The following is a 101,205-nucleotide window of genomic DNA, read 5'->3' as shown; positions in this document are numbered from 1 at the left end:
AACAGCAACAGCAACAGCAACAGCAACAGCAACAGCAACAGCAACAGCAACAGCAACAGCAACAGCAACAGCAACAGCAAATAAATTATCCACCCGATTTTCAAACACCACAACCATCAATCGACCTTGAAAATACAACGTTTCCTGTTGTCTTCACTCAATGCAACTTTGCGGGTAAACACGCTATTTTATTTCCAGGAAAATATACCCAATCACAACTAAACCGATTAGGTATAGATAACAACAGTATTTCTGGTATTTTTATCCCCGAAGGTTTTAAAGTCAGCTTATTTACCAATAATAATTTCTCCGGAAAAAAACTCATAAAAAAAGCCAGCCACAACTGTTTAACTAACCAGAATTTCAGCAATAAAACATCATCTATTATCGTTGAAGATATTTTTGTTCAAACACGCATGGGCTTGTAAAAACATAAAGAACGCGAAGTAATATTCTACCGGATAAACGGTTCGCGTTTTCTCATAATGCCACGAAGATGTAAGGGCATGTAAACACTATAGATCCCCTAATCAAGGAGATAAAATATAAGAAAAATCAGAGTAGTGTTGCAAACCTAAAGTGATATGGTTCCCCAGCGTCTTTGAGTACGCTAAACTTAGATCACTTTTCAAGCAATTATAGGTGTCCTATATGATAGGTAGAAAGGTCAGTTACTCACTCAGCTTTCTGACGTTAACCACATGCATACTTTTCTCAACCAACACCTTCAGTGACACTATGCGTTGCGGCAGTAAATTAGTTAAAACCGGAGATTCAACGACAAAAGTGATACTCACTTGTGGGGAACCCTTACAAAAAGAGTATTTAGGAACACGGATAACAGAAGAGCGAACACATATTCGTTATACCAATCCTGACTATAACGAAACAACAGGCAGAACTTATACATCTAAAAAAGAAGTCATTGTAGAAAAGTGGACTTATGGCCAAAAAGGCCAGTTTTTAAAGTTTCTCATTTTCCGTGATGGTGTCTTAGATGAGATTGAAACGGGTGGCCGTTATTAAGCCCACCCATCTCTGAACGATCACTTTTATGCTGGAATAACACCCGCAGGGCTTTGAGCACGGCCCATTAAATGCTTAACATCCGCTAAAATGACGTACATACAAGGCAGAAGTAATAAACAAATGGCTGTTGCAAATAAAACGCCATAACCAAGTGAAATCGCCATTGGTACTAAAAATTTCGCTTGTGCTGCCGTTTCAAACATCATGGGTGCCAGCCCCACAAAGGTCGTCAATGTTGTCATCATTATTGGTCGAAAACGACGTTTAGCCGCCGCAATAATAATTTCGTATTTATTCGTAGCCTCTTGATTTAACTTATTCGCATAGTCAATCAACACCAAACTATCATTAACCACTACCCCACTTAATGCCACCATCCCTTGGATACTTATCATACTTAGGCTTTCACCCATAATAATATGACCAATAACCGCCCCCATCAGACCAAAAGGAATAGCCACTAATACTAATAAAGGCTGACTGTAACTGTTAAACGGAATAGCTAACATTGCATACAACACAATAAGCACGATGATACTACTGGTAATTAAACTCGAAATACTGTCTTGTGCTGTCTCCTGCTTACCGCGCAGACTAATAGTTAAACTTGGAAATTGCTGTTTTAAAATGGGAAAAACTTCTTGTTGCAGGGTATTCAATAACTGTTGCGTATGAGCAATAGGCTCAATATTAGCACTCACCTGTAATACTTGTTGCCCATTATTACGCGTGATTTGCTGATAACTTCGTTCTCTGCTCACACTAACCACTTGATTTAAAGGCACAAAGTACCCTGCAGGTGTAAGCAACTTAAGCTGATTTAACGTTGATATTGATTCCCTCGTTGCTCTAGGTAAACGAACCATCACCTTGACTTCATCTTCACCCCGAAGCTGGCGTAATGCTTCAGCACCATAAAAAGCCGCCCTCACCTGCTGAGCAACCATCTCAGGTGTTAAACCCAAACTTTCACCCGCTGGCAATAATTTAAACCGTAATTGTTCCTTGCCTCGCAATACTCCGTCATTGACATCTTTCACTTGAGCATAACCTGCTAATTCAGCTGCGAGTTGCTGTGCTGCTTGCTCTAAAACCAGTTGATCCTGATGAGACAACTCAACGGTAAGTGCTGCACCTCGCCCTGGTCCCCCCGCATCTGCTTCAAACTTTAACTGTTCGAGACCAGGAATAATGCCTACAGACGTACGCCATTGTTGTGATAGCTGCTGCAAATCAACCCCTGCTTGCAGGTCTGCCATCAACATCAAGCGGACTTCAATCGTATTCTCTTCCACTTTGGTACTAATGCCATCAATGACATCCCAGGTGTGTTTAACGTGCTTGGCTCCTGCCACCAACTGCTGTTCTACGCCCTCGATAAAATCTGCTGAAGTTCCAATAGGGACGATTGCTGTCGCTAACAAATAATCACTTTGTACGCGAGGCATTAAGCTAAAGCCCATACGTCCACTGGCACAATAACTCATCACTAAGCCAGACACGCACAAAAACAGCAGCAGTGATAAATAACGGTAGTGAAGACAACGACGTAAAAGCCGCTCGTAAATCCTATGAATAAAATAATTAAGTGCACTATCAACACGTAATTGAATTTTTTGTAAGAAGTTGGGGTTTGAATTTTCCGATGGCTTTATTGCTGCTAAATGCGCAGGCAAAATAAATAAAGCCTCAATCCAAGACACAATAAAAACAGCCGCAATCACCAGTGGTGTGACTTGAAAAATTTTCCCTAAAAACCCAGGTAAAAAATATAATGGCGAAAAAGCAACAATATTGGTCAAAATACTACACGAGAGGGGAATCGCTACCGATTTTGCCCCTAATAAAGCTGCTTCAAAAAACGAATATCCCTGTTGCTGGTAGGCATAAATATTTTCACCCGCAATAATCGCGTCATCAACCACAATGCCTAGCGCCAGAATAAACGCAAACATGGAAACCATATTAATTGAGACATCCATGGTGGGTAGCAATAACATCCCACCAAGAAAAGCAGTGGGTATTCCCATTGTCACCCAAATAGCCAAACGCCACTGCAAAAATAACCCTAATACAATCATTACCAATACAAGACCAATAAAAGCATTACCCAGTAATAAGTCCAAACGTTCTTGGAAAACCTCAGTCAAATCTCGGGTTACTTTTAAGGTTAATCCATTTGGCAGATCAGCCTGAATATCAGGTAATAAAGATTGTACAACACTGGTAATAGCCATAGGGGACTCATCCCCCTGACGATACACTTGAATAATAATGGCTGGAAAACCATTATAGCCTTGCGCATCAGTTGACTCTTCAAAGCCTTCACGAACTTCTGCAATATCCTTTAGCTTAATCACTGAGCCATCTGCTAAGGTTTTAACAGAAATATCTGCATAATCTGTAGCCCACTGTTTTTCTTCATCCACTTTGAGCATTAATTCGCCAGACTTGGCATAAAGACTGCCACCTGCACCATCCACAGATGCTTTCCTTATAATAGCGGCAATTTGAGTGGGTCCCAGCCCATAGCGCTCAATGCTACTGAGTGGTAGTGCAATCTCTACCTCATAGTCCTTCATGCCAGATAGATCGACCTTGGTAATAACCGGGTTAACTAATAATTTTCGACGCACTTGGCTGGCATACTGCTGAAGAACCTGTTGGCTAACCTCTCCATACAGTGTCAAATCCACGACTTGGTGATCTCTCGAGGCTAATGTGATCTGAGGTTGCTCTGCACCTTCTGGAAACGTTGTGATACGATCAACCGCTTGTTTTACATCCTGATAGACAGACATCGCATTTGCTGACTTTTGTAGCTCTGCAGAAACCGATGCCATCCCCTCTTTTGCTGTAGCGGATATATCACTTAACCCACTAACGCCACTCAGTGCTTCTTCTATCGCTAACAAAATGCCTTGAGATACCGCCTCGGGTGCGGCACCAGGGTAGCTGACCGTAATCGTAATCTCATCAAGCGAAAATGCCGGGAAAACTTCTTTTTTGATTTGCCAGGTAACAGCCAAGCCACCCACTAAAAAAAACCACATTAATAAATTAGCAGCAACTGTATTACGTAAAAACCAGGCAATAGGGCCTTTAGCCTTATCCAGTATCATGACTTATCTCCAGATAATACTTTTACCTGTTCTGAAATAGACGGCTGCTGCTGGGTGGTTGCAACTGTATTATTCTTTTGGGCAGTCATTTGTTTTTCGGCTTCTTTTCGCAACGGCATACCATCAATAGCAATGCTTAGGTGACTGGAGACAAGTTCATCGGTTGGTTTTAAATTGCCACTGACTAACACCTGTTGGTCTTGTTTATATACAACATTAACAGACTGTTTTTTTAGTCGGCCATCCTCATCAAAGAGCCAGACAACATCCCCATCCCGTAACATACCTTCAGGTAAAGTAAATACATTTTCCAGAGTGGGTCCCTGAATACGTAATGACACAAAATCATTAATAAAAAGAGGGGGTAATGGCTCTTTTTCTGGTACTGAACCACTTACGGTTTCAATACCCAGCGGATTATTAACCTTGATTAATACATTGACTTGTCTTGAGTCAGGGCTTAACTCTGGCAAACGCTGCCAAACAAACCCTTTTCGAATATCAATTTGACTTTGAGAGGCTTTAACAGCCCCTGAGGTCAAAGCCACCTCAACCATTGAGCCAGTACTATGCTGCTCTGCACCAAATGATAACCAACTCAATACATCAGCAGGAATAGCGGCTTTAATCCAAAAAGCCTGGGTATCCACTAGTGTAAAAAGGGGTTGCTGTGTCGTCACTAACTGCCCGACCTCAACCTCCTTACTGCTAATCACACCACTAAAAGGTGCTATAAGCCTGGTTCGCTCAACATTTAGCGTTGCCAGCTCAACATTAGCCTTAGCCTCTTCTAATTTTGCTTCAGCGGCTTTCAATTGGGGTTCATAACGCTCTAAAGCCCGCTGGGCAGGGGTTAGATCTCCTCCTAAAAATTTAAACTCTTTGGTTGCTTTATCTTTTAAGCCTTGAGCCTGCTGAAATTCAGCCTCAGCAATCGCTAAAGCCGCTTCAGCCTTACGCAGTGCTGTACGATATTCTCTGGCATCCAGTTGTACTAATACATCCCCTTTTTGCACTCTGTTTCCAGGGGACAACTTAGCTGAAACCTGACTAACCATCGCCGTAACCTCAGGTTTTACTGTCACCTGATGCATCGGCTCAACATGACCAAAACCAGCAATGATAGGCATTGCCTTAGGCTCTCCTACCTTCATCGTGGTCACAATCGGCGGACGAACCTCAATGGGTCTTTTAGGAATTCGCGAGGGATGAACCAGCCAATACGCTGCAAGACCCGCTGTTCCCCCAAGAATGAGCAAACCAATAAGTACAATCCATAATGAACTTCTTCGCGCTGAATAGCTGGCACTTTGACTGTAATCACTGTGTTCAGGAAGTGATGGGAGTCCAAATTGAGCAGATGATTTACTTTGTTGATCATTCTCTTGATCATTACGCACTGCACTCATAAAAAACATTCCTCAACACAGTGAGACCTTGACCGAACAGTCTATAATTCTAATTGGGAGCTAGAAGGGAAACGCTTAATAAATTTAAATAATTAAATCATATATCTGTCGTTATGCTATGTCATAAGCTTATTAAATTGTATGAGACAAGTTACGACATATTGCGACAAATATCTGCTTCCACAGCGATTGAGGCTTTTCTTATAATCCTGGACTCTTGGACATTTTATAGACATAGCGAAAAAAGCAGTTATGAAACAACATATTCTGGTTGTTGATGATCACAGTGATATTAGGGAGCTAATTGGCCGCTATTTAAACCAACAAGACTATGAAGTTAGCTTGGCGGAAAATGGCGAGCAAATGAAAGAAGTGCTTGCTAAAGAATCTATTGATTTAATTATTATGGATTTAATGATGCCTGGCGATGATGGGCTTACCCTTTGCCGTCAAGTGCGTCATGAAAGCAACACACCTATTATTATCCTGTCAGCATTAGGTGAAGACACTGATAAAATTGTGGGCCTCGAAGTTGGCGCTGATGATTACCTTGCTAAACCTTTTAACCCCCGCGAATTACTCGCGCGTGTAAGAGCTGTTCTAAGACGACACCAGCAACCTTCATCCCCTCCCCCTAAAACTCAAAATAGTAAATTTATTTATTTTGATCGTTGGGAATTTGACCTGCACAAACAACAATTAGTAAGAGATGATGGCGTCGTTGTTGCCTTAAGTACTGGAGAATTCCGCTTACTTAAAGTATTCGTACAACAACCACACGTTATTTTTAGCCGTGATCAACTATTGGATATGACCCAGGGACGTCAGGCGGCACCTTTTGACCGATCAATTGATAATCAAATTAGTCGCCTCCGAAGAAAAATTGAAATTGACCCCAAAACACCAAGCCTGATAAAGACAGTTTGGGGAGGGGGCTATAGTTTCAATACTGATGTTCAACATCCGTAATGAATTTATTTCCTCGGAAAATTGCATCACAGCTTATTTTACTTATTTTAATTGCCCTTATTGCTGCACAAGTTATTAGTACTATTATTATCGGGCAACGACAAGTCAAAAAAATAAGCCAGAATTTTATCAATGAGTTTGAGTATCGACTTAATCAAATCAACCAGTTGCTCCCTACGTTAGATGAGCAACAACAACGATTAGTATTAAATGCGTCTTCGACAGGTATTATTCATTTTTCACTCGCCGAAGAACCTGTTATCAGCAAAACTGTTGGTCATTGGCGACCTACTTTCAAACACCCTCCAAAAAAATTGTTCATCTGGCACCAAGAACCCTGTTATTTCCATGGCGGAGTATTTTGTGACCCAAAAGCAGTAGCTTTGAGTGAACGAATAAAAGAAAGTATGAATTGGTCCGTCATGAATCAAGAAATTTTTTCCAGTTCTAAAGTGACGCATATTGTTTCCTTTCAAGTAGCAGATAACCAATGGCTTAATGCGGCATTACTGCCCCCACCACCCATATCAGCACTTTGGACCAACCGTACTATTACTTTTTTAGTTATTTGTGGATTGATAATGATTGCGGTGGTCACTGCAATCACTCATCATATCACCTCACCCTTAAGGTTATTAAGTGAGTATGCCCATCGCTTTGGCCGTGGAGAATCACTTCCGCCCCTCCCTCCCCAAGGAACGATTGAACTCCAAGAAACTATCAAAGCATTTAATGAGATGTATACGCGAATTCAGCGCTTTACCAATGACCGAACCCAATTACTGGCCGCATTATCCCATGACCTAAGAACGCCCATTACCAGCTTGGCACTGCGCCTGGAATTTCTACCCGATTGTGAAGACAAAGACCGCATGCTGCTTACATTAAAAGAAATGCAGCATATGGTGGAAACCACATTAACGCATGTTCGGGTACTCGCCGATACAGAACAGTTTCAAAGCGTTGATCTTGCCTCATTGATTTCAAGTGTTGCGACTGATTTAATTGACTTAGGTATGTCAATTCAAGTCAACTTGGACAAACATATTACCGCAAAATGTAAACCCATTGCCTTACGTCGAGCACTTCGCAATCTGTTAGAAAATGCTGTACGCTATGGTGAACAAGCTCAAGTTGATCTGTCTGAAACTGAACACTATATAAAGATTCGGGTAACAGATCATGGACCAGGTATTCCTCAAGAAAAAATAAATGAAGTACTAAAACCTTTTTTCCGTTTAGAAGGTTCTCGAAATAGTAATTCAGGGGGAATTGGTTTAGGCTTAACCATCACCAAGGACATTATTCAAAACCACGGAGGACAATTAATACTCAATAATTTATCACCAAAAGGATTGGAAGCCATCATAAAACTACCTAAATAAAACAAGGAATGAAATAATGAAAAGAAGAAATCTTTTAAAAGGGATCAGTATAGGTACATTTTCCCTCATCAGCAGCCAAGCAATTAGCCAAAGTCTAACATCTCTCCCTCAAAATAATAAAACCCCTCACTATATTCCAAATTGTACATTCACTCCTGAACAAGTAGAAGGCCCTTATTATATTGACACTGGCTTAGTACGTCATGATATTACCGAGGGAAAACCGGGTGCGCCTCTATTTATAACGTTTATTGTTGTTGATACTGCAACCTGCACGCCAATAAGGGATGCTATTGTTGATATTTGGCATGCCAGTGCAGCAGGCTATTACTCAAGGTTTGCGGAGCAAGGTAAAGATAAAGACGTTGATACCACAGGAGAGAGGTTTCTTCGTGGCACTCAAATAACCAATACACATGGTCAATGCTGTTTTAAAACAATCTACCCAGGTCACTACACAGGGAGAGCCAACCACATACATTTAAAAGTGTTGCTCAATCAGTCAACCTTAATCACTACTCAACTTTATTTCCCTGATGATCTGACAGACCAAGTACATCAAGCACCGCCTTATAACAAAAATACGGAACGACGTGTACGTAATGATGAAGACATATTATTTACAGATGAAATTCTTTTAAACTTTAAGCCACAAAAACAAACATATGGCTATGAAGCCGAGTTTGTGCTTGGGGTGAATACACAACAAGGTTAATATTTAGCAAAAAATCCCTTTAATAACTAAAAAATCCTTCCTTACCAGATGCCAGTAAGGCATCTGTTTTAAGTATTCACATTATTTTTTATAGTGAGGGTGATACTTCCCAAGCAAAACATCATCCATAATTTGGTCAACTAATCCAGACTTCTCAATAATAGATAAACCTCTATTAAATCTTTCTAACCAGTAAAGCGCTTGTGGAGATGCCTTTGAAATAAGTACATACATATTTTTTTCTTTCGTTGGCCTAGGATTATTTGTAACTAAACTTTTAACTGAATCAGAAAAATGCTGATTTAATAATTCATAGCCAATTTCAGGTTCAATAATAAAAAGCTGAATTCGCCCCGCAATAAGTTTTTTAAAATTCAACAAATCAGTATTTGCCACCTCTGTATTTAAAACACCATTTTTTATACCATTATCAATCATCTCTCCATAGTAGTAGCCTCGGGTTACACCTATTTTATACTGCTTTAAGTCACTAATATTATGCCAATCAAATTCCATATCAACTCGATGAAAAAAGACATACCTGAGTTTTACCACAGGGTTGCTAAAATAGAAGTATTCCTCCCGCTCTTTACTTTTAGACCAGAGCAGTGTTGCATCCACCCTCCCCTTTTTCGCCATTTCCATTGACCGAATCCATGGGTGAAAAACATATTCTGTTTTTATCCCTTGAGTTTTAAATGCTTCTGTCACTATATGAGAGCCAGCACCATACTGTTTATATTGTTTAGAAAGAAAGGGGGGCCATTCTCCATTAGACAGGGTAATAACCTCATCGCCTTGCACCTGCATCACGATAAAAACACAAGCAACAACAACCCATAAGCGTTTCATAGTCACCAGCACTTAGCATTACTCTGTTTTAGCTTAGAGTAGATAGCAGGCATTTCAAAAATTACGTACTCAAATCCTATTCTAAATATTCATTAAAGATAACATGCTTAAATAATTATTATTGGTATTGCCGAACATTTGCTCAATAAAATCATAAGCAAAGGGTGTATCTGTATATAAACATAAAACATTACACATCATATGGTCTACACTCAGATTGATTAATTCCTTACTGCAAACCAATACATGAATAGTGGAGTCATAAAATGCGCGCCCTCATCATAAAAAAATTACTATTTATAACCACATTTACTATTTTTTCCTTGAATGGCTATTCAGCTTCTGTGGTTAAGCTTACAAATGGCGAATGGCCCCCTTACATGTCTGAAAAATATAAACACTACGGCGTAATGAGCCATATTGTTTCTGAAGCATTCAAAACTCAAGGCATTAAAGTTGAATATGGTTTTTTTCCTTGGAAACGAGCATTCAAAGAAGCGGAGGCCGGAAAAGAGTGGGCAGGATCCATCGGTTGGGGAAAAAACGCCGAGCGTGAAAAAACATTATTATTCACAGACCCTATTATTGAACTCAAAGATGTGTTCTTTCACCGGAAGGATTTTCAGTTTGACTGGAACACAGTAGATGACTTAAAAAAATATAAGATTGGTGCCTCAACAGGTTATTCATATGGTAAGGCTTTCGATGAAGCCGAAAAGAATAAAGTCATTAAAGTACACCGCACCGCAAAAGACGAAAATAACTTAAAAAAGGTATTGGACAATAAAATTGACATATTCCCAGCCACCATGGAAGTGGGTTATGAAATTATCGCTAATAAACTACCACCTGCAGCCCAAAACATGTTAACCAACCATCCTAAACCACTCGATGTCCGTGCTTATCATGTCATCATCAGTAAAAATGCTGCGGATGGATCTAAGTTAGTAGAAGCTTTTAATAAAGGCTTACAAATGCTAAAGGATGCCTGTAAAAATGAAAGCAAAGATGTTCCTTGCTACGACAAACTACTAAGCGACAACTTAGAGGGTAAATATCGTCCATAACGACTTTTCACTTTCACTTTAGAGAATGTCGCAAGTAGTGATCTCGTAGTGAGTTTGCGACATTCATCTTTATAAAACTGGTTATTTATACCCAGAGGGAAGTATATATAATCAGTCCAACCGTTTCCTAAATTTAAGCGTCGCGACCAACAACCCCAGACACGTAAAACCAATCAACCACAACGCATCAAACCGCAACTGCACAACCTCAGCATCACGCAATACCACCGCTCTAACCATACGCATATAGTGTGTAGCAGGAAGTCCTTCCGCAATCCACTGAGCAGCATTGGGCATCGCTTCATAAGGAAACATAAACCCAGACAGTAAAATAGAAGGTAATAAGATAAACACCGTCATCTGCATCGCTTGTAGTTGTGTCTTCGCAATCGTTGAAATAACTAAGCCCAACGTCAAACTGGCAAAAATAAACAGCAATGATGCCAACGCTAATGAATCCAAGCCACCGCGTACTGGAACACCGAACAACCAATGACCTGTACCAAGAATAATCGCAACCTGAATAAAGCCCACTAAAATATAAGGTGCAATTTTACCTAGCATTAATTCCAAAGGCCTGACTGGCGTGGTGATCAAAAACTCCATATTGCCCTGTTCTCGCTCACGCACAATAGCCGCAGAAGTAAACAGTACCATGGTCATGGTGAGTATCACCCCCAGCAGCCCTGGCACAATATTCACGACCGTACGCTGTTCAGGGTTAAAGTACAGCACTACTTCCAGATTTGACATAGCTTGCCTGGCACTGCGCCCCATCACTTCATCTAAAGGCATCCGCCGCAAGCCTTTGATCGCCGAAGCCACCATGGTATCTGAGCCATCCACTAACCATTGCCCTACCGGTTGAACAAAATACTGTCCACGACCACTGTTGTCTGGATGGGTTACTAACCTATGGCTAAAATCAGCAGGTAAATAAAGCACTGCTTTAACCTCACCACGGGTGATTGCAGCTTCTGCCTCATGAGGACTGGCATAGTGTTTGGTAAAATCAACTACTTGTGAAGCCGCAACTGCTTGTACCAGTGCCCGGCTATAACTGGAATTACTTAAATCCACTAAACCTGCCGGCAGGTGTCGTACATCGGTATTAATTGCATAGCCAAATAACATTAATTGCACTAGTGGGATCATCACAATCATGCCAAAGGTCATCCGATCCCGCGACAACTGTTTTATTTCTTTAAAAAGGATGGCAAAAATCCTAAGCCACATGTCGGCCTCCCGTACAGGTGACAAACACATCCTCCAAGCTAGGGCGTACTTCAGTCAGTGTTCTTTGCCCTACCCTTGGTTCAAGCCAGGTTAAAGGTTCCTTAATCTGTTTTTTTACCAGTACTCGCAACCGACTGCCTATTTGCGCCGCGGAAAGTACATTAGGTTCAGTCGTCAGTTGTTGTTTTAGCGCACGCAATCCTTCTCCGGCCACTTCTACTACACGAGCATCCATTTGTTGCATTAACTGTTGAGGGGAGCCATCCGCCCGTTTTTCCCCTTGCTCAAGGATAGCCAGACCGTGACAGCGCTCAGCTTCATCCATATAGTGAGTGGACACTAATATCGTGGTCCCCGCAGCACATAGGTCGAATAACCTTTCCCAAAACTCCCGACGATTTTCTGGGTCAACTGCGGACGTCGGCTCATCCAAAAATAACAACTCTGGTTTATGTAACGTTGCCGCCGCCAATGCTAAGCGCTGCTTCTGACCACCACTCATGGACCCAGCCATTTGTGTCTCTTGCCCTTCCAGGTCATACAGTTTCAGTAATTCCTGAATACGCGCTTTCGCCATTTTACCTGCTAAGCCATAAATGTTGGCCACAAAAATCAGGTTTTCCACCACACTCAGGTTGTCATAAAGAGAAAACTTTTGCGTCATGTAACCAATACGCAAACGCAAGGCTTCCTCTGCACCAGGCAAGGTCTTACCCAATACCTTAATATCTCCGTGCGAGGGTCTTAAGAGCCCCGTTAACATTCGGATAGAAGTCGATTTGCCACAGCCATTGGGTCCTAAAAATCCGTAGATCGTCCCCCGAGGGATGGAAAGATTGACCTCATTAACGGCTTTCAAGCGCCCAAAGAGACGTGTCATACCTTGGGTTTCTATCGCAAGATCTTGTTGGCTCATGGCACTGCCACCTCAAGGTTAAGACCCGTGGGCAAATCAGCGCCTTCTTTGCCAAGATCAATATCCGTCAGATACATGAGTCTGGCTCTGTCCCGCTCGTTAAGGGCATAGTAAGGAGTAAAAGCCGGTTGACTCCGAATAGTGCGAACCACCCCATCAATAGGCTGCGTTTGCCCATCGATATAGAGTGGTAGGTGATCACCTGCTTTTATTTTAGTTAGATAGGTTTCTGGTAAGTAAGCCCTTACATAAGGTCTATCCGTTGCTAATAACACGATGAGCTGAGTACCTGCGGCTACCCTATCTCCCTCACGCCATGGCATCACATCCACCCGCGCCTTTTTAGCTGCCACCAGGGTTAAATCCGCCAGCGCTTTTTGTGCTTCAGCCAAATGTGCTTTTGCGGCATCAACTGCGGCACAGCCCTGGGCTAATTGCTCTGACCGGGTACCATTTTCCAGTTCGCGTAACCGTTCATTGGCACTATCCAACACTGCTTTGGCATTGTCCCGTGAGGCTTTAGCCACATCCAAATCTCGATCGGCTACCAGTTTTTTTTGAAATAAACGTTGAGTACGTATCAGCTGTGACTCTGCTTCTGTTAAGGTCGCTTCTGCGCCAGCCACTTCAGCCTGGGCCTGCGCTAAATCTTCAACCCGAGCACCATTTTTCAGTTCTTCCAAAGCGGCTTGTGTGCGTGCTAGCTCAGCCTCTGCCTGCTGAACCCGTGCTTTTGCTGCCGTTGCATCCAGCCGTATCAGCACTTGACCTGCCTTTACCTGCTGGCCTTCATGCACAAGCACTTCTGCAATCAACTCATTGACTGGTGCGGTAAGTGTTAAACGGTCACGCTCAATAACGCCAAACACCCGATGATGGTCATCAGTACACGCACTCAGCACCAATAGCACAAGCAGTATCCATACGGCTCTCATGGTTCTCATTAAAGTGTCCTCATATCAGCGTCCTCGGGCAGAAACAGGCCTTTTTCCATCACCTGCACGTTGTGCTGAATCAAGGTAGGTAAAAAGTCAGCATCCAAGCTAATACCAAACTGGCGAATCAATACCTGAGGTGCAATCAATGGAAACACCATTAAACTGGCAAAGCTTAAGCGCGCTAACTCTGGTTCCACACCAGGTCGTAACCGGCCAGAATTCAACAACACTTGGCCCAACCACTGCCGGGACAGCGCCATGACCTCACCAAATAGCTGCATCAAAATACGAAAAGGTTCAGTACCTTCATCTTCCTGCAGTACCCGCACCACAAGCCTCGGCAAATTAGGGTTAGGAGCCATGATACGGTAGTAAGTTTGCATTAAGCTTGTCAGATCAGAAGGAAACGCTGCCTGAGGCTGAGCGCGAAGACGTTCTAAAACAGGCTCTAACGTTTCTCGCAACATCTGCTCGAATAGCCCAAGCTTGCTACCAAAGTAATAGCGAATCAGTGCCGCATCGACTCCAGCCTCACGTGCCAACTGTCGGGTAGAAACATTATTAAAAGGTTGGTTACCAAACAGAGCGAGTGCTGCCGTAATAAGTCGTTGACGAGCATCAGAGTCACCTTTAGGGCGACCAGATTTAGCTGACACAATGCACTCCTCATTAATTCATCATTTGATGAGTATGGTATAAAGCAATGGTCAGTAAGATCCAGTGTAATAATTCTTCAAAGAAGGGGGTTTTGAGGAAATAGGGAGGAACATACCAAAACTGTTCCGCAGTCATCAGACAAGCATAAAATACACAACCAAAAAAGTATTACATTAATAACATTTATTTGGAGTCAGTTAATTTGCCAAAAATTATCTTCCCAATTATTTAATGAGCAATTTATTTCTCAAGCATACCATATAAAAAAATCAAACATCAAAAAAAACCGCGCTAGTCAGTTTAATATAACAATAGTAAAAAAAAGATTAGCACGGATATTTTTTTTATTTACGCCATAAGTATACGTTTATTTAGATTGTAATACTTACATACTAATGGATGATTACAAAGTATCGGGTCATTGCAACGTATATTGGAAAGTATACGACGCAGATACCGCTTGCGTAGTAGGACCAGGATTTAATACTAATGTATAAGTTTGTCCATCAATTAATTTACCTGGATCAAACTCAATTGACACAAGACCCTATGACTGTGATGGAGGTCTTTTTTGTTGAACCATGAGATTACCACCAACCAGTTTGTTCCCTTCAAATAGCCTAAACCAAGTAATGTTTTCGGAAGCATTTACATTGGCAGGACTATTATACACAGCCGTAATGCGATCGATTGTTTTAGCACTGACAAACAGAGTGCTTCATAGTCTATAAATGTAGGATTGACGTGTAGACTTAAATACTGTAGCGGCTGATTAGGTGGAGAAGAAGATTGAGAAATGTATTTTTTAAAGGTTAACTTTCAATAAAAACCATACATTCTTATACCGACTTTTATGTCAAAAAACAATCAAAACGTCATTATCGAACGATGGAATCGTTATTTTCAAAAAAATATAGGCGATAAGTAATGTATATATTGAAAGGAAAATTAAATAGAGGTAAAGAGCTTTTACTCAGTGTTTTTCGTAGAATATACGTACTGTATATTCCCTCCCCTTCGCAAGGGGAGGGCTAGGGTGGGGTTTATTTCTGGCAACTTCAATACCCAATCAATAACCTTACTACCCCCTCCTAACCTCCCCCTTCAACAAGGGGGAGGAACTTAAATGATGTGAGCATAGTATTTACTTTCAGTTGTTTTCTATAACGATTCGTCTTCACTCTCTGCTTGTTTGATTACATTTCCAACAGTTACATTATTGGTACTCAATTCGTCCATTTTTATACTGATTGTATTCTGAGAAAATACATTCCCCGTCAAAGTATTATGATTTGATCGGTACTCACCATAGGTTGACAGCCACACACCTGGTCCATCATTGTTTAAAATCACATTACTGTTAACAACATTATACCGTGAGTGCCCTTCCCTATTATTCATTTTAATCCCACCACATTTATTTTGGCTAGCGGTGATGATATTGCCTTGAATGGTATTGAATTCGGCTTGGTCAATACCAATACCACCTGCGCCCCCACGCTGACAGTTAGCATGCAGCCGGTTGTCACTGACAATATTACGGTGCGAACCTACATCGATGGAGATGCCTTCTAGCCCATTATCATTAACATGATTTCCTGTAATGATATTATTGGAGCAATTATATTCTGAGATCCCAATCCTATGGTTGTTAAAGATACGTGAGTTTACTACCTTATTGCTACCGCATGGTAAGTCATCAATATGTCCACCCAGACCAATACCATGTCCGGTATTATTGTGCACACGTACATTACTTATCGCATTGTGACTTCCGTAAACAAAAATTCCGCCTCCCTGTATTGTTTTACCTTCCGATTTTCCACCATTAATAGTAAACCCACTGATGACGTTGAAATTACTCTGCACTACAATAGCAGCATAATTGTCCCCCGATACTTTTCTGAGAATCGCTCCTTCACCTAACAGTTGCAGATTGTCTTTCTTTATAACAAAGCCTGAGGAGAGGTTATAAATACCCGGATTAAATTGTATGGTGCTACCCGACTCAGCATTATTAATAGCTGTTTGTATGTTGACAATTTCCATTGAGGGGTCAACAACAATATCTGCAGCGTAGGAGTTTACTGTTAGAGCTAAGCTAAGAGCTGATAATAATGATGTTGTTTTATTTTGGGTTATTTTCACTTAGTACGTCCTGTATTTATTTATATTACTATCTAGTTCATTTAATATTTATGAAAATGGATTATACTGGTAGTAATTCTATTTATTGAGGTGTGTTATTTCTTTAAAAAATTAGCTCAATTTTTGACTCTTATGGTTTATTGTTATTTTGTGTATTCTTTCTTAAGGTTTCCATATACAAAAAGTTAACTCGTTGGAGTGATGTCCCTTCGCGGGGTGAGTATCTTGTCGTGTTGAATTTTCAGTGAGAGCCCCAGTCCAATTTGCTTCTTCCGCGCATATTCGTTCTATTCGCACTGAAAAGTTGAGTCATACCCTCCCGGAGTGTTGCCATCATTTGTTTTGTGTCGTAGGAGGGTGCACGGTCTTGCGTATTTCGGTGTGTCTGCAATCGGTGTGTTGGACCGGGCTTTATTAGTGCCTATCTCATTCATCCCTGGTTAGTTTGCTACACCTCACGTTGTTAGTTTGGCATTGACGACATTTCGCGTGTCTTGATAAAGTTCTATCCAATGTTCTTCGAACGCATTGTATATAGCGACTTTTATTGCTTTAGTGTCGTTTGTACTATGTCTACCTGCACCCTGTAGTGCCGTACATATAAATTCTATGTACTCATCAGTTAGCTTCCCTCTAAGCCCAAGACAATGAAATTCTAGCCAATAGTGAGTAGGTAGACTTAATTTTATCTTTGTCACTGATTCTATCGTAGGGCACCGCCTTCGATGATGGCCAACTGACTTGCCAAGGTGTCCGTCGAATTTCAAAGAGGATAAACTAGATATATACATTTGTAGATTTATCGTTCCAAGTAACCCTTGAGTGATGGAGCCTGCCAGATAGTCACGTTCAGCCGATTCTTCGCCCAGGTGTCGGTTCGTTTTAATTTTTTTGATTAATCCAGGCAATCGGCTGACTGCTATGATTATCCCAGTCAGCACAGCGCCCGCTGCAATGAAAGGTGAGTGTGGGCCGGGGATCGCTGCGACGGTTATTAATAGACCTCCGACAGCTCTACCACCTTGCCTGTATCGTTTTGTGCATATTCTGTCATATAGGTTATTTAGCATATTTATTTCAGCGTTCGAGTTAACTGTCGTGGCGATGCGTTCGATTACTGCTATTCTTTCACTGCTGCTGCGTACCCCTTGTAAGTTCGATATAGCATACCCCACCCCTAGTCCTGCTCCGGCCGCTCCAGCTGTTAGTCCTGCAGTAGCAGCAGTCGCCCCGTACCCATTAAGCGCAGCGAGGTGACCTGTTACGGTCGAGACTTGTTTGGCGGTATCAGTTAAAAGTACTGCGCATTGAGTTGCTTTTTGATTTTCTGACATGATGTTCCATTTGTTATAAGTTTCTATGGCACATAGAGCATTTGCCGAAAGCCCAACTATAGCGCCCGATGTTGCTCCTATGGCAGCAACCCGCCCAGAGGTATCACCTGGTGTGCTTATTCCTAATGATGTGTCACCGTGTGCAGCACTAGCAAGTGTTTTTACCGTGGCCTCACACCCTAGTGCGTCGCTAGTTATAAAATCGCAGGGTGTCCGTTCAGGATTGGCCGCTTGTTGTTGTTTTAATAAATTTGCAGCGTGTTGCATATTTGTGATATTGGTGGAGCGTCCCGGTGGATACTGTGGTTCTACGTCTAAAGGTGTCAGTATATTCCTGTTATAGAGGCTGCCATGTGTCCTGCCTCGTTGGTGGTTTGGTTCATGAGATCCAGTTTGGCTTATGTACCGACGGCCATCAACCTGTCTGTGTTGCGGCCTGTTGTGCGGCTGGGCTGTCTCGGTCTGATACTCCCAAACGGGAGCATCAACTGGCGTGCGGTTTTTAAAATCATATGGAGTCATCTAGATATCTCCCAATTTATAAAAAAGTTGTAGACCGGTAACTTCTGAAATAAACCATAGTGAGGTCCCACGAAGTATTCTCATGTTTAACTTATGGCGTTACGACAGCGATTTTGGGATCGTTAAGTTCAGTAGAAGATAACAAGGTAGATTAAGGAGAGTAGAGCAGCATGATATGAGCGTACGATCTTCTGTTAAAGAACAGGACACCCACTTTTCACTTTATCAGCAAAAAGCCATCCCCACTAGCTTCAAGAAATAGCCTATCAACCAGCTCTACATCAAATCTCAAACCACCTTTCACCCACGTCAACCATCGCTTAACATAGAGCTCGATGCTCAATAAATCAGCACCTTGCTCATAAAGCTGAGCCACTTTGTTTTTATGATTAACCCAGGTCATCCAGGCGATGTGTAAAACATTGACTGATGTATTTAGTCGATAGCCTAAAAAATCAAACCCTTTAATCATTCTACCTATAAACGTTTTAAAAGGGTGTTTGGTTACCTTTAATTTATTTAATACGACATTCATTGTTTTCACTGCATTACGTAATTGGTGCCGTGTTTTACAAAGCAAAACCCAGTCATCCATAAAACGTACATAAATGCCTTGATCTTTTTTTTTGCAAAATTCTCTAACGCTTCATCAAGAGGTGAAAGATAAATGGCACCTAATAAAGGTGATAATGGGCAGACTTTAGTAATACCTTGTGTGGCACTCATTAAATATCCATTCACAGCATCTATCCGATCAAGCATACAACTTATTAATGCAATAACACGTGTATCGTCAATTAATACCTCAAGCTGCTCCAGTAAAACAGTGTTGACTGAGTTTTGGTTTTAATTCCTCCGTCAGCACCAACGTTATGGCTTTTAATACCAGTGCATCCTGAGCTGACCAACGGGAGATAGTCACCGTTTTTGTTGATACCGCTCAGCATGGACTAAATTGATAGTTTTCACTGATTAACGCTTGTTGAATAACAGGTTTTAACTGTTGCCAATGGAAGCGTAAGTGCCAGATATCATCATTATAATGATCATTTTCGCGTCTTTTACACAACCATGTAAATGCCTCATTAATGATTGTATCAGATGCAATAATTTCCAGCAGATTCAACATTAGATAGAATGTATTTAATTTTCAACAACAAAGAAATTATATATTATATTTTTCATAGGCACCTTTCAATTACCAATTAAATTTTATTTTTTAATTTAACACATTCACATAATTTTCTAACTGATGATCTCCCCAATTAGGCTTTATATTAAAACCACACCCCACTTTAGTTAGTTTAACCGGTTGTTGAAAAGGCCATTTAAAAGGGAGCTGTAAGGGAACAATATCATTCCCGTATTGATAACTGGTTAAGGGGAAACCTTGCCAATACTGTTGACCTTTATACATACGTGGACAACCAAAACCTACCCATTCTTGTATGATAAAATTATGTTTAATTAATACCTCCGCCAACATCAAGCTGATACTGGCACCTGTTGAATGCCCTGCTAATACAACTGGTTTTGATCGGTCCAGGGTATTAGTTAAAAGTGGTAATAAATACCGTTGCTGTTCATTAAACTGTTTATAGTTATTGTTTATCTGCCAATACCACCCGGGGGAATACATAACCCGTTGCCAGCCACGTAACATTTTTTGCTGTTTATACAAAAAATGACTACAACCGTAGCCAACGACAAGTGCTTGACAATGTGTAAAGGATTTAACTAATAGCTTGAAGTCATTATGTGTAATTGTGGGCTGTGCTTGGACATCGACACATAAATGCGCTAACGCTCCATGTATGGCATTATTCACCAGGTTTACTTCCTTAATGTTTACATAAAAGCATTCCTCTTATGGAGGAAATGAAAAGGTCGGGGTATACCGCAACGACTCAGCTTTCATATAGAATAATATCCCCACCCTAACCCTCCCCTTTTTAAGGGGAGGGAAATAATAAGCATCACTCTACCCAGAGCAATTCATTTTTTCAGGACTATACTGGTCCGTTAAGACAAGTAATAGCAACCAACGTTTTTAATAGCGCTAACGAGTTATGTCATACTTCTTTATGGGTATATATTTTTTGGCTTTATTTATTTGTTTTACTCACTACTTCTTTACGCATACCGGTATGGCATAAAATGGCTTTAATCACTTCATGCTGCCCTTTAATCAACAGCTTTAATTCATCTAGATTGATTTCACCACTGTACTGTATCAAATCGTAAAAGGTTTTATACCGTGCCCATGGGTTCTGTACCGATTCGATATAATGTTCTTTTTTGTCTACCGATAACACAATGTCTTCCCATAACGGAATTGACGATTTACCATCAATTTCAATAGGCTTATAAACCCGATCATGTGCTGCGGCATATTTTTCCCAACTGGGTCGTTTCAGTTTATCACTCGCCGGTACTACAATGGGAGCTAAATACTGTTTTATCTCAGATTCGTGTTGTCCAACCCCATCAATAGTCAGTGTTTTTCGTGAATAGGGGCTAAATTCGACACCTAATAAATTTGGATTAACCAATGGACTTAAGCCCACCACTTGTTTACCTGAAAACGTTTTATGTTGATTCAGAAGTCCTTGTTGTTGACAACGGTCAAAAAATACATTCACTTCCGGTAGCTTAAGCAAAAACAGATAAAACCAATCTCGCCATTTTTGGCGTTCGGTATTATTATTTTTATGCATTAAGTCCGCCGCACTGGCTGCACAATCATCAATAACGTAACTAACAGCATCCAGATATAACGCAGTGGGCGGTAATAGACTCATTTTTGTTGTACCTAAATAGCTGAGTAGTAACTCCTCACAAAATGCCAAACAAATAGCCAGACGTTGTCCAATATTTGACATGGATAAGCTCATGGAAAACCGGTAATGTTTTTCAATCATTGATTTAACCAGTGTATCCAGTGCTGTACTGAAGAATCGATGGCCTACCAATGGCTCCCAATAACTCAAATATTTTACTTTTACTAAAAGCGTTTCACTCAATCGAACCGGTGTGATAATTGAATTAATTGCCTGCTTATCACTTATCTGCAATCGCCCTTTTTCTGCCAAACACTGTTTATACACGGCTTGTATTGTATCACTGGACTTATACAGGATATGGTATACCGGACTATGTTTTGAAATATATGTTTTACCCAGAGTGCTGACACGTTTTTTAAGTTCATCTCGGTCAACGATGATACCCTCATCATTTAAAAAACTCCCTGACAGAATATCCTTAATACCATCATGATCATTAATATCTACTAAAATGATACTGCTGAGCGCACGGAAGAAAAAATATTTAGGCCGGCGTTGATAAGCCAAATAGACTCTAACCGCAGCGTCTGTGGTATAATCGCCAGCGTTAAAGTAAGGTTGTTGTTTTAATTCTATGGGTGTTTTTTTAAAAGCACCATGAATATTTTTTATGCCGAGCTTATCACTGATCACAGGACTAATCAGATTAGCTAACTCACTCTCAAATTGCTCAAAACGTTTGCGCTGATCACTTTGAAACAGCGTAGCATTACCCGTACTCAGATTCATTCCACTTAAACCATAAGCACCATCAGGGTTACTGGTGTTATATGTTAGTGGAGACCACACATTGTTTTTAGCATCACCAAATAAATTAACCCCATTGCTCCCAAAACGTTCATTACCAAAACCACAACGTAACACCTGCCAGGTGCCTGATAGTGGATTATTAATCATTTTATGAACAAGTCCAGCAAAACCACCTATTGTAGGTATGGTTTTAATACCACTGATCACTAGTTCTGTCATAAAACTCGTCACTTGTGCAACATGCGCATCATGTCGATTAACGGCACGAACTACTTTAGCTAAATGTGTGGCTTCCACTTTGGCTTTGTCATTTAAGTCTCGATAAAAAGCTTCAATTGCATATTGCTGAAATGCAGCATTAATCTGTTTGGCCTGTGCCGGCGATACGTTATCCAGCCCACCTTTAACGTGCAACGTGTTAATAAAATCTGATTTCAGTTGATCGTAATTCACAATCAAGACTCCTACCGAGTAACTATTTATTACTCACCACGAAGGATATACATACTGTATGCTTAATTGGGGGCATTAACCTGCTTAAAGCTCTGCCATATAAATGCATGCTTTGACAAACCATCTGCAGTGGGTTGTACAAAACGTCCTTGATAGAGCTGGTTTAAGAAAAATGGCGCTCCGTCATCAATGGGTAATTCTTGATTAAGTAAAGGCATATTACTACCAAAAGCATAATTAGTCACACTCACTCCATACTGCTGACACCAGTTATACACATACTCAGGAAAATCAGGTATCCACCAATCTAACTGACTAAATAAATCATTCCATTCTTTTTTAGACACTCGTTTATGCTGTGCTTTTTCGAGATAGTTTTTGACCGTGTATTCCGTAGGATAGTTATACTGTGTAGCAAAAGTTTCAGGTAACTTATTATTTAAATGTTGTGCCCAACGCCACACAAGTGAGTACTCAGTCATGATGATGTCTTTATCTGAATGAAGCATTTCCCGCGCTTCATACATTATGCTTTCCAGATCCTCCATATTGTGGGTGTGAGGATGAATATCGATCCCTTTAATCCAGGGAGTCGTATTGGCAAAATTAATCATACCGACGACATCATCTGCATCTCTATTTTCAGCTTTATGCAAGGCATTAAGTGCGCCAACATAAATATCAAGATCACCATTATTATTTTGCTTCCATTCATTAATAACCTGTGCGACCTGTTTATGAAATTCTACAGATGGATTGATACCCGTATCTTGGTTTGTAACCCTGTCACTGGCTAATGTATTCCACATAGGTTCATTAGATATTACCAATTTGTCGATATCATGCCCTACATAATTCAATACTTCTTGCAAAAACCCCTTATAATCATTCATTTGCGTAGAACCAGGCGCTGGCAGTTTCATATTTTTATCGGCAAAGCTCCAATAAATCGACAATACCATTTTATAATGAGGGTTATCTCGTTTGGCTTGAATAAAATTAGCTAAGTATGATGAGGTGTACCAGTCTTCTCCTTTTTTATACTTATCATAGTACTCTAAAATAAAAAACATACCTCGATACCATTTTGCATTAACCGCATCCATTAGCTTATAAGTATTTGGATTTATCCGCCATAGTGCTTTATTTACATTAACCCCCATTTCTGTTTTTGACGTTTGGCTATTTGCCATAGTTACTATAGTGCTTAAAGCAACCATTAATCCATATTTCAGATATTTATTCATAATTATAACTCCATGTAATGATATTCGTTACTCAGCCTAAAGGGCCATGCTACAGTTTTAGCTTCGCGTTAAATAACAGTATTGGGCAAGTTGTTGAAAATAATTAAAGACTGTATTTAATGCATATGTAGTCTGATCGATATGGTAAAAGAAATTAACTATGCCAATAAAGTCATTAGCACTCATTTTTGTTTGTTTATGGAGAACTTCAGTACGATAATATTCAAATTCATGACTAAATTGTTGGCCATGACTGAGCTGCCAAAAACGAGTGTCTTCAATTCCGTATTTTTCAAAAAGCGAATAGCCTGCAAAACAATTCATATTGTGTACAACGACTAATAACTTCACATCTTTTTGCCACCAAGTTAAATCTTTAAGAATAGCCCGAATATCATGCAAATGTGTACGTAACTCATCTTCATTTAATGTTTGCAGATGTTTAGCATTAAACGTCACCATAATATGAACGGTAGGAAAAAACCAAGAACCTCTGATGTGTTGTAATTGGAGTCTGGTTTTTGGTAAAACACTGCCAATAAACGAACTGGGTACCACTACAGGCTCTACCACTTCATCACCGTATTTTTCATTATAGATTTTTGTGAGTTGATTACTATTAGGTTGATCATGACCAATAATAATCAATTTTCGGTGATAACCTCGGTACGCTTTGATATAGCTGTACAACATATAAATGACGAGCGCTAAAAAAATAACAGCAGCGGCAATAAGACATAATTTTCCTAATGCTGCTAACATCGCATCAGATACCATGGTTTCCAGTTGCACAACAGTGCGCAATAGGATAAAAGTTTCAGCACTGATTAAGCTGATAACCACCAGAACCATTCCTGTCGTGAGTGCTGATTTATTCATCTGACGGCCTCTACTTTTAGTTGTCCAGGTTGATTAATTTGAATAACGCCCCCCCACATACACATCAGTTTGCTGTCTTGCGTTAGAATCGGTGATCCCGCTAATAGCACGGTAGGATCACCAGGGGTCCAAGGGGCAACCGTTGCAGGAATACACGGCATTGGCGTTAAAACACCCCATGCTGCAGCCGTCGCTGCTGCGGTTGCAGGATTTGCCAACGATTTACATAAGCCAAAGGTGGGAATATTCATCAAGGGCTTATGATCTAAAATATTGGCTGCAGGTACTACACCTTCCAAAACACGATTTTGTGGGGTTACCGTGAGTGGTGCAGGAATATCGCCAAAGGGGCATTGCATTGTGGCCCCCATGCATACACACTTAGGCATAATGTCTCTCAGCTCGTTTAACTATTATCGTGAGATTGTATTTTAAATAATTATTCTTCGGCGGTTTGTAAAATAAGTAAGCCTTCTTCTAACTGTATTAATTCGGTGTCTTTTGCTTTTTGTCGCTTGATACTTAATACAGGTTTATCTTGTTGATAGTCATATTTTAACGCTGCTTGATCATCCTTTTTTTTGCCAAACACAATATGATTACCTTGCGGGTCTAGGGGAAGTTTAACACCCGCTCCCCAATTTAATACCTTGACAATAGTCGCCTGGTACAAATCAATGGCTAACAATACCTGTGTGTCTTTGTACAATGGGAAAAAAAAGTGCGGCGTTAAATTTTCTGGTTCAAATAGCACCTTAATTTTTTTATCCCACAATGGTATGTGCACTTGATACTCATATTGTGAGGTTTGCTGATTTTTATGTAACTGATAGGTCTTTTCTTTTTTATCACCCACTTCACTCAGAATAATACCTTCAACATACATGGGATAATTGACAGGTCTGTATTCAGGAAAGCGTTGTCGGCAGTTCTGTAAGCGTTCGGCCTTTATTTGATAATTGAGTACATATTGTGTTGCATCATTATCTAAGTCACTGGCCTGGTCGTTATCGACCGCCTCAGCAATAATACGCAGCTGATAACTTCGATATTTGTGTTGAGCAAAAACAGACTGCTGCTCCCAACCAGTTTTCGCTATCTGAAATACACAACCAGGATAGTAAGTTTGCAAGGGCCACTCACAACAAGCAATATGTAATTCCTCACCCTGAGTAGTTAATTGCTTATTGTAGTATGATTTTATCCCTTTAAGCGCACTTGGAATCGGCTGGCGATATAAAATATCTTGATATAAACCCTTATACGCTTGCGCCTGTGTTAAATGATCAGTGCTAGCGCCCTCTGCAATACCATTCCGTAAGCGAATCTGATAACGCGTTTGCGATGGCCAATGTACTTTAACCTGCTGTAATTCATGCCCTAAAAAACCTTCTGCACTGGCAGGCTCTGGAAGCTTTTCTAGAATACGGTATTGTTGTTGTTGATAGTCATACACCCAATGACCAGCCACACTATCAAGGTACTGCAATAAAAAATCATAAAAACTGGCATTATTTTGTGGCCCCGATTGAATTAATCGATATCCATCTGTTTTTGCCAACCCTAACGCTATCATTGGTTGTTTGACTGATAATGCCTGATGCGTGTAATTCACTTTAATCACAGGGTTTAACTGCTTATCGATTAACTGTTGCATGGTAGCATTCACCCATAACTCACAAGGAAAATGCTGGTGCCATAATGCACTCGCGGCATCGCTAAACCAAAGCTGGTAATAACGCGACAATACAGGCTGATTACGAATGTCATGATAGTGCTGCTCCTCCAGCATCTTTTCAGTGACAATACCCTGTAGGGTTAAGGGCTCAATACGTTTATTACGGTCAATCGCGGGTTCTATCGTTAATCGTAACTGCATAAGCGCATCATTATTAACCAACGGTAGAACGTCATCTGCTTTACGTTCTGTACCTATCCAGAACGCAATATAACCACGGAACCCTGCTCGATTAAGCGCTACATCAACGGATTTGATATTACCACCTGGAATGTTCACCGTTGATCCATTAACAGTGAGTGACAAACTGATTGTTAAACTATCAACGACTTTTGGTGGAATAACCGGTTGGTTTTCAACATTGAATAAGTCCGCAGCAGTGCGTGGCTTATGGCAGTGATAATACCACTCATGTTGCATGACCGATTTCCTCTTTATTCAGGAAGCGCTTAAACTTAATCATCGTCATAAACCATGCCACCCACTTCCCTTTCATCAGCATACTCTGGTTGATCTGGCGCAATGCTCAACCCCAGAAAAGCGTTTTTATCAACGGTATAATGCTCTCTTAACGCTTGCCACTGATGTGGGTTATGGCTGTGAATATAGTGAGTAAATGTACTAATATGTTGCGCTTTTAAAGCTGTATAACCTTGAAATAACTGAGGTAAATACAACAATGGATTAAAATTAGCTAATTCATGTTGAATATCTTCCACTACAACAGCAGCTTTATACAGTTGGTCACGCTTAACCAGCGCCTCTAACAACGCAATTTTATCCATCAGTAAAGTTAATGAATGTGACCACGTTTCCATGCCTATTGTGGATGGATGCGTTACTACGTCATCGTTTACATTTTGCTGCTCATCGGATTCAACTTCATTGATTTCATTATGGTTGGCATCGTCTGCGTCATGCGTATCAGTTTCAATTAGCGGCCAATACAATGCTTTTATTTCTGCTAACTGTTTAACGGTTAATGCTAACTGAGTATAGGGCGATAAACACTCCATAAGTGCCATGAGCTGATCAACAATTTGCTGAGGATCTTCATTTACCGTAGCTAATGTAGGTGTAAATCTTTCTAAACGCTTGTGAATTTTTTTTATTAATAATGCTGTGCAGTCTTCTATTGCTTTGACATTTTCGGCACTACTTTTAAAGGCAATATCATCTTCACTATAAAGTTTTTCGAAAATGCGTAAAATAACCTGAATGACATCTACAAATTGCTGGTGGTTGTTTACAACCCAAACACTGTATAAATAATAAGTAACGATACGAATATCATAAATATCAACGGGGATTATCTCATCACCCTGAGCTACTAACTTTTCAAACTCACCATTAATCCACCAACTCGCTAATGTTGTAAAATGTTGTTCAATCATTTGTGCGGAAACATCTGTTTCTAACACAACATCATTAACAAGATACGTTAAAGCTGGATTCGACATAAATCAGTCCATCCATACTGGGTTGCTGGTTTAGGTTTGGCATCTACCATTTGGCCTTCGTATAGGTGTATGTGTTTAGTCCTGTTATCCATGCCAATCAGTGTATCCTGACCAAGTTGGCTTTGCAGTTGCAGGCGTAGCCCTTCCCTAGGTATCGACGTCGTAAAGACAATGTCAAAATTTACAGATTTATTAGTAAAAAAAACTAAAACATAGTGCCTTAGACGATAATTAATTTCATTTTCCCAGTTTAGGTTATGACGATAATCAGCATATCTTAACGTGAGTCGAATAAGCAATGAACTGACCGTTTGAAAACCAATACCACCTAATGTTGTTGTTGAATTGAAAGTCGACATACCAAAGGTATGTGTCTTAGCTTGCGTTGATTGTACTCTTGGCTGTTGTTCTAAAATAATGTCAAACTCAGGAAATACATGGGTTAATAACCAATGCAAATTCATACTTGAAAGCGTAGTATCCAAAAAAACATGTTGCTGTACTATTTGGTGCCACTGTGTAAAGTAATAACGGTTGATTTCTGGATAAAGTTGACCTAAAAAGTCCAAAATAATCATATGATCTAAAAGTATGAGCAACGCCTCTAACTGAGGTCTGTCTAAGGTATAATGATCAAGTTTTTTTAACCAATATGAAGGCAAATGAGTTTGCGTTCCTAATAAACCCAAGTTTAATGTTATATGTACATATTCAAAAATGAACTCTACACGCTCAACGATGCGTTTTTGGGAAGTTAAGTTTGCATTACTTTTAAATCTAATTTTATCTGTCGTATAGCCTTTGTAATCTAATAGTTTGAGTAATGCTAAAATATCAAAACGATTGAGGTGACTGTTTATTTTTTTTGCGCAGGTGCTGTACGGGCTTATCATATGCGAAGGTCCGGTTGTGCACGCTTACTTGTCACTCTTTTAAATTTAACTACTGAAGCATAAGGATTTTCACGAATAACACAATCAAGATTATCTTCAATCAGGGTTAAATACTCATGTTTTTTTTGGTCGTCATCATGATACTGACCGACAAAGCCCTGGTTCAATGAAAAATAAAATACGTCTAATGCATCCGCAAAATGAATGCGCTTTTCAATTAGTTGATCAATACATTCATAAAAGTAACTGCCACCAGCTTTTACATTTAGATGTTTCTCTTGTAAACCTGGCCAGTCCCATGGATTAATACCAGAACATTGATTACGTGCGATTTCATCTGAATGAATAGCCAGCGCCATAATAATCCAATACACTTGTTCTTCAGTTAACTCACGACTTAAACTCGTCTGACAAGCAACTAATGCACTTAAAACCTGATTAAAAATCTGCAGTGTGGTCGTATCTTGTGCAATAGAATGAGTATTCATAGATGCTTTTATATTTGCAGAAGACTCTGCCCCCGTTAGATTTTCAGTCGAAGTAGTTTTAACCACTTGTTGATCTGTTAATACTTTGTCTCTTTCTATAATAAATGTATAAATACTTTGCCAACATTCAAAATTCATGACTCACTCTCCCACAAGCAAATGCACTAGTTTACGGTATTATGCCTCTGGTATTGCATCAGTAGTTAGTTTAATTGGGCATGCCGTTATCCATAATTTAAGAATTGCAGCCAAACGATCAATAAATGCTTTTATAAGTGGATTAAGATGATCTTCAAAGGGATGAAAAGCAATAACATAATGCAGTCCAAGACATGGTTTTCCTTGATCACTTACCGTTTGATAATCGTAGCAATAACATTTAGCTAACAATTCCCGAATTCTTTTAAATTCTCTCAACCACACTGTACCCATCGAATCTAAAATAAGTAAAATATCACCTAAATCTAACCGAACTTTGTTTTTTACAGCGGATAAGGCTAGATACTGTTCTAGCGTTAACGTAATGGATGCACAAAAAGGAACAATGGCCTGTTTCGTTGAAGGTAATAACTGCAAAGATAAATCTGGAAGATCATGCTCATACCAACGAATCGCTAATGGTTTCCAGAGTAATTGACTAAATGTAGGATCATGCCAACGTCCCTGAATAATAATATCAACAGGCTCATCAAATGCTTCAGGCATATTTATCGCTACTTCATGTTTTTGCTGATTTCCAGACACCACATCATGAATGGCATAATGCCCTGATGTTGATTTAACAACGCCTGAGTGCAGTGCAATACGCTCATTATTTTTAACCTGATAGACCCCTTCCAAAGTACATAATGATAATGTGGATTTAGTCCGAGGTGGTAAAATAGGCCAAACCGTTTGCACACCATCAAACTCAATTGTATCTGCTTCTTCTTGCTGTAAATTTTCAACAGGTACCACATTTAATTGAAACATTTGCCGTGTGATATTGAGTACAGGAGGCCAAGGCTTATCAATGATTAAATTAATCTTGCACATTTGCCATTGTTCAGGTGCTTCCGGACACTTAATTGTTAAATAAGATGCCATCATTGGCAATTGAAAACGATGCCGTTCGATCGCTAAAGGGTTTTTTTGATATAGTGAACTGTTATCTATGTTTGGTATACCAATACTGACCTCACAAGGATAACGACAGCCATTTTCAAACTCTGCCTCAACTTTTTTGATATTGTCTTTTAATAACTGCTGCAACTGTAGCGTTAAACAATAATCATCTCCTGCCCATAAAAAGAAATGCGTCGACCTAAGCGGATAAGGTTTAGTTGATTGATTGCTAATTTTTAGTTCAAGCTTACTTTGGAGAGTATAACTACCATAACAAGATACCGTATCAAGCCGGATAGGTTCGATACTAAGATCAAACAACGTTTGGAAGTAAGCATATTCATCATCAGGCGTCGAAAAAATCATACCTGTTTTTGCAGGTAATTGAATACGATCGTAACTATGCAATGACTCAACTTTGACAAGTGCCATTGCCGGTACAGGCGATGTTAAATAGGGATATAACTGGTAAAAAAGTCTCCGATACAGTTGATCAATATGCTGTTGACTTGTCACTCTATTCCTGGCAATTAATAGTGCAACCGACTCAAGTAGCTGTTTTATTTCAGGGTTTTGACTATCAACAGACAGTTCAGAATAGCCAGTTGTTAATTGCTCATTAAATTCATTGATAAAAGATAACTCATCGCTGTAAGCCTTCTTAAGTTGTGTGCTGAGATCCATGACAAATCACCACTCTATAATTATTATTTACACTACTGTAACTTGATCATTGCCCCTTGAATATTAACCATTGCCTGTCCCTTAACATCAACTTTAGTAGAAGAAAGCGTCGCATTTGTATTGCCTTTAGCGGTAAAAGTAGTTCCACCAGAAATAGAAAAATCAGTACCACTAGAAAGCTTTGTGGCTTGATTTGATGTACACTCTATTTTATCAGCTGTGACTTTAAATGTTTTGCAGTCAATTGTTACACTGTCAGGAGTTTGCTTGATCGTGCTAGTACTGCTATTTCCTTTTGATGTCGTAGTAATTGAGTCATTATCGAGAACAATAGTGTGTTTTATATTTCCAGATTCATTATTAACTGTTATGACGATACCATTTTTTTTATTTAACTCAATTCGACATAGCAAAGCACTCATATATTTATCACCTGAACTGTGACTTTATGTATAACGTAGAAACCATTCCAAACATTATTAATGACTTTTCCGGTCTATTTCAGCTAATCCATAGTTTTCACAGTTTCAAATGGTAATTTTCGATATAAGTAAAAAGACAGTGTCTGATATAACGATTGAGCGTAAAAACCAACATCATTACTTTTTTGAATATGTAGTCGTTCACCTTCTGAACTTAACTTGAAGCATTGTACCGATTGACCAAATTCATAGCCAAATGTTGGATTTTCTATTGGAATTAAATCTACACCTTTCAGTGAATAATTATGTAATGTAGATACACGAGCACAACTGGTAATTCGTGGTAATTCATCTTGTGTTAGAGGGGCATGATGCTGATGATCAATGACAAGATATAATGTATCATCTGTGTTTATTCCTGGTGGTAGTGGTGTTGAATATAAACCATCTTTAAGCATAAATTCATAACATTGTGCTTGTTCCTTATTCACCTTCATCCTAACCATAAGTTGTTGAATAAGTTGACTAAACAATATATGTAATTGTTGGTGACGATAGGGTTTTGGATCACGTTCAGGCCATTCACCACGATAGAGGGTAATATCTGTCAACAAGCCTTGTAATGAATCGTACAAATAGTACGGATGAAGCTTTAATTCACCTTCGATATCTGTTGCAACATTTAAATTCTCAAGTAAACGCAAATTGGTTTGCACACTATGCAAACATTGTTTAACGCCATATAACAAAGAGGTGGGTAAATTTTTAGCTGTGTATTCTTGTCGTAATTCTGCTCGATACCGTCGTAATATTGAGAGCAACTGCTTCAATGAAGGCGTTAAATAAGGTGATTGACCTAACTGTAATAAAGGAGGTACAAAAGCACTGGATAATTGCCATCCCTTATCATAAGGTTTTTCAAATTGACCTAAACAGCCTTGCTCAATAAAGTCATGATCATTGAGTAAGTATTCATATTCACTAGGTAATACTTGACTGGCACTGATAATCAATTTCAATAAACGACGATTAATACCTTCATTTTTTGGGATTAATGGTGTTACTGTAGAATCATACTTAGGTGCTTTTTCTCTTAGAATATAATAGTAAATTGTCGGCTCACGATGTTCTTGCAATGCGATGGGAGGTGTTAAAATTCGTGTATTGCCTGGATAATCAACAAATACATTATAGTTTTTAGTGAGCAGTCTTAATTTTTTTAATTGTAGACAGCCTTCATCACGCAGCAAGGCTTCATCCCACTGTACCACACTCAGTCCATATGCTGGTAACCCCATTATTGTCAGGCGCTCTGAGGCTTCAGCAATAAGAGACTCTTCCTGTGCCATTAAATGTTCTGGCAGTAAAGGTTGTCCTAATTCCCACTTAACAGGAGCTGGCACATCATTAGCCATTTAAGCTTCTCCTTATTATTTTATATTCTCAAATTTTCAGTTATTATATAGAATAAACCTTTTGCAAAAAATCAATTTAACGAAACATACTCAAGAAGGGGAATAGCTACGATTTTCAGATTGAATGCAAAAGGTTTAAGTAATACCAATTTATTATTCGCCTACAGATACTCCCCATTTCTTCACAAACTTAGATTTATTAGAAACAGCCATGTGGATATCTTGCTCTTCATCTTTTGGCATTACACCCAAGTAGAATGCAAAGTTTTTAGGTGAAGTCACTATGCTTGATTCATCCATATCCACACTGACATTCAATTCACCACCACTTTTATTTACCAATCCTTTTACTGGTTGGTCATTGGTATGAAAAGATTTAAAGAATACTTTTTCGTTTGGATCATACTCATAAATCGTAAATGCCATTTCAACATTAGTGTTACTTAGCTTGGTATGCTGTAGCACAGCAGCTTCCTGTTTATTTGTTGTTGACAAATTACAGCAAAAACTTACAGGGTCTGCAAACCCACCATTCCAGTATATTGAAGAAACAACCCCAACAACTTTTACCTTGCCACCTTCATCACTGATATTTGTTGGGTCCATCACTGAAAAATCAGCTTTAAATTTTGTCCCACCAATAGTCAATGAATTAATATGACCTACTAAGCGCTGAGAATCTTTTTGAAAATTAAACCCTTGACTTACACAACAGTCAAATGAAGAAGCTGCCATAATAATTCCCCTTAATGATAATTATACTTTTATAGACAGTTAATAGCACACAACACACATCCTCGTATGAGGCTGCACTCCTTTTTAGTTCATAACACTTTTAAAACTAAGTACGAACATCAAGCTTTAGCTCAGCATCTAAGCCTTCAAATTGTAAATGAGGTAAAACGGATATTTTACTATTATACCAACCAACCATACCTTCACGCTCTTCAGTTTCTGTACTGACAGCTTTAAATGGATAGTAGCGCAAAGTACGGTCATCAGGATTGACTACCGTTGTTACATACTGTGACAACCAGCTTTGTATAGTTTCATTAATATACTCAGCAGTCGCCGTACTACCAACATTATCACGCATTATACATTTAATATAATGCGCAATACGCGTTATAGAAAATGTGTAAGATAAGTTTGACACTAATTGTGAGTTTTCAGATTCCTTAGAGTCTTTATACATTTTATTTTTTCGGATTGATTGACTGCTAAAAAAGCAAGCATCAGAAGTACCCTTCCGATAAATCAGTGGAATAAACCCTGCATTTGAAAACTGTAATTCACGATAATCAGGTATGGTCATTTCAATGGGTGTTTTTAGTTCTTGTTGACCATTGAGCTGAAATGCATGACTGGGTAGGTGTTTAACTAAACCACCACCTTTAGGTCCTCTAATATATTGACACCAACCTGTTTCAGTAAATGATCGAATCATATTTTTACAAAATAGAAATGCCGCATTACACCATAAATAATCTTTATGACCTTCAACAATATCTATTTTTTCTTCAAATCCAATTCCGCCTGGATTGGAATCAGCTTGATATGGTGCTCGTAATAAAAACTTTGGCAATGTCATGCCAATATATGCTGCTTCTTCAGATTCGCGAAGTTCATGCCACTTTTCAAAACGAGGATGGTTCAAATGAGCATCAAGATCTTTAATATCAGCTAATTCTTGTATACTTTCACAACCAAAAAATTCAGGCCCAATTGATGAAATAAATGGTGCATGACTTGCTGCAGCTACTTTACCCATGGTACTTAAAAACTTACGGTCTGGGTCTGAATTTTCAAATTCATATAATCCAATGATTGATCCGTATGGGTTACCACCATATTGATCATACTCTGCCACATATACTTTTTTAAACAGGTCACTGTTCGTCAAATCAACGGAATTATTTGCTAAATCATCTTTGAGCTCTTCTTTGGTACAGTCTAACATATCGATCATAATATTAGCTGACCAATCTGTACTTTCAATTAATCCTTGTAAACCAAGCCAATTTGATTCCAGGTTTTTAAAATTTTCGTTATGTAATATTGAGTTCAAATGCTGGTTAATTTTGTCATCAATATCAGCACTTAGATTTAGCACTCGTTGCCGTATTGTGGCCATTGCTAAACCATCGGTATCATTCGCAGGTAATATGTCGTTAAAAACAGCCGTCGCAATACATCCCAAAAAAAAGTCAGCGGCTTGCTCATTCTCAGTTAAAAGTAAGGTTTTATCTGAGATAAGTAAGTCACTTATTTCGGTTTCTTTTTTCTTAAGTTTATACACATCTTTAACAACACGAGAGTATAAGTTTTGTGCTTGAAAACTCGCTTCTTTATTATCCTCTATACCATCTTCAGAAAATTCATTGAATTTTTCAGTAGCAAGTGTTGCAGTCGATTCAATATTTTCTAATATACTATTTAGTGAACTAACAACATCTTTATCAATAACTTCTGAACTTTCGTTAAGAAAGCTGGCTGTTTCAGCACAATATTGTTGAATATTTTCAATAGATCCTTTCATTTCTGAAAGCGCCTGATTATTTTGATATTCAGCAACAGGAGAAATAATATTTGCAACTTTTTCTTTTAAGTCAACAACTTTATTTGCATTTGCTTTTTTAACAAGTAATGACTCAAGTGTCTCTGGCATGTAGTTTAAACTACTTCCTAATGATGCCAGATGTGTATGATCTACAGCTTGGATTTCATTTGACATTGATTACTTTCCTAGTTTTTATTGTTATTCAGCATCAGGCGACATTAATGCAGGTAAAAACTTAGAATCTTCTTCATAACTAGGCGCCATCAATTTTTTTAGCGCTTCTATGGCTTCTGGGTTTTCAATTAAGCTTTTTATGGCCTGTCGAAATTTACCGCTGTTATTAATACTCGATAGTAACGTATTAAGCATTTTCTTAAAGGTTACCAAGTCATTCATATTCTTAATTTCACGGCAAACACTGTATGGTAAAAATGAATCAACATTTTCAATAGGAATCGTATGCGTTTTACCATCACCATCCTCTACTTTTGTTTTTATCTTCATTTTTTCCATAACAGCATTCAAATTCTTTCCATCAAATCGCACAATACTTCGTTCAGCAAAAGGCACTTTTTCTGTATGTTTTCCTGAAAAGTCACCAAGAACAAGTATTCTTAGCGGTAGTTCAACATCTTCAACCTCACCTTTAACTTCTGTACGATAACGTAAAGTCATTCTTGACTTTGGAATCATATCTTGAACAGCCATTGTTTACCCTTTTTAAAATTAATATTTGTATGAATGAAATGCACCTGCCCTATACGAACACTTTTATGTGCACGTTCCATAGCGCTTACCGTCACAGGCCAGCGAATTTGTTCTAATGGGTTCTCAACACATTTATAGGGTTTGTTATCTGCATTTGATGTCTAAGGCTGGTGAGGATGTCATTATATCTGTGGTTTTAACCGCCTTACTTCAGCTTTTTATTTTCTATAACCATAATGCAGGATTTTTACTTTGGCTAGCCAGATTAGTTATGAATTACGATAGCAACAATAATTTTTTTAATATGCTAGGGCCTGTAAACAGGTCCTAATAGCGCTACAGTTGTAAATAAAAAAGCATTCCCTTGCTACCAAACTTTTAATTATGAGCTTGTACTTATTAGCAAAAGGATCTTTCAAAGCAGAATGTTCTCAACATACAACCACATTACTATATAAGTTAAAACTTACATACCAAGTTATAGTTAAGCGTATTTTTAATGCATAAAAAAACCAGCTGTTAGCTGGTTTTTATTTAATGATAGAACAACAATTTTTTTCTACATATCACTGTCTAAAGTAGACCACTTATGCACCTTTCTTAACTTTACTTCCTTCAAGGCACAACTCTTCGAGTATGGAAAAATTAGACCTCATTTTGTTCCAACCGTCAATAGTTTTTTTACACATGTAGTAAATTTTTTTGCACATAAACAGTAACTAATTTAGATTATCAAATTGTTTATTGATATGTCTTAACAACTGACTATTTAACTCTTCCACATAACCCAATAAATACTGAAAATTTCTTTCCCAATGTCTATTCCATGTCGTTAATGGAATATCTGCCGTTCGCGCACGTTCACGTTGACTCAGAGCGCCAAATCCACTGCCATTACATCGTGAACAATACTCGATGGATGAAAGCTTAGTATGTTTTGTATAGATATTCCCATTGCCTTTACATTTCTTACATCGAACACCATATACACCTTCTTTGATGACCAGTTCAGTTATCCCCGCAATAGAACCTTCACCTAGTGGCCAATTATTCATAGTTATTTCACACTGAATAAATGCTATTAAGTGCTCTTCTAACTTTTTTATCGCCTGAATGTCATCACAATACTTTGCTCTAGCAAAATAATAGGCTGGTTTTGATAACTGACCAAAGCTTAATGCTGCAGCAATATCATAACCTGTAATTTGTACAGCCGTTACTTTTGCACGCTCGTTTAACACACATGACTTTGGATTCATTTTGGTTAGTAATATCTCAACCATTAGATACTCCAGTTCCAAGTTATATAGAGTGAGTCGCTAGTTATTGTTATGAGTGACTGACTTACTCCCTCAAACTAACCACGAAAAACTTGGTCAATAAATTAGCGTTTGAATATGGCTAACTTTTTTTGAACCAAGTGAATACAAGCGTATTCCTCTATTTTTTTGAATTAAATCATGTAGTTACTATAATGTCCGTTACGTGCATGTTTCCGTCTGAAATGTGCGAGTGGCGGGAAAGTCTGTTAGACGTACGATAGGGTATCAATCTTATTTAAACGATTGGTATACATCATATGAAGTGGTTGATTTTCGAAATTCAAGGTAAAACTATTTGCAGAAACATCAGAGCAATTACGGTTTACTGTTTTTTAAAAGCCTTTATTCTTCCGGCAGGCATGCCCATGTCTGAATAATACTTTTATTGCTGTTATATGAAGTGTAACTACCTCATCGTTATGACACAGTTAATGAACGTTTAACCTTGATCAATATTGATACAACTCATGTTTATTTATTTATGATTAAAGTAGATAAATACTTATCACGAAAGGTATATACAAATCAAACCATGGTGCCTGTTTTAACTTTTAAAACCTGAGACGGGGAAATACCATATTTCTTTTTATACTGTCTTGAAAAGTAATTAGCGGAACTATAACCTACTTGATAGGCAACCTCGCTTACTCTTAAACCTTGTTTTAAAAGTGGATGTGCTTTTATTAAGCGAAAGTCATTAATGAACTCTATGGGTGACATACCTATATTGTCTTGGAACTTTCTTAATAGTTGACGCTCACTCAAACAAGCTACTTCTGTCAACTGCTTAACAGACAAACTCTCCTTTTTGTAGTGCTGCTCAATATAGCTAACGCAGTTTACAATCACTTGATTGGTATACTCATCGACAGTTCCTTCTTCAAGCGGAGAGTCTGCCTCTAATGATGATTTGATATACTCCTTAATTCTTAGTTTGTTACTTAACTGTGCTTGGATTATCGCCAATAACTCTTCATGCTCATAGGGTTTAGCAACATACCCATCCGCTTGATAACGAAAACCAGCTAATCTTGAAGCCGCATCCGTTTTAGCGGTAAGCAAAATTACTGGGACATGACTCGTCGCATTAGAATTTTTAAGTCGGTTTAGCAATTGATAGCCATTCATGTTAGGCATATTGATATCGCTGATGACCAAGTGTGGTATCGCATTTTGTGCAATTTCTAACGCAACTGCTCCGTCTTCAGCAATAATCAGTTGATACTCTTTTTCAAGCTGATCCTTGAGTAAATCACGCATGTCTTTATTATCTTCAACGACCAACAGAAGTGGTTTTTCAGTCACACAAGCACCCGTAACCTCTTCCTTAATCTTTTCCTCAATACACTTACCATGATCACTTTCCTTGGGAGTATCTATTGATTCCATAATGACATCAATATACTGACGATTAACCTCATAGGGAGTGACATCAATTGATTTATTAGAGCAAGGCATCAGAATACAAAACGTACTCCCTTCATTTAATACACTATGCACATCAATGCATCCATTATGAGCCTCTACAACGTCTTTTACCAAAGATAACCCGATACCAGTTCCCTGCACCTGATATACATACTCATTGTCAATCCGGAAAAATCGTTGAAAAATGTGCTCCTTATCTTTTGAGGCAATACCAATACCATTGTCCTTTACCAACAAACTATAATGGTTCTCATCATGCCGTTTTAAGATAACTTCAATCTCACCATCATTGGGCGTATACTTAATCGCATTGGATACAAGGTTATTCACTAGCTTTTCTATGGCTTTTGCCTGACAAACCTGGAATATTTTTGGTTCTATTGACACATCAAAACGTTGATTCTTTAGTGCCGCATATTCACGCATATTTTCACAAATATCTTGTACTAATAGTGAAATTGAAATCACTTTTTGAGCAGTGGCTTGCCCAATTTTATGTGTTCTTGCCATTTCAATGACATCATCAACAATCACCGCCAATCGATTCGCTACTTTATGTATAATCTGATAGTTGTTTCTATCCTTATCTTCAACCGTATTACTCAGCCCATTTTCTGCACGTCCTAAAATAATAGCTAATGGCGTGCGAAACTCATGGGAAATATTGTCAAATTCTTGAGTCTTGTTATTGAGTAATTTTTCTACACGGCGTTTTTCATTAAATAGCTCATGCGTTCTCGTCTCTACTGTTACTTCCAATAGCCTTGCATGCCTACGCAGTGAGCGTGTCCTATACCCATAAATACTAAAAGGTATCACAATAATCAGTAATGTATAAATCATCTTAGCCCACCAAGTAAGCCATATCGGTGGATTTATGACCACTTGAACCTGTTTCTCTTCTCCCCATACTCCATGGTGATTACTTGATTTGACTTTAAATTGATAAACCCCTGGATCAAGGTTCGTGTAAGTCGCAATACGTCGTTTAGCGCTTGTATGAAGCCAATCAGCATCAAAACCTTCTAGTTTATATAGATACTGATTACGCTTAGGTGCAGCATAGTGTAGTCCTGCAAACTCAAATGAAAACAAGTTTTGATGATAGTCTAGCTCTATTTTATTTAGTAGTTTAATCGATTTTTGAAACAAGTGGTTCGCTGGCTTATTAAATAGCAGGAAGTTAGTAATAACTGTATTCGGTTTATGATTATCACGAATAATATGATCAGGATTAAAAATATTGAAACCATTTGAACCTACAAAAAGCAATTCATTATTTTTTTTATCGTAAAAACCTCCAACATTAAACTCGTTACCTTGCAAACCATCATCAGCGGTATAATTGACTGACTCTTCAGTGTCCGGATCAAATCTGGCAATACCATAGTTTGTTGCCAGCCACAGCAACCCGTTATTATCCATTAATATCTTATAAATTGTATTATTTGGAAGCCCATTCTCTGAAGAAAAGTAGTTAACATTATAGTTATCTTTGTTAAACTTTATTAGCCCAGCTCCAGTAGTACCAAGCCATAAATTACCCTTTCCATCATCTTTAATTGTATTAATTGAACTTTTGATCCCATAACTATGACCAAAATTTTTGAACGTATTTGTTTCTATATTATAACGATCTAAACCACCGTTTTCGGTCCCTATCCACAGTGTATTTCCATCTATTTCTAAATCAAAAACATAAGGGCTACTTATGGAATTAAGTGTATTTTTTTTATAGGGGTAATTAATAAAATTATCTTTTTGAGAATTATATCGTGTTAATCCTTCACCATCTGTTCCCATCCACAGATTGCCATCACGATCTTCAACAATGCTTCTCACTGCACCCGATAGTATAGCCTGTTTATTTTCTTTGCTGCGTAAATACTTGATAAAGCTTTTACTACCTCTTGACAAGCGATTTAAACCGTAACCAAGAGTACCAATCCAAATATTACCTTTACTATCTTCAAAAAGACCTGTTGGTGCTATTATATTACTACTTATACTTTTTGTATTATTCTTATCATGGTTAAACCAGTCACATTCACCATGTGATAAATTTATCCTGTGAAGGCCCCCGTTATGGGCTGTAACCCAGATAGTATTGTCTGCACTTTTAATAATGTTATATATTGAGTTATTACTTAAGCATTGTTTTTCTTTTTTACTGCTATAATATAACCCAAAATCAAGTGTACTAAGTTTAGACCAGTTAACACCCTTATCACTTGTTCCAACCCAAAGGATACCACTTACATCTTGAAATATACTAGTTATTGAACTAGAGCTTAAGCTATTAATATATGATGTATTATAAAAATTATTGAATTTTTTATTTTTCTCATCGAAATAGCTAAGTCCATTTCTCGTACCAACCCATACCCTACCTTGATCATCTTGAAATATATCTTCTACTTTACTTGAGGGTAAGCTAAATGAGTTATTTGAAGTATGATAATATGCTTCAATTTTATTTCTTATAGTATCTATTACATACAAACCATCTAACGTACCAACCAATAATGTTGGTTTTTCATTCAACCAAACTAACTTATTAATTATATTTGAAAATTTTCTATTAACGCCATTATAATGTAGTTTATATCGTTTAATTTCTTTTGTACCTTGATTGTACCTATATAAGCCTTTATAGGTACCTATCCATAGCTCTTCATCAGACCCTCCAATAATGGTATTAACCCTAAGATCAGAAGGCAGGTCAACATTCACTGTATGAAAAGTTTTTTTCTTAAGATCAAACCTATATATTTTTGAACTTTTAGTTACAACCCATAAATTATTTCCTTTTCCCTTTGACAGAGAAAAAATTCTATTATTCTCAGAGGGTTCACTATAAAAGTACGTATCAAATGAATCATCCGTTCTGTCATATAAACTTATTCCATCGTCTGTAGCAATCCAAAGTTTCCCATACTCATCAACATGCAGCATATTAATGGCATTGCTATTTAATGTTTTATTATTCCCTTTTTGTGTTCTATATATTTTTATATCATATCCGTCAAATCGATTGAGCCCATCATCAGTTGCTATCCAAATAAACCCCAGTTTATCTTGAGCAATTGCATTGACTGTTTGTTGTGAAAGACCTTGATGTACAGACAAACTATTAAAACGTAGCTGTTTATTAAAAGCCAGTAGCTTCATTGGCGTAATTAATAAAAGACATATTACCAAATTCACTACTGGACTATTCTTCATATATACCACTCAGTTCTTGCGCGGCCCACTACGTGGTCCACCGCCATCTAACAGACAAAAACCTGATACACACTGGCAATTAAGTGTTTTTACTCCCCATGGGTATGTATACTTATCAAACGATGATCCTGCAGCAGCACATACGTCCTCTCCGTTACTATCACGTCCACTTTGCTCACCAGGTATGGCACAATGGCTTTTAACTTGGCTATGTTTAGCGTTTGATTTGATAAACTCATAGCCATCAGGACAAACTATTGAAGTACGAGCCTGTTCTTCTTTTGTTTTTTCAATGTTTGACGACGTTTCATTGCTACAAACCAACACCCTTATACCTGCAGCATCTGTAATATAATCGTAACTATTCCCTTTACCATAATCTGTGCATATATCATTATCGATATACACATAACTGCCATCATTATTTGGTACAATATAGTTGCCAACATAACCATTATTAGGTGTACAGTGATCTGGTACACTATGGCCTTTAATGAATTTCGAGTTATTAGGGCAGTTTAGTATATTGCCATTTATTTTTGGTAGTTTTTCTTTTTTACATACAAGTGTTTTATCCATACTCACGGGAATGCCAACATTTTGCCCATTTGGAGCATAATATAAAGAGTCGATATATTGCACTCCTCTTTCTCCGCGATACTCAAATTTAAGAAACCCTCCTAACCCTCTGCTTTCACAAAGGTCCTTACCCCTAGTATCTAAGCCTTGTTTTCCTAAACGATAGCTTCCTTCACCTTCATCAATATATTCTCCCCAAACATATTGGCTCCATATATATTCACAATGATCTCCAACCGTTAACCCTTTAACGAGTTCTGAGGCAAATGGACAAGCTATAATATCACCTGCTAAATTTCTTAGTGGTTTCTCTTGTTGATCACATATAGCCGCTTTTATTCCAGGACGATCATTTTTACACTCTTCGCCTATAGCACATATACGCTTATCTCTTTTATCTCCTGTATACCTTTCTCTCTCTTTAAAAAGATATCTATACTCTTTAAATTGACCTTTGCCTGATTCCTTACATACATCCTTTGTATTGATGTCTAGTCCAGATTCATCATTTTTTTTGGCACAAAAATCATGAGCTCCTGGCGCTCTAATCAAATCACTTTCACTATTACATACAACTGGCTTTTGACAAATAGAAGCTGATGGTGTAGCAGGCCTTTCATTAGTCTGAGTGAATACCTTACAACCATGATTTACCCCCCCCATAGCCACTTGGCTATCTAACCAAACGATCTCTGAAGGCTGAATACTGGAACAAACCTTTCTCTTAAAAATATTAGCTTCTTCTATTGTAATATGGCGGTAGTTCTCAGGGCATAACTTCCCTTCCACTAATTTTAATTCACCAATTGAAACAGCAGCATTGGTGTGACTTACTGCTATTAACTGAATAAATAACAACCAACAAAATAACCTTCTAAAATACATTTCTTCTCCAAGTACTTGTTAAATTATGATTTTTTTATTTACAACCATCTATTTTTCAGGATTTTTCTTGATTATCATAGTTTTACTCGCTTACTTTCTAACTACATATTTTTTCAATATAGTTACCTATTATATTAACTCTGACTAATTAATATTTTGTCCATAAAATGTACATCCCTTTACAAGACACACTCTGATAGAACTTAATCCAAATTGTTTGCAAACTTAACTTTCACTAATACAATTTAATACAAATACAGTATTATTTGCATGAAACACACGCTTGTACGACATATAATGTATAAATATTGCTTGATTTAACACAAATCTATTCAATAAATCAATATGCATCTAGATACCTATATATGTATCACCATATTTAACTACCACAATATATTTGAGCATAAAAATACATTATGTATATACATTTAAATTTTTTTTCGAACTTGCTTTGTTTTTTAGGCCGACGAAGTAAACAAAGTAAATTTTAATTTCACTCACAAACTTTCAAGAAACACACTCCCTATGAAACATGCTTCACTTTAAAGGTCTACCACTACATACCAAATGTTGAGAGTTTCATTAGTACTTTACAATCAGTCTGTGGAGCACCATTAGCAAAAAGTAGCTAATTAACTCAAATGAAACAGTTAGTATTCAAGAAAATTCTAAACTTAAAATTAAAAAATTTACCAGCTGTATCATATATAAAATCAGACTTTAGTAGTCATTACACGTTTTCAAATAATTTTAAAACCATCCTGACAGTATGCTGTCAGTGGGGGGCTTCATAATAGCAACCAATGCAGACAGAGCCAATATTAGTGCATCTTTCCCTTCCCCTCTGTCTGCCTCATAACAGTAGATAAACGACGAGGAATATAAAGATGAATATGACAGTGCCTGGTAATGTTGCCTGGTTTGAAATCAACACTCAGGATGTGGCTTCTACTAAGCAGTTCTATTCCACACTCTTTGGTTGGACATATACAGAAATGCCTAAGCCAGAGAATCGTCAACACGCTTATATAATGATAACGGCACAGGATGCTCAGCAACCTATGGGGGGAATACAACAAACCTCATCTGCAAGTACGCCCACAAATATTATGCTCTCTATTCGTTCTGATGACGTTCAGGCAGATACCAAACGGCTTGCTTTACTGGGTGCCAAAATAGTGAACCAGCCAGTGCAGGCAAACGAAGTAACCTATGCCATCATGCAAGACCCTCAAGGTAATCTTTTTTCTATTTTTAAGTGTAGTGGCGTTGTGGAGCAAGATGATGCTCCCCCTACATTAGGAAGTTTTGCCTGGTTTGAAGTGGGTACTAGTGATGTCAAAACAACTCAAGCTTTTTATCAAACCGCATTTGGTTGGCAGTTCAGTCAATATGAAACGGGTACTGACCGGCCTTATTACAGTATTGCGATTAACCATGAGTCCCCAACAGGTGGTATCGCTGATCATTCATCAAGTGGAAACAACCAAAACTATTTAATTCCTTATTTTCTTGTTAATGATGTGGCCACAATGGTAGGTAAAGCACAGCAACTAGGTGGACAAATGATTAGCTCGCCAATAAGTACGGCCTCAGGCTTAATCCATGCCCGCCTATTAGATCATCAAGGTAACTTGTTTGGTGTTTTTTCATTACCTTAAACTCTGTTTATACCCTTCACGAATCATTTTTTAACGACGATACAACAAAGTATTAATGCGGTTGTTTCGTCTCTCATAATAAAAAGGCTAATATCGTGTTTATGTTTTTAACTGCAACTTCTATATTCATTTTATGCGCAGAGCAGACCGCTTAGTTCAAATCCTTCTTTTATTGCGTGGTCGTCGTCGGACGACTGCGCAACAACTTGCAGAATGGTTAGAAGTTTCCCCACGGACTATTTATCGGGATATGGCTGATCTTATGATGAGTGGTGCCCCCGTTAATGGTGAGGCGGGTGAAGGCTATTGGTTGGAGCGGGGGTTTACACCCCCACCCGTAAAATTCACCGCCAACGAGTTAGCCGCTCTAGAGGTAGGTGCTCGAATGTTAGCCGCTCGAGCAGACAAAGAAACAGCAGATGCCGCAAAGAGTGCATTAGCTAAAATACATGCTACATTGGGATCAACAGATTTACCTATACCCCCACTCTATGCACCACCTATGTATTCATATCCATTAGAGCGCCTGACACCAATACGAAGTGCTATTGAAAAAAATCTTGGACTGTGGATTGAATATACAGATCTGCAAGATAGCACCACTCAACGACTTATCTGGCCAGTGGGCTTGGTGTTTTGGGGTGATCGCTGGACATTTACCGCATGGTGTAACTTACGAAAAGATTATCGCACTTTTCGTGTAGATCTTTTACAAAAATGGAAAATGTCAGAAGAAAAATCCCCTCCAAATATATCCATGCAAGACTACCTCTTAAAATCGGGCGCAGACCAAGAAACATTAGCTGCTTTTGACCGTATACATAAACAACCCTGGCATTCTCAAGACGACTCACTTTAGATTTATCATATTTTTGAGTAATACAAAAGCTGCCAAACACTAGACTTTCTTGTTTACTTTTAATATTTAAAAGCACTTACTATATAACCAATTTTATTCACCATTGTTTTTATTCTCAACAATGCAGCATAAGAAGCTTTTAACTATTATTTAAACGAAAGAATGAAGGCATAAATTTAATGACGGTAAAAAGTAATAACAGGAAATTTACTAAAAAAACAAGTACCAAGAGGTTGCATGGTTGGCATTAACCTGTGTGATAGCATAAAATACTAATATTCTTCACTTTCAGAACAATTAACGGTTTGTGAAGAGTAAATAGTTTAGAGGCTATAAATATGACCTATATTCACCTGGCAATCGCTGTTATTGCTGAAGTTATCGGAACCAGTGCTCTTAAAGCTGCAGAGGGTTTTTCTAAACCTATACCATCGCTTATTGTTATTATTGGGTATAGTGTCGCCTTTTATTTTTTATCCTTAACATTACGTACTCTGCCTGTTGGTATAACGTACGCCGTTTGGTCAGGGCTTGGTGTCATATTTATAATGCTGGCCGGAATGATACTGTATAAACAACTCCCTGACTTACCTGCAATTCTTGGCATGGTTATGATTACATCTGGCGTTATTATCATTCAGTTGTTTTCAAAAACTGTCAGTCACTAGCCATACCAATGAGTAACTTTGCTTTAACGCATTAACCTCTTTGTTGTTATTCCCCAATATCTTCATTCCATAGTTCAGGATGGGCAGTAATAAATGCCTTCATAATAGCAATACAACGCTCATCCTGTACCACATCAACCTTTACACCATGATCTTGAAGCCATTGTTCCTGTCCCATAAACGTTTGATTCTCGCCCACTACCACATGAGGTATTCCATAGAGAATAATTGCTCCACTGCACATCGCACATGGTGATAGTGTCGTATAAAGTGTACATTGCTTATAAACGGATGCTGGCAAACGACCCGCGTTTTCAAGGGCATGCATTTCTGCATGAAGCGTAGCACTCTTTTGTTGTACTCGCTGGTTATGACCTCGACCAATAATGTTCTGTTGATGTACCAGCACTGAGCCTATAGGAATACCACCTTCTTTCTGGCCTTGTTCAGCTTCTTCAATTGCCACGCTGAGGAATGGGTCTATTGTATTCATGATGCACCCTTTTTGTTATATGTTTGCAATCCGCATTTATACTACTTATGTTGTGTATATTTTTTATCAATTAAAACATTTGAAGCCAATTCACAGCTAAAAGTTGCTTACTTAAACAATTTACATCATATCCGTTATAGCCATCACAAAATTGGAACGCGATTACCACTCCCTTATCCGCCTTTTGCTACACTACTTTTCGCTACTATTTACGACGTAGTATTACAACTTAACACAACTTCTTGTGATCAATATTCTTTAGGAAGCCATTACCTCATCACACATTTAAGTAGAACTATTTTATACATTACAAGCCGTTTTTATTTAACAAATATTAATACGCAACTGAGCGATTGGTACTTAATCAATACAAGTACTTCCACAATAAGACATTACTTAGAAGACACATAGCTAACCTGCAATGAGCTTTATACCTGTCTATGACACTCAAAGCTCTAGGAACAAGCCTGCTTGCTTCCTATAAGAAGTATTTCCCAGGTGAGATGCACGGAAAAGCATAAACAAACTATTCACGATAGATAAAGCAACTTGTTCGAATTCTGTTTGAGCAAAAAGTAGTTACCTACAAACGTTCACCATAACGCTTTTGATTAGGTAAATGCATTACGGAGAAAAAATGTATGCAAACCAAGCAAGCTATTAGACGCTGGTTGCCAAATAAATTAGCCATAAGTATAGCAGTGGGTTTGGGCTTATCGACCTTAACTCAAGCAACGCCACTCAATAGTGATTCAGCATTATTCCAAAATAACGCCAACAAAGTTGTTGGTACCTATTTTGTTGAATGGGGTGTTTATGGCCGTAACTTCCACGTTAATGATATTCCTGCCAAAAACCTCACCCACGTGTTGTATGGCTTTATTGCAGTGTGTGGTCCTAATGAATCGTTGCAAAAAGAAAACCCCCAAGGCTATAGCGCCTTAACACGAGAATGTGCAGACCAACCGGATTATACGGTGACGATTCATGACCGCTTCGCCGCATTAGAAAAAAGTTATCCCGGTGATAAATGGGATGACCCCATTCGCGGAAACTTTGGGCAATTAATCAAGCTGAAAAAAGCGAACCCTCATCTTACCGTACTCCCGTCTATTGGCGGTTGGACACTGTCTGATCCCTTTTACTATTTAGCCAAAGACACACAAAAACGTGCCACATTTGTTAAGTCTACCATTGAGTTTCTAAAACAGTATCCGTTCTTTGATGGTTTGGATATTGACTGGGAATTTCCTGGCGTACCTGGTGCTAATTCAAAATTAGGTTCACCTGAAGATAAAGCGGCTTTTACCGCGTTAATGCGTGATTTACGACAAGCGCTGGATGCGTTAAGCCAAGAAACGGGAAAAAAATACCAGCTCACCGCCGCCACGAGCGCAGGTCCTGAAAAAATTGACAATATTAATTACGCCGAAGTCAGCAGTTATGTCGATTATATCTTTGCCATGACCTATGACTTTTATGGTGCCTGGGACAGTACTCTCGGTCATCATTCAGGATTATACGCGGCTTCTCATGAAAAAATTCCTGAATTTAATGCACATGATGCCGTACAAAACCTGACCCAAGCCGGTTTACCCGGAAATAAACTGGTGCTGGGTGCTGCGATGTACGGTCGTGGCTGGACAAGCATTAAAGACGGCCAGGAAAATAATCCTTGGCAAGGCACCAATGGTAAACCCATAAAAGGTTCCTGGCAGCCTGGCGTTATTGATTATAAACACATCGTATCTAAGTACTTGGGTGGTACTGATGGTCAAGGCACGGGTGGCTTTAAGTATTTTTATGATGATACGGCACAAGCCCCCTATTTATGGAATGCCAGTAAAGGTGAGCTGATCACCTACGATAACCCGCGCTCAGTAAAAGCCAAAGCTCAGTATGTAACCGCAAATAGCTTGGCTGGCGTTTTCTCTTGGGAAATTGATGCTGATAACGGCGAGATACTCAAAGCTATTCATGAAGGATTGGGTAATAAACCTGGGGATAATCCCAAACCACCAGAGCCACCAACCCCACCAGATGACGGTGATCAACCTAAACCACCCACACCGCCTGGTGATGGCGATGATGATATTCCTCCACCACCCCCACCTCCAGGTGATCCTGGCGACGGTGATATCCCCCCGCCACCTACACCACCTGGCGATGGAGACACACCACAACCACCTTCACCACCAGATGATGGCAATAAACCTGTCCCCCCTGCTAATGCATGGCAAGCAGATCAAGTCTATACCAAGGGCGACCGAGTAACCTACCAAAGCAAAACCTATGAAGCCAAATGGTGGACTCGCGGCGATGAGCCCGGTAAAGACCAGTGGGGACCATGGAAACAGGTTCAAGGCAGTGATAACCCACCACCCACAAAACCCGATGATGGCGACAAACCCGATACAGATAAACCCGACAATGGTGATAAGCCAGGCGATAATGGCAAACCAGACGACAATACGCCTAGTAATGCAGCCCCATGGCAAGCCGATAAAGTGTATGTAAAAGGTGATCTTGCCAGTTACCAGCACACCATTTACCAAGCCAAATGGTGGACACGTGGTGATGAACCTGGAGCTGACCAATGGGGACCTTGGGAAGCTAAAGGTAATAATCCAACACCTCCCGATAATGGTGATAAACCCAAGCCACCCACACCTCCAGGTGATGGTGACAAGCCTGGCGATGGCGACAAACCAGGAGACGGAGATAAACCTGGAGATGGTGATATTCCACCACCACCGCCGCCACCTGGTGACGGTGACAAACCCACTCCCCCCTCTAAACCTGGCGATGGAGACAAACCTGGAGATGGCGATAAACCCAAACCAGGTGATGGGTATGTCATTCCATTAAGTAAATTAAAAGCGCGAGAAGCCAAACTTACTGATACGGATTTAATGCGTAATGTTAAGGCCAGCATCGCAACACTTGATAATGCACTGGTGGAAAAAATTACCCCAGGAAATGCCTCCAACCCCACAAACGTAAAGCGTCTGGAGTCTATTATCAGCAATAATGATTGGGATTTTCTGTTTCCCAAACGGGCTAAAGAATATACCTACACCAACTTTTTGAAAGCGATTGGTAAATTCCCCGCATTTTGTGGTGACTATGATGATGGCCGGGATGCAGACGCCATTTGTCGTAAATCACTCGCAACCATGTTTGCTCACTTTACCCAGGAAACTGGTGCACATGAAGCTTATATGGATGTACCAGAGTGGCGACAAGGGTTACATTATGTGCGGGAAATGGGCTGGACTGAAGATAAGCGAGGTGGTTATAACGCAGAGTGTAGTCCTGACACCTGGCAGGGTAAAACATGGCCATGCGGTAAGTTTGCTGATGGTCAATACAAAAGTTACTTTGGCCGAGGCGCTAAACAGTTAAGTTATAATTACAACTACGGCCCTTTTTCAGAAGCAATGTTTGGTACAGTACGCACCTTGCTGGATAACCCTGAAAAAGTGGCAGATACCTGGTTAAATCTGGCCAGTGCCGTATTCTTTTATGTTTATCCTCAACCACCCAAGCCCAGCATGTTCCACGTTATTGATGGCACCTGGCAACCCAATGCACATGATAAAGAAGGTGGTTTAGTGCATGGCTTTGGTGTTACCACACAAATCATTAATGGTGGCGTAGAATGTGGTGCACCTACAGAGCATCGACAATCACAAAACCGGATTAATTATTACAAACAATTTACTCAATATCTAAAAGTACCTATTGCTGATGATGAAGTGTTAGGCTGTGCCAATATGAAACGCTTTGATACTAAAGGCAGTGGTGCCCTAAATATTTATTGGGAACAAGACTGGAGCTGGGACCCCAACACACCATCAGGTAAAAGCTATAAGTGTAAACTAGTTAATTACCAAACACCGTTTAGTGCATTTAAACAAGGTGACTACGTAAAATGTATTGAACACTTCTTTGACGATGTTGTCGTTGATCCAAAAAGCTAAATACCCGTATATTTAATGTATTTTTAGCCTTAAAAAGGAGGGAATTTTCCCTCCTTTTTTTGTTTCCATACCCATGGTAATAACTCCCACAAACAAATATGTACTCAGATAGTAAACAACGGTTGGATAGCTCATATTGAACTGTTTATCTCAAGGAAGCGGCAACCAAGCTTCCAAGGATTGATTCACAATATATTCAACAGGAGTTATAAAAATATTGTATAAAGGCGATTTGTCCACTTATCTTGCTACTTGCATATGTTATGAAAATATTTAACAGTAATCAACGAGTCAAAATGGCTCGTTCCGACATGTTGTTCAAGAATCAGATAAGAGGCCATATACCTATAAAATATTAAGCACACACATTTTAAACCAAATTGACGGGAGGAACAGGATATTTTTTAATTTTAAAAAAATCTATAATTAACTATAATAAATTTTATTTAACAAAGTATTCAAGTTAATAACTTAAATATCAGCTTCTTCTTTCACTCCATGTTTTTTTGAAAAAAAGGTAATTTCACTTATTACATGATCGAGACTTTTTTTAGTTCTACATATGGTTTTTTGATCTCCTGCATTAATATATCCTCTGGATTCTGCATCATCTATAGCCTTTCTCATTTCTCTACATGCATGAAGAAAGTTTACTTGGTTCTTTCTAGATAGTGTGTCATAGCAAAATTCGTAATAATCCTTATACTTTTCAACCTGTCTAAATTTATATACACTATCATCTAGTTTTGTTAGCAGGGAGTTTGCTTTTTCAAATTCATTGTAGGCTTTGAATGGTTCCTTTTCCTCTATTGCTATCAAAATATATAATCTAGCTTGCTGAGCATCAATACCTCTTGTATCATAATCCTGCTTTTTCGAATAAGCAATTGAGTATGACTGGTTAAAATACTGTTGAGCTTTATCATATTCTTTAAAAGTTATATTTGCCATACCATATTGCAACCAAAAATGAGGATCTTTAGTTAACCATCGAATAGAAATCTTTAAATTTTCGTAATAATTTCTCATATTAGCTTTTTTCATTTTCCCAGGCAAAAGTCTCTCGACAAAAGCAAATCTCAACAAAGATTTAAAAATAGTTCTTTGTTCATAATTTTTTTCTTGATAAAGATCAAACTTCTTAGCAACTTTTTGAAGCTGATTAGTAATATAAGATGCACTGAAGTTATTTCTAATGAGGGACAAACAGAATATACTTGATTTAGAAATTACACTACACTCTGATATTTTAAAAAGATTTCTAAAACCCTCACTATCCCTCAAATTTGAATCGTATATTACATCATTATCAGCCACCTCAGATACTAGACTAAATTTACAGTCAATATCTAAAACCTCAATCAAGGCGATTGAAAATATTGTATCTTTTATTGCAGGGTTATTTACTATACTATCAAGAGATGATGATATACGCTTAATTATTTGAGGAGCATCAAACAATTCCAACAAAGTTAACGATATCTGATAAAAATTTTTACTCAAAAAATCTCTCTTTTTCTCTTTAGAGAATCCAGCTTTACTTTCCCAAATTCCTAAATTATCAATAATATCAATAAAAAAGATGACTCTTTTTCAGACAACCTATCAATACATAGTTCATTAAAAGAAAACTCCATTTTTTTAAGTTCAGATCTAAGCCTTTCATGTTCAGAAGTTCTTGCCGAAGCAACAATATTTATATTGCTTGGCATAGAATAAATATAATGTTCAAATAAATCAAGATAAGGTTCATATCCATCAATTTTTAAAACAATTCTCCTACCAATTTTTGCTAATATGTCTATATCACCAATATAATCTCCATCTTTGTCCAAGACATCATATACTTCAAATGAGTTTATGGCTAAAACCGACTTTAATTCTTTAAGAAGAATAGTCTTCCCATTACCTAACTCACTATATACAATAACATTTTTATTATTTTCAATAAAGTTGCATATTGTATAAATATCTTCTCTTATAATTAAGTTTGGTATTCTCTGATTTTGAGTTACTCCATTATCAATCAAAGTATCAGAAAAATCACCATATAGGATCATTTTCTCTACATCAAAGTCCCTAATATTTTTTTCTTCTTCAGAAATTTCGTAAAGGTTAAATGCCTGAAGTTCAACCTCTTCTCTATAATGTTCAATAAGATCAGAATTATCAGTTAGCAACTTCGCAAAACCACTAACACCTATCGAAACTACATTTCCAAATTTAGATAAAGTAAAATCTTGCTTTTTATCGATATCACAGCTAGTAATAAAATATGTTTTCTCCCTTAATGCATCATTTTCAAATAGTATTTTCTGCACTTCAATATCATACATAGAATACCCAACAAAAACTATAGCATAACTTCTTTCTAAATCTTTTTTAAAGTAGTAAAACCAATCTGACTTTATAAACGAATCAGAAGATATATATGACGAAGTAGAAAGTTTAAATCCATTCTCTAACGAATCTTCTGTCAAACTATCAATAGATCCATTCAAGTGAATACACAAATTATCTCTTTTATAATATTCACTAGTTGAAAAGCTTATATCAATAGTTTCTACTATTTTTCCTGCTTCTTGAGAAGCTAATTCAATGCACTTATCATAGTTAGTTGTATAAAACCTTCTCCAGTTTGCCCTACATATACTTACATGATCAACAGATACTTTTTTAATTGTATAAATACGTTTCAACAAATCAATTAACTTTAATTTTTCATTAAATGATAAATAGTAATCAGCGGCAAATCTAAGATCATGATCAACATCAAACCCACCTAATTCACAAATTTCAGCTGCCAGTTCTTTAGACAAAAAAGGCTCCACATTTTCAATATTACATGCTCCCCTTGAAAAACCAGCACCTACAAATAAAACTGATTTCCCAGTACCTATAAGACTTATAAATTTATCCATACTGCATTCTTCTTTTTTTTATTTTCAGACCACTTTTATTGATTTTCATAAAAATATCCTTAACACAAAACCATATAGCTAAAAAAACTTAATAATATATACACTATTTTTTTAAAACACCTTAATTTATATCTAGATACACAACACAGTAGTGTTAATTAGTTTTACCAAACCAATTCTGAAGTGTTTCCTTTGTTCTTTCTACATGCTCATCCTTTATATGAGCAGCTACTGCAGCCAATGCTGTCGCCAAAACTCCCAAATCATCCGAAAATCCAACCACAGGTATTGCATCTGGAATAGCATCAATAGGCGATATAAAATACCCTAGCGCTCCTATAATTACTGCCTTTGCCCAGGCTGGAGTTTCTGAGTCAATTAAGGCATAGTACATTTTTAAGGCAGGTTTCAATACAGATTCTCCTGCATCTTTGGCATATTTTTTCACCTTACTCCAAAATTTTCTATCAGAATAATTACTTTCATATTTATTTTGTGAAAATTTTATCTCATACATTATTGTCTCCTCCAGATTAACTCGAAAAAAATTCTCACTTTAACACTTCCTTTATAAAGACTTCATCACACCTCTTACTTTTCACTTACTCGAATTTTACTAAATTAGCTATACAGCTTAAATTCAATGTTATCCTTTATTTTGGTGTTTTATTATTTGTAATTCGATTATTCCAAGTGTTTCCATTGAAAGATATTTCCCACTATTAGTATCAGTATAGTATTCTGCTTTTCAGTGGCAACCTCCTACTCTTTATCCACTAAAACATTTATAAAACAATAAATTTAATCAATACACTTAACGCAACAAATTACCTGCTAAAAAAAAGCCAACTATAAAATGAAAGCAGGCTATTTTTGTTATTTTTTGAGATAAACCGTTGATTGCTTATTGTGTATGGAACACAGCTCTTATTTTATACAAATTAGTGTCATCTTTTAGCTTACCTAATGACCAGGTAGCAATATCAGTGGCTTCTATTGGTTATTTTATTTATTCAAATTAGCTTTAAATAATTCTTTAATATGAATAAATAGTCTACAAAAACCTGTAATTTTCTCTTTATCAAGGTTAGTACACAACAAAGTACAAGTCGTTAATAGTTGTTTTTCAAAAAAAATATATCCTGATTACAAAACAGATAGCGTTAATGATGATAAAGTAATACTTTCAGGCTAATTGTACGTTATGGGCTATTGAGTACAGATAAGATTTCAAATATCATCCCATAAAGAAATATTTCATTTTATGGTAAAATATTATTCGTGAGCTAATTAAATAATGAATCTAATGGTTGAAATCGTGAAAAGGATTTTATTATATATAATATTGTTGACAAACTGCTTTTTGCTACTCCCATTAAGTAGTTTTGATCCTAATGAATACAACTACATAGACTCTCACTCCAAGACTTCAGCAGATCCAGATGATGTTTTTGGCGCAAATGTAGCTCTAGTCTTATTTATTATACTTTCCGCATTGCTCTACTTTTTTAGTCAATCCATCACAGTTCAATTAGAGAGGAAAGTAGTACGAATCACATTAGCTATATGCTTGATTTTATGTTTTTTACTAAGGCTTACTTGGTAAGCAACATTTGGATAGCTCATGTTGAACTGTTTGCCGCAAGGAAGCGGCAACCAAGCCTCCAAGGATGGATTCACGGCATGTTCAACGTGAGTTATCCAACTGTTGTATGAAAATGCTTTAATAAAATAGCCTTTAAAACGGTCTCCCTGATCACTTATTATCTTCTTATGCTTATCTTTCAGACTGAATATCCCCAAACAAGCGTTATACAAATTTACTAAATATTATCCCTTAAAAAATCAATAATACACCGTGTTTTAGCGGGTAGTAACCTTGTTTCAGTTAAAGCATAAACGGGGATGGGTTTACCTGACCATTCTGGCATAACAGGTATCAATAAATTCAATTTTAACTCTTCAGCAATTGCTTGTGGAGGAATCATAATTACTCCCTGATCCAACGTAGCCAGCCGCCGCATCATTCCTACATTATTAAGCATAAAACGACCACCCACTTCGACTCCCACTAACTCATCTCCTCGTTGAAAAACCCAGTTTCCACTTCTCGGAAAACCTATACAGTTGTGATTAGCCAGTTGCAATGGGTGATTGGGACTACCTGCACGCGCTAAATAATGTGGTGAAGCAAATAATTTCCCCGTAAGCTGCGTTAATTTTCTGGCGATTAAATTAGAATTGGGTGGCTCCCCCATTCTGATAGCAACATCCACATTTTCTGAAATTAAATCAACCTGCCTTGGCGTTAAATCTAATTCAAAATTAATACCTGGATATTGTTCAGCAAATTCGGCAAGTAGAGGCGCTAAATAGATAGTCGCAAAATCAACTGGTACAGAAGCCCGTAATAAACCACTTGGTTGAGCAAGCATTTCTCCTAATTGCTCATGAGCAAGTTTCGCTTCATCAACAATACGCTTGCAACGTTCAAAATATATCTGCCCAGCTTCTGTTAATTCCACTTTACGCGTAGTGCGATGCAGCAAACGTAAGCCAATGGCTTTTTCTAGCTTGCTGATTCGACGAGACAACGTTGAGCTGGGCATATCCAAAGACTCAGCGGCTTTGCGGAAGTTCATCACTTTGCCCACTTCAACGAAAAGTGCCATGTCTTTTAGAAGTTCCATTAATATTGCTCCATTAATGCATCAATCATTTTCATTTTGGCATATTTATCCCCTCAGATCATTAGTGAATACTATGTCACTCCAAGCCCCCTTGGCTCGTGAACAGTTCACAGCGTTAGTTCTGAAAAGACAGATGATGCTACTACGCAATTCAATAAGGAGCAGCACATGAGTACACTATTTGAACCTATCGAAGTTGGTCGTTATCAACTGTCTAATCGTCTGGTCATGGCACCCATGACACGCTCACGCGCCAAACTCAACGGAACACTTGGCGACTTTGCTGCAGAGTATTACGCGCAACGTGCCAGTATTGGTCTTATTGTCTCTGAGGGTGCACAGCCTTCTGATGATGGACAGGGCTATTTAATGACACCTGGGATTTATACAGATGCCCATGTCACAAGCTGGAAAAAAACGGTTAATGCTGTTCATGAAAAAGGTGGGCACCTCTTTATTCAGTTGATGCATGTGGGTCGTATGTCCCATCCTGATAATACACTGCACAAACGTCAGGGTGTCGCACCTTCAGCCATTTCCCCCCAAACGCAAATGTTTACTGCAACTGGAATGAAGGGTATTCCAACGCCTCGCGCACTCAGTACTAGTGAAGTTCATAAGACAGTTGATGACTTTCGCCATGCTGCTCGTCGCGCTATTGAAGCAGGTGCAGATGGTGTAGAAGTTCATGGTGCAAACGCTTATCTCATTCAACAATTCTTTGCGCCAAGTGCCAATACGCGTACTGATGAATATGGTGGCTTCATTGAGAACCGAGCACGCTTTGCCATTGAAGTGACCAAAGCGATTACAGAGGAAATCGGGGCTGATCGAACTGCCATTCGTCTGTCACCGGGTACGACTATATGGGGTATCGATGAAGGTGAAGAAGGTTCTGCACTGTATCGCTATCTGGTTGGCGAACTGAATAAACTAAGCTTAGCTTACTTACATATTATGGATATGGGCAATGAAGCACTCTTAAATGATATTCGTCAATTATGGGATCAACCATTAATATTGAATCGTCCTAATCGCCCACGGGATCAGATTGGTAAAGATCTCGCTGCAGGCTTAGCCGATTTAGAAGCTTACGGACAAATGGTGCTAGCTAATCCTGACTTTGTCACGCGCTTAAAACGTGGGGCTCCACTGAATGAGGCTGACCGTAGTACCTTCTATGGAGGTACAAACCAAGGGTATATCGATTATCCAACACTAAGCGTATGAAATCGAACCATTACAGTATACTGAAAGATACTTATATTAAGTACCACATTGATAATGCTGTACGTCCATTTGCTTTGCTCGTCTAACATAGTAAGAGGGAGTATTCCCCCTTACTATCTATCACTGAAAAATTAATACGATCAAACCAAATGAGTTTCACGATACATAAATAACACATTATTACTTAAGAAAATGAAGCCTGTATTTGTCAAAAAGCCGCAAGAGCTATTCCCCACATACAGGCGAACCAAAAGCTTAAGGACACATCTAAAAATAATTTTTATTTAAAATAAAACTATTTTTCCGCTTCTAACTTATCTTGAGTTTTTGTTTCAAAATCACTGGCATCATGCCGTTCATGAAGCTGTTCGTTTAAATCACCCCATGTTCGATTAACCATCCTTCCTCTTTTTACTGCGGAGCGTTCACCTATTTCATCCGCCCAACGTAATACATTAGTGTAATGTTGAGCATCAAGAAATTCTGCTGCCTCATAAACAGTATTCTTAACCAAAGCACCATACCAAGGCCAAATGGCCATATCAGCAATGGTGTAATCTTGACCACTAACAAATTGATGCTCAGCAAGCTGACGATCAAGTACATCCAATTGTCTTTTTACCTCCATGGTATAGCGATTAATAGGGTACTCATATTTTTCAGGTGCATAGGCGAAAAAATGCCCAAAACCACCACCTAATAAGGGGGCACTACCCATTTGCCAAAATAACCAGGACAAACACTCTGTACGTTTTGCTGCCTCTTGAGGAAGGAAAGCACCAAATTTTTCAGCAAGGTAAAGTAAAATTGAACCAGACTCAAAAATACGAATGGCTGGATCAACGCTCTTATCTAAAAGTGCTGGAATTTTGGAATTTGGATTTACGCTCACAAACCCAGAACTAAACTGCTCCCCTTCTGTTATTTTAATAAGATGGGCATCATACTCAGCCTCATTAAAGCCTTTTTCTAGTAGCTCCTCCAGCATAATGGTTATTTTAACACCGTTAGGCGTCGCTAAAGAGTATAGCTGTAAGGGGTGTGCTCCCACAGGCAGCTCTTTTTCATGGGTAGGCCCTGCTATTGGTCGATTAATGTTAGCAAATGCGCCACCATTATCTTTATCCCATTGCCAAACTTTAGGAGGAATGTAAGTAGACTCTGCCATTATTAATGTCCTAGTTGATAATCACTTAGAAAGTAATAGCCTAATGGATTCTCCCCCTTTTCGTCCATTTTTAGTAATTCTAACAAACGCCTTGTAAAGTGCTTAAAGATAAACCAGAACAAAAATCATACAAAAATATAAATAATAACACGCATACTTCTTCTTGACATTCTATCATTTGCTCTTTTATTTCATTTACCACAAGTCATGTTTTAATCAACATTCCGCTTTAATCATTAAAAAACGTGGTAAAAAAAACATTTCAATAAGCATAGGATTATTTTTAATTACTTATAAGCTACCTTATAAAACAGCCATGATTATTACTCACATGTTTTTAATTGTTTTATTCATACAATTGACGAAAGTCATATAATTTAATACATTATGTGTTGTATAAATGCGCAGGCAAAACTATAGTACACACAAAAAAAGGAAGCTTTATAATACACAGTTAATATATCTGTGTATATTTCTCCACCAGGTAAGTGTATATAACTGAGAGTAGTGGTGACTAACGAGTTTTATTCGAAGTAAAATAAGTTATTCTGCTTGTCTTTGGTGGCACGCTAAAAACATAAAGAAGCAAGGAAATGACAATGAATACTCTATTAAAAAGTGCCTGCATAGCTACCATGGTAGCACTCTTATCACCTATTCACGCTATAGCTGACTCAGATAAAGCAGCCGTTAAAAGACCTAATGGCATTTGCACAATGGATATAAATCCTTGTGGTAATTCCAGCATTTGCACTTGCGATGAAGGCTACAGCTATGACTCCAAGGTAGGTTACTGTATCATTGACAATTTATCAGACGCTACAAATAAAGGCTTTGACAAACGCAGCATTAAAAGCTCTTGCTCAATTCAAGTTCCACCTAACCGTATCTGTACCCGTGATATTAACCCTGTAGGCTATCCAAGCTACTGTGACTGTAGTGGTATCGGAGAATATGATCAACGCCTTGGTCAATGTGTTCTTTCTTTATTCTAAACACAGCAATGATCTGCTAGCTATTCTATAGAGAGAGGCTACACCTCTCTCTTTGTCTTTTGTAGTAACCTATCAGATTATAGAAATTTCAGTACACATTATTTCCCATATGAATGTAGGAAAAATACAACGTTTTATTGTTATGATTTCAACTATACTCACTATATAGGAGTGACAGTTACCTTGGCTCATTAAATATATGAATCCAGCTACAGATTACAACGTAAAGTGAACACGAAAAGTGTGTAAATTAGGTACCATACCCTTGCTATTAACCCTTTTATTGGTATGCGCCAATCTATTTGGATCACCTCAAACCCTTCGCTTTTTCACCTCATTTGATACTCCTGATGCAAAGCTTGCTCAAGCCATCCTTGAAAAAGCATTCAAACAAAATAACTACCATACAATTTTTATTATTGAGCCATACAGACGAAGTATATCTAGAGCGAATTCAGAGGGAGATGGAGAAGTCTTAAGAGTAGCTAATCTTAAGCAAATCGATCCTGAGATTACTAACAACCTTGTACCTATAACAGAGCCAATTCTTAAGGTACCTGTTTTCGTAGTCAACTATAACCCTAATTCAACCTTTTCCAGTTACAGTGATTTAAAACCATATAAAAATGGAGTTTTAAAAGGTATTAGAATACTTGAAGAAAATGTCCCTAACATTTTTACCATTTCAAATTATTCAACTCTTTTCAAACTTCTCAAGAAAGAGCGAATTGACAATCTTGTTACTTCCGACTTTTTCATTGAAGCAATAACTTATAATACCGAATACAAACCAGATTTATATATTCATATACTATCAACGATAAATTTGCATACTTACTTAAACAACAAACATTCAAAACTAATTAATAAAATTTCAATCACTCTAAAGAAAATGAAAGCAAATGGAACCTATAAACGTATTGAATCCCTCATCAGAAATAAATACTATGCAATCCAGTAATCCCCACATATTCACAAGCTTCCTTATTTTTCAATAGTAAGCTACTTTTCCCAACAACCTTACTGTTTTTTTTATTCTATAAAACTCTAATTCAATTTTTCTATCCATACTCTTTCACCAGCGACTACAACAATCACAACCAATTATTTATTTTTAACAAATAACTTCAATATTTATCAAAATGTATCAAACCAATATATTTCCTCCCCTATAGATTAAACAATAATCCGGTGTTAAAATACTTTTTTATAATTAAAGAGCTCACCTATGAAAATCAAATCATTTTTTTTAAAATTTTCATTATCACTACTTTTAATACAAGCCAGTCATGCTGATAGCTTACGTTGTGGACAATACTCTGTTAATGGTGGTGAAAGCACAATTGAAGTACTTAATATGTGTGGAGAACCTATCTTAAAGGAAAACCTTGGTACTGTAGCAGAAGAGCATGACTTAAATGGTACCGGCACTAGAGTACGCGTTAGTGAAGAAGTTGTGACCCAATGGACCTATGGTAAAAAAGGTGAGTTATATAAATATGTCACTTTTCACAATGGTCAAGTACGTAGTATTCAGACAGGAGGCCGCTGGAAAATCAATTAAATAAAAAAAGAGTACCAAAAGAATGAATAAATACTTATTAACATTAATTTTTCTACTTTTAACTCAATCTTATAGTGCACACAGCGCTTCAACGATGCGTTGTGGTAGTCAATTAATAAAAATAGAAGATGATAAAAATACTATTATAAAGAAGTGTGGTTCACCACTAAAAAAAGAGTTTATAGAGCGTGAATGGCATTACAAAGGTGATCCCAAAAAGCTTTCGAAGCCACTGCAATACCGTCTTAAACAAGGCCTAAAGCTCTATTACACTGTTGAACAATGGACTTATGGTAAACCAGGCGGTTTTTACAAACACCTGATTTTTAATGACAGTGGTATATTGCAAGAAATAAATACAGGAAAACGCTATTAAATACATACACGCCCCAAAATATACTTTAGCACAGCTAGCCTAAAATAGATGCTCTAAACTGTATTTTTTGCAAAGGTAACTATGTATACAATTACGCGACCTAAAACCCCTTCTCTATAGGAGTATTTAAACTATGATCCCAGTCTTTCCATACTACTTCTAAACCTTTTAGTTTAATCATTTCTTCCATTTGTTTTGGGGTACGATCATCAGAGATTTCGAACTGCTCCAGTGCGAATTTGCTATCTTCAGTATACCCCCCTGGTTGCGTGCTTGAACCCGCACTTAAACTGGTTATACCTAATGGCAATATATTATTTCTAAAGTAAGCAGATTCTCGTGTTGACAGCGATAATTCTACATCAGGATTAAACAAACGGTAGGCACAAATCAGTTGCACTAACTGACGATCGGTCATAATCGACTTTGGTTGAAACTCACCGGCACATGGACGCAAGCGAGGAAAGGAAATAGAATATTTCGTCTGCCAATAGGTGCGCTGCAAATAATCCAAATGTACTGCGACATGATAACTATCTGCTCGCCAGTCATCTAAACCAATTAAAGCACCAATCCCAATTTTATGAACCCCCGCTTTCCCTAATCGATCAGTCGTTTCCAAACGATAACGAAAATCCTGTTTTTTTCCTCTTAAATGATGCGCTGCATAAGTAGCAGGGTTATAGGTCTCCTGATATACCAACACTGCATCTAATCCTAAACCCATCAGCTCTTCATATTCATGTTGATCCAGAGGCTGAACTTCCATTGATATATGGGAAAAAAAAGGTTTTATTTTTTTTATGACTTTTCGAAAATAGTCCATGCCCACTCGATGCTCTGACTCACCTGTCACCAATAGCACATGATCGAATCCCAGTTTTTTTATTGCCGCAATTTCGGCATCAAGTTGTACCATAGATAAAGTCGTGCGGCGGATTTTATTATGAATAGAAAAACCACAGTACGTACAAATATTCGAACAAAGATTCGATAGATATAACGGAATATACATTTGCAACGTATTGCCAAAACGCTGCCGAGTTAACTGCATACTCCGCTGTGCCATCTGCTCCAAATAAGGTTCAGCGGCAGGTGAAATTAATGCTTGAAAATCATTAAGCGTTAATCGCTGGCGAGACAGTGCATGCTCTACATCAGCCTTCGTTTTGCTCGCAATGGAAAGCTGACATTCATTCCAATTAACATGCTGTAGGTAGTCGTAAAAACTCATCCGACATCCTCTAAAAAAGCGGTTAATGGACTTGAAGCCAACGCTTGCTGTTGTTGCCCTGCCAGCCCTGTTTCAAATGCCATTCGCCCTGCTTGCACCGCTAGCGCAAATGCTCGACTCATTGCCACAGGATCAGCCGCTACAGCAATTGCCGTATTCACCAAAACAGCATCAGCCCCTATCTCCATAGCAGCCGCAGCATGACTTGGTGCTCCTAACCCCGCATCAATAATGACAGGTATATTTGACTGTTCAATAATAATCTCTAAAAACGCCTTTGTTTTAAGGCCTTGATTAGAACCAATAGGTGAGCCTAAAGGCATAACCGCTGCAACACCAACACTTTCCAGTCGTTTACATAAAACAGGATCTGCATGAATATACGGCAATACGACAAACCCTTCTTTTACCAACTGTTCCGCTGCAAGTAACGTCTCAATCGGGTCAGGCAATAAATACCGTGGGTCTGGGTGTATTTCTAATTTTACCCAATGAGTTTCCAATGCTTCTCGAGCTAATTTAGCCGCAAAAACAGCATCTTTTGCCGTACGGGCACCTGACGTATTAGGTAATAAATGCATTTTATGAGCGATCAATGGCTGCAAAATATCATCATCTTTATTCTGCAAATCAACACGCTTTAATGCCATCGTCACCATTTCTGAGCCAGATGCTTGTAGTGCTGCAACCATGGTCGCTTTATCATTAAATTTGCCAGTTCCCGTAAACAATCGAGAGCTAAATGTCTTATCCGCTATTTTTAACATATCTACACCTTAGCCCTTTCATCTTAACCACCAGCAATGGCCTTAAACACCACAACATGATCATTTTCTTGTAACTGATACTGTGACCACTGACTACGACTAATAATGTTGGTATTAATGGCTACGGCAACCCCTTTTTTAGGCTGCTCAAGTAGTGTTAATAATTCTGCGATACTACAAGAAGAATCTGGCAACTGATGGGGACTATCATTCACCGTAATATTCAGTTTCATGATTAATCCTTCTCCAGCATCAGCTGATATATTTCAGCACCACTGGCTTTAAATTCAGCCGACTTTTGTTGCATACCTCGTTCGGCATCCACAATAACGTCTTCATCAACAAGCTGGATTTTAATGCCAAGACGCTCCTGCTCTGCCGCATAATCACGCACATCCTGAGAGATTTTCATAGAACAGAATTTTGGACCACACATCGAACAAAAATGAGCGACTTTACCCGAAGCCTGCGGAAGCGTTTCATCATGAAAAGCACGAGCTGTATCTGGGTCTAATGCTAAATTAAACTGATCTTCCCAACGAAACTCAAAACGTGCTTTAGACATCGCATTATCTCGAATTTGCGCCCCGGGATGTCCTTTTGCCAAGTCAGCTGCGTGTGCGGCAATCTTGTAGGTAATCATTCCCGTTTTAACATCATCCTTATTGGGTAAACCCAGATGTTCTTTAGGTGTGACATAACAAAGCATGGCACATCCATACCAACCGATTAATGCCGCACCGATCCCTGAGGTTATATGATCATACCCTGGAGCAATATCAGTGACTAAAGGGCCTAATGTGTAGAAAGGCGCCTCATGGCAATGCTCCAATTGCAAGTCCATATTTTCTTTAATCATATGCATTGGAATATGACCCGGGCCTTCGATAATAACCTGAACATCATGTTGCCACGCTATTTTTGTTAGCTCACCCAATGTTTTAAGCTCAGCAAATTGAGCCGCATCATTAGCATCAGCTACAGAGCCTGGTCGCAAACCATCACCTAGAGACAGTGATACATCATAAGCCTTACAAATTTCACAAATTTCTTCGAAGTGTGTATAAGCAAAGTTTTCTTTATGATGGGACAAACACCACTTTGCCATAATTGAGCCACCACGAGAGACAATGCCCGTTAAGCGTTCTGCTGTCATGGGAACATAGCGCAGCAGTACACCCGCATGTATGGTGAAATAATCTACACCTTGCTCTGCTTGTTCAATTAACGTGTCACGAAAAACTTCCCAGCTCAGATCCTCAGCAACGCCTTTTACTTTTTCAAGCGCTTGATATATTGGCACAGTGCCAATAGGAACAGGTGAATTACGTAAAATCCATTCCCGGGTTTCATGGATATTTCGACCTGTCGATAAATCCATAACCGTATCAGCTCCCCAACGGGTCGCCCAAACCAATTTCTCCACTTCTTCTTCAATGGATGAGGTCACTGCTGAGTTACCAATATTAGCATTCACTTTGACCAAAAAATTTCGCCCAATAATCATCGGCTCTGATTCTGGATGATTAATATTAGCTGGGATAATCGCGCGTCCTTCAGCCACTTCTTGTCGTACAAATTCTGGGGTTATACTGTCGGGTAAATTTGCACCAAAATGCTGGCCGGGATGCTGCTTTTTAAGTACTTCGCTACGAACATACTCACGTCCCATATTTTCCCGAATAGCAATATACTCCATTTCAGGTGTTATGATTCCCTGGCGGGCATAATGCAGTTGGGTAACATTAGCACCGGGCTTTGCTTTTCTGGGTTTGGGTAAATAACCAAACCGTAAGTGATTCAGCTCTTCATCAGCCAGACGTTGCTGTGCATAACGAGAAGTCAGGCTGGTTAACTCTTCAGTGTCATTTCGAGCGTTTATCCAGCTTTTGCGAAGCGCAGGTAAACCCTTATGTACATCAATTGTCACTGAGGAATCAGTATATGGCCCTGAAGTGTCATAAACAGGAACAGGAGAGTTAGATTTAAAAGTTGGGTTAGCTTTAGTTCCACCAGTCAACGTATCAGACAGCTTAATCTGACGCATTGCAACCTGTATATTATCCTGGCTGCCGGTAATATAAAGCTTTTCAGCGTTTGGAAATGGCTGGCAACTAAGTTGCTCAATAAAGTCCTGGGCCTTTCGACGACTTTCATTTCTAGACATAAGCACTCACACTTCCACAATGGATTTAATTTGTGATTGCTTGTCGTGAGTAAACAGAGGAAGCGTTTCGGTAACCAATTCAGCAGCGCAAAAGCTGAACTACTGAAAGCGCTGCACGAAAGCCACAAAGAATGAATAGTAACAGGTGTACTGTGTTTGATTTATACACCTAAGTGACATCGCTACATGCTATGGTAACTCTTGTTTCCTTCGCTGGTGCTAACCAGATCAGGTTCCACGGATCCCGCAACTGCAGTCTCAGCCAGAGAAATGAGTAATCTCACCTCTACAGGCACTCCGACAAGATGTACAAGAGTATAGAAAATTTAGTCATCAAAGATCAAGTAGTTGACACCTCAATATTTTTAAAGATGTTATTTATATGACCTTAATGGTACAGTATATACATCACGAATTATGGATATAATTTATTACTGTTACAACTCACAATCAGTATAAGTATTGAATTAGTTAATTTAACTATAGGGCACCTCTAAAAATAGTGATTTTTTTGTGATAGCAAGGAAGCACTGCACGGAGGACCGCAGTGTATAAGACATACATGAGGATCCGAGTACAGCGCTGACATAGCTTTCATGGAAAAAGTGCATTTTTAGAGGTACCCTATATTGTTAAAGCTAACATTTTAATGAAATAGCATAGAGGAATTGCATGAGAACGTGGTTTTACCGTATTTGGAAAGAAAATAAAATATTTTTTCTTATTCTTGGCTTAATGTTTGTTTTCCGAAGTGCTATAGCAGACTGGAATACTGTTCCAACCGGTTCTATGAAACCAACCATTTTAGAAGGTGATCGCATTTTAGTGAATAAAATGGCTTACGATATAAGAATACCATTTACGCATATATCGTTAGTAAAACGTTCAGATCCAGTTCGCGGTGATATTATTGTTTTTGACTCAGCCGTTTCAAAAAAACGGTTAGTTAAGCGCGTTATCGGTGTTCCAGGTGATTCTGTAACTCTAATAAACAACGTACTCTATATAAATGGAAAAAAGCTTAACTATCAAGACCTTCAGCACTCACATTTAACTTCAGATAAAACGGAAAATCTAATTGGCGTAGAACACACTATTAGGATAAAAAATTCTGGTTCAGCCATGTCTAACTTTCCTCCGGTATTAGTCCCTAAAGATCAATACCTTGTGCTTGGCGATAATCGTGATAATAGCGCAGACTCAAGAGTCATAGGTTTTATTCCAAGAGATGAAATCGTCGGTCGATCTAAAACCGTTGTATTGTCATTAAATTACAATAATTACTATCTACCCAGAACAAACCGATTCTTCCATTCTATATAATCAAGCTTAATTTGTGTTTGGCTACAAAGTATAACATGCCAAACACAAATTGTTTTCTCAATATACCCCCCTTGTTCTCAGAGGGTATAAAATGAGTAAGCGAAAGACATCTTTAAACCAGTTAATCGTGAGAAGGAATATAAACATTATATTTCTCATAAAAATACTCTATTCGACCTGAATCGAGCATTTCTTTAAGTGCCTTATTTAATTGTTCAAATAGATGCGCATTTCTTGATTTTTTTGACATACCATAGTAATTGCCAATTTTCTGAATATACTTATAGTTTGCATAAGCGTAATCCAGATAATTATGCTTGCTAAAAGCAGACTCAATGGCAGCTGTATCTAAAATAATCATGACTGAAAACCGATTCTTGATAATCATCTCAGCCATATTTTTATCATCAAGCGCAATCACTTTTTGTATTTTAGAATCATTATCAAACCGTGAAAAATATGCAGTCTTTCGTTTAATACCCACCCTAAATTGATATAAGTCTTCATAACGATTTATAGTATTTTCCATTCCTTTTGTCACTAAAAAATGAATATCCTTTTGTTGATAACCAATGGGACCTAAATATAAAACAAATGACTCTCGTTCTTTAGTTTTTATCGTTCTAGGTATTATATCAATTTTACCATTTTTTAAATCCTCCAAGCTTCTTGGGAAAGGAGCAAATCGCCAGTTTATTGTATATCCAATCATACCTGCCGCTTCTTCGAGGATATCTCTTAATGGCCCAAAAAACGTATCTAGCTCTTCAATTCTCACCATTTCTGGTGGACGATGCCTATAGTCTGCATACAACACATTTGCTTCGGCTAAAAGAAAGCGAGAAAACAAACAACCAATCAAAATTAATAGTATTCTTTTCATCACAATGCTCTTACGCTAGCATTTGGCTAGAGTCGATTAATACTATTTTAGACAATAAGATCGATTATTCGAGAAAAGTCACATGCAAATTAAGGTTAAATTATTCAAGTTTTTAGTGATTAATTAATATTGACTAAAAAATCTAAAACCCATCACGAATAGGATAAAAATCTAATCAACCATTAATGAACGACCAATCATACCTGCAGAATAAAGTACTCTTGATGGTCCAAATACTCGTGCTGGAGTCCAAGCTGCACTTTTGGTGATAGCAACAGAACTATTTAAAACACTTGGAACACTACTCGCCCTTCTTGACTGTGGAGCAATCGCTGCACCTCGGCGTGCGAGCTCTATTACATGTTTACCTGTATGATTTGATAACTGCTGAGCATAAGACTGTGTTATAAAGCTTGAGCCCTTAAATAATGAAGGTGCTTTTTCACCAGAAATCGCTATTCGTTGAAAAGGAAGCTCATTATGGAAAGTTCTATTCAGTGCTTTAGCCACAAATCTGGGATTATATCTTGCGATACTATCTGACAATTTCAATGTCACCTGACCAGAACTTCTTGAGCTTAATAACCCTGGGCTAAGAGGAGTTTTAATAACTCGTGTTGCAGCAGAAGCCACTCTGGCACCAGCCATAAGTGATCCTATTCCTGTCACGGCGGAGGTTATCCCAAAGGCAAATGCAGCATACCCCAAATTAGTCGAAAGCGCAGGATGTGTTTCACTCAAAGCTCCAGAAGCAATACCTAAACCACCACTTATGACCCCAGATACCCCTGATGCAATACCTAACCCAGCTTTCAATACGCCTGCGGTTGTAATTGCAGCGGCTCCAGTCATTAATCCTGCAGAAGCTGCTATTCCTGCCCCCAACGTCACAATACCAATTAATACTGCCGCAATCCCTAAACCTATCGCAACCCCAGCCTGCCAACTGATATGCCCTGTTGGATCAACTAAATTTAAAGGATCTCCCAAACAATAACTATAGCCATTAATACCTCCGTCCCCAAAAGGGCTTAAGCTATCCACAGAATGAAACCGCATTAATCTGGGGTTATATATACGATATCCATTGCCTAAATGATAAACTTTCGTAATAGAATCTATATAATTTCCATTAAAACCAAGTCTATCCTGTAGAATAATTAATGGGACATTATCGACTAAACTATTTAAAGAACTAGCAGCTTTAACTGGAATATTCAGTGTCAGCAAAGATGTAGCTGAAAGTAAGTAAGAACTTTTGATTAAAAAACCTCGCCTGGATAGGCAAGGCATATTATTCAAAACTGTTTCATGTAGAACATTATTTTTTTTGTTATTAATTTTCATGTCCATTACTCATCATTAACAATTTGGTAATCATCCCATCCCAAACTATCTACAGTATTACTGTCTACCAGTTTTAAACGCGCAACATTTCCAAATTGATCAAACACTTTAAATTTTGGACGTAAGTTGTACATATAAGAATCATTGCTTGTAGTATTTACATAATGACCATCTTTCTTAACGCGACTACAAATATTTTTTGTCACATAAACACAAACCGTATAATCGCTATAACTGCCTTTACCCTGAACAAATTTGAGGTTATCTGTCGATAACTCAAGATCATAGGAATAGTCCTCACGTTGATTCCCTTCAATATTCCAAATACGAACATAATCTCGAATAGTTCGAGGCTCTACAGAAGGTTTATAAGGGTATAAAATTAGTGATTTTGCGGTTGTATCTCCACCAGTGAAAGTTATGCGACCTCCAGCGGGTCGAAAATAGTCCATAGCTCTAAAAAAGTTTGAACCTTCTTGCAATGGGCTTTCCCACTCTAAACCATATATTTTTACTTGTTTATTTTTTGGTGTTAATTGCCAATAACCTACATACCAACTATCGGTTTTCTTCAAATAATGAAAATTAAAAGTAAAATCATCTACTCGATAGTGTAATGCATCGATTGCATTTATTGTGGCAAACTCGTCATACAACGTATCGCAGCTATTTATATTATGACCATCACTCATAGCAAGCTCAACACAAATATTTTTACTATAATGTGTCTCTTTACTTGATACCCAATAAGTTAACTGGCTCCAGCCCTGACCAACATGACGACTTCTATGTACACTTATTGATGAAGTATTCGCTGCACTTACTGCAGATCTTGGTACTGTATGTTGGTATTGATTCTGTGTTGCAGTATAAACCCAGTTAGGATCATGTTGATCACTAACATAATTTTTATAGGTTAGATTGACGCCTGTTTGTTTATCAAAAAGATAAGCTGCAGATATAAGTTCATCGTTGGGTATTACTATAGGTTTTTTAGTATTATTGTCTATTGCTTTTATTTTAATATAGATAGGTGCTTGCATTTTACCATTTGCATATATTTGATATGCTTGGCCATGGCCTAAATCAGTTTCTACACGTATATCTTGGATATAATAACGTGAAGAGTCTATAGTACCCGAAAAAGCAGAACAAGAAACAAATATTGTGAACCACAAAAAACTATTAGCAAATAAATTCAAAAGCTTCATTCATCCATCTCAATTAATTATTTACAAAAATGCAGATTTAACAAAAACTACCGAATGGCTGGTAAGATTTTTTTCTAACTATTTTATTTTGAATTGAATAAATCGGGCTATCTTGATGATTTGTTACGAAAAGATCGATACGTTGACGATCGCCTTCACCATCAATAGCTCGAAATAACATTCCACAGTGACCTTTAAGCGAGTAACTAATAAACCCTTCCTGTTTTTCATTTATCAAGTCTTGTTGGTCAAAATAACGATAGTGAGGTGGTCTATCCTGTTCAATACAAGCAACTTGATTTCCAAATCCATCATAATGATAGCTTGCAAGCTTATGACCTGATGGGTTTAAAACGTCACTCACTTGATTTAAGGAATTATATTGATACTGAAAGCCTTGATCATCTCGAAGTAAATTTCCATTTACATCATACTCTATGTCGACGACATTATTACTGTTATAAAGTATTGAAGTGAGCTGACCCAAGTATTGTTCGTGATAATTAAATTCTTGAATATCTTTACATGAAACACCATCCTTAAAATATACAGTTGTAGTAAACGTAATATCACCTAACGCGTTATACACATAGTTTTGCTTTTGTATGATTTCAGCACTATCCCTAAAACACGGAGCATCGACACCTTCAACACTATACTCGGTTAATCTCCCCAAAGCATCATAAATGAAAAACTCATACGTTTTCTCACCATTTTCATTGATAATGCTTTTACCAACTATTTGACTATATTCATCATATACAAATGATTGTTGACAAACTATGGCATTGTTCAGCAGAGAAATCTTTTTTTCAAGCCGTAATAAACTATCATAATACAGCTGGTGATTAATTCGATCGCCCTCAGCAGTCACTATTAATTCTTCTGAAAGAAGATCATATTCATTATAAGAGAAGCAACCTTTATGCTGTCCAATATGTATTTCTGATAGATGGCCTGATGCATTATATAACCTACATTCAGTATTACCAAAATAATCTGTTCTTTTTAATACATTGCCCTGTCTTGAATATTCATACTCTAAATACCTATTATCTTGTTGTATACTCTTTAATAATCCATTTTTATAATACGTCATATTTTTCTGAGTATAACTGTTTTTAACTGACTTTAACTCTCCTTCTGGCTGAAGATACTGACGTTCTATGGAAATATCACCTGAGTGGCTAGCTTCATGTAGTACTTTTCCAAGAGATGTATCTAGCGTTCTTTCTATTGTTTCATTAATATATTTAAGAGACACAGGCTCAAGCCAGTTAGCTTCATAACTATAGTGAACGGCGGGTAAGCCATAACGAGACTCAACCAAGATTCTACCTAAATGATCATATTCACGTGAACCTATCACTATATTATTAACTTTTAACTCTGTTACATATTCTTCTAGTGATGCAGAATCATAATTCTTATAAACTGAAAATTCATTACCAATAACTTCATTAGTTACTCGACCAACCTCATCATATTGATATCTTACGGGATCTTTATAAGTTCCTTTCTCTTCTACGACTAAACCAAATCCATTATATTTACGATGACTTACTTTACTTAATGACTCATTTTTTATTTCATTTTGTGCTTCATCAAATTGACATTTTTCAATTTCAATTTCTTTTCCATTCACTGACCGTAAATATGTTGTTTTTGTTCTATTGGCTTTATCGTAATGCGTAATATAACTCATACCTGAAGGTAGCGTTTTTTTACACTGATGCCCCAAAATATCATATTCAAATTGAGTTGAATATGAGTATTCCTCTTGGTTTAGATCAGTCTCATATTCAGTTAAAGACGATAAACATCCCAAAGAATCATATGTCATACTTTGATATTTTTTAAGCCCTTGACCACTATCATCTTTATAGACAAAAATAACGCGCCCTAGACTATCAATATAATATTTCTCTATCCTTCCTACATGATCTGTTTTTTTGATATATTGTTCATCAGTACCAAAAACATACTCGTAAGTAACCTCAGATTGATATGGCGAACCAACATAAGTTCGTTCAACAGTTGTACGCATTAGACTATCATGCACAAACTGTGAGACTATACCATTCCTGTCTGTAGTCTCTACTTTTTTACCATTTGAAAGGTTAAATGTCGTTGACTCCTGATACTTTTCCTCACCATTTACAGAACATATAAATGAAATAACAAGCTCATTATCTCTAACTGTATATCTATAATCATCCTTTGTGATACGTGAGCCAACCTGTACGGTTTCAGATCTTATTTTACCATATATTCCAGTAAGCTCATCAGTATTATAATAATCTGTTTTTCTTTTCAAAACAGCCTTATTATCAATTGTTTGAACCACTTCAGTATCAAGTAAAGGATATGAAGAATCTCTTGAATAACGTTGGTATGCTTTATAGATATAGAGATGTTTTATTACATGTATAGATTCATTTGAATATTTACTTGATGGATATAATATTTTTTCTTTAATAAATATTGGCACACTTGTTGGTGATGGAGGACATCCCAATTCGCCTGCAGCTAAGTAATAATGAATACACTCCGTTCTTCCAATTGGGTCAGTTGACTTAATAATATTTCCGTAGTCATCATATTCATAAGTATAATTTTCTGAGGAGCAATCACCATCCTGGTTGTAGTATGTTGTACTATCATTTACAGGCAATGAATATGTAGCTGGTTGTTCTATGAAAGGAAGTTGTGGATCAGCAACATAAGTTATTTCGCGCGTTGTAATGGTAAAATTTTTACGGCAGTCAATAACTTTTTCTTGAATTAATAAATGAAACCTATTATAGGTTCTAGCAATTTTTTTATCCCCTATATACTCATTAGACGAATATAAATAGTCTTGAGAACGTTCATATAAGTTATCTCTTCCTTCAACATACTTTGCACCAGCAGCAAAACCCAAATAGTTTTGTCGACTATATTCATATCGCTTATTTTGTTCTTCTATATCGCGCCCATAGATCCGATGGTTAATTACTGCAGGAATTGTGCTCACAGGACATCCCTCTGGCGTCCTTAATCCTTCAGAGTCATAAGTTAATGACTCTGTCGCACCAGAAGGATGAATAATACTCTTTAACACTTTAAATGTGTTTATTTCTCTGTACTGAAATATAAACTTCGCGTTATCAACTAATGTAACACTTTTTAGCTGTTCATCACTAATACGAAGTGACAACAGCTCTACCCCATTTTTCTTTATTAAAACTTCACCAGCTTTATATATAAAAGATATCGACTGGCCCATATCATCAGAAATTGACTTTATTCTACCTTTATCAATTGGTTGATAGTACTCTATTGCCAAGGCTCGCCCATCAAACTGTTCTATTTTTTCTAAAAAACCATAGCAATTCAAATATTCTTTAATACCTGACTTATAGCTAATAATTATTCGATTATCATCAGAAACATAACATTTAAATTCATTTAAGTTAGCATATCTAATATCAAGCTCTTTATTTACTTGGTAGTTTTCAATATAAAAACTTTTGCCTTGACCTAAAAACAAAGTCTTCAATCTGTGGCTATACCGGCTTAGATTAGAAAACCAGCCCTTACCAAACCCAAAATTCTCATTAGAAAGAAAAGAGTATTTTATACTAAACTCGATCTCTGGACCTTCTAATAGCCCGCCAATTATTTTCCCAAGTGATATTTGAAAGTTATACCTTCCTGTTCTCGGGTCAACAGTACCACTTAGAAAATCTGAATAGTTAAACGCATTTGTTATTATATTATCCATATTAACTCATCTTATATTATACACCTTACAAGCCACTTTTATAGTAACAAACGGCATACAACAGAAATAAATCTTTGTTTAGACAGAAATTTTCTTTAGTACTATTTAAGGCAATGCAAATATAATTAATTATTTCTAATCAAAAACCTTACCTATAAACAAGATAACGCTCAGCCTTTAAATAAGACTTTCGTATTTTATAAGGTACTTTCCCATCAATAGTATAAAACTTATCTTAATACAGCTGACCAATTAATAGATAAGTTTCAATTGTTATATATTAGCCAGACCAACCATCCTTTGCCTTTATGACAAAAATATTTATATTAACGACATTCACACAATAACATTTTGGTTAATATATATACAACATAAGCTGTATATTAACGTGTTTCTTTTATCAGTATAATATGATTCATATCAAAGTAAAAGATTATATATATTTACTATTTTATATATTTTAAGTAAACATGTATCTATTTGTAATAAAACAAAACTTATGTTCTTTATATTTAACTATCAAGCATTGAAAAAACTTGTCGAAATATTAACAAATACTCAGCCATAACCTTAAATGCAACACTTTAGATTATTAAAATTTTTTATTTTTAAATCCAAGGTTTATCCTTTAGCAAAACATACTAAAGGATCACCTAATACAAGCTGATCAAACAATAAAAACCTAGTGATGTTGTATACATTTCAGCAACATTAATTTTTGACTTTTACTCAATAACTATACTTTTCAAGACTTGAAATATCACATTTTAAAATTATCAATAATTTCTTCATAGATTCCTTCCTCTTTCATTTCCTGCAGTGCCTTATCAAATCGATCTCGCACACGAGTTAGTTTTCTTTTTTTTGAAAAAGCAATATAGCTTGGAATGCTTTGAAGTGGTGGGTGGAGTTCTTTAACTTCGTTTAGACTCCCCAAATCAGTTAAAATATACCTTGCGCCATATCGATTACTGACCACAATATCAACTCTTCCAACTATGAGCATTTGAAAATTGCTTTCACCAGAGTTGGAAATCATAGTAAAACTTATGATCCCTTTATCCAAAGCACTATCAAAAGCTTCACCATAACTTACTTTTCTTATAATGCCAAATCGATATCGAGCCAGCTTGGTTAAGTCTCCGTCAAACTGAATAGGTGACTTTTTAAGTGTATATAAAGAAACAACTTGATTTAATAACACTTCATTAGAATAGTCTGCAAATAATTCCCGGTCTGGCGTTTTAAACGCAGTAAAAATAGCATCAGCATCTCCCATCTTTATTTTTTTTATTGCTCTCGCCCAAGGGTGAATTTCTATTCTAATTGGATATTTTATTCTTCTGAATGCTTCTTTAACAATTTCAACAGCAATGCCTTTAACTGCACCTTCATCATTATACTCATAGGGAGGATATTGCAATGTAACTATTTCAAGTTCTTCACGAGCAGTTAATCCATTGACAAAGAGACAACATAGTAAAAATAAGTATTGCCTTATTATTTTTAGCATTACTAAACAATTTAGTTTTTATTGATAGTTTATCATTGATTTTTTTACCCAGTCATCACTATTCATTTTTCGCAGTTCTTGATCAAACTGATCTCTTATGTTACTAATATTCTTTTTCTTAGAAAAACCAATATAGCTTGGCACATTATCAAATGGCATGACCATTTTTACTACTTTACCCTTAAGGGCTGATTTATTTTGCGAAAGTGTATAATCGCCTACATAAGTATTCGACGGAACAATATCGACTCTTTCTGCCATTAGTTTTTTAAAATTCGATAAAAGATTGGTCGCTGAACTCAAATTTAAATCAGACTTAATAGTGTCAAACTTCTTCCCATAGCTTATGGTCGAAACAACACCTATCTTATATTTTTTAAGTAAATCTAACTCTATGGCTTTACCTGGGTCAATTGATGAGTTAGCATTTATATAAAAACTTAACGTTTGTGGAACAAAGACTTCTTGAGTAAAATCTATAAATTCCTCTCGTTCTTTATTCTTATATATCGTAAAAATGGCGTCAGCTTCACCATCCTTAACCATATTTAATCCTCTTGTCCAAGGTAACACCTTAACATTTGCGTTATAACCTAGTTTATCTGAGATACGTTTTACTGCCTCGACAGCAAAACCTGTTGCCTCTTTGTTATTATTTGTGTAAGCGATAGGAGGAAACTCTAACGTAACAAAGTTCAAATCAGCTGCATTTACGCTAAAGCTATGTATGATAATAAGTACTAAAAAAAGGTGTTTCATACACTGGCCTAAGTTTAACCTGTTCAATAAAAAAATAGCTTATTCACACACTCACTACGAAAAGCACACCAGGGGTTTGTAACTACATATCAGCAAATATGTAACCTGTACTCACATATAGCATTGAAAACCCATAATGTTCTTTCGCAAAGAGTATAAATTAAAGCTATCACATAGCTATTATCTTTCCAGTCTCGGCCAGTTCTTACATAACCTATATCAACAGTAATTTTTTGAGTAAATTTATACTATTGCTCAATCAATAATAAGCCAACAATACAGATACTACGGTAGAATGAATACTAAGGCAATTGCATATAAAAATAATTCGTGATGAATATAGATTGTGCCTATGGTAAACAAAGGCTGGATAATGCACATCGAACTGTTTGCCGCAAGGATGCGGCAACTAAGCCTCCAGGGAAGGATTTACGGCGTGTTCGACGGGCATTATCCAGACGTTAAACAATATATATAGGTAAAGTTATATGCGATTGCTCTGCCCCTTGGAATAAATTCCTCCTGCCCCATATGCATCGCCAATCGCCAGCTCAACTAACACAACTCATACTCCTATTATTGTATACTCATTACACCGTTTGCGCCGATAATAAACCACACATAACATACCTATCACAAGCCCTATTAATAGCCACTCCTCAGGTTCAGGGACAGTTTGTACTGAAAACATATCCATAGGTGAAGTAATATCTTCTTGTCCTGTTTCGACTTCTCGATCAAAACGATCTTCTTTACCTTCAGCTTCTTTTAACAGACGTTTTTGTCGTTCATTGACAAGAGCCAACATGGATGAGTAATCCGTTACAATGTGATGCTCAACAGCAATACTATGCAATTTATCCAAAATTTCAGGCTTTGAGATATCGTCAATCTGAGATAGGTAATTTAACCATTGACGACTAGCGATTCGTGTAAAAGGATCCTTTTCACTCACTTGAAAGCTACCCTTTTGCGGGAGGATATACCATTTATAATGATCCGTTACCAATATAAGACGTTTATTATCCGTTGGATAACGTTCTGAAGACGTATTCTGTGTTAGTAGTAGCTTGTATATGGCTTCTTTAAGTGTGGCAGAAACCCCTCCCTGTTTTTGTCTCAACAGTGCCAACATGTCATCATGGTAGGCATAAGGCAACTTGCCATTTAAATGTACTAACCAAAGAGGAATATCAATGAACTGCTCTGTGTTTACAGATGCTTCCAATTCATAGCTACCTTCATCGGTAAGCATAAGCAACGCATTATATTGGTTTAGGTTAACTTCTTTTTGCCACTGAGCAAGTTGTTGTAAAGGCTGTATATTACCGAAAAAATTAAGCGATGCCTTATTGGCTTTGAACGCTTTACATCTATCATGACATTGATAAAACGTATGTTGGATACCTTTTGCCTGTAACCATGTAGAAGCTTTTGTGATTGCATCCTGCTGGTGCTGCATACTCTTGGAACTATCAATCAGTATACCCATATTAAGGTGATTTAGTTGTTCAATCTCCACGTTAAATTCATTTACGATGGGTTCTGCTAACAGGTAGGTATCATCAATTACCGTAACATGCACTTGTTTTTCAGTTTCAACATTATTTAATACAACGGTTTCAGGTAACCAATGATGACCAGAATCAATCGACTGCTCATTAACCGTGACCTGCAAATGATCATCCCAATACACGTTACGTCTTTCTAAAAGTTGGGGTAATGGCCATTTACCCTGCTCGTTCACAGGTGTCGTATAACTAATTTCTATAAATAGAGGTGGTGATTGACAATGCTCACTCGCCAGTAGAAATATCGCCTCTAACCTGCATCTTCGTGCCATGACAGGAAATGCACGTAATCGATATTGACGAGGACCTACTTGTTCTAATATAGATGGGTCTATTCTACGTTTAACCTCATCATTATAAACTTGTTGTGCTGCACCACGTGGAGCCACAACAGCAGGATACTTTCTAGGATTGTTTTCATCATCACTGAGCCAGAGCCCAGTTAGTACCGCATCATCCGGTAAAGCAAAATGCATAACAATTTCATGATTATTTGATGTTTGGTTTTCAAAACGTTGTCTTATATTTATTTCAGCAATATCTCCACTTGGCTTGATATGAATAGCCTGTGAGATTAAACGAACATGCCGATTCAAACGGTTGATGAGTCCCGCAGCCATTTGCTCTCGTTCCCATGTATTTTGAATCGCTGTTAATATAGCATCCTGTTCTCGCTTCTCAATTGGTGAATCAAAAAACAGTTGATAAAAGTCTTCTGCTTTTTGCTTGTCTTCCCTGAAATTATTACCATCATATAAAAATGGCAAGGCCAGTAGGTTGAACCAGCGCTGAGAATAATCGGCAAGGTCAGTATCTCCAGTTAAAAATGCTTCATCATATGCCCCAATCACAATATTGCTATTAGCAGATGTTGAAACATAACGATACGCACCAAGATAGGCATTCACCAAACCATTACGAATAATGTCCTGATTTTCTAACAACACTTGCTTTTGCTTGAGTGATAACGATGAGCCATTAGCTAAAACAGCTAATTGTTGAAATATCGCCTGCTGTGGTTGTTGATTGAGATAAATAAATAATAAGCTATTTAAACAAACAGTCAGGACCACGACAGTCACAGCATATCGCTTATTTAACACTCCCTCTGTTGACAGTAAACGCCAGTATTTTAGGAAACATGAGTAATATAACTTTGCAGCAACAACAGGCAAACTGATAAATACACCAAAGGTATAGGCAAATAAAATCATAAGTAAAATAACAATGGGATTTAGCAGTACTTTAAAGAGCACAACAATACCTGCAAATAGCATTTTAAAAAGCATATATACTGCTGGTAGCAATAATGGAGCCATTAACATCATCAAGTAAAGCCCAAACATCAGCATTACACTTGCCAATACCAATGTTGAAATACTAAAGAACAGGTTATGACTTTTTCTACCATTTTTAAAAAGTAAGAACGTCATTAAAAAGTAGACGAGTAATGCTATGGTAAAGTTTATTAATAAATGAGCCAGACCAGGGTTCATATCTCGTAGCAATAGTATTCTCATTACTATCAAAAACATGACTGGCATTTCAATACCGTAAAATAACTTCATCAGCATTTTTGGTTGTTTTTTTAATTTAAGCCCTGCCCACCCCATAGAGAAAAAGGGTACAATAACCAAAATTAAGCTATAAACAGCCTGACTCCATAGACCAATCCCATCGATTGCATCACTGGTTAAGGGTAAGGTGATATAGGGAATGACGACAAAAACCGCCACAAAAGTAAAAATTATGTTCCAAGACCAAAATAATCCATAGTTAAACCATATAGGCCACTTTTTCAAGGTAGATTTACATTTCATTGGGTTTACTCCAGATTAGTGGTATACCCTTCACCAGTCATTTTTAAGTTGTGTATTGATATGCCAATAAAGCTGTTGGGTAACTTGCTCTATTGATTGAATTGATAGTGGGTCATGCCAGGCAACTGAAACCATAATCCAGGGTTCATTGGGCTTGTGCCACCCTGAAAATAATCTGGCCGAGAAGTCTGCAGTTTGCTGGTCTCTAGATTGAAACCAATAAAAGCCTGTTTGTTTACCTTGATTTAAGCTTAAGTATTTTATGGTCAGCTTATGCTTATTACTATTTGAGAATACTAAAGTTTTCTCATCGTCAACAGTAATACCTTGAGCACTATAACAGTTCCGAGGATCATGCTGAGCTTTCCAGTAACGGCTACGGATGAAAACCAAGCTGCCCTTATGTCCATTCCAGTGCAATTGATACTTAATAGCTTCTGCAGCATTCCTTTTAAAAAATTCCTTTTCCTGTTTACTTAATGGTATTTCATAACCAGCAAAAGTCGCTGGTAACTGCAGCGTTTTTATACTGTTCTGTATATGCTGTTTTGGAAACGGCTGATAACATAGTATACAGGCTAGAACAATGCTGATAACGGATAGCATACCGATTGAATGATTTTGTTTAAAAACTGAATCATTTTCTACTGTCGGCACTGAATGTTGGACACCACTAAAAATACCCAGTTGTGGTTTATTATTATCTATAATTTTTGCTTTTAGAAAACGTATTAAGTACCAAATAATAGTACATGATAAGACAAACCCTAAAACACCTAACAAAGTATGAACTTGAGTAGCAATAATCGGTTTATTTAGTACTGAATCTAAAACAACCAAGCATAATATTCGTAGTGTGTTAAATAAGAGTATAATGAATAAAAAAATCACTAACAAGATAAACCAACGCCAGGTTATGGCTTTATTGTCTATCCAGGTTAATAATACATAAAAAATGATGCCCGCCCACAAACCTTTCAGGCCACTGCAACTTAGATCCACAAGTGAATATTTATTTTCTACCATAATAACAGCTTTATCAGCAGCAACGTCAATACCTAGCCCTGATAGCAAGCTTTCCACCCATTCGACAGATAATAAACGTAGCGGAAAACCTAAATAAACATCCAAATAACCTTCAAACGGTAGTAATAAAATCAATAATACAAGCGGTAATAACACTTTGGTCCATATAGCAGGCTTAATATAAAAACCTAATAATCCATAGGCTGCGATCATCACCCATACCGCTGAAAAAATATTGACACTGATAAAGTGCTCATTAAGCAAATAGCCTAAACAACCAACGGATAGAACAAATAAAGGGTACTTCCTAAAACAAAATAGGCTATTTAGTTTAATCTTGTTGTCTATAACTGATTTAACAACGACAAAACATAAAATAAGGCTGATAATAATATGAAATACATTGTGTGCCGATAATAATTGTTTGCCTATCCAAACGAATGTGTTACTAAACAATGTTATTACTAAAGAGATTAAAATAATGCTGTAGCAGTAGTTAACAAACAATGGTTTGGATACAAGCTGATCCTTGGATAGCGTTATACTAACGCCGTGGCTATGCTCAATACTCATGTTTTACGCTACCCATACTCATTTTATAGGTAGTGTTATACAGGACTCATGTGCATAAGCCGCCAGGAAACGATGGAAGTTTTCAGGAAAGGGTGTGCAGATTCTGTGCAGAAGATGCTTTTTTTACCGCTAATTCAAAACAGGCTCCTTGCGAGCAGGGCTTTATACAAATCGTACCACCATAGGCTTCAATAAGTGACTTTACGATACTCAACCCTAATCCTGTACCATTATGCTCTCTTCTGGTGGTAAAAAACGGTGTAAAAATCTTATCTTGGTTTCCAGGAGAGATGCCAGCCCCATTGTCAGTGACGGTGATTGTTATCATATTGAGTTGCTCTTTTATATTGATCACAACCCGAGTGGCATCATGCTGTCGAGCATTTTCAATCAAAAAAATCGTTTCCAAATTTTCCTTCACAATCTTGATACCTAAAGTATCCGCTGTAGGTACAACAACCTGTATTCCTTCTTGTTGATACCTGTCAGCCAACTTATCAAGTACTGGTTGCAACAATGTTGCTTCATGAGTAATCGTTACATTATCAGCCCTGGCTAAATCAAGTAACCTTGATACAAGCTGTTTAAGCCGGTTTGTGTCTTGCAAAATATTGGCTAAAAATTGAGAACGTGTTTGCTGATCCATCTCATCCATATGATCAATAATCAACTCTACTGCACCCTGAATACTGGTAAGCGGTGTTTTTAACTCATGAGAAACATGTGCAGCAAACTCACGAATATAAGCAGAACGTTCGTGTAATGACGTTGCCATCTTATTAAAACTATCTGCCAATAACGCGATTTCATGAGTGACAGGAAACGCTAATGGTGCCATCACCTGGTCTTGCCCTGTGGATACCTTTTCCACATTATTTATTAACCGATAAATGGGTTGCGTGACGGTATAGGACGTAAATAAGGTAATGATGAGCGCTAATCCTAAAATGGTTGCGCCCGCAACAGCCACTTTGTCTTTTTCAGCATAAAGGTGTTTAAGTATATTTTTAGGTGTTCTTGATAAATAAACCACCCCCCATAAATGCTCATTTTGAATAATAGGTAAAGCCACAAATATTCTTATACCTGCTCCACGACTTATTGAAACCAGTGCAGGTGGAGCCTCATCAGAAATTCGTTGTCGTATAACCGTACTGTATTTTCCTTGCAGCGCTGCTTGTACTTCAGGTAAATGAGCAAAAGATAGCCCCACTTCCTTTCGGCCAGTAATAACGGTTCCTTTAAAGTCCAATATTTTCATACCAGCCAAGGTATTTTTTTGACTTTCCAACAACACTGGTAGCATCCATATACCAGCTTCTGTTGCCACAGCATCAGGAACCTGGTTAGGCTTTATACCATCCGGTCGACGTGGTAACACATCGTGTGAAGCCAAATCAAGCTGTGGACGAATAGGATTATAATAATGATCAACGAGTGGCTTTTGTGGCAGTGATAACGCTTTTCCATAGTCCGGACTGGAGCCAATAATATTACTTACTTTTGCTTTGTAGGCAGCAGATAATACGGCCGCTTGCGAGATTAATGATAATTCTGTTTGATGAACGAGCTCATTTTCATAAATGCGAAAAAAAACAATACTTCCTAATGGCAGGCATAAAATAACTAAGCCAACAATAAAAAAAACCGTACGTAGACGTAGTATCGCTTTATAACGCCAATAACCTAATTGCATGAACCCAGTTTATACCCAACACTATGAACAGTTTCAATAATCATGGCACACCCTTCCTGCTGGAACTTATGTCTTATATGCCTGATATGACTGTCGATGGTCCGACCACTCACATGGATATTATTTGAATAAGCCTGATTCATAATATTGTCGCGGTCAAACACCTTCTCTGGATAGCGTATCAGTGTGTGCATAATAGCAAATTCTGTTGCAGTCAATTTCACCTGAGACTCATTCCAAAACACGAGATGCTTTTCCACATTCAAACTAAGCTTACCAACAGTTAGTGTATCCTCAGTTTGAGCTTGATCATCGTTCACACGCTCTTGTATTGCATGTTTCACCTCAACAGAGTGTACTCGCTTTAGAATGACATTTACCCTTGCCACTAGCTCTCTTGGACTGAAAGGCTTGGTCACATAATCATCTCCACCAATTTCCAAGCCAACCACCCGATCAACTTCATCATCTCGTGAAGATAAAAACAAAATGGGCACTTCTGATACCTTACGAATAGCCTTACAGACCTCCAACCCATCATACTCAGGCATATTAATATCCAGAATAATCAGATCTGGCTCCGTTTGCTTAAATACATCAAGGGCCATCTGACCATCAGCCGCTTCAATTGGCTGCATGCCCGCTTTCTTTAACGCAAAAAGAATCACCTGTCGAATATGAGGATCATCATCTACGACGAGTATTGTACGCTCCATAGGATTACACCAGTCACACTTATTAAAACCTATCCATTTCTAAGTATATTCTTTTTTCAAGTGATTTATACCTTGTTATCCCCTAAGTGTAATGAAGACTATGGTGAACTGCATGTGCCTATTGACTCAATAGTATTCACATCTAAACCAACATTACGCTCGTTGTGCTCTGACTTTGACAAGTTGTTATAATCTTTAACCGTATTCATCACACTATCAGCTGTTAGTTTGAATGTTAGAAAAATATCAAAACCAGCACTTTTAAGTCCTTTAGCCGTCCATTTATTACAAGTATTCATCATATAATAATCACCAACCCCTTCGTAAAACTGGCTGTTTCCATAAATACCATGTGTAAGTGAGATCACATCATTCTGCTCGGTTCGTGCAAAACTATTACTCATAAACTGAATTAGCGACTGATACCCTTGTTCATTTAAGCAAACTTTTTCAATTTCACTACCTGAAAAATAACCCTTTATATCATCAGGTACCGCAACAACATGAACAACTGAGCCAGAAGGCCAAAATATAGCTTTTAAGGTAATACCTGTTGTAATTTCTTTAGCTTGGTAAAACCCTTTATCTCCCCAACCAATTTCTAAATAAGGAGCGTCTCCAAAGCGTTCATATAACGCGGGAATTTTCGACTGAAGTGATTTGGCAGAAACTACAAACCCTGTATGCCAACTATTACTCACTAAATAAATGACATAAGGCCTGTCTGATGATGACTGAGTAACGTTTATTCTTTCCTCATGTTGATGAGTGGTCTGTTTAGGATCAACCACATATGGCTTCGATGAACATGCACTTATTAACAATAAAATACAAAACAATACACCATATTTCATTCTGCTACCGCATAAAGCCATGCTATGCCCACTAATAAGTCAGAAAAAAGAGTTACATCCCATATTACACCCACAGCAGCGTTCATCGTACAAGCAAATAAAAGACATTTATCACAGTATTTTTTAGTCGTCTTAACTTCTTTACTTAACTTCACCAAAACCATACTACATGACTTATAACCACAACATATGTTTTAGCAGTGTTTCCGCGTTTTTCTTTAAATTATTTCTGCAGTGGATATTCGTGACCAATATCAATTATTAAATAGGCGCACCAACAATCTTTGTCATTTTTTTTTAAACTCACTATTAGAATCAGTGATCACCAGCACTAACAGGCATGCTGATTTTAGCGAAGTATGTAATGAAGTAAAAAAGGAGAAGTAATGAAAACCTTAAAGACATGTTTAACCATTATCTCTGTTATTTTTCTGATTTCTTGTACATCTGCACGTGTTCACAATATTGAAGGTGGTGCGCTACCTACCACCATGCAAGGTTACCCTTATCAATTACACAAAGTAAGAAGCGCTATCATTCGTGCGTGTCAAACTCGAGGTTGGAATCCATCTATACAACGCGATGGAAGTATCATCGCAAGTATTGATGTTAGAGGCCACTATGCAAAAGTTCGCATTACTTACAATAGACGTTCTGTCAATATTCGCTACATGGATAGCCGTAACCTTAAGTATGCAAATGGTAAAATTCACCGAAATTACAACCGTTGGATAGATAAGCTATACCACACAATCAATGACCAATTAGCTAGATAATAAAGCAGTATGTTGAAAATATACCCACTAAAGAAGGTATAAATTAAAAGGAAGATTGAACTCTGGCACTTATCTCTTTATGGGCCTATGCCCCTTATATAGATAAGTGCCAGATTTAAAACATCATTCGATATGACAGCAGGCTATTTTATTCGTGTCTTTTCCTTGCCAGTGGTAGATTTCCACTTGGGCAGGGTCACAACCACAACAGCCTTGCTGACATCCTGCATTGCCTGTTCTCTGAATAATGCCCTTTCGTAACCAGTGTTCTAGCATTCCACGTAAGGCATCAGCAGGTGTCGAAAAATGCTGACTTAACTCCAGCAAAGAGACTGTTCCACGCTGTTTAATGTAGTTTCTTAAATCAAGTAACACTGCTTAATCCCAAGTAACATGGTTTAATCCACTACTGATTCCGCTTGATAGCTTGATACTTCTTTCTGGTTCTGAGCGTAATAACGCATGCCAAATAAAGTGACCAGAAATGCAATGACTAGGCTTACAGACCACATTAATGAGGTTACTGGATGGCTAGCAAAGGTACTCATTTGATAGTAAACACCTGCAACAGTGTAAGCCATCAAGAGTGTCCACAAGCTCACAAATAGTGACCAGCGTCCACTGGTTTCTCGATAAATTGCGCCTATGGCTGCAACACAGGGTGTGTAAAGCAGAATAAATAACAAATATGCAAATGCGGCTGTTGAGCTACCAAATAATGACTGCATTACGGAATAGGTCGATGTGCTGACTTCCTGTTCTTCTGCAGCAGCCGTTTTATCATGGGTATCACCAATGTTTAAACCGAGTGGGTCCAACCAAGTACCTAGTGCATCAGACAAGTTTGCAGGAACCGTAGCAAAAGCTTTTTGAATACCTGCTACCAGATCGTATTCGGCGCCTTCTTCACCAGCTTCATTTGAACCCATTTGGGTATACATGGCGTCTAACGTACCCACGACAGCTTCTTTAGCAAAGATCCCGGTAAAAATACCGACAGTTGCAGGCCAGTTTTCTTCGGTAAGACCAATTGGTTTAAATAAAGGCGTTATTTGTTGCCCAATTTGACTCAGTAAAGAACGTTCAGTGTTTTCATTACCAAAAGTGCCATCTGTGCCAAGTGAGTTCAACATACTGAGCACCATTACCACCATCACAATCATTTTACCGGCTTTGGTAATAAAAGAACGTAGGCGGTCCCAGGTTCGAATACATACAGAGGTAAACGAAGGCATGTGGTAATCAGGCAACTCCATGATAAAGTGAACACTCTCACCCGGTAGCAGTGTTCTTTTCATCAACAGTCCAGTCGCAACGGCCGTTATAATACCAATGAGGTATAAAGCAAAAACAATGTTCTGACCATTATCAGGAAAAAACGCAACAGCAAACAATGCATAGACTGGTAGTCTGGCACCACAGGACATAAAAGGCGCCATGATAATGGTTAAAAAGCGATCCCGTTCGTTTTCCAACGTTCGTGCGGCCATTACCGATGGCACATTACAACCAAAGCCAATCAGCATGGGTACAAATGACTTACCTGGTAATCCCAGATAACGCATCAACCGGTCCATGACAAAGGCTGCCCGCGCCATGTAACCAGAGTCTTCCAGTAGGGATAAAAATAAAAACAAACAACCAATGACAGGTATGAACGTCGCGACAGTTTGAATACCACCACCAACCCCCTGGGCCAACAGCGTATTTAACCAGTCTGGTGCACTGACAGATGACAGAAGATAACCTGTTCCATCAACGAAGAGCGTACCCGCCAAAATATCAAATAAGTCAATAAACGCACTGCCAATGTTGATGGTGAACATAAACATGACATACATGACCAGCAAAAAGATGGGAAACCCTAGCCAGCGATTTAAAACCGCCCGATCGATAAATTCAGATACACGCGCTGAGGCTGGCCGTGTTGTGGTAATCGTTTGTTCTGCTAGTTTGGCAATATGCTGGTAACGATCATTGGCAATTAAAATATCCAGGTCTTCTTGTAAGGTCTTTGTTATTTCTGCCCGATGACGCAGGAGCAAGTCATGTGTTGTATTATCTAGACGAACGGGTAACGCTAACTCCCCTTCTAATAATTTTAGTGCCAGCCAGCGACGAGAAATAGATGGGGATACTTCTGATGATACTTCAGCCAGCTTTGGTTCAAGCGCCTCAATTGCTTGTTCAATGGGCTGACAAAATGAAAATGTCGTAGAAAAAGATTTGGGACGAGTAAGGTATTCATTAACAGCCTGTTTCAGCTCTGTTATACCTTTTTTCCGACTGGCAACCACAGGAATTACAGGACAACCCAACAGCTCAGCCAGTTTGGCACAATCAATCTGTTTACCATCCCGGCTAAGCATATCCATCATATTTAACACCACTAGCATGGGTTTCCCCATTTCCAGCAGTTGCAATGTTAAATATAAATTACGTTGAAAATTAGCCGCATCAATAATATTTACAATCAGGTCAGCTTCGTTAGATATTACATAGTCCCGGGCGATCTTTTCATCCAAAGACACAGTTTCATCAATAACATCCAGAGAATATGTCCCAGGTAAGTCAACCAATTCTATTGATTGGTGATTAAATTTATACTGTCCAGTTTTCTTTTCAACAGTCACACCGGCCCAGTTGCCTACCTTTTGTCTTGCTCCGGTCAGCGCATTAAATAGTGAGGTTTTACCACAGTTTGGGTTACCAACGACACATACTGTCGCCTTAGCTTGCGAACAATCAGCTGTGGTCATGAATTCACCTCTACTTTAACAGCCTTTGCCTCTGCCCGACGTAAGCTCAATTTAAAGCCACGTACTTCCAGCTCCATGGGGTCTCCCAGCGGGGCCACACGAACGAGAGTTAACGAAGTACCTGGAATCAACCCCATGGCTAATAGCTGTCGTCGGTAAGCAGGATTGTCATTGCTGATCGCCAATACTGTAGCACGCTGTCCTACAGAAAGGTCTTGAAGGGTTGCTGTGTCCATGCTGTGCTGAACTCTTTACTAATACTGAAAATACTACACGCAATTGATAAATAAGAATCAAAGAGCCAATGAGAATCACACGCATCAAAAGGCCCAAAAAATCTGCTCAAACGAGAGCAGAAATAGAACTTATGATGTTGTCACTCTAACAAAGCTTTAAATAGCCATATTGATACGAATCAATTAAATGCTATTCATTATCATTTCGGTAGTATAAAGGATACAGCACAGCAAATCACTTACTTTTTATATTGATTTGGACACTAGAAAAAAACACGTCCTTGTGGCCTGGAGGGCTTAATGGCAGCTCAGTTGCAAATTGAACTGGTAGCATGAGAATTGCAAAACATAAGAATTACTATACAAGATTGTTAACGCTTACGAATATAACGTGACAGTCTGTAGCTCGCTAACAGCACTAATAAAAACCCAATCAATAACACTCCACTGGGTTCTGGAACAGATAAGGGATTTAATCGAACAAAGGTATATAACGTTGTACTGGCATTTTCCCCGGTAAAATAACTTGGTCCAGGTTCAGCTGAAGCACCTGTTTCATCAAATGATGAATAAATCAGTAACTCATGAGGTAACCCATCAATCAATAACTCAATAAATGCAGGAAACCCGCCTTCCGTTGAGAGTAAAAAAAAGTCATCACAAAAAGACCCTCTTGGGTTACCAAAAATACAAAAAACGGAATCATTCAATGTTTCATTATATGCCAGATTAAAAAGGCTGATTAACGTAGTACTTTCTTCTCCAACTGGAACCAAATCATCGGCTACATCAGGGCTGGCAAGCAGTGCTAATGTTAAATCGGCTAATGGAATCAGGCCTAAAGTGTTGTGGTTAACAAACACATCTGTTACTGGGCCATCAGTACTGGATAACCCCAATGCACCTAAAATTTGAGCTGACAGCAATGTTGCAGCAGCAGGATTAAGTACATTATTGTTATGAACTAACTGGGATATTTTCTCAGGAGACCCGTCTGCACTCAGTGCGATTTCATGGTAACTTGTTAACACCAATGAGCTTTGCAACAAATCAGGATTAATGCCAGATTCATCTGATGGCTCCCCCCATACCAATGAACTCATTGTCGCTGTACCACCTTCCGCTAGGGGATCAGTCGCAATGACGGCAGGAGGACCGGGATCAGGGGTTAAAGCAGGATTTTGAAAAATACCACTACTCGGTATCAAATTCAACTTCAGCATCGTGGCCTGTGCAGCCACTGATAACATAACTGTCGTACTGCATATTAGCATCCCGACATACGTCATTAGTCTCATGGAATTTCCCCATTTCAGTAAGCAATAGAAACAGGAAAAACATGAGCATAAAAAATGCCACATAATAAAAATTAAAGTGAAACAAAACCTTAATTTTTTAACTTAAACTCACTCTTTTAACAATTGCAAAAAAAACAAACAAACAAAAAAAAGAGGAGGAGATAAACTCCTCCTTTCTCATTGTCTATTATGATTTACTGTTTTTTACGACGTTTTGCAGTTAAACTTCCGGCCACGCCAAATAGACCTGCTAACATCATTCCTATACTTGTTGGTTCAGGAATAAGTGTTAAAATTCCAAATGTGTATAAATCAGTTGCCGCAACCTCAGGGGTATAATACAACGGACCTGTCTCAACGGTTGATCCATCAGCATCAAATGATGAGTAAATAAATAAATCATGTAATTTATCATCTATATACACATCAAAGTGCAGTGGAAAACCACCATCAGTCATCAAACTAAAGAAATCATCACACGTTGAGCCGAATGGATTAGGTGGATCACAAGGAAGAAAGTTAGGAGTTTCCGTAAAATCAATATCAAATAAGCTAATAATGGTGGTAGGGTACTCTGCTGGAGGTACAATATCATCCGGTACATCAGGATCTAATACCAAGCCACCACTCAATAATCCTAAAGGAACATCCCCACCTTCAGTTTTTAAAAAGATATCACCCAATACACCCATACTGCTGCTAACAGACAAAGCCCCTAAAATTTGCGCAGTTCCCAAAGTTGCAGCCGTTATACTGACGACGTTATTATTATGTGTTAAAACTGACAATTCATAAGGAACACCTAACGCATCAATTGAAATAGTCTTATGACTGACTAAGTCCAAATTACTTTGCTCTAAACCGGGGTTAAGCCCACTTAAATTAGAAGGCTCACCCCAAAATAATGTACTACGTGTATCCAAACCACCATTATAAGCAAAATCATTAACAATAGTTGCTAGTGGAATACCTGGTGCTGTTACCACAGGATTTTGAAAAATACCGGTATCATCTACCAAATCAAAATCCAAAAAACCAGCCACTGCAGATTGCCCTGCAACTGCAGAGAAACCAATGGCAGCAGATAATGCCAGTGCCTTAAACTTTTTCATCAAACCCTCCCATCAACACAAAAAAAATATCCAAAAGCAATTCTCACTGGCTAAGAACGCATAGATAATGCCAATTTATTTTTTTCTATTTTTTTCATACAGATAGTAAAAACAAAAAAACAAAAACCAGTCAGTCAATTCGTTTGTGATAAACTCCTGAAACACAAAGATTTTTTATCGACAATTCAAAAATACAAAAACCAACAAACAAATTAAAAAACACCATTTCATTTAATAAAAATTAAATATAACTTAACTATTATTTTCACAATTACTTTATTATTCTTTATTACTTCAACTTATTAATGCAATAAAGCTGTAGTAATATACTCCAATGTCCTCAGCTAAGAATAAAAATAAGGACATTAACCTCATGAATGAGCTATTTGATTTTGTAATCGTAGGTTCTGGCGCAGCCGGAAGTGTGCTTTCGTTTTATCTGACGCAAGCGGGAGCGAATGTCTGTTTAATTGAAGCAGGTAAGTCTTTTTTCCCTGGTGAATACCCTACAGATGAACTTACCGCTAACAGCCAACTTATGTGGCATGGTGGTGCTGATCTTAATACGCAAGCCAATCTGATTTTATTGCGAGGCAAAACGGTTGGAGGTGGTACAGTCATAAACCAATGTCTGCTTGATCGTTTTGATACCTTTGCCTGGAATCTGTTCAAACAAAGCAGTGATGTAACCTGGTTCACTAATGAAGTAATGCATTCGCATTACTCGGCAATAGAACAACAACTTTCTATACAAACGATTACCGAATCGCATTGGAATAACAATGCAAAACTCTATGCGAATGGCTTTGAAAAACTAAAGCTTGATTATGCTCCACTACAACGCGGACAATCTCATTGTAATAATATGGACTGTATTGTTTGCCTGGGTGGATGTAACAGAAACTCAAAGCAAAGTATGCCGACCACCTTTCTTAAACTGGCTTTAAGACAAAAACTCAAGCTAATAAGCCAGTATTATGTAACCAATATTATTCCAGGGAAAAACATGATTTCCATTTATGGAAATCATATAACAGGTCCCAAAGTTATTAACGCACGTCATTGTATATTAGCGGCAGGAGCACTAGGTACTACTGAAGTGCTTTTACGAACGGGCTTTGCAAAAAAACTACCTGCGCTTGGTAAAGGATTTTACTGTCATCCTCAGTTTATGTATTTAGCCCAGTGCAAAGAGCCTGTAGATGCACATTTAGGAAACTTTCAGGGCATTAAATCAACCGATACCCGCTTTCGTAAATTGGGTTTTAAGCTTGAAAATGTTTTTGCACGCCCTATTGGCATTGCACTACTAAAATCAGGTTATGGTATTGATCACCAGGCTTTTATGCAAAAATTTCGGCATTTAGCCTGTATAGAAGTGGCGATTCGTGATGAGTTTCCAGGCCTTATTACCCTAAAAAATAATCGACTTGCTATTAGTAAAACATTAAGTGACAGCGATCAGCAAAAAGCCAATAGCGGAAAAGACGTCGTTTTTGAAATATTCGATCAATTTAATGCTGTACTTAAAGAACAACCCACTTATCCTATTGGGCTACACTTAATGGGCGGTTGTGCTATGGGTAATCATATTCAATCATCTGTAGTAAATGAACAGTTTGGCGTATGGGGTGAGCAACGTCTTTCTATTGTTGATGGCTCCATATTTCCTGTCGCGCCAGGTATTAATCCATCACTAACCATTATGGCACTTGCTCATAGAGCAAGTCAGTTCCTGCTGAGTCAGCATACTACTATACAGAAGACGACTAATGACATCCAAGTACCTGCAGCAACATCAACTGAATACGCTTAAAAAAATGGGTGACATTTTAATTCCTGGGGATAATAGTTTACCTAACTTTTCATCAACAGGTTGCTTATACCAAATTGATACTGTCTTACAAGCAACTCACCCTGATGATGTAAATGCACTCCGTAAATTATTAACTGTTTTTAGTATCATTCCAAAGCAATTATTAAACATATTATTACCAGGGCTTTTAAAACTCGCCAAACTGCCTGGTGTACTAGGAACCCCTTTTCGACAGTTTGAATTTGCCACAAAAGGACTCCTGATGTCCTTATACTACTCAGGTTTATCGACAGATTTTAATGAATACAGTAGTGTCCATAGCAAAATAGGTTATCAGGTTACACCGCCTAAGCCTATTGACGAGCCAGCTAAAACTAAAATTCAAGAGGACATTACCCTTCACCAGTAAGACTAAAAGTTATCTAAGTTCTTGACCAAGGATTGCTCAATGCTTAAATACTCTTCATCTACAACCACTCAAGATGGAACATCCCTATCACCTGAGCAGGTTATGCAACAAGCCCGTCATGCGGTTCAACATATTCAGGTGTATTCCATTAAACAACGCATTACAGAAGTTAAACGTGTCATTGAGTATATTCGCATAAACCGAGAAAGTATCACTGATGAATTAACACAGGCCACAGGTAAAACACGTACTGATGCACTTGTCTCTGAAATTTTAGGCGTTCTGGATAATTTACACTGGAACTGCAGTAATGCAAATCGCATTCTTGCTGAAAAAAAAGTACATACACCTGTTACGCTTCTTGGTAAATCATCACGCATTCGACACGAACCCTATGGTGTTATTCTATTAATCGTCCCTTGGAATTACCCATTACATATCAGTTTAACCTTTGCCATTGGGGCTTTTTTAGCAGGGAACAGCGTAATCATAAAACCCTCTGAACATACACCGATGCCAGGTTTACTCGAACGTATTTTTGCCGCTGCGCCGTTATTGGCGTCATGCATACACGTCATGTATGGTGATGGTGTTATTGGTCAAGAATTGATTGATGCGAGACCAGATAAAATTTTCTTTACAGGCAGTACAGTGACCGGCAAAAAAATTCTGCGTCATGCCAGTGAACTGTTAATTCCGGTAGATGTTGAGCTGGGTGGTAAAGACCCAATGATTGTGTTTGAAGATGTTAACCTTCAACGCACCGTAGCAGGTGCACTTTGGGGGGCCATGACTAATGCGGGTCAATCCTGTACATCAGTAGAATTACTGTATATACAACGTGCTATTTTTAACCCCTTTATCACCCAATTTAAGCAAGCAATGGAACAATTGGTGATTAATACCGGTGACCAGGGAAATGCGGATGTAGGTGCTATCACAACAAGTTTTCAAGCAGAAATTATTCAAGAACATTTAGACGACGCAAAACGTAAAGGTGCAATGTTATTTAGTGTTGGGCAAGCGATTTCTTCAACCAGCCGACTGATCCCCCCTACCCTCATCACTGATGTCAATGAAGACATGTTAATTATGCAAGAGGAAACATTTGGTCCCGTCGTTTGTGCCATCCCTTTCGATAGTGAGGATGAAATTATTCGGCTAGTGAATCAAAGTTCTTATGGACTCAGTGCCAGTGTATGGAGTAAAGACCTGAAACGAGCTAAACGTGTCAGCCATGCGCTACAAACGGGTGCAGTATCAATTAACAATGTAATGCTGACAGAAGGAAACCCTGCTTTACCCTTCGGTGGTGTTAAAGAAAGTGGCTTTGGACGAGGGAAAGGCGAAGAAGGCTTATTAGCCTTTACTCGCAGTAAAGCCATTATTATTGATAAGCAAAGTGGGAAAAAAGAACCTAACTGGTATCCATATACCTTAAAAAAATATCAGCTATTTGGCGAGCTAATTGATGCACTGTTTAGTAAAGGCTGGTTAAAATATATCAAACTGGCATTGGTAGGAGGCAAGCTAGAAAAAACGTCACAACAGAATAGAGGTGATTAGCACTAATAAAACTATTTGCCGGGCGAAAATAATCACCCTTTCGGCTAAATATGAGAGGGTGATTATAGAGTGAGGTGAGGGGTACTAAATATAGTCACACACTTCAGACAGAGAATATTTTTGAATATTGGGTACTTCAGCCTGTTCTGCAGGATATCCAGTAACAAGTAAAAGAAAGGGACGCTCATCTAACGGCCGCTGCAAAATGGTATTTAGAAATTTCATTGGACTTGGGGTATGTGTCAATGTTGCCAGACCAGAATAATGTAAAGCTGTTATGAGCATTCCACATGCAATACCCACAGATTCCGCCGTGTAATAATTTTTCTGTTTTTGCGCTTCATGATAAGTAAACTTCTTAAGAAACACCGCAATCAAGTAAGGCGCTGTTTCCAAAAAGGGCTTGTGTTCATCTGTACCTAAAGGTGCTAAAGCGTCTAGCCACTCTTCAGATGCACGGTGTTGATAAAAGGCTTTCTCTTCAGCTTCTGCCGCCTGACGAATTTCCCTTTTGACTTCTTCACTGCTTACAACAACAAAGTGCCAGGGTTGTTTATTGGCACCACTGGGCGCAGAGCCAGCAGATAAAATTGCATTATCAATAATCTCCCGAGCAACAGGTCTTGATGAAAAATCTCTGACAGTACGGCGTTGCTTAATAAGCTGGTAAAACTCACGCGAACGTAAAAGCATGTCTTCAGGCAAGTACTCAGTGAAGGTCAAAGGGATAAATGGCGCTGGTTTCATCATCTAATTCCTTTTGGGTTTTTACAGCTGTTATTGGGAAACTGTTTATCCGTTTCTGGATTAGTATAGTAAGTTCAAAGGAAGAACCTAATCGAGCTACCGAATACACAATGATGTTTTAAAAAAGACTGATACACATCGATAACTTAAAAATTAATGTTTTCATTGTCACCCTTTTTATTTGCTTCAACAGGAGCAGGAATAATTTATACAAATGATTTTATTCACTGTATTCATAGAGCAATACTTATCAAGAAAGCTGCTGCAGTACTTTTTTTAACGTTGAAAGTATCTGGTCAATTTCTGCTCGTGAAATAATCAATGGAGGAGATAAAGCAATAATATCACCTGTCGTACGAATCAATACGCCTTGTTCAAAGGCATCAAGATAAGCTTGAAAAGCGCGTTTAGTAGGCTTATTTTTTTGCGGCTCTAACTCAATCGCACCAACCAAACCCAGATTACGAATATCAATGACATAAGGTGAGTCAGCCAAACTATGCAAACCTTCCTGCCAATAATCTGCAAGTTCTGCAGCTCTATATAATAAGTTTTCATCATGATAGGTTTCTAATGTGCCTAAAGCAGCGGCACACGCTACTGGATGTGCCGAGTATGTATACCCGTGATAAAAATTTATTGCCATGGGGTCATCTTGGTGAAAAGCATTATGTATTTTATCACTGACAAAAACAGCGCCCATTGGCACGGTACCATTCGTTAAACCTTTGGCTGTCACCATTATGTCAGGAGTAACGCTAAAGTAGTTTGCTGCAAAAGGCTTACCTAAACGTCCAAACCCCGTAATGACTTCATCAAAAATTAAAAGCACATCGTACTGGTTACATATTTCACGTATTCGTTGTAAATAGTTTACTGGTGGGACTAATACCCCTGTTGAACCTGCAACAGGTTCTATTATAACTGCAGCGACGGTTGATGGATCATGTAAAAGGAGTATCTGTTCAAGCTGATCCGCTTTTTCAACACCATAAACAGGTTGCCCCAGACTAAATTGATTACGCGCTAAATCATGGGTATGAGGTAAATGATCAACTTGCGCCAACAAGTTTGGAAACAGTTTCCGATTAGCTGAAATCCCTCCCACAGACACACCACCAAAGTTCACACCATGGTAAGCTCGTTCACGGCCAATTAAGCGGGTTCTTCTCCCCTCTCCTGTTAACTGATGATAAGCTAATGCTATTTTTAATGCGGTATCAACGGATTCTGAGCCAGAGTTGGTAAAAAACACATGGTTTAAATCTTCAGGGGTTATAGCTATAAGCTTTTCAGCAAGTTCAAATGCTTTCGGGTGTCCCATTTGAAAAGCAGGTGCATAATCTAATGTGGCCACTTGTTGTTGTACCGCCGCAACAATTTTTTCACGGTTATGTCCCGCATTTACACACCAAAGTCCTGCTGTGGCATCAAGAATCTGTTTTCCTTCTGGAGTCCAATAGTGCATCCCTTTGGCTTTTTCCAGAAGACGAGGATGTGCTTTAAAATGTTGATTCGCGGTATAACCCATCCAGTAAGCTTCTCGCTTGATATTTTTATTTTGTTCTTCCATGGCATTATTGCCTTTTATGTTTTATGCACAAAGTGAAGGGTACATTTTTTATTGAACAATTTTATAGTGCACTATAAACGAAGCATAACACCTATAATAGCGATAGGTAGAACTCTCTGATAGAGCCCGTTTAATGATTATTCTATGGCTTTTATTGTGGTATGAAGGAAATCGTTTATAGCAGAGATAAATGTGTTACCACAAGGATGCAGCAACCAAGCCTTTAGGGAAGGATTAACGGCGTGTTCGAAGGGCGCTATACTGCCTATTGGCAAATAACTTAACTCTTATTGTATTAAGCATTACATTAAGGATTAGCGCCCAATAACACTTCACATTCAACAACAACTAACTTTCTGAAGCCGTCAGCAAAGACTGTAAAATGCGAGATGCTTCTTGCTCAGACAAACCTGTTACCGTGAGTTTCTGTCCTATTTTTTCTCTAATCTTAGTGCCCGCACTTACCAGTGTGCCATCAATGGTGATTGACATCCGTTGCCCTAAGTGCTTCCTCGTGAAGCGAGCTAGCTTTTGTCCAAACTCATCTGTTAGTTCAATGTCAATGACAGGACCATTAAAGTTATCCTTATTTAGTTCTGCAAAAAGAACATCATTATTATTGGCAACGAGATCTTCACCGTTTACGCGAAACGCAATGTCGGCCTGAACAATCGATGACAAACACCAAAGCAATCCAATATATAACACCCCAAATTTTTGCATATCAACACCCTCCATGGCAGATCAGTAGATTGTCTAATCGATCCTAAAGTATAGTGCTAACAGCCAAATTCGACGACATATCCTTCGCAAATCCTTTTTATACCCCCAGAAGGGGTATATCCTTCACTGTGGGTATATATTTACTTGGTTCCAAAAATCTTATCACCAGCATCCCCCAATCCTGGAAGAATGTACCCTTTTTCATTCAAACATGTATCGACAGAAGCCGTATAAATAGTCACATCTGGATGAAGCTTGATAACACGCTCAATACCTTCTGGTGCGGCAACTAAAACAAGTACACGTATTTCCTTACAGCCTTTTTGCTTCAGCATGTCAATTGTCGCAATCATTGAACCGCCCGTTGCCAGCATGGGATCAATAACTAACGCCATACGCTCATCAAGATCACTCACCAGTTTTTCAAAGTAAGGGACAGGTTCAAGGGTTTCCTCATTACGATACAGGCCGACCACACTGACCCGAGCACTTGGAATCAGCTCCATTACGCCATCAAGCATACCTAAACCGGCTCTCAAAATAGGCACAACGGTTATCTTTTTCCCTTTAATTTGTTTTACATTAACAGGTCCTGCCCAGCCTTCTGTTTCGTAGTCTTCTAGAGGAAGATCTTTTGTCGCTTCATAAGTCAGTAGACATCCTACTTCACTTGCCAGCGTGCGAAACCCTTTAGTACTAATGTTCTTATTTCGCATAATGCCCAGCTTGTGCTGTACAAGAGGATGTTTTATTTCAAAGACGCTCATGGATAACCTCAAATCAACATCAACGAAACAGCATCGCCAGATATAAGGTACTTAACAGTAAACATACAATTTAAAACAACGCGTTTTAATATATGCTGCTGTTAGCCTCTCTAGCAGATGCATTGTATGTCATATATTTATACCCTTGGTGATGGGTATAACCTATCTATGACAAAATTACTTCATTTGCTAAAGGCAAATTGGCCGTATTCTACCTTGTAACGAAACATCTGCCTAATTCTTTACAATCAACCACCCTTTTTTGTCTTACTTTTTATAATGACCCATTATTTTTGCCTATTGTTTTACCAAAAAGACAAGGCAGATGACTCCTATATAAGGTGCTGTTAACACTTTTGGTGAGCTCTAGCTAAAAACCTGCATCTTTAGCCACGACGTATGTTTCTGCTAAGTGTAGTCTGAATAAGGAGTGCATCAATAGGCATTTGGGGCTTGCTCTCAGACGTGAGTCACTGTATCTTTCCCGCCCTTAATGGTAGCAAAATTGATGGTCACCTGAATTGCTGTAAACAAATAGCCTATCATCAGCCATTTGCTTACTTGTATGAAGTAATCATGCAAACAGCTTCATATACACTCTACATCACCAGGTGCTAAACCAAAGCGAATCATCTTAGGTTTCATCAAACATAAATACGAGGTTCCCAATTCATGTCTGCAGATCTTGAGCATATTAAACAGGTTTATGCCGAAGCCGACTGTTTATACACTGAAGCTGAAGTGGAAGCAGCGATTGAGCGCATGGGACAAGCCATTACCGCTGAACTCGCAAACAGTAACCCATTAGTCTATTGCATCATGAATGGTGGCCTTGTTGTCAGTGGCAAACTGCTCACTAAACTGAATTTCCCACTTGAAGTTGACTATATTCATGCAACCCGTTACCGCCAAGAAACTACTGGCGGGGAACTAGACTGGAAAGTGCGCCCAAATACATCAATGCAAGACCGTACAGTACTCATTCTGGACGATATTCTTGATGAAGGTCATACCCTGGCAGCCATTGTTGAATTTTGTAAAGCCCAGGGTGCTAAAGATGTACAAACTGCTGTGCTGGTTGAGAAAAAGCATGACCGTAAAGGTGTTGATTTAAATAGTGACTATATTGGTCTGCAAATAGAAGACCGATATATTTTTGGCTATGGAATGGACTACAAAAGCTACTGGCGTAATGCACCAGGTATTTTTGCCTTAAAAGGTCATTGATTGAATACCGTACCTGTTTAACAGTACGGTCTACTCTGATGCAATGTCTGTCAGGACTTATCACGTTCAGACATTGCATAACTCTAATGTACTACACGTAACAATGTACTACATGTAACATAGTACATTAAGTTATGTCTAATCATCGTGTATACCCGCCATGCCCATTTAGCATAGTGGCTATACGCTTCATGGGCTCTGCACATCTGATAGCAAAAAATAAAATGGCACAACTTTACTTTTACTACTCAGCAATGAATGCAGGCAAATCAACGGCCCTGCTACAGTCAGCACATAATTATAAAGAACGAGGTATGGAACCTCTTCTATTTACGGCTGCCATCGATGATCGATTTGGTAAGGGAAAAATAAGCTCTCGTATTGGGCTATCTGCAAATGCGCTCTTATTTCAGGGCCAAGACAACTTTTTTGTTACCATACAACAGGCAAGCCAACAACAAAACATTCACTGTGTCTTGATCGACGAAGCTCAGTTTCTCACCAAGCTACATGTTGCAGAATTATCCGAAGTCGTTGATCAATTGGATATTCCTGTGCTTTGTTACGGACTTCGTACCGATTTTAAAGGCGAATTATTTGAAGGTAGCCACTACTTACTTGCTTGGGCTGATAAAATTAGCGAATTAAAAACGGTTTGCCACTGTGGCCGCAAGGCAACAATGGTTGCACGGTTTGATGAGCATGGGAAAGCCATTAAAGAGGGATCTCAAATCGAAATAGGTGGAGAAGAGCGCTATGTATCTTTGTGCAGAAAACACTTTAAAGCGGCTCTCATCAGCTAGTATCTCGACACACAAATCGGGCGAACATCATTTTAGCTATTTCATCAATAGCTAAAATGATTAGCACAAAACGATACAACTAACATCCTCTCTTATTTTCATAAACTGACAGCCATATCGCTTTCGCTTTTATAGTTGTGTTAATCCAGAGATAAACGATAAGGCAACTGTCTACGC

The 101,205-nt window shown here is 38.1% G+C and carries 86 protein-coding genes and 1 riboswitch (1 of these 87 cut by a window edge); of the genes, 26 read left to right on the top strand and 60 right to left on the bottom strand.

Annotated elements, in window-relative coordinates:
- Both ACQ96U_RS20020 and ACQ96U_RS20015 read left to right on the top strand, forming a co-directional pair.
- On the top strand, nt 1-428 hold a 428-nt coding region (locus ACQ96U_RS20020; protein WP_431723040.1), incomplete at its 5' end, for a hypothetical protein.
- A gap of 223 nt (nt 429-651) precedes the next feature.
- Entirely contained in the window at nt 652-1,026 is a 375-nt protein-coding gene (locus ACQ96U_RS20015) for a DUF2845 domain-containing protein (RefSeq protein ID WP_431723039.1), read from the top strand.
- A 26-nt stretch (nt 1,027-1,052) separates the two neighbouring features.
- Here the strand turns inward: ACQ96U_RS20015 and ACQ96U_RS20010 are convergent, their stop codons facing one another.
- Nucleotides 1,053-4,151: an efflux RND transporter permease subunit gene (locus ACQ96U_RS20010; RefSeq protein WP_431723038.1), complete on the bottom strand. Its 3,099-nt coding sequence runs from the start codon at nt 4,149-4,151 to the stop codon at nt 1,053-1,055.
- Nucleotides 4,148-5,560, bottom strand: a complete 1,413-nt coding sequence (locus ACQ96U_RS20005) for an efflux RND transporter periplasmic adaptor subunit (RefSeq protein WP_431723037.1) — start codon at nt 5,558-5,560, stop codon at nt 4,148-4,150. Before ACQ96U_RS20005 ends, ACQ96U_RS20010 begins: the two co-directional genes overlap by 4 nt.
- Nucleotides 5,561-5,812: 252 nt before the next feature.
- Between ACQ96U_RS20005 and ACQ96U_RS20000 the strand changes: the two genes are divergently transcribed.
- Genes ACQ96U_RS20000 through ACQ96U_RS19990 form a run of 3 tightly spaced genes read left to right on the top strand, consistent with a single transcriptional unit; the run spans nt 5,813 to nt 8,629 of the window.
- The gene (locus ACQ96U_RS20000) at nt 5,813-6,529 is read left to right on the top strand and encodes a response regulator (RefSeq protein WP_431723036.1); all 717 of its coding nucleotides are present in this window, start codon (nt 5,813-5,815) and stop codon (nt 6,527-6,529) included.
- Nucleotides 6,529-7,914 (top strand): ATP-binding protein, encoded by a 1,386-nt coding sequence (locus ACQ96U_RS19995; protein WP_431723035.1) that lies wholly within the window; start codon nt 6,529-6,531, stop codon nt 7,912-7,914. The genes ACQ96U_RS20000 and ACQ96U_RS19995 overlap by 1 nt, the downstream gene beginning before the upstream one ends.
- A gap of 16 nt (nt 7,915-7,930) precedes the next feature.
- Nucleotides 7,931-8,629 carry an intradiol ring-cleavage dioxygenase gene (locus ACQ96U_RS19990; RefSeq protein ID WP_431723034.1) on the top strand — a complete coding sequence of 233 codons (699 nt, stop codon included), beginning with the start codon at nt 7,931-7,933 and terminating at the stop codon, nt 8,627-8,629.
- Nucleotides 8,630-8,710: 81 nt separating this feature from the next.
- Here the strand turns inward: ACQ96U_RS19990 and ACQ96U_RS19985 are convergent, their stop codons facing one another.
- On the bottom strand, nt 8,711-9,481 hold the full coding sequence (locus ACQ96U_RS19985; RefSeq protein ID WP_431723033.1) for a substrate-binding periplasmic protein: 771 nt from the start codon (nt 9,479-9,481) through the stop codon (nt 8,711-8,713).
- Between the two features lie 266 nt (nt 9,482-9,747).
- On the opposite strand from ACQ96U_RS19985, the gene ACQ96U_RS19980 reads away from it, so the two are divergent.
- The gene (locus ACQ96U_RS19980) at nt 9,748-10,548 is read left to right on the top strand and encodes a substrate-binding periplasmic protein (protein ID WP_431723032.1); all 801 of its coding nucleotides are present in this window, start codon (nt 9,748-9,750) and stop codon (nt 10,546-10,548) included.
- 111 nt (nt 10,549-10,659) lie between these two features.
- On the opposite strand, the gene ACQ96U_RS19975 is transcribed toward ACQ96U_RS19980, so the two are convergent.
- The 6 genes from ACQ96U_RS19975 to ACQ96U_RS19950 all read right to left on the bottom strand — a co-directional run bounded on the left by ACQ96U_RS19975 (nt 10,660) and on the right by ACQ96U_RS19950 (nt 17,618).
- On the bottom strand, nt 10,660-11,784 hold the full coding sequence (locus ACQ96U_RS19975) for an ABC transporter permease (protein ID WP_431723031.1): 1,125 nt from the start codon (nt 11,782-11,784) through the stop codon (nt 10,660-10,662).
- Nucleotides 11,774-12,700: an ATP-binding cassette domain-containing protein gene (locus tag ACQ96U_RS19970; protein ID WP_431723030.1), complete on the bottom strand. Its 927-nt coding sequence runs from the start codon at nt 12,698-12,700 to the stop codon at nt 11,774-11,776. The genes ACQ96U_RS19975 and ACQ96U_RS19970 overlap by 11 nt, the downstream gene beginning before the upstream one ends.
- Nucleotides 12,697-13,644: an HlyD family secretion protein gene (locus tag ACQ96U_RS19965; protein WP_431723029.1), complete on the bottom strand. Its 948-nt coding sequence runs from the start codon at nt 13,642-13,644 to the stop codon at nt 12,697-12,699. Before ACQ96U_RS19965 ends, ACQ96U_RS19970 begins: the two co-directional genes overlap by 4 nt.
- On the bottom strand, nt 13,644-14,294 hold the full coding sequence (locus ACQ96U_RS19960; RefSeq protein WP_431723028.1) for a TetR/AcrR family transcriptional regulator: 651 nt from the start codon (nt 14,292-14,294) through the stop codon (nt 13,644-13,646). Before ACQ96U_RS19960 ends, ACQ96U_RS19965 begins: the two co-directional genes overlap by 1 nt.
- Nucleotides 14,295-15,456: 1,162 nt before the next feature.
- The gene (locus tag ACQ96U_RS19955; RefSeq protein WP_431723027.1) at nt 15,457-16,443 is read right to left on the bottom strand and encodes a right-handed parallel beta-helix repeat-containing protein; all 987 of its coding nucleotides are present in this window, start codon (nt 16,441-16,443) and stop codon (nt 15,457-15,459) included.
- 455 nt (nt 16,444-16,898) lie between these two features.
- The gene (locus tag ACQ96U_RS19950) at nt 16,899-17,618 is read right to left on the bottom strand and encodes a hypothetical protein (RefSeq protein ID WP_431723026.1); all 720 of its coding nucleotides are present in this window, start codon (nt 17,616-17,618) and stop codon (nt 16,899-16,901) included.
- A gap of 184 nt (nt 17,619-17,802) precedes the next feature.
- Here ACQ96U_RS19950 and ACQ96U_RS19945 point away from each other — a divergent pair, with 184 nt between their 5' ends.
- Together ACQ96U_RS19945 and ACQ96U_RS19940 are read left to right on the top strand one after the other, a co-directional pair.
- Nucleotides 17,803-18,120, top strand: a complete 318-nt coding sequence (locus ACQ96U_RS19945) for a hypothetical protein (RefSeq protein WP_431723025.1) — start codon at nt 17,803-17,805, stop codon at nt 18,118-18,120.
- Nucleotides 18,121-18,130: 10 nt separating this feature from the next.
- Nucleotides 18,131-18,283 (top strand): hypothetical protein, encoded by a 153-nt coding sequence (locus ACQ96U_RS19940; RefSeq protein WP_431723024.1) that lies wholly within the window; start codon nt 18,131-18,133, stop codon nt 18,281-18,283.
- A gap of 233 nt (nt 18,284-18,516) precedes the next feature.
- On the opposite strand, the gene ACQ96U_RS19935 is transcribed toward ACQ96U_RS19940, so the two are convergent.
- Nucleotides 18,517-18,894: a hypothetical protein gene (locus ACQ96U_RS19935; RefSeq protein ID WP_431723023.1), complete on the bottom strand. Its 378-nt coding sequence runs from the start codon at nt 18,892-18,894 to the stop codon at nt 18,517-18,519.
- A gap of 72 nt (nt 18,895-18,966) precedes the next feature.
- Here ACQ96U_RS19935 and ACQ96U_RS19930 point away from each other — a divergent pair, with 72 nt between their 5' ends.
- Nucleotides 18,967-19,149 (top strand): hypothetical protein, encoded by a 183-nt coding sequence (locus tag ACQ96U_RS19930; protein ID WP_431723022.1) that lies wholly within the window; start codon nt 18,967-18,969, stop codon nt 19,147-19,149.
- A 90-nt stretch (nt 19,150-19,239) separates the two neighbouring features.
- Here ACQ96U_RS19930 and ACQ96U_RS19925 read toward each other — a convergent pair whose 3' ends face one another.
- The 19 genes from ACQ96U_RS19925 to ACQ96U_RS19835 all read right to left on the bottom strand — a co-directional run bounded on the left by ACQ96U_RS19925 (nt 19,240) and on the right by ACQ96U_RS19835 (nt 43,382).
- Complete coding sequence (locus tag ACQ96U_RS19925) at nt 19,240-19,428, bottom strand: hypothetical protein (RefSeq protein WP_431723021.1); 189 nt, start codon at nt 19,426-19,428, stop codon at nt 19,240-19,242.
- 90 nt (nt 19,429-19,518) lie between these two features.
- Complete coding sequence (locus ACQ96U_RS19920; RefSeq protein WP_431723020.1) at nt 19,519-20,127, bottom strand: lipase family protein; 609 nt, start codon at nt 20,125-20,127, stop codon at nt 19,519-19,521.
- 277 nt (nt 20,128-20,404) lie between these two features.
- On the bottom strand, nt 20,405-22,345 hold the full coding sequence (locus tag ACQ96U_RS19915) for a hypothetical protein (protein WP_431723019.1): 1,941 nt from the start codon (nt 22,343-22,345) through the stop codon (nt 20,405-20,407).
- A gap of 62 nt (nt 22,346-22,407) precedes the next feature.
- Entirely contained in the window at nt 22,408-23,592 is a 1,185-nt protein-coding gene (locus tag ACQ96U_RS19910) for a hypothetical protein (protein WP_431723018.1), read from the bottom strand.
- 57 nt (nt 23,593-23,649) lie between these two features.
- Nucleotides 23,650-24,471 carry a hypothetical protein gene (locus ACQ96U_RS19905; RefSeq protein WP_431723017.1) on the bottom strand — a complete coding sequence of 274 codons (822 nt, stop codon included), beginning with the start codon at nt 24,469-24,471 and terminating at the stop codon, nt 23,650-23,652.
- A complete protein-coding gene (locus tag ACQ96U_RS19900; protein ID WP_431723042.1) occupies nt 24,468-24,842 on the bottom strand; it encodes a DUF4280 domain-containing protein in 375 nt (124 codons plus the stop codon). Before ACQ96U_RS19900 ends, ACQ96U_RS19905 begins: the two co-directional genes overlap by 4 nt.
- 68 nt (nt 24,843-24,910) lie before the next feature.
- A complete protein-coding gene (locus tag ACQ96U_RS19895; protein WP_431723016.1) occupies nt 24,911-26,629 on the bottom strand; it encodes a hypothetical protein in 1,719 nt (572 codons plus the stop codon).
- A 35-nt stretch (nt 26,630-26,664) separates the two neighbouring features.
- Entirely contained in the window at nt 26,665-27,669 is a 1,005-nt protein-coding gene (locus tag ACQ96U_RS19890) for a type VI secretion system protein IglI family protein (protein WP_431723015.1), read from the bottom strand.
- Entirely contained in the window at nt 27,651-28,562 is a 912-nt protein-coding gene (locus ACQ96U_RS19885) for a hypothetical protein (protein WP_431723014.1), read from the bottom strand. Before ACQ96U_RS19885 ends, ACQ96U_RS19890 begins: the two co-directional genes overlap by 19 nt.
- Nucleotides 28,559-29,188, bottom strand: a complete 630-nt coding sequence (locus tag ACQ96U_RS19880; protein WP_431723013.1) for a DotU family type IV/VI secretion system protein — start codon at nt 29,186-29,188, stop codon at nt 28,559-28,561. The genes ACQ96U_RS19885 and ACQ96U_RS19880 overlap by 4 nt, the downstream gene beginning before the upstream one ends.
- 39 nt (nt 29,189-29,227) lie before the next feature.
- Complete coding sequence (locus ACQ96U_RS19875; RefSeq protein ID WP_431723012.1) at nt 29,228-30,838, bottom strand: type VI secretion system baseplate subunit TssF; 1,611 nt, start codon at nt 30,836-30,838, stop codon at nt 29,228-29,230.
- A 32-nt stretch (nt 30,839-30,870) separates the two neighbouring features.
- Nucleotides 30,871-31,260, bottom strand: coding sequence for a hypothetical protein (locus ACQ96U_RS19870; protein WP_094786270.1), 390 nt, complete (start codon nt 31,258-31,260; stop codon nt 30,871-30,873).
- Nucleotides 31,261-31,343: 83 nt separating this feature from the next.
- The gene (gene tssK / locus ACQ96U_RS19865; protein ID WP_431723011.1) at nt 31,344-32,675 is read right to left on the bottom strand and encodes a type VI secretion system baseplate subunit TssK; all 1,332 of its coding nucleotides are present in this window, start codon (nt 32,673-32,675) and stop codon (nt 31,344-31,346) included.
- A gap of 153 nt (nt 32,676-32,828) precedes the next feature.
- On the bottom strand, nt 32,829-33,410 hold the full coding sequence (locus tag ACQ96U_RS19860) for a hypothetical protein (protein WP_027707717.1): 582 nt from the start codon (nt 33,408-33,410) through the stop codon (nt 32,829-32,831).
- Nucleotides 33,411-33,516: 106 nt separating this feature from the next.
- On the bottom strand, nt 33,517-35,409 hold the full coding sequence (tssC, locus tag ACQ96U_RS19855) for a type VI secretion system contractile sheath large subunit (RefSeq protein WP_431723010.1): 1,893 nt from the start codon (nt 35,407-35,409) through the stop codon (nt 33,517-33,519).
- 24 nt (nt 35,410-35,433) lie between these two features.
- Complete coding sequence (gene tssB, locus ACQ96U_RS19850) at nt 35,434-35,943, bottom strand: type VI secretion system contractile sheath small subunit (RefSeq protein ID WP_027707715.1); 510 nt, start codon at nt 35,941-35,943, stop codon at nt 35,434-35,436.
- A gap of 719 nt (nt 35,944-36,662) precedes the next feature.
- On the bottom strand, nt 36,663-37,226 hold the full coding sequence (locus ACQ96U_RS19845) for a hypothetical protein (protein ID WP_431723009.1): 564 nt from the start codon (nt 37,224-37,226) through the stop codon (nt 36,663-36,665).
- Between the two features lie 564 nt (nt 37,227-37,790).
- Nucleotides 37,791-41,918, bottom strand: coding sequence for a hybrid sensor histidine kinase/response regulator transcription factor (locus tag ACQ96U_RS19840; RefSeq protein WP_431723008.1), 4,128 nt, complete (start codon nt 41,916-41,918; stop codon nt 37,791-37,793).
- 9 nt (nt 41,919-41,927) lie between these two features.
- Nucleotides 41,928-43,382, bottom strand: coding sequence for a hypothetical protein (locus ACQ96U_RS19835; protein WP_431723007.1), 1,455 nt, complete (start codon nt 43,380-43,382; stop codon nt 41,928-41,930).
- 887 nt (nt 43,383-44,269) lie between these two features.
- On the opposite strand from ACQ96U_RS19835, the gene ACQ96U_RS19830 reads away from it, so the two are divergent.
- The 3 genes from ACQ96U_RS19830 (at nt 44,270) to ACQ96U_RS19820 (ending at nt 46,570) form a co-directional block, all read left to right on the top strand.
- The gene (locus tag ACQ96U_RS19830; protein WP_431723006.1) at nt 44,270-45,043 is read left to right on the top strand and encodes a VOC family protein; all 774 of its coding nucleotides are present in this window, start codon (nt 44,270-44,272) and stop codon (nt 45,041-45,043) included.
- A gap of 133 nt (nt 45,044-45,176) precedes the next feature.
- On the top strand, nt 45,177-45,902 hold the full coding sequence (locus ACQ96U_RS19825) for a helix-turn-helix transcriptional regulator (protein ID WP_431723005.1): 726 nt from the start codon (nt 45,177-45,179) through the stop codon (nt 45,900-45,902).
- Between the two features lie 338 nt (nt 45,903-46,240).
- Nucleotides 46,241-46,570: a DMT family transporter gene (locus tag ACQ96U_RS19820; RefSeq protein WP_431723004.1), complete on the top strand. Its 330-nt coding sequence runs from the start codon at nt 46,241-46,243 to the stop codon at nt 46,568-46,570.
- Nucleotides 46,571-46,616: 46 nt separating this feature from the next.
- Here ACQ96U_RS19820 and ACQ96U_RS19815 read toward each other — a convergent pair whose 3' ends face one another.
- Complete coding sequence (locus tag ACQ96U_RS19815; RefSeq protein WP_431723003.1) at nt 46,617-47,063, bottom strand: nucleoside deaminase; 447 nt, start codon at nt 47,061-47,063, stop codon at nt 46,617-46,619.
- 641 nt (nt 47,064-47,704) lie between these two features.
- On the opposite strand from ACQ96U_RS19815, the gene ACQ96U_RS19810 reads away from it, so the two are divergent.
- Nucleotides 47,705-51,046 (top strand): glycosyl hydrolase family 18 protein, encoded by a 3,342-nt coding sequence (locus ACQ96U_RS19810; RefSeq protein ID WP_431723002.1) that lies wholly within the window; start codon nt 47,705-47,707, stop codon nt 51,044-51,046.
- A gap of 471 nt (nt 51,047-51,517) precedes the next feature.
- Here ACQ96U_RS19810 and ACQ96U_RS19805 read toward each other — a convergent pair whose 3' ends face one another.
- From ACQ96U_RS19805 to ACQ96U_RS19790, 4 genes are all read right to left on the bottom strand, one after another.
- Entirely contained in the window at nt 51,518-52,549 is a 1,032-nt protein-coding gene (locus tag ACQ96U_RS19805; protein WP_431723001.1) for a hypothetical protein, read from the bottom strand.
- A 50-nt stretch (nt 52,550-52,599) separates the two neighbouring features.
- A complete protein-coding gene (locus ACQ96U_RS19800) occupies nt 52,600-53,967 on the bottom strand; it encodes an SIR2 family protein (RefSeq protein WP_431723000.1) in 1,368 nt (455 codons plus the stop codon).
- A gap of 154 nt (nt 53,968-54,121) precedes the next feature.
- Nucleotides 54,122-54,484 carry a YkvA family protein gene (locus ACQ96U_RS19795; protein WP_431722999.1) on the bottom strand — a complete coding sequence of 121 codons (363 nt, stop codon included), beginning with the start codon at nt 54,482-54,484 and terminating at the stop codon, nt 54,122-54,124.
- A 1,306-nt stretch (nt 54,485-55,790) separates the two neighbouring features.
- Nucleotides 55,791-56,657 carry a LysR substrate-binding domain-containing protein gene (locus tag ACQ96U_RS19790; RefSeq protein WP_431722998.1) on the bottom strand — a complete coding sequence of 289 codons (867 nt, stop codon included), beginning with the start codon at nt 56,655-56,657 and terminating at the stop codon, nt 55,791-55,793.
- Nucleotides 56,658-56,825: 168 nt separating this feature from the next.
- Between ACQ96U_RS19790 and ACQ96U_RS19785 the strand changes: the two genes are divergently transcribed.
- Entirely contained in the window at nt 56,826-57,887 is a 1,062-nt protein-coding gene (locus tag ACQ96U_RS19785; RefSeq protein ID WP_431722997.1) for an alkene reductase, read from the top strand.
- Nucleotides 57,888-58,182: 295 nt separating this feature from the next.
- Here ACQ96U_RS19785 and yghU read toward each other — a convergent pair whose 3' ends face one another.
- Nucleotides 58,183-59,055 carry a glutathione-dependent disulfide-bond oxidoreductase gene (yghU, locus tag ACQ96U_RS19780; RefSeq protein ID WP_431722996.1) on the bottom strand — a complete coding sequence of 291 codons (873 nt, stop codon included), beginning with the start codon at nt 59,053-59,055 and terminating at the stop codon, nt 58,183-58,185.
- Nucleotides 59,056-59,654: 599 nt separating this feature from the next.
- Here yghU and ACQ96U_RS19775 point away from each other — a divergent pair.
- The 4 genes from ACQ96U_RS19775 to ACQ96U_RS19760 all read left to right on the top strand — a co-directional run bounded on the left by ACQ96U_RS19775 (nt 59,655) and on the right by ACQ96U_RS19760 (nt 61,990).
- Nucleotides 59,655-60,050: a hypothetical protein gene (locus tag ACQ96U_RS19775; protein ID WP_431722995.1), complete on the top strand. Its 396-nt coding sequence runs from the start codon at nt 59,655-59,657 to the stop codon at nt 60,048-60,050.
- A gap of 265 nt (nt 60,051-60,315) precedes the next feature.
- The gene (locus ACQ96U_RS19770; protein WP_431722994.1) at nt 60,316-61,011 is read left to right on the top strand and encodes a hypothetical protein; all 696 of its coding nucleotides are present in this window, start codon (nt 60,316-60,318) and stop codon (nt 61,009-61,011) included.
- A 267-nt stretch (nt 61,012-61,278) separates the two neighbouring features.
- Nucleotides 61,279-61,614, top strand: coding sequence for a DUF2845 domain-containing protein (locus ACQ96U_RS19765; protein ID WP_431722993.1), 336 nt, complete (start codon nt 61,279-61,281; stop codon nt 61,612-61,614).
- 22 nt (nt 61,615-61,636) lie between these two features.
- A complete protein-coding gene (locus ACQ96U_RS19760) occupies nt 61,637-61,990 on the top strand; it encodes a DUF2845 domain-containing protein (RefSeq protein ID WP_431722992.1) in 354 nt (117 codons plus the stop codon).
- 100 nt (nt 61,991-62,090) lie between these two features.
- On the opposite strand, the gene thiH is transcribed toward ACQ96U_RS19760, so the two are convergent.
- From thiH to thiC, 4 genes are read right to left on the bottom strand one after another with little or no spacing between them, the layout of a single operon-like run.
- Nucleotides 62,091-63,224: a 2-iminoacetate synthase ThiH gene (gene thiH / locus ACQ96U_RS19755; RefSeq protein WP_431722991.1), complete on the bottom strand. Its 1,134-nt coding sequence runs from the start codon at nt 63,222-63,224 to the stop codon at nt 62,091-62,093.
- A complete protein-coding gene (locus tag ACQ96U_RS19750) occupies nt 63,221-63,991 on the bottom strand; it encodes a thiazole synthase (RefSeq protein ID WP_431722990.1) in 771 nt (256 codons plus the stop codon). The genes thiH and ACQ96U_RS19750 overlap by 4 nt, the downstream gene beginning before the upstream one ends.
- A gap of 23 nt (nt 63,992-64,014) precedes the next feature.
- On the bottom strand, nt 64,015-64,224 hold the full coding sequence (gene thiS, locus ACQ96U_RS19745; RefSeq protein ID WP_431722989.1) for a sulfur carrier protein ThiS: 210 nt from the start codon (nt 64,222-64,224) through the stop codon (nt 64,015-64,017).
- A gap of 2 nt (nt 64,225-64,226) precedes the next feature.
- Nucleotides 64,227-66,158, bottom strand: a complete 1,932-nt coding sequence (thiC, locus tag ACQ96U_RS19740; protein ID WP_431722988.1) for a phosphomethylpyrimidine synthase ThiC — start codon at nt 66,156-66,158, stop codon at nt 64,227-64,229.
- Nucleotides 66,159-66,346: 188 nt separating this feature from the next.
- A riboswitch (TPP riboswitch) is annotated at nt 66,347-66,468 on the bottom strand.
- 362 nt (nt 66,469-66,830) lie between these two features.
- Between thiC and lepB the strand changes: the two genes are divergently transcribed.
- The gene (lepB, locus tag ACQ96U_RS19735) at nt 66,831-67,481 is read left to right on the top strand and encodes a signal peptidase I (protein ID WP_431722987.1); all 651 of its coding nucleotides are present in this window, start codon (nt 66,831-66,833) and stop codon (nt 67,479-67,481) included.
- A 121-nt stretch (nt 67,482-67,602) separates the two neighbouring features.
- Here lepB and ACQ96U_RS19730 read toward each other — a convergent pair whose 3' ends face one another.
- The 6 genes from ACQ96U_RS19730 to ACQ96U_RS19705 form a co-directional block, all read right to left on the bottom strand.
- On the bottom strand, nt 67,603-68,364 hold the full coding sequence (locus tag ACQ96U_RS19730; protein ID WP_431722986.1) for a substrate-binding periplasmic protein: 762 nt from the start codon (nt 68,362-68,364) through the stop codon (nt 67,603-67,605).
- Nucleotides 68,365-68,535: 171 nt separating this feature from the next.
- Complete coding sequence (locus ACQ96U_RS19725; protein WP_431722985.1) at nt 68,536-69,711, bottom strand: RHS repeat-associated core domain-containing protein; 1,176 nt, start codon at nt 69,709-69,711, stop codon at nt 68,536-68,538.
- A gap of 5 nt (nt 69,712-69,716) precedes the next feature.
- Entirely contained in the window at nt 69,717-70,922 is a 1,206-nt protein-coding gene (locus ACQ96U_RS19720) for a hypothetical protein (RefSeq protein ID WP_431722984.1), read from the bottom strand.
- A 37-nt stretch (nt 70,923-70,959) separates the two neighbouring features.
- Nucleotides 70,960-74,688, bottom strand: coding sequence for an RHS repeat domain-containing protein (locus tag ACQ96U_RS19715; RefSeq protein ID WP_431722983.1), 3,729 nt, complete (start codon nt 74,686-74,688; stop codon nt 70,960-70,962).
- 760 nt (nt 74,689-75,448) lie between these two features.
- Nucleotides 75,449-76,201 carry a substrate-binding periplasmic protein gene (locus ACQ96U_RS19710; RefSeq protein WP_431722982.1) on the bottom strand — a complete coding sequence of 251 codons (753 nt, stop codon included), beginning with the start codon at nt 76,199-76,201 and terminating at the stop codon, nt 75,449-75,451.
- A gap of 18 nt (nt 76,202-76,219) precedes the next feature.
- Nucleotides 76,220-76,960 (bottom strand): substrate-binding periplasmic protein, encoded by a 741-nt coding sequence (locus tag ACQ96U_RS19705; RefSeq protein ID WP_431722981.1) that lies wholly within the window; start codon nt 76,958-76,960, stop codon nt 76,220-76,222.
- Between the two features lie 333 nt (nt 76,961-77,293).
- On the opposite strand from ACQ96U_RS19705, the gene ACQ96U_RS19700 reads away from it, so the two are divergent.
- Nucleotides 77,294-77,425: a hypothetical protein gene (locus tag ACQ96U_RS19700; RefSeq protein WP_431722980.1), complete on the top strand. Its 132-nt coding sequence runs from the start codon at nt 77,294-77,296 to the stop codon at nt 77,423-77,425.
- Between the two features lie 100 nt (nt 77,426-77,525).
- Here the strand turns inward: ACQ96U_RS19700 and ACQ96U_RS19695 are convergent, their stop codons facing one another.
- The 5 genes from ACQ96U_RS19695 to ACQ96U_RS19675 all read right to left on the bottom strand — a co-directional run bounded on the left by ACQ96U_RS19695 (nt 77,526) and on the right by ACQ96U_RS19675 (nt 85,216).
- A complete protein-coding gene (locus ACQ96U_RS19695) occupies nt 77,526-80,351 on the bottom strand; it encodes a TIGR02921 family PEP-CTERM protein (RefSeq protein WP_431722979.1) in 2,826 nt (941 codons plus the stop codon).
- A gap of 30 nt (nt 80,352-80,381) precedes the next feature.
- Entirely contained in the window at nt 80,382-81,950 is a 1,569-nt protein-coding gene (xrtO, locus tag ACQ96U_RS19690) for an exosortase O (RefSeq protein ID WP_431722978.1), read from the bottom strand.
- 82 nt (nt 81,951-82,032) lie between these two features.
- Nucleotides 82,033-83,646, bottom strand: coding sequence for an ATP-binding protein (locus tag ACQ96U_RS19685; protein WP_431722977.1), 1,614 nt, complete (start codon nt 83,644-83,646; stop codon nt 82,033-82,035).
- Entirely contained in the window at nt 83,637-84,362 is a 726-nt protein-coding gene (locus tag ACQ96U_RS19680) for a response regulator (protein ID WP_431722976.1), read from the bottom strand. The genes ACQ96U_RS19685 and ACQ96U_RS19680 overlap by 10 nt, the downstream gene beginning before the upstream one ends.
- A gap of 98 nt (nt 84,363-84,460) precedes the next feature.
- Entirely contained in the window at nt 84,461-85,216 is a 756-nt protein-coding gene (locus ACQ96U_RS19675; RefSeq protein ID WP_431722975.1) for a TIGR02117 family protein, read from the bottom strand.
- Between the two features lie 386 nt (nt 85,217-85,602).
- Here ACQ96U_RS19675 and ACQ96U_RS19670 point away from each other — a divergent pair, with 386 nt between their 5' ends.
- The gene (locus ACQ96U_RS19670; RefSeq protein WP_431722974.1) at nt 85,603-85,992 is read left to right on the top strand and encodes a hypothetical protein; all 390 of its coding nucleotides are present in this window, start codon (nt 85,603-85,605) and stop codon (nt 85,990-85,992) included.
- A 123-nt stretch (nt 85,993-86,115) separates the two neighbouring features.
- Here ACQ96U_RS19670 and ACQ96U_RS19665 read toward each other — a convergent pair whose 3' ends face one another.
- The 5 genes from ACQ96U_RS19665 to ACQ96U_RS19645 form a co-directional block, all read right to left on the bottom strand.
- Nucleotides 86,116-86,367, bottom strand: coding sequence for a FeoC-like transcriptional regulator (locus ACQ96U_RS19665; RefSeq protein ID WP_431722973.1), 252 nt, complete (start codon nt 86,365-86,367; stop codon nt 86,116-86,118).
- Nucleotides 86,368-86,390: 23 nt separating this feature from the next.
- On the bottom strand, nt 86,391-88,751 hold the full coding sequence (gene feoB / locus ACQ96U_RS19660; RefSeq protein ID WP_431722972.1) for a Fe(2+) transporter permease subunit FeoB: 2,361 nt from the start codon (nt 88,749-88,751) through the stop codon (nt 86,391-86,393).
- A complete protein-coding gene (locus ACQ96U_RS19655) occupies nt 88,748-88,987 on the bottom strand; it encodes a FeoA family protein (protein WP_431722971.1) in 240 nt (79 codons plus the stop codon). The genes feoB and ACQ96U_RS19655 overlap by 4 nt, the downstream gene beginning before the upstream one ends.
- A 371-nt stretch (nt 88,988-89,358) precedes the next feature.
- Nucleotides 89,359-90,285 carry a hypothetical protein gene (locus ACQ96U_RS19650; RefSeq protein ID WP_431722970.1) on the bottom strand — a complete coding sequence of 309 codons (927 nt, stop codon included), beginning with the start codon at nt 90,283-90,285 and terminating at the stop codon, nt 89,359-89,361.
- A 194-nt stretch (nt 90,286-90,479) separates the two neighbouring features.
- Nucleotides 90,480-91,397, bottom strand: coding sequence for a PEP-CTERM sorting domain-containing protein (locus tag ACQ96U_RS19645; RefSeq protein WP_431722969.1), 918 nt, complete (start codon nt 91,395-91,397; stop codon nt 90,480-90,482).
- 373 nt (nt 91,398-91,770) lie between these two features.
- Between ACQ96U_RS19645 and ACQ96U_RS19640 the strand changes: the two genes are divergently transcribed.
- The 3 genes from ACQ96U_RS19640 to ACQ96U_RS19630 are packed head-to-tail and all read left to right on the top strand — an operon-like array spanning nt 91,771 to nt 95,188.
- On the top strand, nt 91,771-93,213 hold the full coding sequence (locus ACQ96U_RS19640; protein ID WP_431722968.1) for a GMC family oxidoreductase N-terminal domain-containing protein: 1,443 nt from the start codon (nt 91,771-91,773) through the stop codon (nt 93,211-93,213).
- A complete protein-coding gene (locus ACQ96U_RS19635; protein WP_431722967.1) occupies nt 93,170-93,622 on the top strand; it encodes a hypothetical protein in 453 nt (150 codons plus the stop codon). The genes ACQ96U_RS19640 and ACQ96U_RS19635 overlap by 44 nt, the downstream gene beginning before the upstream one ends.
- A 39-nt stretch (nt 93,623-93,661) precedes the next feature.
- The gene (locus ACQ96U_RS19630; protein WP_431722966.1) at nt 93,662-95,188 is read left to right on the top strand and encodes an aldehyde dehydrogenase family protein; all 1,527 of its coding nucleotides are present in this window, start codon (nt 93,662-93,664) and stop codon (nt 95,186-95,188) included.
- 84 nt (nt 95,189-95,272) lie between these two features.
- Here ACQ96U_RS19630 and ACQ96U_RS19625 read toward each other — a convergent pair whose 3' ends face one another.
- The 4 genes from ACQ96U_RS19625 to upp all read right to left on the bottom strand — a co-directional run bounded on the left by ACQ96U_RS19625 (nt 95,273) and on the right by upp (nt 98,998).
- Nucleotides 95,273-95,938: a nitroreductase family protein gene (locus ACQ96U_RS19625; RefSeq protein WP_431722965.1), complete on the bottom strand. Its 666-nt coding sequence runs from the start codon at nt 95,936-95,938 to the stop codon at nt 95,273-95,275.
- A 247-nt stretch (nt 95,939-96,185) separates the two neighbouring features.
- The gene (locus ACQ96U_RS19620) at nt 96,186-97,508 is read right to left on the bottom strand and encodes an aspartate aminotransferase family protein (RefSeq protein ID WP_431722964.1); all 1,323 of its coding nucleotides are present in this window, start codon (nt 97,506-97,508) and stop codon (nt 96,186-96,188) included.
- Nucleotides 97,509-97,856: 348 nt separating this feature from the next.
- Complete coding sequence (locus ACQ96U_RS19615; protein WP_431722963.1) at nt 97,857-98,231, bottom strand: SecDF P1 head subdomain-containing protein; 375 nt, start codon at nt 98,229-98,231, stop codon at nt 97,857-97,859.
- 140 nt (nt 98,232-98,371) lie between these two features.
- The gene (upp, locus tag ACQ96U_RS19610) at nt 98,372-98,998 is read right to left on the bottom strand and encodes a uracil phosphoribosyltransferase (RefSeq protein ID WP_431722962.1); all 627 of its coding nucleotides are present in this window, start codon (nt 98,996-98,998) and stop codon (nt 98,372-98,374) included.
- 672 nt (nt 98,999-99,670) lie between these two features.
- On the opposite strand from upp, the gene ACQ96U_RS19605 reads away from it, so the two are divergent.
- Both ACQ96U_RS19605 and ACQ96U_RS19600 read left to right on the top strand, forming a co-directional pair.
- Nucleotides 99,671-100,225 carry a hypoxanthine-guanine phosphoribosyltransferase gene (locus tag ACQ96U_RS19605; RefSeq protein ID WP_431722961.1) on the top strand — a complete coding sequence of 185 codons (555 nt, stop codon included), beginning with the start codon at nt 99,671-99,673 and terminating at the stop codon, nt 100,223-100,225.
- A gap of 224 nt (nt 100,226-100,449) precedes the next feature.
- Nucleotides 100,450-101,028, top strand: a complete 579-nt coding sequence (locus ACQ96U_RS19600) for a thymidine kinase (RefSeq protein WP_431722960.1) — start codon at nt 100,450-100,452, stop codon at nt 101,026-101,028.
- A gap of 140 nt (nt 101,029-101,168) precedes the next feature.
- Here the strand turns inward: ACQ96U_RS19600 and ACQ96U_RS19595 are convergent, their stop codons facing one another.
- On the bottom strand, nt 101,169-101,205 hold the 3' portion of the coding sequence (locus ACQ96U_RS19595) for a DUF3541 domain-containing protein (protein ID WP_431722959.1). Its footprint extends 1,058 nt past the window's final position; 37 of the gene's 1,095 nt are visible here — the last part of the coding sequence; its start codon lies off the right edge, out of view; it ends in the stop codon at nt 101,169-101,171.

Origin of the sequence: Zooshikella sp. RANM57 (assembly GCF_050749885.1) — a bacterium.
Taxonomy (GTDB): domain Bacteria; phylum Pseudomonadota; class Gammaproteobacteria; order Pseudomonadales; family Zooshikellaceae; genus Zooshikella.
The sequence above is the reverse complement of the archived record's forward strand: the minus strand, read 5'-3'. Positions and strand labels throughout refer to the sequence as shown.

Coding starts and splice junctions, on each gene's coding strand:
- ACQ96U_RS19925 (WP_431723021.1), bottom strand. CDS start 19,428: ATGTTGAATCTGCTGGAAATTATTGCATCTGATACAATCATTAATGAG.
- ACQ96U_RS19930 (WP_431723022.1), top strand. CDS start 18,967: ATGGCACCTAATAAAGGTGATAATGGGCAGACTTTAGTAATACCTTGT.
- ACQ96U_RS19750 (WP_431722990.1), bottom strand. CDS start 63,991: ATGTTAAAAATAGCGGATAAGACATTTAGCTCTCGATTGTTTACGGGA.
- ACQ96U_RS19640 (WP_431722968.1), top strand. CDS start 91,771: ATGAATGAGCTATTTGATTTTGTAATCGTAGGTTCTGGCGCAGCCGGA.
- ACQ96U_RS19995 (WP_431723035.1), top strand. CDS start 6,529: ATGAATTTATTTCCTCGGAAAATTGCATCACAGCTTATTTTACTTATT.
- upp (WP_431722962.1), bottom strand. CDS start 98,998: ATGAGCGTCTTTGAAATAAAACATCCTCTTGTACAGCACAAGCTGGGC.
- ACQ96U_RS19815 (WP_431723003.1), bottom strand. CDS start 47,063: ATGAATACAATAGACCCATTCCTCAGCGTGGCAATTGAAGAAGCTGAA.
- ACQ96U_RS19655 (WP_431722971.1), bottom strand. CDS start 88,987: ATGGACACAGCAACCCTTCAAGACCTTTCTGTAGGACAGCGTGCTACA.
- ACQ96U_RS19910 (WP_431723018.1), bottom strand. CDS start 23,592: ATGAATAAATATCTGAAATATGGATTAATGGTTGCTTTAAGCACTATA.
- ACQ96U_RS19905 (WP_431723017.1), bottom strand. CDS start 24,471: ATGAATAAATCAGCACTCACGACAGGAATGGTTCTGGTGGTTATCAGC.
- ACQ96U_RS20000 (WP_431723036.1), top strand. CDS start 5,813: ATGAAACAACATATTCTGGTTGTTGATGATCACAGTGATATTAGGGAG.
- ACQ96U_RS19645 (WP_431722969.1), bottom strand. CDS start 91,397: ATGAAAAAGTTTAAGGCACTGGCATTATCTGCTGCCATTGGTTTCTCT.
- ACQ96U_RS19890 (WP_431723015.1), bottom strand. CDS start 27,669: ATGTCGAATCCAGCTTTAACGTATCTTGTTAATGATGTTGTGTTAGAA.
- feoB (WP_431722972.1), bottom strand. CDS start 88,751: ATGACCACAGCTGATTGTTCGCAAGCTAAGGCGACAGTATGTGTCGTT.
- ACQ96U_RS19785 (WP_431722997.1), top strand. CDS start 56,826: ATGAGTACACTATTTGAACCTATCGAAGTTGGTCGTTATCAACTGTCT.
- thiC (WP_431722988.1), bottom strand. CDS start 66,158: ATGTCTAGAAATGAAAGTCGTCGAAAGGCCCAGGACTTTATTGAGCAA.
- ACQ96U_RS19875 (WP_431723012.1), bottom strand. CDS start 30,838: ATGGATCTCAGCACACAACTTAAGAAGGCTTACAGCGATGAGTTATCT.
- ACQ96U_RS19725 (WP_431722985.1), bottom strand. CDS start 69,711: ATGAAAATTAATAACAAAAAAAATAATGTTCTACATGAAACAGTTTTG.
- ACQ96U_RS19980 (WP_431723032.1), top strand. CDS start 9,748: ATGCGCGCCCTCATCATAAAAAAATTACTATTTATAACCACATTTACT.
- ACQ96U_RS19900 (WP_431723042.1), bottom strand. CDS start 24,842: ATGGGGGCCACAATGCAATGCCCCTTTGGCGATATTCCTGCACCACTC.
- ACQ96U_RS19670 (WP_431722974.1), top strand. CDS start 85,603: ATGAAAACCTTAAAGACATGTTTAACCATTATCTCTGTTATTTTTCTG.
- ACQ96U_RS19720 (WP_431722984.1), bottom strand. CDS start 70,922: ATGAAGCTTTTGAATTTATTTGCTAATAGTTTTTTGTGGTTCACAATA.
- ACQ96U_RS19970 (WP_431723030.1), bottom strand. CDS start 12,700: ATGAGCCAACAAGATCTTGCGATAGAAACCCAAGGTATGACACGTCTC.
- ACQ96U_RS19790 (WP_431722998.1), bottom strand. CDS start 56,657: ATGGAACTTCTAAAAGACATGGCACTTTTCGTTGAAGTGGGCAAAGTG.
- yghU (WP_431722996.1), bottom strand. CDS start 59,055: ATGGCAGAGTCTACTTACATTCCTCCTAAAGTTTGGCAATGGGATAAA.
- ACQ96U_RS19710 (WP_431722982.1), bottom strand. CDS start 76,201: ATGCTAAAAATAATAAGGCAATACTTATTTTTACTATGTTGTCTCTTT.
- thiS (WP_431722989.1), bottom strand. CDS start 64,224: ATGAAACTGAATATTACGGTGAATGATAGTCCCCATCAGTTGCCAGAT.
- ACQ96U_RS19935 (WP_431723023.1), bottom strand. CDS start 18,894: ATGGATGACTGGGTTTTGCTTTGTAAAACACGGCACCAATTACGTAAT.
- ACQ96U_RS19845 (WP_431723009.1), bottom strand. CDS start 37,226: ATGGTTGAGATATTACTAACCAAAATGAATCCAAAGTCATGTGTGTTA.
- xrtO (WP_431722978.1), bottom strand. CDS start 81,950: ATGAGTATTGAGCATAGCCACGGCGTTAGTATAACGCTATCCAAGGAT.
- ACQ96U_RS19825 (WP_431723005.1), top strand. CDS start 45,177: ATGCGCAGAGCAGACCGCTTAGTTCAAATCCTTCTTTTATTGCGTGGT.
- ACQ96U_RS19945 (WP_431723025.1), top strand. CDS start 17,803: ATGGCACATAGAGCATTTGCCGAAAGCCCAACTATAGCGCCCGATGTT.
- ACQ96U_RS19765 (WP_431722993.1), top strand. CDS start 61,279: ATGAAAATCAAATCATTTTTTTTAAAATTTTCATTATCACTACTTTTA.
- ACQ96U_RS19695 (WP_431722979.1), bottom strand. CDS start 80,351: ATGAAATGTAAATCTACCTTGAAAAAGTGGCCTATATGGTTTAACTAT.
- ACQ96U_RS19870 (WP_094786270.1), bottom strand. CDS start 31,260: ATGAGTGCTTTGCTATGTCGAATTGAGTTAAATAAAAAAAATGGTATC.
- ACQ96U_RS19800 (WP_431723000.1), bottom strand. CDS start 53,967: ATGGATAAATTTATAAGTCTTATAGGTACTGGGAAATCAGTTTTATTT.
- ACQ96U_RS19840 (WP_431723008.1), bottom strand. CDS start 41,918: ATGAAGAATAGTCCAGTAGTGAATTTGGTAATATGTCTTTTATTAATT.
- ACQ96U_RS19605 (WP_431722961.1), top strand. CDS start 99,671: ATGTCTGCAGATCTTGAGCATATTAAACAGGTTTATGCCGAAGCCGAC.
- ACQ96U_RS19975 (WP_431723031.1), bottom strand. CDS start 11,784: ATGTGGCTTAGGATTTTTGCCATCCTTTTTAAAGAAATAAAACAGTTG.
- tssC (WP_431723010.1), bottom strand. CDS start 35,409: ATGTCAAATGAAATCCAAGCTGTAGATCATACACATCTGGCATCATTA.
- ACQ96U_RS19600 (WP_431722960.1), top strand. CDS start 100,450: ATGGCACAACTTTACTTTTACTACTCAGCAATGAATGCAGGCAAATCA.
- thiH (WP_431722991.1), bottom strand. CDS start 63,224: ATGAGTTTTTACGACTACCTACAGCATGTTAATTGGAATGAATGTCAG.
- ACQ96U_RS19895 (WP_431723016.1), bottom strand. CDS start 26,629: ATGCAACATGAGTGGTATTATCACTGCCATAAGCCACGCACTGCTGCG.
- ACQ96U_RS19775 (WP_431722995.1), top strand. CDS start 59,655: ATGAATACTCTATTAAAAAGTGCCTGCATAGCTACCATGGTAGCACTC.
- lepB (WP_431722987.1), top strand. CDS start 66,831: ATGAGAACGTGGTTTTACCGTATTTGGAAAGAAAATAAAATATTTTTT.
- ACQ96U_RS19860 (WP_027707717.1), bottom strand. CDS start 33,410: ATGGCAGCTTCTTCATTTGACTGTTGTGTAAGTCAAGGGTTTAATTTT.
- ACQ96U_RS19885 (WP_431723014.1), bottom strand. CDS start 28,562: ATGATAAGCCCGTACAGCACCTGCGCAAAAAAAATAAACAGTCACCTC.
- ACQ96U_RS19650 (WP_431722970.1), bottom strand. CDS start 90,285: ATGAGACTAATGACGTATGTCGGGATGCTAATATGCAGTACGACAGTT.
- ACQ96U_RS19680 (WP_431722976.1), bottom strand. CDS start 84,362: ATGGAGCGTACAATACTCGTCGTAGATGATGATCCTCATATTCGACAG.
- ACQ96U_RS19675 (WP_431722975.1), bottom strand. CDS start 85,216: ATGAAATATGGTGTATTGTTTTGTATTTTATTGTTAATAAGTGCATGT.
- ACQ96U_RS19715 (WP_431722983.1), bottom strand. CDS start 74,688: ATGGATAATATAATAACAAATGCGTTTAACTATTCAGATTTTCTAAGT.
- ACQ96U_RS19795 (WP_431722999.1), bottom strand. CDS start 54,484: ATGTATGAGATAAAATTTTCACAAAATAAATATGAAAGTAATTATTCT.
- tssB (WP_027707715.1), bottom strand. CDS start 35,943: ATGGCTGTTCAAGATATGATTCCAAAGTCAAGAATGACTTTACGTTAT.
- ACQ96U_RS19835 (WP_431723007.1), bottom strand. CDS start 43,382: ATGTATTTTAGAAGGTTATTTTGTTGGTTGTTATTTATTCAGTTAATA.
- ACQ96U_RS19730 (WP_431722986.1), bottom strand. CDS start 68,364: ATGAAAAGAATACTATTAATTTTGATTGGTTGTTTGTTTTCTCGCTTT.
- ACQ96U_RS19880 (WP_431723013.1), bottom strand. CDS start 29,188: ATGAATTTTGAATGTTGGCAAAGTATTTATACATTTATTATAGAAAGA.
- ACQ96U_RS19820 (WP_431723004.1), top strand. CDS start 46,241: ATGACCTATATTCACCTGGCAATCGCTGTTATTGCTGAAGTTATCGGA.
- ACQ96U_RS20010 (WP_431723038.1), bottom strand. CDS start 4,151: ATGATACTGGATAAGGCTAAAGGCCCTATTGCCTGGTTTTTACGTAAT.
- ACQ96U_RS19760 (WP_431722992.1), top strand. CDS start 61,637: ATGAATAAATACTTATTAACATTAATTTTTCTACTTTTAACTCAATCT.
- ACQ96U_RS19700 (WP_431722980.1), top strand. CDS start 77,294: ATGAATATAGATTGTGCCTATGGTAAACAAAGGCTGGATAATGCACAT.
- ACQ96U_RS19985 (WP_431723033.1), bottom strand. CDS start 9,481: ATGAAACGCTTATGGGTTGTTGTTGCTTGTGTTTTTATCGTGATGCAG.
- ACQ96U_RS19830 (WP_431723006.1), top strand. CDS start 44,270: ATGAATATGACAGTGCCTGGTAATGTTGCCTGGTTTGAAATCAACACT.
- ACQ96U_RS19990 (WP_431723034.1), top strand. CDS start 7,931: ATGAAAAGAAGAAATCTTTTAAAAGGGATCAGTATAGGTACATTTTCC.
- ACQ96U_RS20005 (WP_431723037.1), bottom strand. CDS start 5,560: ATGAGTGCAGTGCGTAATGATCAAGAGAATGATCAACAAAGTAAATCA.
- tssK (WP_431723011.1), bottom strand. CDS start 32,675: ATGGCTAATGATGTGCCAGCTCCTGTTAAGTGGGAATTAGGACAACCT.
- ACQ96U_RS19615 (WP_431722963.1), bottom strand. CDS start 98,231: ATGCAAAAATTTGGGGTGTTATATATTGGATTGCTTTGGTGTTTGTCA.
- ACQ96U_RS19635 (WP_431722967.1), top strand. CDS start 93,170: ATGACATCCAAGTACCTGCAGCAACATCAACTGAATACGCTTAAAAAA.
- ACQ96U_RS19630 (WP_431722966.1), top strand. CDS start 93,662: ATGCTTAAATACTCTTCATCTACAACCACTCAAGATGGAACATCCCTA.
- ACQ96U_RS19810 (WP_431723002.1), top strand. CDS start 47,705: ATGCAAACCAAGCAAGCTATTAGACGCTGGTTGCCAAATAAATTAGCC.
- ACQ96U_RS19620 (WP_431722964.1), bottom strand. CDS start 97,508: ATGGAAGAACAAAATAAAAATATCAAGCGAGAAGCTTACTGGATGGGT.
- ACQ96U_RS19705 (WP_431722981.1), bottom strand. CDS start 76,960: ATGAAACACCTTTTTTTAGTACTTATTATCATACATAGCTTTAGCGTA.
- ACQ96U_RS19685 (WP_431722977.1), bottom strand. CDS start 83,646: ATGCAATTAGGTTATTGGCGTTATAAAGCGATACTACGTCTACGTACG.
- ACQ96U_RS19965 (WP_431723029.1), bottom strand. CDS start 13,644: ATGAGAACCATGAGAGCCGTATGGATACTGCTTGTGCTATTGGTGCTG.
- ACQ96U_RS20015 (WP_431723039.1), top strand. CDS start 652: ATGATAGGTAGAAAGGTCAGTTACTCACTCAGCTTTCTGACGTTAACC.
- ACQ96U_RS19625 (WP_431722965.1), bottom strand. CDS start 95,938: ATGATGAAACCAGCGCCATTTATCCCTTTGACCTTCACTGAGTACTTG.